We start from the raw sequence: 115,343 nt of genomic DNA on the forward strand, positions 1-115,343 counted from the left end.
TACTATTTTAGTCTTCTCTACTGAACTAAACTTTCTAACCTTTTTTCTTCCCATTTCATAAACTCGTTTGTGAAACAATAAAACTAATACAATACGAAACAAAGTATCTAATTTTCTGTCCAGTTTTTTCGGTCCACTATACTATAGTTTTTATAATAATTTTTTCAAAAATCTGTTCTGTTTCTTGCATAAATCCTATCTCTATAGGAATATAAAATATAGGTAATTGGGCTAATGGTTTGATCCAATCATGCGCTATAAATCTTACATAATCTTTTTCTGTTGTAACAATTGCTTTATCTGTATGACTTAATCCATTAAATACACTGATAATTTTTAATATATCAGCATAAGTGAACCAGTGATGATCTGGAAAAATCAGCTGTGTAATCTTATGTCCATTCGTTTCTAAATAATTCCGTAAGGGTAGGGGGGTTGCAATACCAGTAACCAGTAGTAGCACAATGGGCAATCTATCTGCTTTTTGATCACCTATCATGATAGGATTATGGTAGATGATATATGTAAAAAAAATCGGTATGGCTTTGGTATAATATGGTTGTATAGAGGCTTTTATGGCTTCCATTTTTAATGGGCTAAGATTTTGTGGACTTTTGGTTACCAATACTATATCAGCACGTGATGCGCCTTTACGTGGCTCACGTAATCCACCCAATGGTAGTAGATGGTCCCTAAAAAAAGGTTGATGAAAAGTAGTCAGTAAAATATTTAGGTGGGGCATTAGGCAAAGCTGTTGAAAAGCATCATCTAAAAGAATTACTTCGATATCTGGCTTATATTCCATAATTTTGTCTATCCCTTTGGTTCTGTTTTCGCAAACTGCAATAACCACATTAGGGTTCTCTACAAAATATGTATATAGAAGATAAGGCTCATCACCTGCTGTTAAAGCAGAGTCTAGTCCATTGATTACTTTAAAGCCTACCGATTTGCGCTTATAGCCTCTACTAAGCACCGCTACGATTTGGTACTTAGCAAGCAATTTGACCAAATAGATTGTCAAAGGTGTTTTACCGGTACCACCTACTGATAGATTGCCTATACTGATCACTTTGGGCTTTTTATAAAAAAAAGTTTTTTTAATTTTTTTGTTGTATAAAAAATGACGTAGTGCAACCATTCTTCCATACCCCCAACGCACTATCTGCAACCATAGTGAAAACATAAATTATATATTACTAATAGAAATGATGGACTATAATACCCTACAACGGATGTGTGTTACACAAGTAAGGGTATTTTTCTTATATTAAAGTCTTCTTTAACTAAATTTTAATTGATTCGCATTATATATTTAAACACCTTAATGACTACAAAAGCACCGAGATATAGCCCTACTGCTGTTACCATATCTGATGTGATAAACTACCTGAAGCAAAACGTGCAGTTGCAAGGCCAGCATGGTATGGCCAGGTCTGGTGTTGTAGTTGGTGATACAGATAATATAGTAACGGGCATATTGATTGCCCTAGATATAACGGAAGCGTTATTGGATGAGGCTGTTGAAAATAAGTGTAATTTTATAATAGTAAATCAGTCTTTTTTTACCCAACCATTGGCTAAAATTACCCCAGAAAGTTATGCTGGGGGATGTATTATTAAAGCCATAAAGTATAAACTTACTATTTATATTTTTAGTACTAATTTAGACCATCTCGGTCAGGGAGCTAGCCATCGAATCGCCCATTTAATTGAGTTACAAGAAACCTACCCCATCATTCTTCAGAAAGTAAGTATGTATAGGCTTACTACCTTTCTCTTGCCCCATGCAGCGAAACATTTAATTCAATCTTTATGCCAAGTAGGAGCTGTATTGGCTACTGAACAGCTAACCGCTGTTGCGGTTAATGATCACCCTGTACTAGGAGTAGAAGCTGTATCCTATTTTCCTGCTCAGTCAGGATTAGAATTTTTACAAGAAAGCCAGCTTACTTTTATGGTACCTATGTTTTGTAAAGAAAGAATTATGCAAACTTTACTTAATGTTCATCCTTATAAAAAGGTCACCTATTATTTAGAGCAGGTAGAAGTAATTGTAAACAATAGAGGGAGTGGCGTATTGGGTAGTTTGCCTATAGAGTTACCAGATAAATATTTTTTAAAGTATATTAAAACAAAGTTGAATTTATCCTATCTTCAACATACAAGTTATTTTGACCGGCCTATTAAAACAGTGGCGGTTTATGCGGGCAGTGGTAGTGGGTTATTACAAGAAGTACTTAACAAAAAAATAGATGCCTTTATTACAACCGGCCTACAATATGAACAATTTTTAGAAGCCAATGGTAAAACATTACTGATTGACATAGGTCATCATGCGACTCGATTGGGTCTTAAAAAATTGATACTTGCATTATTATCAAAAGAATTTAATAATATTGCAATACTACGCTCTAAGACTATTACCAATCCTATTCACCACATTAACGATTAGCTAATGGATAAAAATATTGCAATTAAATTAAAAAAATTGTCTGAGATTCAGGATGTTGATACAAATCTTAATAATATTTTGAAGCTTAGAGGTACCCTTCCAGAAGAGGTATCTGAATTAGAAGCACAGATAGAGGCATTGTGTGCAACTATAGAAGAGCGTGCATCACTTTTGAGTAAACTAAAAGAGGAGGTAGTACATAAAAAGGCATTTATCAAGCAAGTTGAAAAAAAGCTCCAGCAGTATGAAGCGCAGCAAATGGAAGTGAGAAATAATAGAGAATATGACGCCATTACCAAAGAACTTGACTTGCATAGATTGGATATGCAACTTGCAGAAAAATTTCTACGTAATGCTTATGGAAACATAGAGCAACACCAAGCTAATTTAGAAGATTTTTCGAAACTTTTAGAATCAAAAAAATCTGATTTAGTTTTGAAAAAAGAAGAACTTAAAATAATTTTAAAAGCAAGTGAAAGGGAAGAGCAAGCATTGCTTCAGACACGAAAAGAAATTATAGTTGTTCTAGGTGACCCTTTGTATCTTACCTATGAAAGGATTAGAAAAAATGTACCTAATAATTTGGCAGTAGTCCCTATTAAAAAAGGGGCGTGTGGGGGATGTTGTATAGTGATTCCTCCTCAACAAAAAATAGGTGTCTATGACCGGAATAAAATAGTACTTTGTGAACATTGTGGTAGAATGTTAATTGCTTTGGAACAGCCTGTTGATGCATTATTATTCGTTGGCTAAGCCATAAGTGCGCATTCTACATTACTGAGGTGCTGTAATGTAACAAAAACAATTAAACTTGTTATTTTAGGTTGGGACCATTAAGATCAAAAATTTATGGCAGAAGAATTATATTCACCTGAGGAGTTAAGGTTTTTTGAAAAGATTCTTTTAGAAAAATTAGAAAAAGCCAACCATGAACTCCAAGTATTGGAGAAAGTTTTGAGTCGACAAGAAGCGGGCCTAGAGGTTGCTGGTAAACCATTTGAAGAAAATGCAGAGGTGATAGAGACAGAAAATGTAGGTCAATTGGCTGAGCGTCAGCAAAAGTTTATAAAACAAATTGAACTTGCTATTCAACGCATTAAAAGTGGTACCTATGGTGTTTGTGTTTTAACAGGTAAAGTTATAGACAAAGAACGTTTAAAGGTAGTCCCTCATACCATGTATGCAGTGGACGCAAAATTAAATGCAAAAAAATAATCCTTAGGTTGTACGTTTTATCATGCTCTATGGACAGTTTTTCTATATAGCTCTTCTGCAGTGTCTTTAATACGGTTAAACAAATTTATTAGTAATGCTGGTCTTTGTGCAAGAAGGGAGGCAGATCAACGCATTAAGTCAGGTGATGTAACGGTTAATGGTGCAGTTGTACAGCAGTTAGGTATAAAAATACCAATTGATGCAGTAGTTACGTACAAAGGTATTCCTTTGCGTCCAGAAAAACTAAAGTATATACTTTTGAATAAACCAAGGGGATATGTTACTACACTACAAGATCCTGAAGGTCGAAGGAAAGTTTTAGATCTGATTAGTAAACGGTATTGTGCCGAACGCATCTATCCCGTTGGTCGGCTAGATTATGATACTACAGGGCTATTACTCCTAACCAATGACGGAGATTTGGCCTGGAAGTTGTCGCATCCTGCCAGTAAAGTTAAGAAGTTTTATCATGTAGTATTGAATAGGGCGATACAAGTTGAGGATTTACGTGCCGTTCAACAAGGCCTTTTACTAGAAGATGGCTTTGTCAAAGTAGATCAAGTCTCTATAGTAGAAGCAGATCCAACTCAAATAGGTATAGCCATTCATATGGGTAAAAATCGCATTATTAGAAGAATTTTTAGCCATTTAGGTTATTTGGTCTATCAATTAGATAGGGTAGGTTATGCCCATCTTACTAAACAGCATATACCTCGTGGCAAGTGGATCTTTTTGCAGGATAAAGAGCTGTTTAAACTTAAAAGTTTGGTATAGATAAGTCACTTGTTTTAAAGTTTAGCGCTATAAATGCACTATATTGATGTTATCTTTAGCCTTGCTTATATATAGGAGCGTTAGAATTTGCATGTTGCCATCTTAGTTGTAAGCTATCGTTTTGTCATAAACTACAGTGGCATGCTATCCAATTCTGTACGGTTCAATAGAAATATTTTCACCTGAGCGAAAGCCTCTCTTCATAAAACGGTTTCGTTTTTTTCTAGCTCTATGCGCACATTTAAACCACCCAAACCCATTATATTATTGATACTTGATGGTTGGGGCCATTCAACAGAAGTTCGTTATAATGCTATTGCAGGTGCAAAAACGCCATATTGGGATTATTTAATGGAGGCCTATCCCCATACATTATTGGATGCGTCTGGTGCTTCAGTAGGACTACCAGAAGGTCAAGTAGGTAATTCCGAAGTGGGTCATTTGACCATTGGCACAGGTCGTGTCCTAGACCAAGATTTGACACGTTTGAATAAAGCGATTGAAACAGGCGATTTTTTTACCAACAAAGTATTTTTATCTGCCTTAACTAAGGCAAATAATAGTGGGGCATCTGTTCATATAGTAGGACTTTTATCAGCTGGTGGGGTCCACAGCCATGAAAAACATATATACGCTTTGTTAGCGTTGTGTGGAAAAATGGCTGTGCAAAACTGCTATATTCATGTTATGCTGGATGGACGTGATACACCACCTATTAGTGGCGTAACTTCCATCCAACATTTGCAAATGCAATGTAAACAAATAGGGATAGGTCAAATTGCTTCGCTTACTGGCCGATATTATGGAATGGATCGAGACCATCGTTGGGAGCGTACGGAAGCTGCTTATAATTGTATCGTAACAGGTCAAGCAGCCTATAATGCTTCAACCCCTTTAAGCGGTTTAGAAGCAGCTTATGCGCGCGGTGAAACAGATGAATTTGTACAGCCTACTTGTATTTGTCCATTAGATAGGCCACCTATAACGATTGATTCGGGAGATGTTGTTTTTTTTATGAATTTTAGATCAGATCGTGTAAGGCAACTTAGTCGTGCTTTAGTGGATCCTAATTTTTCAAACTTTAAACGTACAATTTATCCTCATTTAGCTGATTTTGTTTCATTGACATCATACGCAGCTGATATTCCTAGTCGCATAGCTTTTCCCCCTTTATCTATACAAAATGGCTTAGGGGCTTGTCTGGAAAAAGCCGGTTTAACGCAGTTGCGTATAGCAGAAACAGAAAAATATGCCCATGTGACTTTCTTTTTTAATGGAGGCGTTGAACGCCCTTTTCCCAATGAAAGCCGTCTACTTATTCCTTCTAAAAAGGTAGCTACCTATGATCTAGTGCCTGAGATGCGTATGGTAGAAATTACCGATCAAATGGTTCGAGCCATTGAACAAAAGGTTTATGATGTCATTATTTGCAACTTTGCAAGTCCTGATATGTTGGGTCATACAGGTAATCAATTGGCTACAGAAGCAGGTATTACAATTGTTGATAAATGTCTTGCTAAAATTATTGCTGCATTAAAGCAGAAGGGGGGTGAAGCGATTATTACAGCTGATCATGGTAATGCAGAATGTATGTATGATCCCAAAATACAACAGCCCCATACTGCCCATACCATCGCAGCTGTTCCATTGATTTACGTTGGTAAGCCAGCTAAACTAGCTAACGCTGGCACATTAGCCGATGTAGCGCCAACCTTGTTGTCCTTATTAGGGTTATCACCATCTAAAGAAATGAGTGGAAAAAATTTACTTCAATGGGTTGTGTGAAACAGATGCAGTAGTACCATTACTATAATGGTATATTTTGTTTTTTTATAAATCATCTAGTCATTTATGTACACAGATAGGTCTAATCCATCTAACCTAGTAGCCAATGAGAGCGCCCAAACAGCCATTTTAATAACGCTTGTTACATTCCATCAGCCTCTAGCTAAAACAGAATCATACCTTACAGAATTGGCCTTTTTGGCAGGTACTTCCGGATTAAAAATTGTTAAAAATTTTATGCAAAGGTTAGAGCATCCAAATCGTGCTACTTTTGTAGGTAAGGGTAAAGTAAAAGAAATAGCTGCTTTTATAAAAGCAGAAAAGGTTAGGTTCGCTATTTTTGATGATGCGCTTACGCCGTCACAACTACGCAATCTAGAAAGATTACTATCTTGTCAGATATTAGATAGAAGTTTGTTGATCTTTAATATATTTTCCATGCGTGCCCAAACCAAACAAGCTAGAACACAAGTCGCATTGGCATACCATCAATATTTATTACCAAGACTTACCAGAATGTGGACCCACCTTACCAATCAGAAAGGAGGTAGTGCAGGTATGCGTGGCCCTGGCGAAAAAGAATTAGAAACGGATAAAAGAATGATTCAATATAAAATTACCCAATTGCGTAAAAAATTGGCCACTATTGCGCAACAATGTACTACCAGACGAAAGGCGCGTATTGATTTGGTTCGGGTGGCATTGGTAGGGTATACAAATGTAGGAAAATCTACTTTAATGAAGTTATTATCTAAGTCGGATGTCTTAACGGACGATAAATTATTTGCTACAGTCGACGCTACTGTACGTAAGGTAGTATTAAATCAGAACTTTTTTTTACTAACTGATACAGTCGGATTTATTCGTAAACTACCCCACACGCTGGTGGAGTGTTTTAAGTCTACATTAGAAGAAATTAAAGAAGCTGATTTACTGTTGCATATAGTAGATGGATCACATGATGGTTTTCAAGAGCAAATACATATAGTTGATCAAACCCTAGCAGAAATAGGTGCAGCACACCTACCAAGAATTTTAGTATTCAATAAGATGGACATGATGTCCCAAAGTAAGAAAGTTATACTAAGGGTTACGCAAGCAATGGATACACCAATAGAAGTTGCGCTCAGAACAGGATTATATAGTCATACTGTTGATGGTTATCCTGCCGTTTTTATATCTGCCACGAAACAGCTACATATAGATCTTTTAAAGGAAACGATCACAAAACAAATAGAGCAAATTCAAGCAAGAAAATATATAAAAGCTAGCTCTATTGGCTCTGTGGTTGATATTGAATAAGCCTTTTTCTTCTCTTAAATTTTAGCTATAGATCGATTTTATCCCTTATAAAAATACAATCCATATGGCTAGCTGATCATTTCTTCAGGAATTTTCTCCAGCGTTTTGTACCAAGCCTTTAATATACTGGATTAAATCGGTTAATATTGAGTGCGCATAAAGAACTGTTTCACCGTGGTTTACAAATAAATCAGGATCTATAGCAATTAAGTTTCTGGCATGAAGTAGCCCTTTATAGATTTTTCTTTTTATTGGGGGATGGTTGGACCCAACTATAGGTAGGTATTTATGCTCTAAATTTTTTGTATCTAAGGGTATTAGGGTATGTACATTTTCTTCCTTCCATAATTGACTAGCTAGTGGAATCAAAGTATCATGTTTTGTCCCTTTTTTACCACTAACAAATAGTGTGTAGGCGTCATTTAATTGGGCTATTGCCTCCTGATCCTTGTCTGTTTTGATATCGGTGTTGAATAAGGATAGCAAATCATTCTGATAGGTACCGATCAGTAAACAAGGTATGTCAACGTTGTCTTGTAAAAACATATATATGCTTTTTAGACATCTGCTATTGGGGGCTATATCTTTTAAACCATTTACAGGCGCCCAGCTTAGACGAGCAAGTGTGTATACCCATGCTGCTATCATGCTGATCCTTTTGATTCTAGCTAGTGGATAATCTATAAGCTGCAATCCAGCTACTGCATCGGATATAAATTGCTGCATATCCTTACGGGTGCGCTCAAGTAGCGGTGTACCCACTTAGTGGGTCGCATGTAAGGGTAAAATGAATGGCCTTCCACTTAGTATATTCAGTCTGAGATTATACAGACAGTTTCCCTAAGGTAACAAGCCAATTTACACACGTTTAGACCTATAATCCATATGATAATGATAGGAAGACAGTAGGAAATCTTTGTGACACCGGATTAATTTCAAGTTTATCCACTGAAACATTTGCGGGCTGCCTTGTTGATCTATAGATTGTAGGAGAGATTTTAGTCCGCTGTTCTACAGGTTTGGTTGCATGATAAAGATTATGCTTTCCCAAATTTTGTTTGGTGCAATCATTTCCTGCAAGCGGTTTTAGGTTCATCTGGGTGTGTGCGTACACACGGAATGTAAAAGCAAAACGGCAAAGGGTGCTACTATGATCTAAACTAGATGGATTGACTCTATTTTTTGCACATATAAGCGAATAGTGTTATAAGTACCTATCTGATAATAATAATAAACATGATATAATCAGCTTGGTATGTGCTTGTTGGATTAAATAGACTTTGTCCATTGCGGATCTGATGGCCATTACGTAACCATTTCCTCAAAATCTGTGTTTACTTAAAAATTCTGTTATCAAGGCTATAGCGTCTTTGTTTTGAAACAGCGTTTTGCCATATTGCACTTTGTAATCAGATAAAATTACCATCAGATTCCAACAATGGAGTTGCTCCTTAGCAACATAGGTTGCTACATTGTTTGCATAAACAGGATCATTACCAGAATCGGCAATATTCTCAAAGCTAGATCCTCTACATAGTTGACTTTTTATGGAGAGTAAAATATCATGTGCTCCATCTTTCTGTTTAGTAGCCAATAATGCATAGTGTTGATTTAGTTCCTGTACTTGGTTCTCATAGGCTGATTCATAATCAAAATGTTCAGACAGATTAGAAAGGTAACCGCCTATAAGGAGTATAGGAATTTCGTGGTTTTCTTTGTCATTCTTATTTTCACGTATGAATTTTTTGATACGTGCAATGCATGTACTATCGCTACGCATATCGCTTAACCCTTTGAAGAAAAATTTAGTAAATTTATTGATACAAAACCCGTTAAGTAACCAAGCGGCTAGCTGCATATTGACTTGTGAACTGTCTGGATGGCCTATAGCATTTAATCCTGGTTTTGCCTTTGTTGTAAACGCCTTTACATCAGCTACGTTATTGTCAAGTGCTTCTGTGCCATACAGTGGTGCATGCGCAGTAATTACAGCGGTAATGTTAAAATCGTTGCTATGGTTGGCTGCCAATATACACCCCACTAAACCACCCTGGCTATAGCCAAATATACTGATCTGTAAATCCTGAAGTGCTTCTTCATCATATTGCGGATAGGTATTACGTACTGTTTTTTTTATTTCTTCAGCAACTTGTTTGCTTTGCGTCTCAATGGATAGATAGGCCGATTTTAGCCCTTCTCTACATTTTGGCTGAATGATTAAAATATCTTCTTTAAATGCTTCGGCTGCTGCTTCCTTTATCTTATCATTTTCAGAGGAATCCATGTTAAGACCATGTAACAATACCAGGATAAATTTAGGCAAAGGCGGTATTATTGCGGAATCATTCCGCTCGGTTGTAGCAGAATTTAGATTGGGTTGTCTTTGTTTGGTTGAACAGCTCCTCATTTCCATTCGATGCTGTTGCTGACAGCTAGCCAATGTGTAAGCTACCATCCAATAAAGGTATTTTTTGATAGGGTATGTTAGCATAGCTTGCATCAAAAATGACTTAGGTGATGGATTGGTTTAGACCCAACCCACCAATATATTAAGTCATTTAAATAAATTTTCCCAAATCTTCTTATCGAATTGCAGTATTATTTAGGTAGTATTTGAGAATACTACGGATTCTTTCTGGTAACAAACAAGAATGGGCTGGTCTTTGGTCACTTTTCCAGATAGTAATGCTTTAGATAAACCATTAAGTATAATGCGCTGCATCAATCGTTTTAGCGGTCTTGCACCAAACTGCAAGCTATATCCTTCTTCTGCTAGGTAGTCTATAAGTGGCTCATCCATCTGAATGACTATGCCATTCTTTTGTAGGTCTGCTTTAAGCTTCTCTACCTGAATATGGACTACATCCTTAATAATCCCTTTAGAAAGGGGATTAAACATGATGATTTCATCGATACGATTTAAAAACTCTGGACGCATTTGGGTTTGCAGCAATTGTAGGACCGCTGTCTTGGTCTCTTCCAAGCTTTCTTTAGAAGGCAAATCTTCAATACCAGCAAACGCACTTTGAATAAGATGTGCACCTACATTACTGGTCATAATGATAATGGTATTTCTAAAATTTGCCGTTCTTCCCTTATTATCCGTTAGTCTACCATCATCCAATACTTGCAATAGAATATTAAAGACATCGGGATGTGCTTTTTCTATTTCATCCAATAAAACTACGGAGTAGGGTTTGGTACGTACCGCTTCTGTAAGTTGCCCTCCTTCATCGTATCCTATGTAGCCTGGTGGCGCACCAATCAACCGACTAACTGCATGTTTTTCCTGGTATTCTGACATATCTATACGAATCATAGCCTGCTCATCGTTGAATAAAAATTGTGCCAGTGCTTTAGCCAGTTCAGTTTTACCTACACCAGTAGTACCTAAAAAAATAAAAGAACCAATAGGCTTACGAGGATCTTGTAATTCAGCACGGCTTCTACGTACTGCTTCAGCAATGACCTGAATAGCTTCTACTTGACCGGCGACGCTTTGGGCTAGGACAGCCTCTAACTGTAGTAGTTTTTCGCGTTCATCTTGTAGCATTTTAGAAACAGGAATACCGGTCCTTTGCGCTATAATTTCAGCAATATCCTCTTGCGTGACTTCTTCTTTAAAAAGTGGGCTAGTCTCACGAAGTGCTTCTATCTTTTCTTGTAAAGTTTTGAGTTTTTTTTCTGCTTCTATAAGCTTTCCATATCGAATTTCTGCAACCTTACCATAGTCAAAATTTCGCTCAGCTTGTTCAGCATCCAAACGCAGCTGTTCAATTTGTTTTTTCTGCGTACGGACACCCTCCACAATAGACTTATCATTTTCCCATTTTGCTTTGAGGGTTTGCTTTTTTTCATTTAGCTCCTCAATGCTTTTAGACAATTCTTCTAACTTTGCAGTGTCTTTTTCTTTTCGAATTGCCTCTCTTTCAATTTCTAATTCCGTAATTTTTCGTTGTATCTGGTCTAAGTCTACAGGAACAGCATCCAAATCAATCCGCTTTTTAGCAGCTGCTTCATCCATTACATCTATCGCTTTATCAGGCAGAAAACCTGGTAAATAACGGTCAGATAGGCGCACAGTTCCGATCACTGCATTGTCTTTAATGTGCACACCATGATGGAGCTCATATTTGGGCTTTATGCCTCGTATAATAGAAACTGCATGTTCTTGGCTGGGTTCGTCTACCATTACGACTTGAAACCTTCTTTCTAGCGCTTTGTCTTTCTCTATATACTTTTGGTATTCCTTTAGCGTAGTGGCACCAATAGCATGTAGTTCCCCACGCGCAAGCGCTGGTTTAAGTAGATTCGCTGCATCCATGGCCCCTTCTCCAGAGGCACCTGCCCCAATAAGCATGTGGATTTCATCGATAAAAAGAATAAACTCCCCGTCGGAATCCACGACTTCTTTAATGACAGCTTTAAGCCGTTCTTCAAACTCGCCTTTGTATTTGGCGCCAGCAATCAAAAGACCTAGGTCTAATGCAAAAATAATCTTAGATTTGATATTTTCAGGGACGTCACCAGCTACAATTCTTTGCGCCAATCCTTCTACAATAGCTGTTTTACCTACACCTGGCTCTCCAATCAATAGAGGATTACTTTTCGTTCTACGTGAAATAATTTGTACCGTTCTTCGAGATTCTTCATCACGCCCAATCACTGGATCTATTTTGCCTTCTTTAACCAATTGATTTAAGTTTTTTGCGTAACGTTCCAATGATCTATACTTAGACTCTGCACTAGGGTCGGTAACCTTATGGGTACCCCGTAAGGCTTGAATCGCTTGTAGCAACGGAGCTTCTGCTATGCCGTGCTTTTTCATTAATGTTGCCGTTTGATCTTTACCCGAACAAAGACTTAAAAGTAAATGGTCTACTGCTACAAAGTCATCGCCTAATTTTTTCTTGTAACTTTCTGCTTCACGAAAGGTAACATCCATATTGGGTGATAAATAAGGCTGCTGACCAGATGCTTTTGGATAGGTTTGGATGAGTTTATCTAATGCTTCTTCTAAAGGCGTTAAGGCAACTTGAAGTTGCTTGGTAAGAAAGGTAACATGTGTTTCATTGCTGATTAAAATGGCCTTCAGTAAGTGACCATTTTCGATCGTAAGTTGTTGGTTTTTTTCCGCTACTGCTATAGCGCTTTGTATCGCTTCTTGCGCTTTAATAGTATATTTTCTAGGGTCCATAATGTTTGTTATTTATCATTATTTAACGCTTTGCTGTTAAATATAGCATTTTTTTGTAAAAGGGTTCAGACTATTGATCTATCTATACTGGATAACATTTGATGGTACAAAGTAACCACTATACTACAGATGCAACGTTTTGCATCTGTCTATGGAAAGTGTATGAGATAGATAGACAGCCTATTCTACAACCGTTTGTATCCTGCAGATTTTTCCCTAATTTCCTCTAAAATTATTGCTGTGGTAAGGCATATGCAGAGCAATTAATTTTTTCTCCATAGTCAAAAATTTAAAGCATGCGTAGATACTTTATTTTTTTTTATTCTATTGGTTCATAACGGTTCTATAGCTTTTTCTTCATCATTACGCCATTTGGTTGCTTTTGATGATTATGTAAATGCAATCTACCAGCGTCAAAATTTTACGGAAGAAGCAGATTTTGAATCCATCAAAGAAAGGCTTCAAGAAGCCTATGCTGCCCCATTAGACTTAAATAAGGCAACAGAAGCATCATTGGATGCATTAGGTATTTTATCTAAAAATCAAATAAAAAATTATTTTACCCATCTAGCGATTACAGGTCCATTGTATTCCAAATATGAACTACAGGCCATTCCTGATTTTGATTTAGTGACTATAGCTTTGCTATTGCCTTTTGTTTATGTAGCAGAAACGTACCATTTACCCTATCATTGCTTGAAAAGCAGTACAAGCAAATCCAACTATTTTTTATTTCGTTATATGCCTGCATTGCGCTCAAGGGATTTTAACCAGTCTTCAACCTTAGGCAATTTAGATAGCTATACTGTTCAATTTTTATTTGATCATCAAAACGATATAACATGGGGTATCACCGCTAGAAAACAAGCAGGGGAATCTTTTTGTTGGGATCATGCTACCTATCGCTATGGATTTAATCTATGGTCCATCTTTGTAATGGTAAAGCATAAAAAGTATATAAAACGAATGGTAGTTGGTGATTACCAAATAGGACATGGACAGGGTTTGTTATTAAGTGCAGGCTATACCCACAAAGGAGATGCGATCAGTTCGGTCATTCGTTCTAATCATATCGGCATTCGTCCCTATAAGGGCATTAGACGTGTTGGATTACGGGGGGTAGCCATCACATCCGATGTAGGCGTTATGGAGTTAACGGGATTCTATAGCAACCATAACTTAGATGCTGCCCTACAGTTAAATGGCCAACAGAAGGGTTATACCCATCGGATAGACTGCATCGGTAAGTATGATACCACCTATAACTTAGCAAAAAAAGGTATGGTAAATGAACAGGTCCTTGGATGCACCATACGGAAGCAGTGTCATAGGAATCAAACAGAGGTGGGAATGAATCTGCTTTATAACCATTACGATATACCGGTTGTGCTAAAAGACGAAGCAACTGTTTCCTATTTATTGCAAAACCAACTTGGGCTTAGTGTATTCTATCGTTTGCTATGGAAAAACTGGATAGGATTCGGAGAGCTAGGGTTTAGTTTTCCAAATGCAATTGGGTCTAAAAAGTCAAAAGCATTGATTATAGGATGTATTATAAGTTTTTCCCGTTATATAGATCTGTCTGGTACAGTATATTACTATGGGAAAAGATGGTACACGCCGTATGGCAATGCTTTTAAACATTATAGTACAGACCACGGAAATGAAAAAGGGGGGTATGTCTGTTTGCAGTTTACCCCTCTATCTAGCTGGAAACTAACAACAAGCAGTCACTTTTTTACCATATTATGTCCTAAACCACAGCTAAAAGTAGTCAGTATCGGCCATTGTTTTACCATGCGTTCTAATTATGTATTGAATCGCTCAACTATATTACTGGTACAGCATAAGCTATATCACCATCCGCGCAATAAGCCTAAAGGAGCAGATCGATCAGGTGGCATAGAAGTTCAGCGAGCGATCCAAAATAGTTTTAAATGTAGGGTAGACCACAAGCTTACCGATTATTGGTGGAGCAACTTGGAAGTACAATATATCCATTATACTTTTTTAGGAAACCCCCATCATGGCTATGCGCTATCTAGTAGACAAAAATGGAAAAGAAATAAATGGCAATTTACTTGTAAATCCGTTTTATTTAAAACACAAAGCTATAGTACTAGATTATATTTTTATCTCCCTAATCCATTATATAGTGGTACACAATTTCGTTCCTATTGTGGCCATGGTATGGCTATTACTTGGTTGGTTTGTTGGAGGCCGATCGACGTAGTTCGGCTAGAGATGCAATATACTTTTATATATGTATTTGATAATATAAATAAAACAGAATCAGTACATAAATGTTTACCTACTAGAAGTAAGCACAATGGCTCCATCCAAATTCTAATAAACTTTTGACCCAGTATACTATCTAAAACTTTAGGTAAGCGGAAGCACTAATAAAAATCAATTGTAGACCAGACAAAATCTATGAGAACCTTAACCCATCAACCTTTTTTAGCACAAGTCATCCACCATTTGCATCGGTCCAATAGGAAGCAGCAATCACTTTTAATATTTCCTACCCAACTATCTATTGATTATTTTCAATCTCTGTTCAATAAAAAAAGGGAACAAAAAAGTGTTACTTGTTTAACCTTGCATCAGTTGATAATGATGCATAGTAGCATCAAGCCATTACCTATTTTAAGCTTGCTCAGTAGGTTATATAGATTAGCCGAACAGGTTTTAAATAGGCAAGAATCTTTTGAGCAATTTTATGGTTGGGGGCTTACTCTTTTACAAGATTTTAATGGTATAGATACCCACCTTTTAAATGATAGTGCCTTGTGGGCATCCTTTATCCAGCAAAAAAAAAATACCATTGATACTTTTGTAGACCAGAATCTATTGGGATCTCTTCAAAAGGCTAGGACTTTATCACTATTTCAACAAAAAGGAGAGCTGTTTGTTGGCCAGCAATTCCCCTTATTGTATCAATCCTTTAGGGAAAGTTTAATAGAAAAACAAGAAGGATATGAAGGTTTATGTTATAGAATGGCACAACCATTACCGAAGCTAATCGCTACTTATCAGGAACTCATCTTTATTGGCTTTAATCTCTTAACAGCTGTTGAAGAGCAGTTTATTCAGCAATGTAAGGCAATCGCTTCTACTACTTTTTTCTGGGATGTTGACGCCCATTATTTAGAGCATCCAAATAATATAGCGGGGCATTATTTGCGCCAGCATAGAGCAAAAAAATGGTTTCAGAAAAGTTTTCCAACTGCTACTTATTTGAATGATCCTGGTAAAAAAGTTTGGCTTATAGAAGCTTCTAGTATGGTCGCACAGGTGCAAGCAGTAGTGACAGCTTTACAAAAAAAAACGAATAAGGGGCTACCCAAGTTTCCAGCCAGCCAAACTGCCATAGTAGTAAGTGGTAGCGATTTACTTATACCTTTGTTAGATCAGCTTTCTAAGCTATCTATTCCCTTACATTGTAAATTGGCGTACCCATTTAGCGCTACGCTTATATATACTTTATTAGAGCAATTGGTAAAGCTTTGGGAAGCTACTATGGAAGGGACGCAGCTGGAAAGCTATATAGCTAATCTTTTGACGCTATGTTATCCATTTGTGAAAGACATGACGCAATCGGGACTGGCTATAGGCCATCCCTTTTCAAATGATCCATCTTATCAATCGGAAGCCTCTGATCTATGGTTGAACAAAGCGCATAAAGACCTTTTATCCTACCTTAAGGCAGGGTTAGCTTATATAGATCACTATTTTATAGAGACAGATGCTCTTTTCTTAGCCCTGAATAAAACGGCACTAACTCATCTACTGAAATATATTGATGGCCTAGCAGCAGAAATGGATAGCTGTTCTGTTGCTTTTTTATTAAATCGTCTAAAAGAAAGTAAAATATGCTTTCATCAAAATCATCCTATAACAGGACTCTATATTGTGGAAGTTGCTGGATCCTATAACCTAGATTTTGAACATATTTTTTTTCTGAATATGAATGAAGGGTCCTTTCCTAAACCGATGCATTATGATTCTTTTATACCGTATGACCTGCGTTATACCTTTGGACTGTCATTTTTAGATAAAGTAGCAGAAAACAGCACAGCTTATGGATTTTATAGATTATTGCAGCGCGCCCAAAATATCTATTGTCACTATGTCCAAAAAAATAGTTTAGATACTTCTAGTGAAATGAGTCGACTGTTAATGCAGTTGATCTTTGATAGTAAGTTAAAAATTATACAGTCTGATCATTCCATCCATTCGCGTACTAGATCAATTCCTGTTATATCTATTCAAAAAGATGATGGAGTAATGCAGTTATTAAATAAGTTTATGGTCAAAGAGTCATCAGCTGCTGCCTCTAGTTTAACACCTTCTGCATTGATTGCTTATTTATCTTGTCCACTTCAATTTTATTTTATCTATTTGCTTCAATTAAAGCAGCGCGTATGGCCCAAGGATGGCAGAGAGGCTGTACAGTTGGGTACATTGTTTCATCGTGTTATGGAACGGTGTTACCAACCTTTTGTAGGTGTACAGATGGATAAAGAAATGGTCATGCAACTAGCGTCAAATATAAAAATAAAGCTAAAAGAAGTTATAGATGCGCAACGGACTGAACTAAGTGCGCCTATGTTACTTCATGCACTACTAGAAAAGCTCTTAGTCCGTATGCTGGACTCAGATCGTTCGGATGCACCATTTACTATTTTGGGCGTTGAGGTAGCCATTAAGCAACCCATCTTATTGAACCTAGATATAGTACGCAAGGTTTGGTTAAGTGGTGTGATAGATCGTATAGATAGATCCAACCACTTCATTCGTATTATAGACTATAAGACCGGCTTATCCAATTATAAAATAGCCAGTATAGCTAGCTTATTTGATCCTGCTCAGATTAAAAAAAATAAAGCTATATTTCAAACTTTCTTATACGCTTGGCTCTTTAAATCACTACATGGGGTGCATAGTACACAACAGGTTATGCCTTATATGATTCATATTCGTTCGCTTTTTTTATCTGATTATAAACCTGGTATATTCATTCAACAATCGGATAATGGTAAAAAGTATCAACAGATAGAAGATATTATGGAATATGCACAGCCATTTGAAGAGGCATTAAAGGCGTTGCTCTTGGAAATTTTTAATCCTGCTATACCTTTTGTACAAACACAAGATCTTGAAATATGTGCCTATTGCCCATACGTGCGCATTTGTCAAAGGGATGTAGTGGCCTAAAAAAACCGCACAAACGGTTCTGTCGCATCTGTAGATACCTGTTTTTTAGCTCCGATTAATTGTCCTTTTTGAATGATTCTAATATTTTCTACTCCTTATTTTGGAAGGTTTTGATACAAATCAACTCAAAAACCGCTTATTTAATAATATAAATTTAAGAATTTTTATACTGATTAACAAATAATTATATAGTATTTTAGGGTCGACTAATTAATATCTAAGTATAGTTTAGTAGATTTGTATCTAATAAGTGTTATTATCTAACAAATAAATAAAAAGTTAGAACAATTAGCAATTAGCGAGATATACGTTCTATTTTTAATAGCATTAGCTATAGCTTTATACCATTTGTACTATGAAAAATTACATAAATTATCTGTGTTTTAGGTATAGATTTAATTGTCTGTTCGTATTATTTTTTATTTATTTAGGAAATAATTTTTACTTGTTTGCCACTAATCAAGCGCATAAAGCCCAATCTTTAATTGAGCAAAAAAAAGAAGCAATAGTTCGGCTTTATGAGCGGAAGCGTTATGCTAAAGCCAATGCGCAGATCGAATTGCTTTTACCTATGTTAAAAAATAGAAAAGACCGCTCAAAATTTGAATTGTATCAGGCCTATGGTAATTTTTATACAAAAAAATATCTGGTTAGTTCCAATCAGTTTCATTTGTTTGTAAAGCAGTATCCTACTTTTCCACAGGTAGAAGAAGCTCTTTTTATGAAAGGGTATAGCTTAGGTTATGAAGATGTAGATATACGTCTAGACCAAACCGTTACTTATGATGCCATACGTTCCTTAGAGCACTATTTAGGAGTTTATCCAACTGGACTTTATCGAAGCAAGGCTTTAGATATGTTGCAAACTTTGCAAGCTCGTCTTATGAAAAAAAGTTTCCAAGCTGCTGCACTATATGTTCAGTTGGGCTACTATAATGCAGCTATTGTAGAACTTAAAAACTTTCAGCAGGTTTATTCAGATACTTCTTGTAAGGAGCAAGTACGTCGGCTTCTAGCAAAGTGTTATGAGCAATTAGCTATGCAACAACCATTTAATCTAGCAAAGAAGTAACCAATTATGAGTTATTCCTTTGTGGAGGCGCTAGTGGCCTATATAAATGACAAAAAAGATAATGCAGAAAGCAAAATTCTAATAGATAAAAAATTTGTTTTTAACCAACGATATTTACAACTATGAGCTTAAATAAAAAAGTATATGTAACCCCTAAAGACATCCATAAATTAACTGCCCTTACTGGTAATATTTATGAAAGTACCGTTATCATTACCAAGCGTGCCAAACAGGTTGCTATGAACAGGAAGAGTGAGTTGGACCTTAAATTAGAAGATTTTATGTCTATTGCAGAGGAAAAAGATAGTATAGATGCCCAGCGACAATATGAGATTACCCAGCATTATGAAAAGCTTCCTAAACCTGTGATAGAGGCTACTTCAGAATTTTTAGAGGGTGCTATTGCCTTTCACTATATTCATGTATAACTAGCGTGAGCCTTTAAATCATTTTGTGTAAGTGCCATTTTTTAAGAGAATTTTCCTACTAGGCCAAAAGTTAGAAGCCTATAGCTGGAATAGCAATATCAAAAGTAATCAAGATACTGAAACCTATTGACGACCCTATCTTTTGGATAGGAGCAAATGATTAGGCCGAAGCGCAAGCGAACACAGAAGTAGCCTCTCTAAGTATATAGGTAAAAATCTATAGATAGGGCATGCAATAATCCAAATAGGTCGTTGCTGAGTTCCACACGGTATAGGGTAGAAAAAGTTGGAATGGTGATTTGGGCTTCACGATCTATAATGGATACTTTTACAAAAGATTTACCTGGATAGCGTTTGATGCAAGCTTCCAATTCGTTCACCAGCTGTTGGTTGATATGCTCTTCCATCAGCTTTAAATGAATGCCTTTCGCCATTTTTTCACGCATCTCTTCTAATAGGTTAATCGTTCGGGGCTTAAAGCTTTGCATCTCTTGGTTGCCATAACGTATCGCTACATGTCCAGTAAGGAAAAGTAATTTCCCAACTTCTAATAGATGCTTGTATTTTAAATAATCTTCCCCAAAAAGTGCAAAATGTAACGATCCATGGTAATCATCTAATGTGGCTAGGGCAAAAGCATTTCCTTTACCATTTTGCTTAATCGTAGAGGCAGTAAGTATACCCGCTATGGTGACAGTTTTTCGACTAGCAGCTAGTATATTTTGTGTAGTTACATTGCAAAAGCTTTCTATATCTATTTTAAATGGATCTAGTGGATGACCAGAAATATAAAAACCAACTAGTTCTTTCTCTATACGCAGCTGTTCCAATGGATCATAAGGCCCACAATCAACGGGTTCTGGCCTTTTAACTTGACTATAGCCACTAGCTGCAAAAAGCGACTGCGCAGCTTCTATCTGTTCTTTTTGTATACGATTGCGGTATTGGATCAATTTTTCTATAAAACTGCTACCCGATGATTCATAGAGATATTGTCTTCTATGTAATCCCTTAAAGCTGTCAAAAGCACCCGATAAAGCAAGCGATTCCATGGTTTTCTTATTCAGGCTTTTAAGATGAATGGATTCAACAAAATCAAAAATATCTTTAAAAGCCCCTTTCTCTCTTCTTGCTGCTATAATAGAGGTGACCGCTGCCTCGCCTGCTCCTTTGATTGCGCCTAGCCCAAATCTTATTTCTTTATCAAGACCTGCACTAAAATTGACTTGGCTGGCATTTATATCAGGGCCCAATACAGCCAGTCCTTGCTGGCGACTCTCTTCCATAAAAAAAGCAATTTTTTCAATATCACCCTGGTTATGGGTTAATACAGCGGCCATATATTCGGTAGGGTAGTGGGCCTTTAGATAAGCCGTTTGATAGGCAATTAGGGAGTAGGCTGCTGCATGCGAACGATTAAAACCATATTGTGCAAACTTTTCCATAATGTCAAAAACATGCAATGCTTTTTCTTTAGGGATTCTATGTTTTTGAGCCGCTCCAGTTATGAAAATATCACGCTGTTTGGCCATTTCTGTTGCATTTTTTTTCCCCATAGCTTTGCGTAGCAAATCTGCACTACCTAGGGTATAACCCGCCATCGCTTGTGCGGTTTGTATGATTTGTTCTTGGTAAATCATAATGCCATAAGTGGGCTTTAAAATAGTTTCCAAAAGTGGATGAGGGTACTCAATAGCTTCTTTACCATGTTTGCGGGCAATAAAATTAGGAATAAACTGCATAGGGCCTGGTCTATAAAGGGAATTCATCGCAATCAGCTCTTCCATCGTAGTGGGTTTCAGTTTAATCAACCATTGACGCATCCCTTCTGACTCAAATTGAAAAGTCCCTTTTGTATTACCGGATTGGTATAGTTTAAAAGTAATCGGGTCGTCTAATGGAATTAGATCTATATCTATAGAAATGGCTCTATTTTGTTGGATCAATTGCAATGTATCTTTAATAATACTAAGCGTTTTTAAGCCTAAAAAATCCATCTTCAACATACCGATTCCTTCAAGTACCGATCCATCATATTGGGTAACTAATAAATCAGAATTTTTATCTGTTTTTACTGGGATATATTCTACAATATCATGGGGTGCTATGATGATTCCTGCTGCATGAATACCTGTATGGCGGACCAACCCTTCTAATTTTTCTGCTAAATCCAATACTTTACCCTCTGGTGTGGTAAGGGCTTTCTTAAGCTCGGCCAGTTCTTTTACTTCTTCAAAAGCTTCTGATAAGGTAATCCCTAGTTTATCAGGTATCAACTTGGTCATATAGTTGGCTCGTGCCAAAGGTACTCCCAACACACGGGCTACATCCCGTATAGCAGATTTAGCTGCCATACTACCAAAGGTAATAATGGAGGCTACTTGGTTTCTACCATATTTTTGAAGGACGTAATCAATTACTTTCTTACGTCCTTCATCATCAAAATCTACGTCTATATCAGGCATAGAAACCCGTTCTGGATTCAAAAAACGTTCAAAAAGCAGATTATAGCGTATGGGATCTATTTTGGTAATGCCGATGCAAAAAGCCACTAGGGAGCCTGCTACCGATCCTCGACCTGGCCCTACAACAACGCCTAATTGTACAGCCGCCTGAATAAAGTCTTGTACAATTAGAAAATAGCCAGCAAAACCGGTCTGGGCAATAATGGCCAATTCATAGTTGAGTCTGTGCTCTACCTCTAGAGGAATGCTCCCATACTTGGCACGCGCTCCGGAAAAAGTCAAATGGCTTAGATAGAGATTGGTATCTGAAAATCCACTCGGGAGTTTAAAAATAGGGAGCAGCACATCACGTGTTAAGGAAACAGTTTCTACTTTTTCTACCAAAGCTAAGGTATTGGTAAGAGCCTCTGGTAGATCTGCAAAAACCGAGGCCATTGCTTCTGGTGACTTTAAAAAAAATTGATCGTTGTTAAAACGCATCCGATTGGGATCGTTGTAATCTTTTCCTGTCTGTAAGCAGAGCAATACATCTTGTGCAAGACTATCCTGTTGCGCAACATAATGGACATCGTTGGTGGCAATGACTTTTACATTGTATTTTTTAGCCCAACGGAGCAATACGGGATTACAAATTTCTTGTTCCTTGATGCCATGTCTTTGTAGCTCTATGTAGTAATCTTCACCAAATAGTGCAACCCATTCTAAAAAAAGTTTTTCTGCCGCTGCTTCACCATGACGTATAATGGTTTTAGGAATCTCTGCACTTAAACAACAGGTAGTGGCGATTAAACCTTCTTTATACTGTTTGAGTAAAGCTTTATCAATACGTGGTTTATAGTAATAGCCTTCTAAAAAACCTAGGGAGCATAATTTGGTAATATTTTGATAACCTATTGCATTTTTAGCCAGCAACAACTGGTGGTAACGGGTTTTGTCTTTATGGTTGTGCCGATCAGGTGCCATATAAAACTCACATCCTATAATGGGTTTTATACCTTCCTTAGCAGCTGTAGCTACAAAATGGGGGACCCCAAACATATTCCCATGGTCGGTAATGGCCAATGCATCCATTCCCAATTGTTTATTGGCAGCTATTAAACGTGTGACCTTAGCGGCCCCATCCAATAAAGAATATTCTGTATGACAATGTAAATGGCAAAAGTTAGGCATGGTGGTATGACATTGTATAGATGCCCTTCTAAGGGCTGTTTATAGAACCATGAAAAGTGGATTAATGGCTTATTTTTTATAGAGAAAAAGACTTATATCTTTTTGATGCAGCAAAAAGGAAAAAGAGGTAAATATCAGGGTGAAAGACGGGGTTCGAACCCGCGACCCTTGGTACCACAAACCAATGCTCTAACCAGCTGAGCTACATTCACCATAAAACCAGATCTATCAAGCTATTGGGCGGATAGATAAATTGATGGATCAAATATAAGCAAAAAAAATAAAAATTGTACACAACGGCTCTGGCTATCTACATCCTAATTTCTTGACCCGTTGGCGCCATAGATTAGGTCAAGCAAACATCAATAAAATCTTTTCTACTTGAACGCTGGATATAATATTTCGTAAGCGCATTTTAGCTTATATATTTGAAAGGAGGGGACTTACTTGGATATGAAATATGGTACGTTATTAATAATTATATAAATTTTAAGCTTTACATTAGAACCGTCGTAAGAAACTTGTTTCTTACGACGGTTCTAAAAAAACACAGGGGATCGCACCAAAAGTAAAGGATAAATGGCTTTAGTTTGGTGAAGCGTTTTAGATAAATGCTTCCTGTTTTTTAAGTGCAGGATTTTACTAAAGCCAGTTGCCTGAATCTATACTGTAAAAATTAATATTGCAAATATATTTTTAGGGTTTATTTTTTTCCTGTTTTGAATACGCTCCATATCCCAAAAAAGTTCTGTCGCGTTTGTAGGATCTCTCTAGAGATTGCTTTTAAGACTCATTCTTTTTTGCTTATTATTTTGTCAGGTGCCCCCATATTTTTTCCCATTGTTTCCGAAGGATATTTTTATTTTGTTTATCTGTTTTATTATCTGGACTGGCTATATCGTCATTCCTTGGTTCAGAACCAGCTTCTTGCTCAGCTGAGCCTGTAGATTGCTTATCTTTTTCAAATACATTTTCCCCTTCCCAAGATTGATTTTTTTTAGGAGGTTCTGTTTCCCAAGATTGATTTTTTTGACTAAGTTCTGTGTTTTTTGCTTTTTCTACATCTGGTACAACAGTTTTAACTTCCGTTCTAACTTGATCTTTCTTGTTTTCTTTCTCTTTCTCTTTCTGTTGAATATCTAACTGTTCCGCACTGATTGAAAGATCAGTTGAATCGATTTCATCTGCAACAGCTGCCATTTTGCTGGCCGCAATGGTAGGGGCATCTCGTTTCAGGTTTCCGTTTTTACTACCAGCGCATTTTTCTGCTGTTAAGATAGGTAAAAATAATAAAAAAATTAGTTTGCTTGTAGATGTGGACATAATAATGTAAATTAGATTCGGTTAAATAAAATTATATTTTATATAATAATGGAATGTACCCTTAGTATGTCTCCATAATTAGTTTGGTATAGTATATTGCATATTATTTTGGGTGTGAGTAAAAAACAATAAATTAAAACAGCTTATTAAGTATATTCTCTTGCGTATATGCCATATAGGTTATCCATCTACTGGAATCTGCTAATAGATATAAACTATAAGGATCTTATATGCTTAAGCGTTTTATATAGATATAAAATACAGATTAAGTTTTTTATTCGTATCGAAGCAGTAGCCTAGGTCATACATTAAGATTATTTTTTTGTTTTTTTTTATATCTTCACTTTTTTAATATTCCAATAAAAAATCAAAAAACATCCGCCAGCAGCTAAAGACCGTTGTTTTCCTAGCTAAGTTTCTAAGAATTTCCTAGTCTTAGTTCCCTTATGCTTATATCTAATGGTAATAAAAAATATATATTCTTGCAATCTTTTTGAAGGCAATAATGATGCTTGTTTGCGCTTTTTATACCTATTTTAAAGGTAAACGCTTTATATATAAGGGAAATAGTACTGGTTTTTTTGTCCCATTGTTTATTGGTATAAACCATCTTACCAAAGGCTATGTCTGTTGTTTTAGTTACTGGTTCAGAAGGTCAGTTGGGTGTTGCTTTAGAGGCTACTTTTAAAGCGCGTCCTTTCTTTGTGCCACTTTTCTGCAGCAAGTCTATGCTGGATATTACAGATGGTGACCAAATAGAGGCTTGTATCAAAACGCATTCCGTTCAATACATTATAAATTGTGCAGCTTATACAAATGTCCAACGGGCAGAACAAGAAGCAGCAACCTGTTTTAAGGTAAATAGCCTAGCTGTCGGCTGCTTGGCGGCATTGGCGGAAAAGTACGGTATTGTGCTCTTCCATATTTCAACAGATTATGTATTTGGTCTTACAAAAGGACGTCCATTAAGCCCCAATGATCCTACCGATCCACTAAATCAATATGGTCAATCCAAACGAGCTGGAGAACAAATGGTGGTAGCACGTGCTACCCATTTTTATATCATTCGAACAGCATGGCTATATGGTGAAAAAGGGGATAATTTTTTTACCAAGATGGTGGCATGGGCCCAGAAAGGGGATGTTATAGAGATGGTCGATGACCAAATAGGGAGTCCTACCTATGTCTATGACCTGGCAACAGCCATTTGGGAAATAGTTGAAAAAATAGCAAAAAATAATCTAGCTGACTACCCCTCTGGTATCTATCACTATACCAACGAAGGCGTAGCCAGCTGGTATGATTTTGCCTATGCTATTGCTACTGCTTTACCCAATCGTTGTGCCGTAATCCCCCGATCATCTGCTGCAGTAGGACTTAAAAGGCCTTACTATAGTGTATTAAATAAATCTTCTTTCCGAAGTGTATTTCAAATCAAGATTCCGCATTGGCAAGATAGCTTGTCCCTTTGTGTAACAAAATGGAAAAACCAATAATGGATTACCATCCAGCGCTGCCGTTTAATGGGCAGGCTATAGCTCTTTTTGCCCTTATAAGTAGGTTGCTTTTGGGTAAGATTTATATTAAATTTAAAGCTTAATTTTAATGCTTTCTCGTACGTCTACCCCCTCTAGGATTGTGCTGTATCTGGTAGCTTAATACCAGGTGATCTGGTGGATCCACCAGAGGTATTGCGTTGTACGGTAGCTTCAGATTTTTAATTTTACTTTAATGTATGGCAAATGTAGTGGCCATTGTAGGCAGATCTAATGTAGGTAAATCTACTTTTTTTAATAGATTGATCGAAGAAAGACGAGCCATTATGGACGGCTCCATCCATACTACCCGTGACCGACACTATGGTTATGCACAATGGAGCAATAGATTTTTTACCGTTATTGATACGGGGGGATATATCTCTGGTACCGATCATACTTTTGCCCACGGTATTCGCGAGCAGATTCAGCTTGCATTAGATGAAGCCAACTTGGTACTCTTTATGGTAGACTGTATAGAAGGACCAACCGATCTAGATAAAGAATTTGCCCATGTATTGCGGAAAATCAATAAGCCTGTTTTTTTAGTAGCCAATAAATCAGAAGGTGTAATGGCTGAAATGGCTGCATCTAGTTTCTATGCTTTAGGGCTTGGTACGCCATTTCCTATAGCAGCGATAAATGGTTCTGGAACAGGTGATTTGCTAGATGCCTTATTGCCCCACTTAAAAGAGCGACCCATTGCTCCATCAGGTAAGCTCCCCAGGTTTACCATTTTAGGCCGCCCAAATGTAGGTAAATCTTCTTTTTTAAATGTATTATTAGATGAAAAAAGAAGTATGGTCAGTCCTGTCTCTGGTACTACCAGAGATGCAATAGATACCGCATACAACCGCTATAATAAAAAGTTCATCCTTACCGATACAGCAGGGATACGGAAAAAATCAAAGGTATGCGATGCCATCGAGTTTTATTCCGTGTTGCGTGCGGTAAAAGCCATGCAAGACGCAGATATTTGTTTGATTATGATAGACGCCCAACATGGCATAGAAGCACAGGATATTTCGCTTATTGCACTAGCACACCGGTATAAAAAAGGTATGGTTTTAGTAGTAAATAAATGGGATTTGATCGATAAAGAGGCTACAACCGCTGATAGCTATAGAAAACATCTATTGCACAAACTGGCTCCTTTAGACTATTTGCCTATTGTATTTGTTTCAACTGTAAAAAAACAACGGGTCTATCAAACCATTGAGAAAGGGCTTGCTGTTTATCAAAATAAAGTAAATAAAATTTCTACTTCTGAGTTAAACAAAGCGATCTTACCTATTATTGAAAAAAATCATCCGCCTGCTGTAAAAGGGAAGCATATCCAAATTAAGTATTGCACGCAGGTTACTGGAAATGCCCCTACATTTGCTTTCTTTTGCAACCACCCAACCTATATTCAGCCTAATTATAAAAGCTATTTGGTGAATCAACTCAGGTCACATTTTAACTTTGAAGGTGTGCCTGTTCAAGTGGTGTTTAAGAAAAAGTAATCTTTCGGTATAGATTTACTGTAGCCAATGGCTATTAAAGCTATTGGTTGACTGCAAATAATTGAGTTATTTTGTAAATTACTTTATTAAAAAATATTTTTTTACTTTATATCATTTTCTCTTACCCAAACATGCAAAAGATACCAATATGAAAATAAATAAGAACTATACGATAGGCTTATTAGTGCTATCTTCTTTGGGCATTTTGTATTATGGTTTTTTATTTCTAAAAGGCTATAATATATTTTCTAAATATAATCATTACCAAGTTTCTTACCCTGTAAATAAGAACTTATGCGTTTCGGCACCTGTCAAACTAAAAGGTCATGTGGTAGGCATGGTCACAAAAGTAGAAATTCAGCCTAAACAGAATTATAGCACACTGGTTACCATTGAGATAGACAAACAATTTCCTTTGACCCATACCAGTAAAGTTATGTTGAATAATGCCGGTATGATGGAATGTAATGCCTTAGAAATTGAGCTCCAAAAAGGACGTCCTATCGGTAGACAAGACATTATCATTGGCCAGATCCATCCAGATTTTAATGATATTGATCTTAAGACAATGACGGCACAAATCGCAACGGTTACCCAAAATCTGATCAAAACGACCGAAGGAGTAAATGCCATTCTACTAAATTTTGAAAAAACAAGTGGGATCTTAAACAACACTATGTGTCAGCTTGAATCTAACATAAATGCCATTGGGAAAAATATAATTGCTATTTCTTCACCATTGGCAGATCCTAAAACAGGTATACCGGCTATGTTTCCTACTATACATAGCCTAGTTATGGAGGTGCAATCTATTCCGTTTAAGGATATATCTTTTAGAATCAACCATATGTTACAAGATCTAGAAAAATGCATACAACAGACCACTAGTGGTCATGGCAGCTTGGGGTTACTTATAAATGATCCAACGCTCTATCATAAGTTTAATCATAGTGTAGGAAACTTGGACGCATTGCTCTTTGACCTAAGAAAACGACCTTCGCGTTATGTCCACTTCTCTTTATTTGGTTTAAAAAAGTATAGATAAAAAGTATACTAGACTGCTTTATTAAGACAAATTTTTATCAATTTTGTTCCCTTTTTTGTAGTCTGTATTTTGTAAATACAGATCTTCATGGCTTTTTGATCTTTAATACTACAATCAAGTCTTTGATGATTATACTTAGTAGTATAACTATCAATATCTTCCTTTAGCATTATTTTAAATATATGGTCATCTATTAGAACCATTTATGAAACAATCTACCATTCGAAAGTTGCCATCTATCCCCAATATTTGGGTTAAGTTTTTAGGAACTGCGCTCATTACTTTTAGTAGTTTATTGGTTAATTATACCGCTTGTAATACCTTCAATCGGTCTGATGACGACCTAACCATACAAGTCTGGTTTACACCGCAAGACCCTTGTATGGATCTTATTGTAGCCAAGATCCTATCTGCTAAAGCATTAATTCTTGTGCAGGCCTATGTGATCACCTCTAAAAAGATTGCAAATGCACTGATACAAGCGCATCAACATGGGGTAACCGTTCAGTTATTAATAGATAAAGATGCACAAACTACAAAGGGGAGTAAAGTGAACAGTTTATTACAACATGGTATTCCTATTATAATTGATAAAACAGTTGGTTATGCACATAATAAAGTAATGATTATTGATGATACATATGTCATCACAGGTTCTTTTAATTGGACAGATAGTGCGCAGGCTAGAAATGCAGAAAACTTAGTCATCATAGCAGGACAAGCCATCAATAAAAAATTTAAAAATAATTGGTATATAAGGGCAGCAAATGGGAAACGATTAAGATCTATCTATACGTATTGATTCCTAAAATAAAGGAAGCTTGCTGCTGTGGATCCATTTAAGATCTTATTTTTAGTTGATGGAGAGGTATAAATTTATCTTTTGCAAACCGTAATACTGGAATATGCTGATTGGCATGATGCTTTCCATAAGATACGCCCTGAAAAATAACGCCACTGTAGTACATATTTTCCCATTTTTTTTGAAAGTAAGTACCATAATCGCTTAGCATCCGACCAAAAAATAGCATCATTTCATAGCCAATGTAGCTTTTTTCATTGGGTTTTGTTGCATTTTTTTCAAAAAAAATTTTCCGAAAAATACTTAACGCAGCCCTACTATAGTCGATATAGTTCGGAGATAAGAATAAAATAGGCAATCTTTGTAGTTGGTAAATATTTAATATTTCTTTTTTTATCCACTGCTCATGGCCTATAATTTGTGGCTTAATACCAAGTTTTAAGCAAAGACTTATTACTTGAGAAACGACCAACTCATCTTGAGAGGGCACGTATATATGGGTTAGATTGGTTAAATCTAATTGCGTTTGTTCCGTATTTTCAATATTTTTTTCTTCTTCTTGGTTTTGTTCCAAAAAAAATTTAATGGTTTTATGAGAAAGTTGCACAAATAGATCTATTGACTTACCTAGCTGCTGCTCAATCCTATGTTTATATAAGGTGGCTTGTAATATATCCTTTTGTTCCATACCATAAAATACCGCTATACAAGGTTGTGCTATTGCCTTGTCATATATATCATTTAGTGTAAGCGCTGCTGCTTTTTGTGCACAAGTTTCTAAATCGGGCTGAAAAAGAAAAGCGAATGGATTACTGTGGGTTATCGTAGAATTATCAGAAATAGGATTTACAAGATTAATTTTGTGTTTTTTAGCAAATGCAGCAACCAACGGGATCGTATCGGGATAGAGTGGACCTATGATGAGATCCATATAGGGCATGGCTTCTTGTGCTAGTAATGCTTTGGTAACTTCTACGCTTCTTTTCGTATCAAAGGTAAAAAGATTGATCACAATACCATCTTGGGCAAGTTTTTCTATAGCCAATTGTATACCTTGGTATAGCTCAATAACAAATTGGTCTGTACATGCTTCATAGTCCAACTCGTCGACAAAAAAAGGAAGTAAAACCGCTACATCATAAGCTGTTTTATGCTTAGACCTTACGTGTTTCAACGGATCGTATGTATAGTCTGCAAAATTATATTTCTGTTTTAACTGATTTATTAGTGAAAAGTCTTGCCTAAGATATGCCTCTCGTGCGACTTTTTTATGTAAAATAACTTTAATAATAGGATCATTTGGAAATTTTTCAATTAGCTCTTGTAGATATGCATGATCCTCTATTTTTTTTAAGAAAAATTTTTTTAGTTGCAGAACCGATCCAGCCATATGCTTAGCTTTAATCAAAGCAAGCGCACCCAATGCCGCTTCAAAACATCCCTCTTCAAAGCTGCATTGCGCACTCCAATAATGGATCTCATTTTGCTTGTTCCAAGCTGGAAATTTTGCCTGTATTTCTAAAAAGGTCTCATGGGCGATTGCTTTTTCTCCATTGTGATAGGCAGCTAATCCATAGTAAAAATGGATATAGGGAGAAAGAGAAGGAGGATGTTGTATTTTTCTGAGTTTATCAAATAATGATTTTGCCTCAGCATAAGCTTCTCTCTTGTAAACTTTTTTAGCTGTTTCGTATTGGGCCAATAAAAGTTTTGCATGGCGATCTGGCATACCTAGGTTAGGCTTGGCCACAGCAGTATGTTGGTATATAAGAAAAAATAAGGCCAACCGTAGATAAATCTTCATAGTGGTGGTTACTTTGTATACAAAATGATATTATAGATAGGTCCAACCATTTGTACGTACAAGCGTACCCTAACCAGCCATTTGTTCTGGCTAAATAGCCGGTTCTCTCGCATCTATATTTGATTTTATTTGGATATTACGCAACCATTGGGTTAGCCAAATTAACGAAAAATGAAAAAATAATTTAATATTTCCTGGAACGAGAAAAAACTATAATCATGCAATGCTAGAATACAAAAATACAATTGTACTACTTTGTATTTATACCAATAATATTAATACGAAGAGGGTGAGGGATTCGAACCCTCGGTACTTTTAACAGTACGACGGTTTTCAAGACCGTTGCATTAAACCAACTCTGCCAACCCTCCTAACGCATATAGTAAGCTACATTTATGCCAAATGAAGACCAATTTTTAGCTATAAAATAGACTATTTAATCTTTATAGGATCCGCTACATCCTACCATCAGAGGCAATGTTACAAAATAAAATGGAGCTTGCAAAAGTTTTTTTTGAAAATAGCTTATTTCCCTTTATAGATGCTTACTGCTACACTGTTGCATCTAAATCTGGCGTATTTGCTTTGGTGCCTCTATTTTTTAGTGGTGTAAGTCCTCCAGAAAAATTGAATTTCATTACTTCAGAGCCAGGTAGATCCAAAGGCGTAACCAATTCCGGAGGAACGATAACAAGCATGCCAGCTAAATCATAAGCATTCGGTAGGTAAACGGCTATATGGCCAGGCATAGAAAGCACCTCCAAAGCATCTTTTGTAATAAACCCTATTCTATAGACTTGGGTGGTTTTATTGAGTAAAATAATAACCGGTTTATTAAATTTTTCTTTGCTGCTTACAAAAGCTGAAGTAAAATCTTTTAAATAAGAATAAAGCGCACGAATGAATGGAACCTTTTTGATCAGCTCTTCTGTAAAGCCAAATACTGACTTAACGAAAAGGGTAGTACCTATATATCCCAACAACGTTATAGAGGCCACTACAATGCACATGCCTAAACCTGGAATACCTAGGCTAACAAATCCATCTATTTTCCGCAATACTACTGAAATTAAATAAAGTGTCCCACCTAATGGAATGATCAATAGTAGTCCTCTAAAAAAGTAGCGCATCAGCCTATTAATAAGCGGTTGCTCGGTTCTCATGGTGTCAACATTTATAAATATAAAAGCAGTTTAATCCTCAACTAAACCAGCCCCAATTTAAATAAAAAAGATGATACAAAATAATAGTTGGTCCGCTTACTATTTCTAAACTATATATTAAAGCAAAGCATTTGAAATTATATATATATAACTGATAATGATTTAATATAATTTTTTAACAATATTTTATTCGGCTAAGTAACCAAGTATATGATTTGTTATCACCTTTATAGGTATATATTTATTAAAGTTTATGTTTAATAAATATATATTTTATTTTGATTATAAATTATATTTATATTTATACTGAATAATATTTATTTATATTTTTGTTCTTTTTTAGACCATTTGTACGATCATTTTGTTGACGGTTTATTCAATAGACTGATGGAGCTATTTTTATTGTAATTTCTTTACAGGATTTGATTTAGTACATTGGCTATACAATTATGTATAAATACATTTTATCAATTTAATAATTGATTATCAGTTTATAAAATAATATAATTCAGAATTTATCTTTATTTAAATAATTTTTAGGTTTGTCTAAAAAATTATTTAAATTTGTCTAAATTTATCCAATAGAGGTATGAAACGTACACATGCAGAAGAAAATTACTTAAAAGCTATTTATATGCTTTCGGAAGGGCAAGAAAGGTTGGTTTCGACTACTGCTATGGCCGAGCTTTTACGTACCCGTGCTGCCTCGATTACGGATATGATGCAAAAACTACATCATAAAGGCTTAGTGGTCTACCGCAAATACCAAGGCGTAACCTTGACAGAGACAGGAAAACAATCGGCTATAAAAATTTTACGCAAACATTTACTTTGGGAAGTTTTCTTAGTAGAAAAATTAAAGTTTGGATGGAATGAAATACATGAAGTAGCGGAGCAACTAGAGCATATTGATTCTGATATACTCATAAATCGATTGGAACATTTTCTAGGCAACCCATATTGTAATCCCCATGGAATAGTAATTCCAAATGCAGATGGAAAAATTGTAACCAAGCCTAGACTATTGATGACAGATGTACCTGAAGGTACAAGTGGTATAATAAGTGCCATTAAAGATGATTCCATTTCCTTTCTACAATACCTCGGTAAAAGAAATATCTATTTAGGAGCTAAAATGACAGTTATTGAAAAAATTAAATTTGATGAATCGATGGATGTAACTATTGATAACCAATATAAAATTAATATATCTCGTAAAATAACAGATAATATTTTAATCACTTTATAGTATTGTAATAAGATGACTATTTCTATAAAACATCTCTACTTGAATAGATATAAGATTTTTTATTTGTTTTTTTGTTTAACCCTATTTTCCTGTACCAACGATACAGATGAACCATTTACCATTTTAACCACCACAGGTATGCTGGGAGATGCGGTTAAAAACATTGTTAAAGAGGACGCACGTGTAATAAGCTTAATGGGGCCTGGTATAGATCCCCATACCTATCAAACTACTCAAAAAGATGTACAACAGCTTAAACATGCCCATATAGTATTTTATAATGGTCTTGATTTAGAAGGTAAAATGATTAATTTGTTAAAAGGAATGGCCCAACAAAGACAAGTTTATGCCGTTGGTGAAGCGCTCAATCAAACACAACTACTATACGATGGTGCGATTGGTGTAGACCCTCATATCTGGTTTGATGTAAGTATATGGAAGGAGGTAGTTCGTTTTATCAGTCAAAAGCTCCAAGCAGCAAGGCCTGAGTCAGCAGCCTATTATCAAGACAATACAATAGCCTACTTAAGGACCTTAGAGGCATTACATCAATCGGTTACACGCCAAATTCAATCCATTCCAAAGCAACAACGGGTATTGATTACCGCACATGATGCTTTTGGTTACTTTGGCAAGGCTTATGATATAGAAGTAGTTGGTTTACAGGGTATTTCTACTGCATCCGAGTGTGGATTAAAAGACATTAAACGTATTGTATCGCTTATTATAAAGCGAAATATTAAAGCAATTTTTTTTGAAACTTCTGTTTCAGATAAATCGATGCGTGCTGTATTAGAAGGTTGTGCGCATTATGGACATAAGGTAGCGATAGGAGGGTACCTCTATTCAGATGCGCTTGGTGCACCTAATACGGTAGAAGGAAGCTATTGTGGAATGATTCGCACGAATACCATAACAATTGTTAATGCACTTAAAAAGGATATAATCTAAAGGCAACCATAAAGTGAAAATAAATTACTTCTACAAATAGTAAAATTATAGGGAAAAAGTTAGCTTTGCATTGTAGCTTGTATACAATTATAAGGGGAGTAATATTGGGTCGGCTTATCTAAGGAGCAGGAAAGACTTAGCTTAGTAAGCTATAACGATCATGGCTCAATCAGTAAAGTGTTAAATATAATATTCTCTATGCTGGCCAATCTCACTAGATCCATATCATCCAATATGTATGGCACTGCTTGTTTATTTTTTTGTTTGATTTTATCCTCTTGCTGTGGTACTTCAGATGAACCATTTGTTATTTTAACCACTACAGGTATATTGGAAGATGCCGTTAAAAATATTGTAAAAGGCGATACTCAGGTAGTTAGCCTAATGGGACCTGGTATAGATCCTCATATCTATCAAACTACTCAAAAAGATATTCAAAACCTTAGACATGCAAATATGATTTTTTATCATGGCCTTGATTTAGAAGGTAAAATGACTGACTTATTGCAAAAAGTGGCCAAAGAAAAAAAAACGTATGCCGTTAGTGATGCCCTTATGCCAAAACAGCTATTATTTGACGATATGTGTTCTATTGGTATAGATCCTCATATCTGGTTTGATGTAAAACTATGGCAACAGGTAGTTGGTTTTATTAGTAAAAAGTTACAAGAAGCAAGACCTGAATCAGCCGATTACTATCAAAAAAATACATTGGTTTATATGGAAACATTAGAGGCATTACATCAAGCCATAACTGCGCAAATTCAGTCTATTCCCTTTAAGCAACGGGTATTAATCACTGCACATGATGCTTTTGGTTATTTTGGTAAGGCTTATAATATAGAAGTAGTTGGCTTACAAGGAATTTCTACTATATCTGAATGTGGCTTAAAAGATATTAAGCGTATTATAGCCCTTATTATAGCACGGAATATTAAAGCAGTTTTTTTTGAAACTTCTGTTTCAGATAGATCGATGCGAGCTGTATTAGAAGGTTGTGCCCATTATGGATACAAAGTAAAGATAGGAGGATGCCTTTATTCCGATGCCCTTGGTGCGCCTGATACTTTAGCAGCCACTTATTGTGGCATGGTTAGCGCCAATACTACCACGATTGTAAATGCACTGAAATAAGGATGATACAAACAGACAAGCATATTGTACAGATAAAAGATTTAACTGTTTCCTACGCAAATAGCAAAGTTGTGTTGGAAAACATTAGTTTTGATCTACCATCACATAAAATCATTGGAATAATAGGTCCCAATGGGGCAGGTAAATCTACGCTATTGAAAGCTGCTATGGGGCTTATTCCTTATCAACAGGGTGAAATAAAGTTATTGGGATCATCTATCAACAAGGTAAGAAGACAGATCAGTTATGTGCCTCAAAAGGAATCAGTAGATTGGGACTTTCCTGCTTCTGTATTTGATATTGCCCTTTTGGGCAGATATAGTAGATTAAGTTTTTTTGAACGGCCTAATAAAAAAGACAAAGTAATAGCTATGCAGTGCTTAGAAGAATTAGGTATCGCACATCTTTCCAAACGGCAAATTGGGGAACTATCTGGAGGGCAACAACAAAGAGTATTTTTAGCTAGGGCGTTGGCCCAAGATGCAGCATTATATTTTATGGATGAACCCTTTACAGGTATAGATATTACTACAGAAAAAATTGTTATTGCACTCTTAAAAAATATGGTGGCAACAGGTAAAACCATTATAGTCGTACACCATGATTTGGGGTCAGTAGATAGTTATTTTGACTGGCTGGTCTTGCTTAACCATAAACTTATAGCTGCCGGTGATACAAAAAAGGTCTTTACAGCTGATTTTCTTGAAAAAACTTATCATAGTAGATTGCCTTGCTTGAGCCTCTCTTCCAATAAGTGTCGGTGATAGGTTTCCCTATAGCATCTCCACCGTTCAGGTTACATAGAGTTAGGAGTAGAATCGTTCTATTAACCTATAAATTGCTACTAAATATTAGTAAGTTATTGTATGCTCACGGTTGCATCCCCATAGCGTGCGCTTAGCGGTTTTTTACGTAAAACAAATAAAATATATTGCCATCAAACAAAATAATTTATATAGACCGAACCAATTATAACAACTATGTCAACTGATCCCGATACCCTTACACCTAGAGAAATTGTAAAAAAACTCGATAAATATATTATCGGCCAAGCAGCAGCCAAACGTAATGTGGCCGTTGCCTTGCGGAATAGATGGCGCAGAATGCAGGTTACAGAAGTCTTAAAGGAAGATATTGTACCAAATAATATTTTAATGATTGGACCGACTGGGGTAGGCAAAACAGAAATAGCTAGGCGATTGGCCAAAATTGCAAAAGTTCCTTTTCTGAAAGTAGAAGCCTCCAAATTTACAGAGGTAGGCTATGTAGGGCGTGATGTAGAGAGTATGGTAAGAGACTTAGTAGAACGTGCTGTAGCCATGGTAAAGTCAGAAAAAATCGAAATAATCCAGCATAAAGCGATTGAACAAGTAGAAGAAATTATTTTAGATATATTGCTCCCCCCCCTTTCAACAAAAAAAAGCGAAGATACTTCTTTAGATACTACACAAAGCAGCCATACTACGCGGGAACGCTTTCGTGAAAAATTAAGAAGTGGTCAACTGGATCAACAACAAATAGAAATTAAAATAACCAAGACCATTCCAGCGGGTAATATAAATAGTCTAGGGGCTGGTCCTGCCATGGAAGAAGGATTTGTAATGAATTTTCAGGATATGCTGAGCAGTTTTTTACCCAAACAAACTAAAAAAAGAAAAGTGACTATTGCAGAGGCACGCGCGTTGCTATTGACAGAGGAAACAGGCAAGCTCATTGATATGAATGCGGTTAAAGAAGAAGCCTTAGCAAGGTCTAGCCATTCGGGGATTATTTTTATAGATGAAATAGATAAAATTGCCCAGGCTGGTCAAGGCAATGGTCCAGGTGTAAGTCGGGAAGGGGTTCAGCGAGATCTTTTACCCATTGTAGAAGGAAGTACAGTACAGACCAAACATGGTCCCATTCAGACAGATCATATCCTTTTTATTGCGGCAGGTGCTTTTCATATGGCTAAACCATCTGACCTTATTCCAGAATTACAAGGTCGGTTTCCCATTCGTGTGACTTTAGAAAATCTTTCACAAAAGGATTTTTATAAGATTCTAGATGAAACTAAAAGTGCATTACCCATCCAGTATCAAGCATTGTTAGCCGTAGAAAACGTTAGGCTAGATTTTAGCCCAGAAGCCAAACAAGAAATTGCTGCCATTGCTTATCTCCTCAATGAAGAGATAGAAAATATTGGTGCAAGGCGGTTGCAAACTGTAATGAGCCATCTATTAACGCCTATTCTATTTGATGTGCCAGATACCATTACGCCCGATACCGCCATTACCATCACCAAAAAAATGGTCCAAGAAGCGCTGGCTGACTTAATAAAACAGAAAGACCTTAGTGCGTATATTTTATAACGCATGCTACTTTCAAGTTGCTTTTTTTGTAGCCTCTATTGCGCAACATAGACCATTTATTCAAGGCGTATGTGCTATTTTTTGCTTATATTTAAGAACTGCTTCCTAATAAGATTAACTTAATGATTGCTACATTATATGGCCTTTTTTATTAAAACAACTCAATTCTTAGCGGCCCTATTCATCATAGTTGGTATACATGAATTGGGTCATTTGCTTTTTGCTAAGCTATTTAAAATGCGGGTCAATAACTATATGATTGGATTTCCTCCTAAACTATTTAAAGTCAAATGGGGGGAAACAGAGTATGCCTTAGGATCGATTCCTTTGGGTGGAGCTGTTCAGATTGCAGGTATGGTCGATGAATCGTTGGCGATTGATCATTTGCAAAATAGTCCACAACCTTGGGAATTCCGTTCAAAGCCAGCCTGGCAGCGATGCCTCACTATATTAGGTGGTATTATCTTTAACCTACTAAGTGGCATATGTATATGGATTGGTTTAACTTATATAATGGGGAAGACCTATTTACCTAAAGATGAAGTAAATAAATATGGGATCATACCAAGTGCACTAGCTAGAGAAATAGGTTTTAAAACAGGCGATAAAATTATGAAAATAAATGGAAAAAATTTTGATGATTTTAATGATGTTTTATCACCCAGCTTTTTACTTCGTAGTAAAAGCTATTATACCATCAACAGAGATGGTCACTCATTCACACTACCCATTCCAGAAAATCTACTAGAAAACTTATCAGATATACAAAAAGATTTTTTTATACGGCCCATTTTTCCCTGTGTGATTCACGCAGTTCGCCCAAACAGTAGTGCTACCGTAGCAGGCCTAATGGTTGGAGATCAAATTATTAAGCTAGCTGGCCAATCTATCCTTGATGTATATGGCTTCATAAGGATAGTTAAAACTTGTTTGGATAAAACAGTTGAAGTAGTCTATTTGCGGAATGGGATAAAAATGACTACCCAGGTCCAGATAAACCCACAGGGGTTAGGTATTAAATGGGCTCAGACTAAATATAGGAAACTACATTATTCATTTATAGCATCTATTCCCATTGGCCTAAAAAAAGCTTTAGAGTTGATGCAATGCCATTTTTTAACCATATGGAAATTAATGACAGGCAAACTTGCTTTAAAAAAATCCTTAGGTGGTCCGATTAGTATAGCCCAAAATTTTGGCAACGAATTTATTGGATATAAATTCTGGACCCTGGTTGCCTTGTTATCCATCACGATTGGTTTAATGAACTTACTACCTATTCCAGCATTAGATGGAGGGCATGCTTTATGTATATTGTATGAAGTGCTATCTGGCAGAAAACTTTCCGATAAATTTTTACAAAGCACTCAAAAACTCGGCATGATCCTTATGCTTTTACTTATGCTTTATGCATTGGGTAATGATATTCGTAAGCTACTATAAGTAGTTATACCCATATTATTTTTACTTTTTAGCATAGTACTTAAGTGTACAATCATATAAAGTCATGCTAAAAAGATAAATTAGAAATCATTTATAACCATATGTACTTCAATAAATCACTAGTAATGGATGGAGGACTTGCTTCTGGATGGGGTGAAGACGGCATAGGCGGTATGGTAGAACTGATTGTCTCTGATGAAAAAGAACAGCTCTCTGATGACCACACCCAAGGTAGAATACCCTTGTTGGCACTTCGTAATATGGTTCTTTTTCCTAACGTTGTCGTCCCTATTGCTGTTAAAGAAAGACAGGCCATCCATTTGATAGAAGTCATACATGAAAAAGATGGCCTATTAGGCATCATTGCACAACGCAACCCAGAAAACCTTGAAGGTAAACAAACCGACGTATATCCAATAGGTACACTAGCCAAAATTATTAAAATTATTAATTTACCAAATGGTAAAACCATTGCTTTGGTACATGGTAAACAAAAATTTCAAACCATTCAACTCTTTACAGAGTCGTTAGGACTAGAAGCTACTATTCAACTGCTAAAGGATCAACCTTATAAGGAAGACAAAAAAGTTCTTGCACTTATGCAGTCCTTAAAAGATGTAGCGATTAAGATTCTTAAATTTCGACCTGATGGTTCTAGCGAAGCACAGGCCATGCTAACCAATATTAAAAGTCTTGATTTTCTTACTTATTTTTTGGCTTCTAATTTAAATACAGATATCCACTACAAGCAAAAGTTACTAGAGTTAAGCAATAGCACCAAGCGAGCCAATTTGCTCTTAAAGCATCTTTTAAGAGAATTAGAAATCTCAGAGCTTAAAAAAGAGATTCAAGATAAAGTACACTCTGATATTAGTCAACAACAACGAGATTATTACTTAAGGCAGCAGGTTAAAGTGCTACAGGATGAACTAGGCGAAAACGACGTTTCAGATGAAATCGATACATTACGTGAAAAAGGAAATAAAAAACAATGGCCTAAAGAAGTAGCCAATTATTTTAAAAAGGCATTGGAAAAAGCTGAACGGATTAGCCCACATAGTCCAGATTATTCCATTAGCATCAACCATGCAGAGCTGCTCGTAGATTTGCCTTGGGAGCATTATACTAAAGACAATTTAGACCTGAACCGGGCCAAAAAAATTTTTGATGCAGACCACTATGGTATTGAAAAAGTAAAAGAGCGCCTTTTAGAATTTTTAGCAGTTGTACGGCTAAAAAAAAATATGAAAGGACCTATTTTATGTTTATGTGGTCCTCCTGGAGTAGGAAAAACTTCTTTAGGAAAGTCTATTGCCAAAGCAATGGGTAGGAAATATGCACGTATTGCACTAGGTGGGCTAAATGATGAAGCAGAAATACGTGGACATAGAAAAACCTATATTGGTGCAATGGCTGGAAAAATTATCTATAACATTCAAAAGAGTGGTTCATCTAATCCGGTTATTGTACTAGATGAAGTAGATAAAATAGATGGCATGCGTGGAGATCCAGCATCTGCACTACTAGAAGTGCTAGATCCAGAACAAAACAATGCTTTTGTGGACCACTTTTTGGAAGTGCCATATGATCTTTCTAAAATTCTATTTGTAGCCACTGCCAATTCAATGGACCGTATTCCATCTGCTTTACAAGACAGAATGGAAGTCATTGAAGTAAGTGGCTATCTTCTAGAAGAAAAGATAGAAATTGCAAAAAAATATCTCTTCCCCAAACAAAGAAAAGAACATGGCCTTAAAGCTACTGATCTATCCATACAAGATGATGCCTTGGCTACCATTATAGCAAGTTATACGCGTGAATCTGGCGTACGTGAACTATCTCGTCAAATAGCCAATATTTGCAGAAAGAGCGCAAAATCCATTGCTTTAGCGGAAACTTATACTAAAAAAATCAAACCAACTGATGTTATTACTTTACTTGGACCAGAGCCATTTGATCAAACACCTTATCAAACCACATCTTTACCTGGTGTTTCGATTGGTTTAGCCTGGACGGCTGTTGGTGGTGAAATTCTCTTTATAGAATCTGTCTTGAGTAAAGGAAAAGGAAGGATTAATTTGTCTGGTCATTTAGGAGAAGTCATGAAGGAATCTGCTATGACAGCGCTTTCTTACTTAAAAGCCAATGACCAGTATCTTGATGTATCACATGATGTATTTGAAAATTATGATCTACACATTCATGTGCCTTCTGGGGCAGTTCCTAAGGATGGTCCTTCTGCAGGCATTACCCTTTTTACCTCATTGGTGTCTTTATATACGCAGAAAAAGGTAAAAGATTGCTTGGCTATGACAGGGGAAATTACCTTACGTGGCGAAGTACTGCCAGTAGGTGGTATTAAAGAAAAAATTCTGGCAGCAAAACGTGTAGGTATGAAAGAAATTATACTCAGCAGCAAAAACAAAAAGGATGTACAAGAAATAAAAAAAATCTATTGTGAAAATTTAATATTTCACTATGTAGATTCTGTAGATCAAGTCTATCAGTTGGCACTTCAAGAAAATAAAATAGCTAATCCCAAAGTTTGGGATGGCAATTTAGCTGAACCGATAACGGAAAAAAATAAACCATAAACTGTAGTGGACCGAAAAAACTGGACAGAAAATGAGATAATTTGTTTCGTATACCCTATCTTTGATGGTAGCTATAGAAAGCTTTCTTATTTTGTGGCCATTGTACTTGGGAATCATTACGATCCTTTTCCTTGATGGGAAACAGGTTTTTCATTGTAGTTCTGATCTTATGTTTGCTAGAAATTCGTCCAAGCCTGAAGCTTCTATCATCTCAAAGGTTACTCCGTCTATGCCGGGTGAACCATTGTTTTGTTTGGCTTGTTGATAGGCTATGCCTAAAGTGTAGTAGTTAAGATTTAATCTGACAATTGTTAAATTAAAGTTCAACTAATACACTTAATGTAGTTCGTTTTTAAACGAATCGATACTTCATATTTTTTTCTTTTTTATCATAATAAAAATTATTGACGATGAAATCTTTTAATGTCCAAGATATAATATTCTTAACTTAACACCTATTGCTTTATCGAACACTTGCTACAAATTGTTCTCTATTTTGCTTTTTTTAGGGCTTTTTCTAAAAGACTAACGCAAGATGAATGATTATTTGCTTTTGCAATATCAAGAGGAGTATATTTGTTCTTATATTTTTTATTGGCCTTAATGCCTGGAAAGCTTAATAAGGCTTCAACTACTTCTGTATGACCGTTACACGCTGCAAAATAGAGTGCAGGAGATCCATATTTTTGCTCATTAACGTCAATTCCTGGAGCCTCTAGTAACGTTTTAACTAACTTTATATGACCGTTACACGCTGCAAAATAGAGTAGCGTTTGGCCATAATTATCTTTTTCATTAACCCTAATTGCTGAATGTTCTAGTAGTATTTTAACTAATTTTATATGGAGATTGTGTCCTGCAATATACAGTGGAGTCTGTCCAAAACCATCTTTTTCATTAATCTTAGTTTCTGAATATTCTAGTAATTTTTTCACTATTTCTATATGACCATTAGATACTGCAATATGAAATGGGGTCTGGCGACAATTATTCTTTTCATCAACCTTAGTTTCTGAATGTTCCAGTAATGCTTTCACTACTTCTATATGACCATTAAATGCTGCAATATGCAATGGGGTTTGTCCATAGTTGTCTTTTTCATTAACCTTAATGTCTGAATGTTCCAGTAATGCTTTCACTACTTTTATATGACCGCTACATGCTGCATAATGAAGGGGAGTTAATCCACAATCACTTTCTTCATTCACGAGAATACCTGGAAGTTTCAATAGCGACTGGACAGTTTCTATATCACCTCTATATGATGCATTATGAAGATTGGTATCGCTAACATAGATTACCTTCTTAACATCACTTTGGTTTGTGGATAGAGATTTAGTAGAATCATTTTCATCGACTTTATTGATATTAATTTGGTTTGTAGATACAGATTTATTTAATTTGTTAGAGTTATTACAGGAATCTCCCATTAACAAAAAACAAATAGTTGTTACTGCGATTGGATTGGAATATTTAATATTTAATCTTGACTTGGTACGCATATTTATTAAATTAAGTATTTATCGAATTTTTATTTGATTTAGAATAGGTTATATGTCTTTGTTTTTAACTATATAAATGTTTTTAAATTATTTAACTATAGTAGCCCGAAAAAACCTGCCCCTTTTTTATAAAAAATGTTGCCTGCTTTCCCTCATTTTATAGCCTTGGTTTTTAGCTACCTCACATAAACTTTGATAGTTTTTTGATAATTAATGCTGGAATAAATTTTTTGATCATTATAGTTACTTATGTAAGTATGTATTAATACCTTTCTTGAAATCTTACATGCTTTTAAAATCATTTATAACCAGGCAATTGTATTATTGTATTTAAGGGCCTTAAAAAACTTTTTTATTACAATATGAACAATACTTCTATTTTTTACATGCATACATATTTTAATACGATGACTTTTTAATAGGGACTATGTGACTATAACTAGTATACTGACTACCTTGATCACTGTTAAAGAATACGGGTGCAGACTATTTCCTAATCCCTTCTTATAACAGATTTGTTACGAGCGCTCTATCCATACTATGGTATAATTTGTAACTTGGCATCGCTTTGCTGTACCAGTCTATTATGGATTCAAAATAGATTAATCTACTATACTAGTAGTTTTAATAGTAATGTAAGCAATATTTCCATACCAAACCTAATTTGATTTAGATATATGAACCCATTTTTTTTAGAGAAAGTCCTAAAGACTTACCTATGGGTCCTAAAGAACGTAGATCTAAAGTATTAAGTAGTTCTCAGGAGACAGCAGTCATAGCTTTTAGAAAGCTGACGCAACTGCCACTTGATATATAAACCTTTTATTAATCAGAAGAAAAAGTTCAAATCTTATTCCATTGGTTATTTTTATATAGATATAGGAGAAGTAAGCACAGCAGAGGGGTAAACTATATTGGAAAGCTATTTTGGATACATGGGAAAAAAATACAGAATATTTTAATATTAATTCAAACCATTTCTTACTGGTACTAAACAGCTAAGATAATCTTATTAATACAAACGTACGACTGACGTTATTTTAACGTAAAACATAAATAATAGATCTGCATCCCTTCTGCTATGAATCGCTTTTCATAGGTAGTTTGAATACCAAAATGGTGATCTATTAATGAAGAACGATATAGATTTGTCGTATAGCTAAGGGGTTCTATTCCCTTTTCTTGTAGGCAATCTAATGTGTGCTTAAACAGCAAGTTGCTATCTGTTTTTAGGTGAATAGCTCCACCTTCTATAAGTATGGCCTCATATAGGTTTAAAAAACGAATACTGCTCAGTCTACGTTTTATATCCCTAGTTTTAGGTCTAGGATCTGGAAAAGTAATCCAAATCTCATGCACTTCATTTTCTGAAAAAAAATCCAAAAGATGGATTGCCTGTGCACGTAGAAAGGCAACATTTTTTAAGCCACATGTTTTGGCTTCTTCTGCACCTTTCCACAACCGGTCTCCTTTAATATCAATCCCTATAAAATTTCTTTCTGGAAATATTTTAGCCAGCCCTATGGTATAGGCACCATGGCCACAACCTATTTCTAGGGTGATAGGATGATTGTTTTGAAAATATAAATTATTCCATTGCCCTTTAATAGTATTATAAATCGGTTGTGCTGGTTCTATAAGATGTTTCAACCATTTGTTTGCCTCGAAACGCTTGCGCTTTTGCCTCATAATTTTATTTAGTGCGCATAACGCTTAAATAGACATGGTTAAGCAACCATTCAAAAGGATGGTTCAATCGATGGACTAATATTGGGCCAACTAGTTGGCATGGATATACCCGATTGCTAAGGGTGAAGGTTTGGTTCTCTACCTTAAAATTTGTAACGTATTAAGCGGATTCTTGCATTAAGGTAGTTAAAATAGTATACCCTTCTTCTTCAACAGCAATAGTGTGTTCAAAGTGTGCTGAATCTTTTCCATCTTTGGTAACAATGGTCCAACCATCTCGTAAAGTTTTAATAGCTGAATGTCCTAAATTGCATATAGGTTCTATAGCCAATATCATCCCAGCTTTTAAAATAGGTCCCTGATTAGGTTTACCATAGTTTGGAATTTCAGGTGGTTCATGAAGCCTGGTGCCTACGCCATGTCCACCCAATTCTTTTACAATGCTTAGCTTATGTTGTGTAGCATATTGACCTATGGCGTGAGAAATGGTAGATAGATGCATGCCTGCTTTAATCACGCTTAATCCTTCCCATAAAGCTTTTTCAGTGTGGACCAATAAAAATTTTTTCTCATCAGAGATGTTGCCTACTGGGTAGGTCCAAGCACTGTCTCCAATGTACCCTTTATACTTTACGCCTATGTCGATGGAAACAATATCGCCCTCCTCCAATAGTTGATTGCTGGGTATACCATGTACTACGCTATTGTTAACAGAGATACAAGTAGCATTCGGAAAGCCACGGTACCCTTTAAATACAGGATTTGCATCGTTTCTTCGAATGGTTTCCTCTACCATGGCATCTAAGGCTAGGCTACTAACACCTGGTTGAATGGTGTTTTTTAAAACATCATGACAAAGTGCCACAATATGGCCTGCCTGTTGTAATAGCTTTCGTTCAATATGCGATCGTACTTTTATCATATAGAACCATTAGAGGCCAGAATCAAATTGTGTGCCACACTTAATTTAAAATTATTTTAAAGCTTTATTGTGTTGATTGATGCGTAGATCTTTTATAGTGGTGTACGGCTAAATGGCATTTTTAGTGAATAATTTAGCATCTTTTTGTAAACTGGTTAAGCTAGGAACAAACGCTCATAAGTGGAGGATATCGGACTCGAACCGATGACCCCTTGCTTGCAAAGCAAGTGCTCTAGCCAGCTGAGCTAATCCCCCATTTTTTTAAATTATTATTGCATACAGTCTATTTCTACACAAATATAGTAGTGTTTCTTGAATAAGTCAAAATAAATCCTTTTTTTATTGAAATATATTTATTTGTAATACGCTTATGATTGTATCTATTATTGTCGCGATGTCTTTAAATAGGGTTATTGGCAAGCAAAATAGACTGCCTTGGTATCTTCCTGCTGATTTAAAAGAGTTTAAAAAAAAAACATTAGGACATCATTTGCTAATGGGTAGCTATACTTTTCGTTCTATTGGTCGTATTTTACCTGGTCGGATTAGTATAGTAGTTAGTACAAAAATGGATCGGTCTGTTTCGGGTTATCATGTAGTACGCAGTATTGAGGAGGGGATAAGCTTGGCAAAAGGGGAAGGCGCGTCGGAATTATTTGTTATTGGAGGAGGGAAAATTTACGAACAAACTTTACCTTTAGCCCATAAAATTTACCTAACAAAAATCCATCTAATGGTATCAGGAGATACCTATTTTCCTTTGATAGGGGAAGAATGGGTTGAACGTATCATCGGTTCTTTTAAAGCAGATCATAAAAACCCTTATGATTATGAATTTATTCTATTAGAAAAGACAGGGATACAATAAATCTTTATTTTTTTATATGAGTAATATGGATTAAGTTAAACGTCCATTTTCCTTAATGGAATGGGATGTGCCTTTTTACATAAAAAAATAAAGTGAACTTGCTATTAAATAACCAAAAATGCAACTTTTTAAGTTTTTTTGTTAAATTGCATAGGTTTAAAGTTTAATCTAGTTAAGTCATTATTATAATAATATTTCTGAAATACAGAAGTAGAAGCTTACTCTATAATTTTAGATATCCACGTGGATTTGGGCATTGGGCAAACAGGTAAAATGCTTAAAACTGTGTAAAGCTGTCTTTAGGTAACGGCATGATTCCCATGTTTAAATCAAAAAAAAATAAAAAAGTAATTATGGAGTTCACGGTATCATCAGCTTTGCTTTCGCAGCAGCTCACGGCCATTAGTGGGGTTATCACCCGTAATCCAGTTGTTCCAATCTTAGAAAATTTCCTTTTTCAGATAACGCATAATCATTTAGTTGTTACAGCATCAGATTTGCAGACTTCTATTAGTGCTGCTTTAACGATTCAATCAGATACGCAAGTAAGCGTAGCGATACCTGCTCGTATGTTGCTTGATACGGTTAAGAACCTGCCAGAACAGCCTATTAAGTTAGAAATTAATCCCAATTCTTATACAGTTTCTATTCAATCAGATAATGGGCAGTATAAATTGGCAGGAGAGAGTGCGAATGATTTTCCCCAACTAGCTGCTTTAGAGGATGGTATAGCTTTAGACGTAGAAGTGGATGTATTGAAAAATATTTTGCAAAAAACTATATTTGCAACTAGTAATGATGAATTAAAACCTGCTATGTCAGGTGTATATATGGAATTCACGCAGGCTATGGCTACTTTTGTGGCCACCGATGGTCATCGGTTGGTTCGTTATATTCGTGAAGATCTGACCGTATCTGCACAAAGTCCAATTATCGTACCCAAAAAGGCATTGATGCTTTTAAATGGTCTAATAAGTAGTAGAGATAAACAGATAGGCTTTACTTTTGATCGGCATAAAATCCAATTTAGTATCGATAATATTAGTGTGATAGCTAGATTAGTAGATGAAAGATATCCAGACTATGAGAACGTGATACCTAAGGAACATACCAGTAAGCTTATGGTAAATAAACCTGCATTGGTAAGTGCCCTTAAGCGCGCTGTTATTTATGCCAATAAAGCTACCCATCAAGTAAAATTGACCCTTACCAGTAATGAATTAACTATTTCAGCAGAGGATTTGGATTTCTCTAATGAAGCAAAAGAAAATCTTATTTGTATATATGAAGGCTTGCCGCTAGAAATAGGATTTAATGCGAAGCTTTTACTAGATATGCTCGCTAGTATCCTCACAGAGGAAGTGGAATTCTTTTTCTGGGGAGCTAATAAAGCAGTTTTAATATTTCCTAAATCACAAAATAAACAAGAGGATTTGCTGTTATTGATTATGCCCATTATTTTTTAAACTTATTTTTATTGCGATAATCTGACGTTTGTAAATTAATTTTGATCAACGTATGTCTTATATCTTTTATAGATTTCAGTCACTGCTCTTTTTTTTATTACTTATTCCAAGTTTTGTTCAAGCAAGTTTGGATAAAAATCAGTCGAATACATTGATCCTATTATTTCATGGATTGGGCGGTCATGCGGCCTCTTTTAATACGATGAAAGAGAAACTTGAACAAGCTTTTCCTGCTGTTTCTGTCGTGGCTTTGACCAGTGTGGAAGGTGTGAAGAGTATAAACATTTCTATAGAAGAACAAAGTGCAATTAATTTTAAAGAGCTTTCTACTAAGGTAAAAGATTTAGCGCAAAAGTCTATCATCCTGATAGGTCATAGTCAAGGTGGTCTCCGTGCATATGCTTTCCTAAAAAAATATGGACACCTTAATATAAAAGGGCTGGTTACCCTAGCTACTCCGTGGGAGGGCGTTCCTGGAGCTAGGGTAGATGCGGAAATGCTTTCACACCATTTAACAGTTCCTGTTTTGAATGACCTACGTAAACTTTCGCTTGATCTTGGTTATTCTAAAACCGATCTTGAAAAGCAACTTATCTTAAATGTACAAGACAATCAGGCAGTATGTCTTTTTCCTGGTGGTAAAGACTTGATAGCGGGTAGTGCTTTTTTACATGAGGTCAAAAAATCACTTCCCAATGTATCTATTCCTATACTGGCGATAGGAGGTGGGCAGACTGATTTTAGTGCGTTGCTAACCAAGCGAAAACGCCATCGTTTCAAGGCTTTAAATGATATGTATACTTTTTTTGTAGTGGGTAAAAAACACCAGTACCATGATATGCAAATTCCCCTTTATAGCCAACATGCGCTTAATATGCTCCCTAAGACGAAGTGCAATTTCAAAAGAATTTTGATCAAAGATGCCTTTCATAGTACCCATGTTTTGGAGATACCGGTTCCAAACTATAAAGCCATGCTTGAACATCCTTCTGTTTTGCACGCAGTCGTACAATTCGCTAAAACCATAGTTAAGTAAATAAGCCAAAACATCCTTTCATTGCTTTATGCGTATAGTCTTTGGAGTAGTGTCTGAGTGGTCGAAGGTATCCGTTTCGAAAGCGGATGTACCGTGAGGTACCGGGGGTTCGAATCCCTCCTACTCCGCTTCTGGCTTAAGTATATAGATCCGCTACTATTTTGTGTAGCGCTTATCTAATAAATCGTATTTTTATTCCCATGTATACTCTTTAAAACATAGTTTTATATGGGGTAGGTATTGTAACCTTGAAAGCAACTATATCTATGCAAAAGTTATTAATAACGGGTGGAGCTGGTTTTATAGGTGCACATTGTATTCAATTGTTTTTGAAAAAATATCCTAATTATTATATTGTTAATCTAGATAAGTTGACCTATGCAGCCCGTAGATCTTTTGCACTTCAAGAAAAACCAAATTATTATTTTGTAGAAGGAGATATTGCCAATTTTTTATTGGTTGAAGCGTTGTTTCAAAAATTTAACTTTGATGGTGTGATTCATTTCGCTGCTGAATCACATGTAGATAGATCGATTGTCGATCCTTTTCTTTTTATAAAGACCAATATAGAAGGAACGGGTGTACTGTTACATGCAGCTTATAACCATTGGTTTAAAGCACCAAGACAGTCACAACACCTCAATCATCTATTTGTATATGTTTCTACAGATGAAGTTTATGGTTCGTTAGATCCACATAATAAACCGTTTACAGAAGCCGCTACGCTCGCACCAACTAATCCCTACAGTGCTAGTAAGGCAGCAGCAGAATGCTTAGTAAAGTCTTATAACCATACTTATGGACTCCGTACAGTTATTACCCGATCAACCAATAATTATGGACGGTATCAACATCCAGAAAAGTTGATTCCGATGGTATTGAAAAATGCATTACAAAAGCAATCTATTCCATTGCACGGAGATGGAAGTAGCATTCGAGATTGGCTACATGTGGAAGACCATTGTAGGGCTATTGATTGTCTTTTTCATAAAGGGCAAAGTGGCCAATCATATAATATTGGTGCCCATCAAGAGCAAACTAATCTTCAAATCGCCTCGATGATTTGCCAAATACTGGATCAATTGAAACCATTATATGGAAAATCTTATACTTCCCTTATTTATTTCACTTCTGAAAGAATAGGGCAAGATAGACGTTATGCAATTGATGCGAGAAAAATTAAAGAAACACTAAGTTGGACACCAACCATTCAATTGCAAATAGGCATTCAGGATCTTGTCCGCTATTGTATTGAACAAAATTGATATTTGAGCCGATTAAAAGTACCCTTTTAGGAAAATTTTTGATAATAAAGTAGCTACCCATTATTTTCTTCACAAATCTCTATGGCCTGTTCTGCTGCGGTTGTTAATGCTTCTACGATTTTAGCATTCAAATATTTCTTTGCTAGTTCAATATCTATGGTAAGCGTTTCTTGAGCCATGCATTTTAATTCATCTAAATACATATAGCTTTTAGCATGTCGTAGGTCATAAAGCCGTTCAGCCAGTTTAATACAAAGTATAAAAAGTTGTTCTCGATTGATTACTTGTTTAAACGCATTTTTGATATAAAGTCCACATGGCTCCATACTTTGTCGGTCATTTACTGCTAAAACACTCTCTACAAAAGAGTATATGTTCAGATCATAATTGGCTTTAATATAAGAAAGAGATAAATCTGCATAATGCACTAAGCCATATAGTAAAGTAACATAAATGGGTTCTGGATAAAACCGGATCCATTCTGCAACCAATTGTGCAATGCCTATCGAACGGACATACAATAGTTGCCCAGATGTATGGCGCTGAAAACCATAACATCGCCTTATTAATAGGACTATTTCATCGATTACTGCTCTACGCGCTTCAGATATTTCTAATATTTGATTGTACGATTTAACAAACACTTCTATGGATTGATCAATTTCTTTTTGGGTTATTGGCGCATTTAAAGGGCGTATATTAGAAATCATTGCATCTCTAACGTTTACTACATTACAAGGCACTACCATTAGCATAGCTCTTTTTTTAGCAATCGGAAAGCGTAGGTAGCCGTAGTGCGCACGAATGGCGCGTTCTATTATACGTTTTTCGATATGTATACGTTCTGCATCTGTATGACTACTGTGCCACTTAAGCTCTCTACCTTCTGTAATATCTTCATAATGATTTTTAACTTTGGGCAACATCATTAAAGGAGTAGTAGCGTTGCTGATTACCAATGCTATAGCTGGAAAGTTCATTTCTGAGTGGTATGTGCCTGTTCGTCTATTATTTTGCACATATTTTAATTGAGTGGTATATAATTGGATTCTTATACGTTCACTTTTCGAACTATCTAGGTTAGCAGTGCGTAAAATAATGGGAACTAATGATTGAATCATATGATTCATATCACATGTGATCTTTTTAGGAATGGTATTGTTTTTTATTTCTATGGCTAGCTTTGGAGTTGGTGATGCTTTACTTTCTAGCACAGCCTCTAGCTTAGCAATCAATTCATCTATAACAATTTCATTTGGAGTTAATAATATGTGCTCTAGATATCTGGCACGTTGCTTTAAAAAAGCAGTAAAAGTTACAAAATTGTTGATAATGCTTTGAAGGTCTTGCTTGTAAAACGGTCGATTGTCTAAATATGAAATAAGTTCGGTAGCATCTTGCATGCCTTTTTCTACAAAAGATCCAACCTTTTTTGTGTTTTTAGGAATAGCTTCTGCGTTTACATTTAGATTAGGTTTTATGGTTTCGTCTTGCTTTTTTTCTTCTCGAATTAGCTGGTTTTTAAAGTAATAGTTGTAAATTTTATGAGAGGTTATTTGGCGCTTATGGTAAATGATAATATTAAAAACTATTAAGCCAAACCCTAGTAGAAATAATAAAGAATCATTTGACAATAGGTTATTTAGACCTATGTTATACAGTTCATAGAAAATTATGCACAATGTACCAGCTACTAACTTTATGCTTATATAAAGGGGCAATACAAATAAAGCTGTGGATAAATGTGCTATAGATAAAGTTAATGCAAATTGAGGGTCTTGCACCTTTATCCAATGCCATAATACATTTATAGGAAGACAAAAAACAGAGCATATTACCCAAAATATACCAATTTTCCAAGCTCGTATTTTACTTTCTCGCGCTATTGTATAGGTTACAAGGGCGGTACCTACAAGAAACTGTAATATATACCAGTAAATAATAGTTTTCTCACTTATGCAATCTAATAGGGTGGTAAGTATAACATAACATCCTGTAAATCTAATTACTGTATGATTTGGTATCAGTTTAGCTAATTTTTCTTTTATAGAAATAAACTTTAATACATTTTTTATATATGCCTTTTTACTTTTGATAGCTTGTTGAATCGCTTTAATTTCATGTAGAAATTGCGTGTTATCTAAATCATCTTCCTCTAATGAGGTAGCAGGTAGATGCAAATAGAAAGCAATTACTAAAACGAATAGCAAAAAGGATAATGCTATAAGAAAAAATGCATAAAACGGCATTGTGCATGTGGAATAAATTACTAGAGAAACTAGTATAATATACAAAATAAACTATAGAAAGAATATACAGATAGCTATGATAGTACAATTCAAATATTATATGCACTTAGGATGATTTAAATAAAACGATATATACCCCTAGAAAATAATATCATTTGGAATTGTGATTATTTGATGGCTTATAGCTTTAGCTTATTAGATTTGGTTTTTACATTGGCAAAATATATAAATTGTAAAAAGTATTTAGTTATGGCAAATTAGTTGAATAGCCATACCATTTATACCCATAAAACTTATTATTTACCCATTATTTCAGCTTTGTGATCAGGTCTATAGCAATAGTTTACATCGTCAAGAGCCAGTCTATTGTATGCGATCTCTTCTGCAGATGGCTCTATTACTTTTGTTGGATCAGCATTATAATAGCGCTTTATGAATTGTTTAAAAGTATAGTCATCAGAATTAGGTAAACTACTAATCGCACTATTTTGGATGCCATGGATTACATAATCAACCCATTTAAGCTTTTTGGCCTGGTCACCATACTCTTTCCAATCTCCATACATAGATTTTTCATAGAGCTTTTTATTAAATGCTTCAAGAGATATGCCCATTTTTTTAGCTACTCTTCCCCCTAAACGTTTCCATATTTTATCTAGCTGTGTATAAGCTTCTTTTGTTGCCCTTAGATTACCATAAAAAAAGCCAGCAGGCTGATGATGTAAAATAGTAGCATTGGGATAAGCGTAAGATTTAGTAGCCAGTGTAGTAATCAAAGCTGCCATAGAAGCAGCGAATGATTTTACGACTACGTAAACAGGTGCTTTACTATACTCTATAGCTTGTAAAATATTGCAGCCTGCCGTTACATATCCGCCTGAAGAGTCGCCAATAACAAGAAATATAGGATATTCTTTGTTTTGATTATTAAAATAATCAATTTGATCTACAATATAATTTGCTTTCCAAGGTGTAATCATACCATTCAACTCAATACATCGATCAGAAAGCACTAAAGTATTGCTTTGCTTGATCAATGGATCTTTCAAGTAAAGCGGCTTTTTTTGAATGTATTTATCCCGTGTATTTGTCGCTTCTAAAACCTCTATTTCTGCTTTTAACCGATGACTGGTCTCTTCCAGCAGCTGCGCTTGCCCCTTTTCTAATTGTATTTTTTTATCTAACTCAGTTAACTGGGTTAGATACGGTTGCATTTCCTTCATACATCTAGCTTGCGCCAATCTTAGCTCAATAGTAAGCTTTTCTTGCTCCATATTTAACAAAAGCATAGCTTTATCATGTGCCCTGCGCACATTTTCATTTTCTATTTCCTTGTCTAGCTGTTGATGCTCCTTCTTAAGACGCAGTTGTTCAATTTGAGCAATAATAGTTGAAAGTTGCTTTTCTAAGCGCGCCCGGTCTAGTGCATTCTCTGCTTCTAGCTCATGTTGCAACTTATTTTTGCTAATGGCATCGGCACCATTTATATTAGTTTTTTTTTGTATCGTAGGGTATACAACGCTTACTTCTTTTTTTTTACTTTTTGTCTTATTTGCTAATGTTATATTATAGCACGTTAATAATATAAAAAAGGGAAATCCTAATCTTATTAACCCACAATTATAATTTAGACCAAACATCTTAAGTTATTTTGAGTTTGTAAATAATTGCTTTAAACGCTGTCCGGCTAGGACTCGAACCTAGAGTCTTCTGGACCAAAACCAGACGTGTTACCATTACACTACCGGACAATAGGTGTGTGATGTGCACCTACAAATATATGAAATATATTTTTTAAAAGTAAACATGTATCCGCTTGTTATAATTGTTTCTATTTTATGGCTCCTATATGGTATATAGCTTTTTTATGCCCAATAAATTTGGATAAGCTAATAAAAAGTGGTAGATTATAAGGGCCAGTAATTAATATTTTAACTAGTATGTTAATCTGGTAATTAACCTTTAGCTAATCGGATTGTTTCATAGTATTAGAGCTTTTAGTTTTATTGTATATTTAACTCAGCATTTTCAAAGCTTTTTTTCTATTATCCGAGCAATTTAGTATAATGCTTTCGTTTTAGATGGTTTTTTTATAGCTAAAAAAATAAAATGTTTTTTCGTACCCTACCTTTTATTTTGTTATGCATGTTTTTATTATTGAAGTCTTCTTTTAAGAAAGAAGAATCGATAAAAATTAAGCCAAATGACGCGATCATAGGATTTACAGGATGTTACGTTATACTGACTACTATATTAACTTATATACATGTCGGTTCTGGCTATTGGTATCTACTTCAATTTGTTACAGCTCTTTCGTTCATAGGTTATGCTATTAATTCCAACAAAAAAGGATTATCCGTCAAAATGGGGCGCGTTTGGTTGCTAAGTGTACTTTTTTGTCTTCCTGTAAATGTGCTTTGGCTCTGGTCGAGGACACTCCATACTTCATTGCCCTCTATATTGGCCTTATCTATAGCCCATTTGGTTGTAACTTTATTTATCTTACCCTTGCGTATAAGTGGACGGCTCGTAGCCTTTATGTTGCTGGTGATTGTTTACGCCATATATTGTAAAGGTAGGGATCTACTATTATTGAAATCGTCTAGTTTTTTAATATGTTTCTTAAGCTTAATGCTTTTTTTTATTATCGTTTATCAAAAACGTAAATTAGCTGATTATACTGGTTGTGCAAATTATTTAAAAGAAAAACAAATTCAAGAACAGGAAATAAACCAAACTGAATTTTCTTTAAACTCCAATCTAGAAACCATTCGTGATCATCCACAAGAAGCGCATGTTGTTATAGATCAGATGATGAAAGACATAACAAAATTTATTGCCTATTTAGACAATAGGCCAATTTATAAAGAAGATTTAAATCTCATTATAAATAATTTTGTTATTTGGGACATTTTTTTAAAGCAACGAGCTAGATCTAGAAATAATATTATCTTGATACCAAGTAAGGTTAGCCTTGATGAACTAATTCGAAAACTAGAGGTTGCACTAAAATTGGCATCTAAGGAGCATACTATTCCGAAGTTGATGATAGCGTTTAAAGATGATAAACTGCCTAAGAAAATTATATGTGATGCGAACCAGGTGGTTTGCTTATTGACATCTGTTCTACTAAAGATGGCTAGTTTAGATACTTCAAAGAATGGCTTTGTAAGTATTCAATGCTATACTACTTATTTAGAATATGAGGTGGCGCGATTTTCTGAAGACAAATCTACTACAGATGTGTGGTTTCCTGCTATAGCACTAGTGATTGGTCATGGCGCTATTCCTGAAGAAGCGTTACCTAAAATTAAAAATTGTTATCAAAATATTGCGGAAGGTAGTCAGTCCAATTGGCATAGTGTGGTTCAAAAAGAATCAGAATGGACTAATGTAGAAAAGCGTAATATACAGCAGATTGTTCGTACCCATTATGGTTATTTACAGTTTCCAACTACTCCTAAAAAACCTATGCTTGTAGTACTTCCTTGTAATGTAGCTGCTGTGCGGGATAAAATGATTGCTGGTATAATACCTTCAAGTACTTCTATTGGCTCTAGGGAACTCAAGACATCTATGGTCGTTTTAAAGAAGGCTTATAACAGTCTTTGCACACTGGCTGATATGCGTCCAAATGTATTAGATGAACTTTTTTTATTGATAAGGCGTTGTTATGGTTTTAGGCGTCATGCGTCAGGACAATTATTCTATGTCCGTGCATTAGGTATTGCTGAATTAATAGCAAAGTGGGTACCTTATCAACCTAAACCAGTTTATTTTAGTTTGCTTTATGGCTTAGTACGTTATGCAGGCTTACCACTTCCTTATGTTAAAGCCAATTATAGTATAGACGTTTATTCCTTTGTAGAAAATATTATGTCTGTCAATAAGCGTCAAGATATGGAACCATGTGGACTTTATATAGGTAACCGCCTTAAACGGGTCATCAACACAGAACAACTCTTTGTGCCTTGCATTAAATTTGCTGAACGACTTTATGATTTACGTCATGCCAAAGACTATATTTCTTTAGAAGAAGTAAAGCATATGGCCCAAGAAACACTTACAATAGATATTGAACTTGGAAAGAAGTATTTAAATGCAAACATCGTCGAAGAATTAGTAGAAGCAGCCAACCAGGCGCTCCAGGCTTGTAAAGGTATATGTTAGAATGACTAATATTTTTTATTAGCCTAGTAAGTTGTAATGTATTTTTAATGCAAGTTGCTTAGACCTATAACTTCCATCTCCATCGGCTACTCCAGAACTTATACAATTTTTGATTAGGCTTGATTGTCCTAGTTCAAAATCAATATCTATTAAAAAATGGCCTAAAGCTACCCCTATGCCTAATATATAGCCATTGATCTTTTTCTTATAGCTTTCTATAAGCTCATTGCCTTTAAATTCCGTATTGTTGTATAGCTCTCCCAAAGGGATTCGAAAAATAAGACCAATATGAGGACGGAATACATTAAAAACAGGCATCCCAATTGTTAAAGGTGCCTGAATATATTTGAAGCAATTACGATCTGGTTTATTCGGTAATGTATGCCAATCTAATACAAACAATCCATCTAGTTTAGCATATAAAAGCCAAAGATCTAACTGTGCAAACCATCCTATCTGCAGTGCTAGATTGTCTGTAGTAGTTTTTAAATTTTCTTCTTTTAAATTAAGGGTAGTATAAAATCCAGCTATACCCAAAGATGGCCCCGTAGCCAACCCAACAGCACTTGATGGATATACTCCGGATGTGCAAGCTAGAAAAAAAAAGGCTAGCATGGATTTTTTTAGCTTCATTGCTTTTATGTACATAACTATTCTTACTGTGAAAAACAATACCCACCCTTACCATTAGCGCTAAGGCGAGGGGTGGCTTGTGTTGGATCGAGATTGCTGATCTTCATGGGTAGTAGCTACTTCATCAGTACCACTTGGCAAAATGGCGCTATTTAATGCTTCTTCGCTCTGTGCTTTAGCTAAATTAGGGCTCTTATTCGATAGTGGTGCATTTTTGAGAAAAATAGAAGACAATAGCGTTAAAAAAAGCAATAGGCTTACTAGTACCCAAGTAAATTTTTCTAAAAAATCTACTTTTTGATTGATTCCAATGCGCTGTATAGAAGCTGCGCTTCCGCCTGAAGGTGTGATCCGTTCTTTAGGTTCTTGCAGTAAAATAACAGCAATCAATAGGATGGCTACGATAATAATAAATATAGTAAGTAGATTGAATATAGACATAGCTAAAGATCATTTTTTAAGCTAGAAATGATATCCTCAATATACGATTTTTTTTCAGGATGCTTTGCCATTAAATGGTTATAAATTTCAATGGCACGTTTATATTTTTTTTGTTGGACCATTATTCTAGCTAATGTTTCGGTTGCAAAACGATCATCTAAAGTAGTGTCTTGTGCACAAAGATCTATACAGCCTTCCTCTTTTAATGGTGTGACTTCTACAAAGGGGTCAAACTGCAAATTTTTATTTAAAATCGTATCAATAACATAGAACTGCTTAATGCTATTTTTATTTGTACTATTTTTAAGTGATTTTTTAGCAATTATTTCTAAATGGTTATTAGTGGTAGCGGCAGTTTGTTGCATAGCCTTATCGTTGTCGTTTCTGACTATTGGTGGTACAGAAAGTTTGTTTTCTAACCATTTGCGCAACTGTGTACGATCAATCGCATAAGTAGCAGCCCTCTGAACCACATGCTTTTCTACATCTTTTTCTTGTCTATAACTTGCTTTGGCAAGTAATGCATGGGCTAAGTAGAAGTACGGGTAGCTTTCGATAAGGGCTTCTAAATCGGGTATATCTTCTGGCGAAAGTGTTGCAGGATGCGCCAGTAATTTTAATAGTTTTTGAACTTGCATGGTAAAAAAGTTTAAAGTTTACCAATTATCTATGGATTTGTTACAAATGTCATCCACTAGTTGACGAAAGATTTCTTTAATCAATTGCTTTTCTTTTTCATCCTGATTTTCAGTAGAAAGCATATCAGCACTGGCTGAAAATGATTTTTTATTAAAAGAAGATGTTTCATCAGAAGGGTTGATGAAAGAAATTTCTACGGTTATGGTTAGACGTTGTATTTCTTTAGGATTATCTTTATCCTCACTTTTGGTACTAAAAGCTGTACGATATGAAAAGGACTTAATCACCCCTTCGTACTGGATGTCACCATCTTTATCTTGTTTGGTTAAGGATGTTAGGCGTAATATTTTTGATTCAAGTGCTTCAGTAATCTTTTTGGGTAAATCTGTTGGTCCATCTGATGTCTCTGTATAAAATTCCTGAATAGAAAATGTTTGTATATCACCAGGGAGTGAAACCCCTGAGAAAGTAAAAAGACCACAACCATGCAGCCAAAATAGGCTAAAGAGAAAGTATAGGCTACGGTTTAACATCGAACTTTTCAAGCGCATATTGTTTAATTTTTCGGTAAAGCGTTCTTTCAGAAATCCCTAAATCATCCGCTGCATTTTTACGATTTCCATGGTTTTTTTGCAGAGATCTACGAATTAAAGCCTGCTCTTGGGCTTCAATAGATAGGTTTTCTGTTTTATGGGATGTACCTATGCAATTTAGGCGATCTTCTTTAAAAGATTGTGCTATTTCTAATAGATGGATCTGTTTGGCTATATTTTTTGGGTCACTATGGGTGCTGAATAGGCGTGTGTCTTCTTTTATAATAGGGTAGTTTATAGTACCAGACTCCATCAAATTAAATAGTAACGCTTTTAATTCTGCGATATCTCTTTTCAAATCAAATAAAATAGGGTAAATATATTCTTTTTCAAGTAGCTCATTATTGTTCCATTTTTTATAAAGTACGGGTAAGGTATGGTTTTGTACTTTTGGTAAATACTTTTCCAATACCTGTGGTGTGACCATTACTACTTCTTCAAGAAGTGCCATTTGTTCTACAATATTTTTTAATTGACGGATATTACCTGGAAACGGATAGGTACATAAGATATCTTTTGCTTCTGTACTGATTTCTATCGGTTTAGTGCGATACTTAGTAGCAAAATCACTAGAAAACTTGTGAAATAATTGTATAATATCTGCACCTCGTTCACGCAGAGGAGGTATGTTAATGGGAATGGTATTGAGTCTGTAATACAAGTCTTCTCGAAATTTACTCTGTTGAATGGCATGGACTAAGTCTACATGGGTAGCAGCCACTACACGCACTTTGGTTTTTTGTACACTAGAGGCACCTACTTTTACATATTCTCCATATTCTAATACCCGTAAAAGTCTGGTTTGGGTACCCAGAGGCATTTCACCTATTTCATCTAGAAAGATGGTACCCCCATTGGCTTCTTCAAAATAGCCTTTTCGGTTTTCTAATGCACCGGTAAAGGCACCTTTTTCATGGCCAAAAAGTTCAGCGTCTATTGTGCCTTCTGGAATAGCTCCACAGTTAATAGCTATAAATTTACCATGTCGGTAGGGGCTTAGTCCATGAATAATTTTTGAAAAAGATTCCTTTCCAGTACCACTTTCACCCATAATTAAAACAGATAAGTCAGTAGAAGCTACCTGCATGGCTACCTCTACCGCTTTATTCAACAATGCTGCATTGCCAATAATATTAAACCGTTTCTTGATGTATTGAAGATCTTCTTTCATAATCTTATAGGGATACTACTGTACCAAATAAAGTAGCTGCATTGCAATTTGTAATCTGTACATTTACGTAATTACCTATTGTATAGTTCCCTTTAGGGAAGACAACAATCTTATTTTGACTGGTTCTACCTTGCAAAAATGCTTCCGATTTCTTGGAACGTTTTTCAATCAACACTTGATGAACTTGATCTATGCTTTTTTGATTGTGCATTAAGGCGTGTGCACGTTGCTTGGTTATAATTTCACTTAACCTACGCTTTTTAACGCTTTCTGGTACATCGTCTGGGTATTTTCTAGCGGCCAATGTACCTGGACGCTCGGAATAATAAAACATAAAAGAGAAATCATATTGAACCGCATCCATTAAAGAGAGTGTATCGCCATGTTCTTCTTCTGTTTCGGAGCAAAATCCTGCAATCATATCAGAAGAAATGGCACAAGATGGACCTAAAATAGTTCTAATGGCCTGAATTCTTTCAAGATACCATGCTCGATCATAGGTACGGTTCATGAGCGCTAAGATGCGGCTATTGCCACTTTGCACAGGAAGGTGAATGTGCTTACAGATATTGGGATAACGTTTCATCGTATGCAACACTTCATCGGTCATATCTTTGGGATGAGAGGTAGAAAAACGTACCCTTAAAGTGGGGTCAATTTCAGCCACCATGGCCAGTAATTGGAAAAAGTGGATCATCTGATCGTTGGTTCTATTCAATACTGGGTTAGTAGCTGATGTGATAGATGGATGCCAGCTATAAGAGTCTACATTTTGTCCTAAAAGCGTAATTTCTTTATACCCTGCTTCAAATAATTTTTTGGCTTCTTGGACTATAGAATAGGGATCTCTGCTTCGTTCACGCCCTCGGGTAAAAGGAACAATACAAAAAGAACACATATTGTTGCACCCTCTCATAATAGAGATAAAAGCGGTTACCCCACTGGAATGTAAGCGAATAGGGGCAATATCGGCATAGGTTTCTTCTTTGGATAGAAAAGTATTGACTGCTTTATACCCTTGATCTACTTGACTAATAAGTCGGGGAAGATCTCTGTAGGCATCTGGACCTGCTACCAAATCAACTACTTTTTCTTCTTCTAGTAATTGCGTTTTAAGCCGTTCTGCCATACATCCTAATATACCTACAATAAGATCTGGTTGGTTTATTTTTTGTTGGTTAAAAAGCAATAGCCTATTGCGGATGGTCTGTTCTGCTTTATCCCGAATGGCACATGTGTTGATCAGAATAAGGTCTGCTTCATGATGCTGATCTGTAAAGACAAAGCCTTGTTTAGCCATAATAGAAGCCACAATTTCACTATCCGAAAAGTTCATTTGACAGCCGTAGCTTTCTATATATAGCTTTCTAGGCAACTGAGTATTGTGCGTACTAAGCGGTTTGCATAGGATTTTTCCCGCAGAACAATTTGTAGAGATAAATGTGTTTTGTTCCATGTGTATAGGATCATGTTGCTATATAATAATCTATCGCAAGCCTTTTGAGTAGCATAGATGAAAATTTGCTAAAAGCTATATAAAAATACAAAATAGATAGTATTGCCCCTAGGGGGGCATTACAGCGTCTTGGCCTTATGTAAAGTAAGTGCGCGGATCTGATCAATAATATTGCGGTCTACTAGTGTGGAGGTGTCTCCTAAATCTACTTCTTGTCGTACTATTTTTCTGAGCAGTCGGCGCATTATTTTGCCAGAAGCCACTTTAGGAAGCGCCGGTACAGGTTGTACCAGATCCGGAACGGCAAAGTCCCCTATTTGGTTTCGAATGATGGACTTGATCTCAGATTCCATTACATGATTGTATAGCTGTTCCTGTTTTAAGACAATAAAACAATGGATAGATTCACCTTTTATAGCATGTAGGGCCGATACGGCAGCCGCTTCTGCTACCGAGGTATGTTGCATCAGTACGGATTCAATTTCAGCGGTTGATATCAAGTGACCAGAGCAATTCAGCATATCATCTGTTCTACCTGTTATCCAAAAATAGCCATCTGCATCACGTTCTGCACCATCTCCTGTATAGTAATATCCATGGTATGGCTCAAAATAGGTGGCTTGAAACCGCTGATGATCTCCGTCCAGTGTCCTTGCCATCCCTGGCCAGGGATTTTTGATCACCAGATATCCTTTTCCTGGACCTATAATTTCAATACCATCTTCATCGACGATTGTGGGCACAATGCCCCAAAAAGGGAGTGTAGCAGAGCCAGGCTTCAATGGTGTAGATCCAGGAAGTGGACAAATAATGGGCGCGCCTGTTTCTGTCTGCCAAAAGGTATCAATGATGGGACAACGATTTGATCCCACTATTTCGTAAAACCAGCGCCAAGATGAAGGATCAATTGGTTCACCCACTGAACCCAGTATGCGCAAGGAGGCTCTACTATATTTTGTTACATATGAAATGGGCAGTTGCATAAGGGTTCGAATCGCTGTAGGGGCTGTATAAAATGTCGTTACCTTGTACCGATCAATCAAATCCCAGAAGCGTCCCCCATCTGGATAAGTTGGAATACCGTCAAATACAACAGAAGTGCTTTTACAGGCCAGTGCACCATACACATTAAAAGTATGACCTGTAATCCAGCCTAAATCTCCAGAACAGAAAAATATATCTTCTGGATGGTAGTCAAAGGCATATTTAAATACCGTTGCAGTATATAACAGGTATCCGCCGGTTGTATGGAGCACACCCTTTGGTTTGCCAGTTGAACCACTTGTATAAAGTATAAATAGCGGATCTTCCCCATCTACCCACTCAGGTGTACATAGTTCTGATGCAGATGCCATCAATTTTTCCCAAGCGCAATCTATAGCGTCATTCCAAGGAATCTCAGGTATTTCTTGGGTAGTCTGCAAGCGATTAAACACGATACAATGCTTCAGTGGATGACCAGCTGCCTTACATTGCATCAATGCTTGGGTTGCAATCGATTTGAGGGCAATAAACTTTCTGCCCCGAAATGTTCCATCAGCTGTTATCAAGAGTTTTGCTTGTGCCGCTATGATCCGTTCTGCTAGTGCGTTTGCTGAAAATCCTGCAAAAACAACAACGTGGACCGCACCAATCCGCGTACAACTTAACATAGCTATTATGGCCTCTATGGTATTCGGCATATAAATGGCTACCCGGTCTCCCTTTTTTATCCCCAGATCCTTTAAAACATTGGCACATTTACAAACAGCCTTTAGCAGCGCTTGGTAGGTGATTTGCTTTTGTTCACCTGGTTCATTGCCTTCCCAATAATAGGCAATCTTGTCTCCATAGCCATCCTGAATCGGTTTGTCTAGCAGGTTATAACAAATGTTGGTGGTAGCGCCTTCCATCCATTTTATAAAAATATCTCCCTTGTTTGGGTCAAAATTATAGTTAAGAAATGGACCTACCGGTTTCGTTTTCCAAAAAAATTCTGTAGCTATTTTTTCCCAAAACTTCGCCGGATCTTTAATGGAGGCGTTATATATTTTTAGATATGCATCCAACGATGCAATATAAGCTCTTTTCTGAATGACATCAGAAGGAAGGTAGACTGCTTCAGTTGTAAGGCTTTTCATGCTTTAAAAATTCTTCTATCCATGTGTAAAGTAGTCAATCTAAATTATAGGGCAATAAAATGATTGATTTTTATTTTTGTATATAGTTTTAAGGAATGGCTATAGTGGCCAGTAGATCTCTTGCTGAAAGGACACTATGCAAATCTGCAGTAATCGTCAGTATCAAGTTTTGATCCATTTTTTTTAGCTGGCAATAGGCTGGATGTTGTTGCATATAGTGCATAATATTTTCCCACATATTCAAATTTCTTTTTTGAAAATCAGTCCCTAAGTAGCAATGTAGGCATTGGCCTTTGAATGAAATTTTTTGAAACCCAATCCGTTCTGCTTCCCATCGCAGTTGTATCGTTTCCAATAAGGTTTCTGTAGGGCTAGGCAATGGACCAAATCTATCGATTAACTCTTTTTTAAATTCGGTTAATTGATCGATGTTTTTAAGCCCATTAAGCCTAGTGTAAAGTGTGATCCGCTGGGTTGTACTAGCCACATATTCAGGTGGTAAAAGTGCTTCACAGTCTGTTTCAACGGAGCATTCGTTGTATACCTTTTTGGTTTCTTGGGAAAATAATGTTTTAAAATCAGTATGTTTTACCTCTTCTACCGTTTCTTCTAGTATTTTACAATAGGTATCAAAACCAATATCTGATATAAAGCCACTTTGTGCTGCACCTAGTAGATCCCCTGCGCCACGTATGTCTAGATCCCTCATAGCCAGTTTAAAACCATCTCCTAATGCGGAACATTCTTCTAATGCAGCTAGTCGTAGTTTTGCTTCTGGCCTAAGGGTTGTCTCTTCTGGAATCAATAAATGGCAAAAAGCTTGCACATTAGAACGACCTACTCTTCCACGCATTTGATGTAAATCAGCAAGGCCAAAAAGATGGCTATCATTGATGATAATGGTATTCACGTTAGGTATATCCATTCCAGATTCTATAATATTGGTGGCTACCAGTATATCGTAGCGGCCTATCATAAACTGTAGTATTTTTTCCTCCAGCATAGATCCGGCCATTTGACCATGGGCTACACAGATGCGTGCAGTCGGCAGTAAGTCTGATAAATTTTGCGCTATAGTCTCGATATTGCTTACCCTATTGTGTACAAAAAAAATTTGTCCTCCACGCGCCATTTCATCTTCTATGGCTTCTTGGATGATTTTAAAATCGAAGCGGTGCACCTTTGTTTGGATAGCCAGTCTATGATTAGGAGGGGTAGTAAGTATACTTAAATCCCTAGCGCCCATCAGTGAAAAATGAAGCGTGCGTGGAATAGGTGTAGCAGTTAAAGTGAGTGTGTCTACATTCAAACGGATCTTTTTCAATCTTTCTTTCGCACTTACACCAAATTTTTGTTCTTCGTCAATAATCAACAGCCCTAAATCTTTAAATTGTACACTATTCGTCAGCAGTTTGTGTGTACCAATAAGAATATCCACCTTCCCAGAAGCCGTATCGGCAAGCGTTTGCTGAATTTCTTGTTTGGTTTTAAATCGGTTGATGTAACCAATATGAACAGGTAAATTAGAGAGCCGGTTGATAAAAGAGTTATAGTGTTGTAGCGCTAAAATAGTAGTCGGCACCAGTACAGCCACTTGCTTGCCATCTGCTGCTGCTTTAAAAGCCGCACGAATGGCTATTTCTGTTTTACCAAATCCCACATCGCCACACACCAGTCGATCCATAGGGGTGGGGCGTTCCATGTCTTGCTTCACTGCATCAATGGCTATCGCTTGATCGGGCGTTTCTTCATAGCAGAAAGAAGCGGCTAGTGCAGCATCTAGTACAGTATCTTTGCCAAAAGCAAAGCCTTTCGTTTGTTTTCGTTCTGCATAGAGTGTAATGAGTTCTTTGGCAATGTCTTTGATCTGTTTTTTAACATTATTTTTTTTACGTTGCCAAGCAGTAGTCCCTAATGTATGCATATGCGGTGTTGTGCCATCCTTGCTGGTATATTTGCTGATTTTGTATAGTTCGTGTACGTTTACGTAGACCATATCATTGTTTTTATAAATCAGTCGGATGGCTTCTTGCTTCTGTGTATGGATGTGTAATGAATGTAATCCAGAAAATCGGCCAATGCCATAGTCACTATGTACCACATAATCACCAATTTCTAGTTTCCTGCATGCATCGGCTAGTAAAGCTTCCGTTGTAGTATGCGGTTTGGGTGGTTGGTACCTATAGTATCTATTAAAAATTTCATGATCACTATAGCAGACTATTTTGGCTGTATGGTCTATGTACCCTTCGCGTAAACCCACCAACAATGGGGTAAAAGTTGTTGTAGGAGAGGTGTCTGCTAAAATAGTTTTGAGTCGTGCAAGTTGTCCTGCAGAAGCGGCTGTAATATACACATCGTAGTCTTGCTGCTTTCTTTTGTAGAGGTCAGCGCCTAGAAGTTTAAAATTTTGTTGAAAGCGAGGTTGTTTTTCAGTATCGCAGTGTAGTATAAGATCGTTATCTCCCATAACAGATGCGACCGATCCAAATAGGATTTGATGAAAGGGTACAATAGATGTTATAAAATTTTCTATTGTTTCTAGCGTATGGGAAGGGGCTGATGGAGTAGCTGTGCCAGATGGCTGTGCCACTATTTTTGCTTTGTTTTTTAGCCAAATGGAGCTGCCTGTTGGTAGACAGACAGCAAAAGAAGTGTAGCGCAATGGTTTTTCCGTTGTCGTTTCTGGGTTGGATACAATCGTTGCCACATTGGTTTGTTTAAAAGATTTTTGGTCTTTTGGATCAAAAATACGGATGGTGGAAACTTGATCTCCCCATAGTTCTATTCGATAAGGGAACGCTTGGTTGACCGCATATATATCAATAATGCCACCACGTATTGCAAATTGACCTATGTGGTATACAAAATCTACCTTTATAAATCCTTTTTGTTTAAGCATGCTTTCCAAGCTTTGCATCGACAGGGTTTGATCTACTTGTATCTTGTAAGCCATAGTGTCCACTAGAGATGGTTCTAAGATCTTTTCCAGTAGTGCGGCTATATGTGTGACGATCAATGCTGCAGATTTACTTTCGTTTATAGCATGTATGATGGCGGATCGTTTGTGTTGAATCGTTTTATACTTATCCTTATGTTCTTCTAAACTGGGTAAGCGCAGCACAGCGCAGCTGGGCAATAGCTGATTTAGGTCTCCATACATAGCCAGCGCTTCTTCTTTGTTTTCAACTACCACTAATTGTAAATGCCGAGAACTTTGGTGCAGTGCGGCGATTAATACAGCATCCAAGCTACCTTGTATACCATGCAGATGGAGCGCTTTATCTTTTGGATCTTCTTTTAGGTAGTCTGTAAGCTTGGTGACTACTTCTTTTTTTTGGTATAGTGCTATAAGGTCTTTGGTCTGCAAGATTGAAATAAAGGTTAATGAAGATAGAATGGTTCTTGATGATATCAGCGATTCAAAATGTCCCATACCGTTACGGTTGGGCTGCAAAATAAAATGTCCACACTGCATAGAGGATGCCTCATGCAAATCTACAAATACTTTTTTAAATAGAGATCTCTATGAATGGCAAAGGAAGAAGTATTGATCACGTTGTAATGGAAAGATTTGTTAAAACATTAAAATATAGCTGTTTTTTAGTAAATGATTTTAAAAACGTTAAAGAGCTAAAAGAAGAAATTAATAGTTACATGACTAGGTATAATAATCAAAGATTTCATTCTGGTTTTAACTGTTAGAAACCTATTTTAGGGGGCACTATAATTTTTTAGTCCACTACAGCATCTTTACAGCCTAAATATGTTTAAACGACGCACTTCTAGTGTGTCGTTTTTCTACCAAAGTGAGACAATAAATTAGAGAGAAATATAAAAGCCAATACTTTTTAAAAGTATTGGCTTTTATATTTTATTTTTGTACTATTGAAAGTATTAAATTATTAGAAGTAAATGATCATACAAAATATGTACATATTACAATTCTATAAAAAAAAATCTCATTACCTATGGGTAATAGGTTTCAGTATTCTATCGTGTACTGCTTGTAATCAATTCACTAGATATGGTATGCATTCTATCCATGAAGGTACCAATCAGGCTGAAGGTATCCTAGTCAATAAGGGGAATAGGTACGGGGATACCCCACTACATATTGCAGCAGAAATAGGTAATGAAAGAGAAGTCAAAAATCTACTAAAAATCAAAGGAATTAAGTTTAATAAACAAAATTATTCTGGTAGTACTCCGCTTCATTTGGCAGCAGAAAATGGTCATGAGAAAGTAGTAAAAGCACTACTGGAAATCCCAGGTATTGATGTAAATAAAGGTACTCGTCTTTGGAATACTCCGCTTCATTTGGCAGCAAAATATGGTCATGAAAAAGTAGTAAAAGCACTACTGGAAATTCCAGGTATTGATCTAAATAAAGGTACTCGTGATGGCGATACTCCGCTTCATTTGGCAGCCCATCATGGTCATATAGAAATAGTTAGAACGCTACTAAGCAGTGAGGGAATTTTGGTTAATCAAATAGGTTCTAATTACAATACCCCCCTTCATGCTGCATCAGAAAATGGTCATATAGAAGTAGTTAAAGCGTTACTAGAAGTTAAGGGTATTGATATACATGCAAGAAATATTAATGGATATACGCCACTGCATCATGCCGCAGAAGGTGGATATGAAGAGGTCGTAAAAGTTCTATTGAAAGTTATTCGCATTCACATCGATGCAAAAGATAGAAATGGAGATACTCCCTTGCATCTTGCTTCAAATAGTGGTCATGAAGAAGTAGTAAAAGTTCTACTATCAGCAGGTACTGATGTGCATGTAAAAGACAGTGATAATGCTACTCTCCTTCATCATTCTGCAAAATATGGTTATAAAGAAGTAGTAAAAGCACTACTGGAAATTCCAGGCATTGATATCAATGCAAAAGATAGTTCCGGTAGTACTGCATTATATTGTGCCATAAAATATGGTCATGAAGAGATCGTAAGCGTATTACTATCATCAGGAGCTGATGTGAATATAGAAGATAATCATAATGCTACTCCCCTTCATCATGCCGCATGTAATGGTAATATAAACGTATTTAACAATCTCATAGAAAAAGAAGCTATAGGTATTAAGATCAATTCAAAAGATAGTTATGGTAGTACTCCACTACATCGTGCTATACAATATGGTCATGAAGAGATTATAAGCGTCTTACTATCATTAGGCGCTCATGTAAATACCAAAGATAATGAAGGAGACACCCCATTGCATTATGCAGCCATATATAATCGTATAAGAACAGTTAGCGTATTACTACAGGAAATAGGTATTGATATTTATACAAAAAATAATAATGGTGAGACGGCACTAGATATTGCCACAGCAGAGGGTCATGAGCAGGTAGTCAAATGTCTACTAGAATCCAGCGTTATTGATGCAAATGCTACTAGTTAGAACTTAATATTATAATGCTGTATTCACAGTATAAACCTAACATAAAAATAAGTATATAAAAAAAGTAATAAGTCCTAAATTAACGTCAACTCGGTATTAAAGTTGTTGTAAACCAATCATATACATATATATATTATTTATGATCTTTAGTTTACTCAAAGTAAGTGAACAAGTTCTATTGCGTTTCATATATGAGGTAGTTAGCAAATATCCTTTTATAAACTTTATAAGGAAATAATCAACAGCGTGATATATTTAACTAATCTTGATTAATTTAGTCTAAGCTTTTTAAGTGATTTAGTTTAAAATTTAAATTTTTAAATTCAACTCCTCCCAAGAAGCCTTTTCAATCCATTTTTCAAAAATCTAACCTCAAATTCAGTTTATAAATCATCTCTATTTGATTGGGCTAAATGAATATATTAGCCTGATCTGTGTAATATCAGTCAATAAATAAATACCATCGATATGCCACAAAATACTAAACAAGAGTTAATAGAACGATTACTTACTGATGATAAGATAGTATCTTCTAGCCAAGGTGAGTATGTCAAGGTATCCAATCCAAAAAACCCACAAGGTTTTAGTGAGTCATTGGCTTTATTACTTTCTAAGGTACCAACTATACATTCACCACTAAAGCCAGAGTTTTTCGTTCATTTCTTTCTTGGCTCTGCACTGACATTACCTTATAGTAAGTTAATGGATGAGTTAAGTATAAAAGATATATACTTTAAGTTAGATAATCAGCAATCATCTAGTTGTCTTAAACTAGTATTTAATATAGAGGAAAATATAAATGGGAAAATCAATCGTAAAATAAAGTTTGTAATAATTAATACTGCACCTAAGTCAAAGAATACAGATAATATTCAATTCACTGCTGAAGAAATACAAGAGGTATATCATAAATTATCTTTGAATAAAGATAATCATAAAATCGATGGTCAAATATTAAATATTTTTACATGATCAAGATTTAAGGTAAAAGTATTACCTGAAGCAGGTTCATGAGAATAAATATAAAAGTAACTTTCATGGTAATAGTAATTCAGATTTTACTTTTACAGAAGTCTAAAAAGCACTTTGAAGATTTAGATTTCGATGATATCTGAATAAAAAAGTTCCAGTGATTTAGATACCTCTAAAAGAGGGTACAGAAAGTACTTTTAAAGTCCTTGGGGATATATATATCGCATAAATATTATACTAATGTATTAGGTCAATCAGAGGCATCATATCATGGCATAGTATGTATGGATTTTTGAAGGCAACTATAAGTATAAATACAAACTGGATTGTCATGTAGAACGGATAGCAGGAAAGGGATATGTTGATTTAATCATATTGTCGCGCAAATTAGATAATGAAGAAACCAACAACAATCTCGCAAGTAGTAAAAAAAAGGAACCTGTTGTAATATTAGTTGAAATAAAGTCAAAAGAGGGAGCAATTAAAGCAATAGAACAGATTGACCGTAATGGCTACATATATAATTTACCAAATATTAGAACCAATCGAAAAGATGCAGTGATAATAGGCGTAGACTTTAATAAAGACGGTAAAAATGGTCAAACAGTAGATAATACCAATGATCAAAAAGTTACTGATATAAAAGTAGAAACGAGGCTTATAGATACTTTTGAAAGAAATTTAGTAGCTGATTTAGTAGATAATATTGATAAAAATAAGTCAAAAGATGAGATTAGAGTTAATATTGCAAAACAAATCAAGCATTTGTATTACTCATCTATTAAGAGTAAAGATTATCATTTTTTACGCAACCTATTACTGGGACAATCTATTACACTAAATCCTGATTTAATAGACAATAGATATGTATTTAAATATGAATTGGAATCTATTAGCCAAAAAGTAACCACTATTCTACTGCATAAAAAGAATAAAGAACTGGGTATAATACTCAATATTGTAGAGAGTAATGGAGAACATAGTACGCGCTCAAAAATATCTTATGATCCTAAAAGTATGAATCTTGATAAAGATAAGATAGTTCCTATTGACAGCAACCTAAGTATTAAAAATCTACATGTAGTTACCATTAAGGTAAAGCCTAGTGCAAAATATTTTAGTGAAGAAGTGGATAAGGGGGATTCACCGGAAAACTATTATCTCACGTCTGAATCTATTCAGATAGAAACCAATAAAAAAACGAGTCGTCGTAATGGTAATTCATATAAAGGTGAATTTAAAAAAATTGGTTCTTTTGAGATAAACGAATTGATTAAGTCAATATACGGTGATTCAAATTCAAGTGGTTCTAAATCAGATAGACCGCCATCGCCAAAGAGATCCAAACCGAATAATTTCCAAACTATATTATTAGATGTTTTGAAACCATTAGAATCGTTTATAAAAAGTGAAGCTGATTTACAACACATCATCCATGGTATGTTGATAGATCAAACACTTAAAGATGGTGAACGTATTAAAGTCTTTTCAGAAGTTACTTCAGGAAATGGTAGAGCAGATATAGTATTTCTTACGATAAATAATGATGCTCAAGAAACAAGGTATGCAATTATAGAGTTGAAGTATAAAGGAAATACTAATAATCAGGTTATTAATGGTAATAAACAAATAGAAGGATATAATAAATTTTCCAAACTGGTTACAGATCTACCAGAGTCAAAAGGGGTTACAATCGTATTCAATAGTAATAGGAAAAATGCTGATTTAGTGACTGTATCGTTTTCATCACATGCAATAGATCATTCATCACAAGAAGATGAGCTAAGTAGTAGTGAAGAAAATATGGAAGGACGTAAGCGAAAAATTCCAAATAAAAATATTTTAGAACCCTGTTTAGGGAGTAATAGCAGGAGAAAAAGAGAAACCGAATGTAAGATAGGATGGGATGATGTAGATAAGATCAGTAGTAGTCAGACAAGAAATCCTGAGGAGATTGAAATAGACGCAAAAAAGTTTTTAGAATACAGTAAGCAACATGAGAAAGATGATGAAAAGAGCAGTCAGTTGTCAAGCTTAGCAGAAGAGATACAGGGTAAAGGAGAGGGAAAAATAGTAGGTAAACCTGAATATAAAAAATTGTTAGATACCGTTGTTAAATATAAATCCTATAAGAACTATATACAGCAAAAAAGGATTAACGATATAGGTCGTCATATAATATATAAAGATGAATTCAGTCTATCATTAAAATGGGAGTTAGTAAATGCAGCAGGTAAGCTACAACTTATGCATGGCGTATATGGAACGATTATATCCTGTGAGAATCCTGAAAATATAAAAAATTGCGTTCTTAGTACCGCTTCTCTTGGCTATTCATTTTTATCACAACCCATTGAAAATAGAGCACTTTCAATAGCATATAAAACAGTAGATAGGTTCTTTTTTAATAATGATTTGATTCAATCAAAAATGTTACCCTATAAACTAGAGATGATGCAAGAAATTGGAATACAATATGCACCTAGTATGGCTAAAGTTGGAGCTGGTGTCTTTATTGGTATATTTGATATTATCGATATAGGTATATCCATCAGTTCTTTGATAGAATGTCGTAACAGAGCGGCTAGTGATAATCGATGTAGTGATAAAGAAATCAGAGATACTATAGCTATGATCGGTTTTAGTAGTATTTCGTTTGCTTCTGGTATAGGACTAACGGTTATGGAAGCTGGTGGACCAGTTGGAGTGGTAGTAGGTATGTCTATACTAGCAGGACAAGGGATATATAATGGTATTAGTAATGTTATAGCGTATGAAAAGCGATATCATACGACACTAGGGGAGGATTGGAGTATACTTTGGCGGTCGATTTTATCAAAAAACATGGCTGAAGATATAGAGCATTTGGTTGCAAGGAATGAGCTAATTAATGATATAACGCAAACTGCTTGGAAGATCTTCAGTAACAAATCAAGTGATGTTGTAGCCTATGCCATAGGAATCGGTAAAGAACAAGCTAAATATTTTTTAAAATGTGAAGAAAGACTAGCATTTGCACCAGGAGGTCCATATTCTTATAAAGAATGTAATAACCACACTAATTATATTACAGAATCATCCTATAGTAGGATAGATTTATCTAAAAAATCTAATACTAATCATACATTATCGCGTGTGCAACCAAAATCTATTGCTAATGTTACCATGATTTGTTTACCTAAAGTTACAGGAAATGATTATGAAAAAGGAATTGTTCAATCAAATGCTGATGCAGTTTATGAATGTGATAATGCAGTAGTAATGGCTTATAAACAGAGAGAATATTCGGATACTAGAAATAAAAGTAAATATATTATATATGATTTAAATCTTGTAAATGCTGGATACGTAGTTGCTAGTAACGAACATAATAATATATTTGATATTTTTGGAGGGAATACAGAAATATCTGGTGGAAAGAGTTTAAATAATATATTCAACATACGAAATAACACATATCATGGTAAAATTAATTTAGGTTCTGGCAGTACAAATGTAATTGATGTGAGGAATCCATCAAATAGTACTATTAGTATCGAATATCTGTATGAACGTGGTATAACGCAGATGAATATTACTACTAATAGTAGTATGGCACACATATCTGCTACTTTACCTATTGAAAAGATTCAATATGTTAGTGATTCAAATAAAGTAGATAAAATCGTATGCAAAGATTCTAATTCCACTACATACGATGATAATATAGCACATAACCATATTACCATAGATAGCGGTGGTGGGCCAAATAATAGTGAAAAAGATAGCATAATAGGCTGTAGGAATGTAATTCTATCACCGAATACTATAGTTACAGGTGATAATGGTAATTATACTATTTATATAAAATGCAAAAATTTTAACACAAATTATGCTGAATCCAATATAAATTTGCCTGTAAACAGCCAAAAAACCATAATATTTCCTAACATATCCTTATTAAAGGATGCTACAAGCATTAAATACAATGCTTCAAGAAATGGCTTAACAATCAATATACCTTTATCACAAAATGGTCAGTATGTATTGGAGTTAGAAAATTATCTTACAAATACTAATAGGACAAGTTATGTATTCATAGATAAACATGGTAGTAATATTGTACCAAGGTTAGATAACGTTATAGAAAGCCATGATGTAAATCATTTTTTAATATATGCTGATATAAGAAGTAATCTTGAAGAGCAAACGTTGATAAAGCATTATCAAAATATTACATATACAACGCATAAGTATAATATATTTAGTATACTAAGAAACAAAAATAATGATTTATGGCAATTTGGTTCTGTAGGTAATGATATCATACAAAATGATGGTAATACTATATTTATGTCAGGAGGAGAAGGCAGCGATTTATATGTGATAACTCAAACAAAGAAGTATTTAGACTTATCGATTAGGAATCATGCTAAAGATTTAGCGATTGATATCTTGAGTATACCATCAATATTAACAGATATAATTCTAAGTAGGAATGGTAATCATCTTGTATTGGATTTACTTTTCAGTAACTATATTACTCTTCTAGATTATTTTATAAATAAAGAAAATCAGCATATAGCATTAATAGATCAAAATAATGATACTTTTATGCCCTTGGCAATAGAAGATGAAATAACATTGATTCCATTTTTACGTAAGCATTTAAGTAAAAATATTTTCAGATGCTTCAGTAGCGAAAAACATATAGCAATTGATATAGAGGACAAAGATATTCTGCTTTACCAACAGGAGAATGATTTGTTTATAACAGAGCAAACTGCTGATAATATTGATGGATTAAATATTATCTTAACCGATTACTATGCAAATAACGAAGAATGGTTAGATGTAAAGTTTTATGCATATAAAAATGCTGTAATCAGTACAATTGATTTGCATCATATGGCAACGTCATATATGCCTTATGAAAAGCCGCATGATAGTGTTATTCAAACATATGCAGTAGATCTAACCAATGGATTTAACTATGTAGCCACTACAAAATATAATCATACTCCATATTATAGTAATGCGTTAAGACAGTATAATCTAATACTAAGTGATAAAAAATTAACAGTATTGCTGTTTAAAGATACGCCACTTAAGCGTTTAGTAGTAGAAAATTATACGGTCGATACTTTTGTTTATAAGGATAATCTATACAAGGATAATATGCTTCAGCTACATGATTGGACAGATAGGAAAGATAAAATATTGATCTTTGAGTTTGATAATGGATTAGAACCTGATAGAATTTATCTATCCAATACAACTATAGCAAGAATAAAATTAAATAATGAAATAGATAAAAAAATAGATGGAAATATAACAGTGCAACTCATAGAGGGCTTAATGTCACATTGTATGCCATCTAATGCGGAAAATGTCTTTCCTAATCATAATCAATTAGGCTATTCTTTCCTTGAAGCAGAACTGCATTATCGTAACAGAGGTAGTATTGATACAAATAATGGGATAGGAGAGCGTAGTGCTGCAGAAGTATTGATATATCTAGCATTCAAGTCATATAATGAATTGCTATTAAAATATCCAGATATAGAAAAAGCATATCTACGTAAGATAGATGATAGCTGTTTTGGTACATTATTACCAGAGACGTGCATTAAAATGATAATAGATCGTGTGAATATGACTTCAAGCTTGAGTGGTATAGAGCAATTTATAAATGATAATCAAAAAGATATAAATAGTCTTGCTGTAAAAGAACTACTAGACTTAGCGCATCCTCACAAGCATCGCCATCATCACGGAGAAAGTGCTGGCGCACATCACAGAGGACGTAGAGATGTACCTTCTAGTGCTTCTAGATTGGAATCTGTTCCGATTAGTATAGTAAAAAATATATGGTCAAAAATGATAGGCTTTTTTAGTTTTAACTATCCTGCAAAGATGACACACACTGTATCTGATACTTACCTTCATACATCAATATCAGGTACGCATGTTAGACTTGATTTAGGTAATACAGCATTACAATATAATCATACAGTTCCTAACAGTAAATATGGATATTCAAATCAAAAATATAATACTCAAAATCAATATATAAAATGTGTTCCGTATATTTGGAACGCTATCAATCAAGAATATACTAGAGATGGTATGACTTGTACCTTTTCTCATGGTCAGGCTCAAATCTTTAGTAATATTCATCAAGGCACTAATGCTATACAAGATAAAGGTTATTCTATAGGAGGTGATAATTATAATGTTAAAAATTGTCATCGTGTGAATTATAATGACCGTCCATTTATGCATTGTACAGGAAAACATACCACTATAATCTACACTCCATACAATATACCTCCTATTGATAGGTTAGAAGATATAACTAGTAAATCATATGCTACATTATGTTTATTTCGTGTTTTGCATATTAACCAATTAGGTCTATTAATATGGAAAGCAGTAACTAATCCTAAAGTGTTATTTAGTTCAGAATCGTCTGATAAAATGGTGGAAATTACTCCTGAGCAAAAAAATGAGTGGCAAGATAGTATTAAAAAAATTGCATCCTTAATACAAAAATTAGAAAAATTATCATTTAAATTAAGCAAAGAAGATATAAAATTTAATAGTAAAGTAATTAAAAATAATCTACAACATGCCAAATTAGATTTGCAAGAACATATCAAAGAAATTGAAATTTTAAGTAAAAAATATAGTACTGAATATAAAACAATCTCAATGCTTAATGAGCAACTTGAATGGCTACCAAAAGATTTAAAATACGATATTGATGCTCTTAATGACCAACAACAAAAAGTTCAGCAAGTTGATGGTAAACAACCCAATGCAAGATATTCATATGATCATCTATGGCATTCCATTTCAGCCTTAGATGTAGGTGATAATATAGAATATTGTAGCAATATAAATCAGAATCATGTAAATGAACAAAATCCTATATCAATGGGTAATATGACAAATACAGAGTCAGTAAAAATATTTAATACATGGGAGGGTTACCAAAAAGTTGTATAAAGGATCAGTGGAATCGAATGAACAAAAAGTTAAAGACGCGATACAACCTTTTAAAAAAGACTTCATGATTATCATCTACTTAACCTCAAAATCATCTTTATACTCTATTTTTTTTGGAAATCCTCCTGTTATTTACTTTATTACTTATATATGATTAAAAGGTTTATATTAAATGGATGCATCCAATACAGCCTATTTGTTCTACTATTTGAGGTTACCCCTCTGATCGGTAAGCAAATGAGCCTATAAAAGGTCAGGGGAGTAGCTGATATCTAATGGCTTACTATGTCAAGCATATTGTTGACCTGCATAGACGGCGTGCACAACCATCTTTTCTTTTCTTTTCTTTATTTTTTTATCTCTATGGCTTCTATATCAGGTGATTTTATTAAGTACGCTATAAGAATAGGCAGTAAAACCCTAGATACAAGTTACCCTATACAATCCATAATAGTCGATAAAAGGATCAATAAAATTCCTTATGCAAAAATAGTGTTGCATGATGGTAGCATTCAGTCACAAACTTTTTCTATAGCCAATGATAAGACTTTTACCATTGGTGCCACTGTTGTGATACAAGCTGGCTATGACGATGGCTTAGCCCAACTATTTGAAGGTGTAGTAGCTAAATTGGCCATCCAATCTAGGTCAACGGGATGCTCTACGTTGACCGTAACCTGTAGAGATGTTGCCTATAAAACTACCCTTGCACCCAAAACAATGCATTTTGTAAAAATAAAAGATAGCGACCTTTTTAAAAAGATCTTAAATGGATATAGTGGCTTAAGCCATAAAATCGAAGCTACTGCTATTGTACATGAAAATATTTCACAGCACGAAATATCCGATTGGGACTTTTTAAATATTCGCGCTGAAGCCAATGGACAAATTGTTGTAGTAAATGATGGTGTAGTCTCCATCAAAAAACCAAAAGCAACTGGTAAAGGCTCCTTTACCTATACATATGGCGTTGATTTTATTGATTTTGATGCTGAAATAGATGCAAAAGATCCATGGTCAGCTGCTACGGCGCACTCTTGGGACAGTACCAAGCACAATAAAGTTTCTGAAAAAGCAACTGATCCAGGTGAACAGTCTATGGGCAGTATCTCCTATAAAAAATTAACCGCTGCTACCCAAACAGGTAGCGTTACAATATCCCACAGCGGTGTACTAGATCCTTTGGAGCTCAAAACGTTGGCAACTGGTTTGCTCAGCCGAAGTAGAATAGCCAAAATAAAAGGTAACGTTACCGTTTCAGGTAATGCTGCATTGCATCATGATCGAATGATCAGCATTGAAAAGGGGGCAACCCATTTTGCAGGAGATGCCTATGTATCCGGTATGCAGCATATTATATCCAATGGAAATTGGCAAACCACATTAACCTTAGGACTAGATGCACAGCGCTACATGCACAAATACCATGACATTGGCGCACTTCCAGCAGCAGGTATGATGCCCCCTATGCATGGCCTACAACTCGGTGTAGTAAAACAAATTACACAAGATCCTCAAAAACATGATCGGATTTTAGTACATCTACCGTTGGTACAAGACAAGCCCAAAGAGGGCATTTGGTGTCGTTTGGCCTCGTTTTACGCTACCCAAGCATCAGGTGCTTTTTTTATTCCAGAATTGGAGGATGAGGTAGTAGTAGGTTTCGTAAATGACGATATTCGATTCCCTATTATTCTAGGTTCCCTTCATAGCAGCAAACACCCATCACCTAAAACCGTTGATCCTAAAAATGTTTTTAAATCTTTTGTTTCTAGAGAAAAATTAGAGTTTACTTTTCATGATGATAAAGAAGGTCCTGAAATCATTATTAAAACGGCTAAAAAAGCGCTTATTCAGCTATCAGATAAGCAAAAAAGTATTGAAATAGTGGACCAGAATGGCAATAAAGTTGTTTTAAGCAATACGGGGATCCATCTAACCAGCAATAAAGATATTCATTTAAATGCAAGGGGCAGTATCAGCATACAAGCCGGAAAAGATATCGTCCTAAGTGGCATGCAAAATGTAAACCTGAAGAGTATGAACATCAATGCACAAGCTTCCATGAAGGCTACCCTAAGTGGCAATGCCAGTACCGAAGTAAAATCTAGTATGGCCACCATTATAAAGGGTACAACTGTACTCATCAATTGATAAAATTATTTTGTAGATTTTCTACTATTACATCATATACAATAATTAGCACACTATGCCACCTGCAGCTGTATTATTAAATAAGCATATATGTCCTATGATCACACCAGGGGTTCCTCCTGTTCCCCATGTAACTGGAGGAATGATTGTATTGGGGTGTCCAACGGTTTTAATAGGCAAACTCCCTGCAGCAAGAATGGGAGACACCATGCTTTGTAATGGCCCACCTCCCCATCCGGATACCATTGTGAGGGGCTCTTTAACAGTTTTAATAGGTAGTAAGCCTGCTGCACGTTTAGGCGATACAACAGGTATGGGTGGAACCATACTACAAGGATGCCCTACTGTAATAATTGGTGGATGAAATATACAAATAGATAAAAAAGAAATGTATGGAAAATGAGTATAATTTTTTGGGGATAGGATGGAAGTTCCCACCTTCTTTTAACCACCATAGCAGTACCGTAGAAATGGTAAACGGGCTACATGATATCAGAGAAAGTTTAATCATCTTAATGCGGACTAGGGTAGGTGAGCGCATGATGGAACATAAATATGGTTGTGATCTGACCCCACTTGCTTTTCAACAATTAAATCTCAACTTGGAAACCTTTATGGTAAACAATATCAAGCAAACCATTACAGAACACGAACCCAGGGTAGAGGTCGTTGGTATTAAATTGACCAGTTCTAATGAAGAAGGAACAATTGATATTCAGGTAAATTATAAAGTAAAGGACTTAAATATAGAAGAAACCATCCAATATGGCTATCATCCTGTATTTAATAAATAATATCTTGCCCATAAATAGTATGTAAACAGATGGTTAAGCATTAAGCAAATCAGGCATATAAAAAGTAAGTATGCGGCAATACAAACAGCTTTTATATAGTTATGCTGCTAGCTGTACTTTATTCACTATAACTTTAAAATCAGCATTATTTATAGATACGTACTATGGAAAATAGTCCACAAGACATTGATTATCCTTTCTTAAAGGAACAAGGGATTGCCTATATACGAGCATTAGCAGGAAAGAAATGGACAGACTATGGAGACCATGACCCTGGGATCACCATTTTAGAAGTATTGGCCTTTGCAATTATGGATCTACAATATAGAACCAACTTCTATATAGAAGACATATGGGCCAAAAATCCTGATACAGTAGCCCATACCCATGAGCAACCATTTTACAAAGCTGAAGAAATTCTGCCTTGTAATCCACTTACCCAGTGGGACTTTTTAAAAATTGTGCTGGATGTTCCAGGTGTAAAAAACGCAGACATCTTTTTAAGTGATGGACCAAAAGAAATCAAAGGTGGATATAAGATTTTTGTAAATGTCGAAGAACGCATCCGTCACACCGCACAAGAACAAGAAGTTTTGCGGGTCATTCAGCAAAGATTATATCCGCAAAGAAATCTATGTGAAGATTTCTTTCTTATTCAGGCCATGGAAACACTGCCTATTAGCGTTAAAGCAACCTTTGAAGTAGCCCATTGCTTGGGGTATGAAGAGGGCGAAACAATGATTGCCCAGATATTATTTGCTTTGCAAGAATTTTTGTCCCCCCGTGTCCCTTTTTATAGTATCAGCCAATTGCTAGACAAAGGCAGAACCATAGATCAAATTTTTACAGGGCCATTGCTCAACCAAGGTTTTATAGATCAAGAAGAGTTAATTTATCTGAAAAGCAGGTCTATAATTTATGCAGTCGAACTCTTAGAACAAGCCACTAAAATAGTTAATATTAAAAATGTATTGAACTTTGAGCTTTTTATTCATGAAAAAAATGCGAGAACAAGCAGTATTACCATACCCATCTTACCAGATCGATCTTTAGTACTTGACCTTCCACACAGTGAAATTATCCTTCATTATAATGGCCTACCTTGGACGACAAATTGGGAAAAAGTCCTTGATATACTGGAAAATATGAAAGGAAGAGGTACTTTAAAAAAAGTCTATGTACAAGAAGAGGATGTCTTTGTGCTAGAAGGAAACTATAGGTATTTAGAAGACCATGTCTCCATACAGCAAGATTTTCCCTTACTCTATAATGTAGGCCACGAAGGGTGTACTCCATCTGAAACAATTGAAAACCATGCTAAAGCAAAACAATTAAAAGGTTTTTTGATGTTTTTTGACCAACTTTTTGCCAATTATTTGGTTCAGTTGTCCAATGTCAAGCACACTATGTCTATCTATAGCGAACAGTATAACAAGCCGAATAGCAGATTACCCTTGGAGGTACCTCGTATGCACACCATTATCAAACAGCCTACTAAAGCAAGTGATCCAGGTAGTGATCTTGATTTTGTAGTACAAAGAAAGTATTTAGATATAAAAAATAAAATAGTATCTCCATCTGTTGAAGATCAAATTGAGTCTGATGAAACCGCTAAAGCCTATTGCGCCTACATAAATAGTACATTGGAAAGCGATATTCGAAGCTTAGACAAGCGATCAAGGATGTTAGACCATTTATTGTCTTATTTTGCAGAGCGTTTTACCATCTACTCACTCTTCCACTATCCTAAAAGTGAAGCAAAACAATTGGATACATTGAATGCGAATAAAGCACTTTTTCTAAAAGATTACATTGCCATCAGTAGAGATAGAAACCGAGCTGCCCATATAACAGCCAATGCGGTCAACAGTTGGATGGATTATATACCATCTGGTTTTAAGCGACGCATTTACCGCAATTTAGGCATTAAAAGTTTAGAAAAACGTCTTTTTCATCAGGTAGTTAAGCATAGTATGTACTTAGAAAAAAGTGCTATGCAGTATACTTTAGATCTTTTCCTAGGAAACCATTCGCAGAAAGAAAACGATGAGATGTTGATCTTTAGAGGAAAATATGAAAACATACAATCCTTAGTGATGTCCTATGCGATCGATGAAAAATATTACAATATTGTTAAAAAAGGCAATGGGGTGTATAACATTCTACTTTATGTAGACAAAGCAAAAACGCAAACCATTGAGCTCATCACCGCTGCTAAGCCCATTATGGAGATTGAGCAAGCAGAAGCTATTGTACAGCAAAGCTTAGAATTGTTTAGATCCTTAAATGAAGCATGTGAAGGATTTCATTTAATAGAACATATTTTGCTTAGGAGTGCAGATACATTAAACACAGCGCAAGACCCTTATTCATTTACCATGACCATGGTTTTTCCGGCGTGGCCGGCTAGATTTCAGCAATCTGTATTTAGGCATGCCATAGAAGAAATGGTTATCATAGAAGGACCTGCCCATATACTTACCAATATTTTGTGGTTGGATTTTGAAGATATGGAAAGGTTCGAACAGGCCTATAAGGCATGGATAGAATTAAAAATTGATCCGACTCCCGATAAAATAGCAATAGATGGCGCAGCCAAAGTACTTATGGATCTTATAACGCTTTATAGTAATAAAACAAAGCCATAGCCATAAAACAGAATAGCCTCCATCCATTTCCCGTAGGACCAGGCTATTGTATCTGTAGAGCCATACCATTATATTTAAAGCAGCTTCTGGTATGATCCAATCATCTATAGATCCAATCCAATTATGTCTTTTATAGAAGAATTTAAAAAATTTGCCTTTAAAGGCAATGTAATAGACCTCTCGGTAGGGGTTATTATGGGCAGTGCATTTGGTAAGATGGTTACTGCAGTAGTAGAAGATCTTTTTATGCCTATGGTCCACCCACTATTGGCCAAAGCCGATCAACATTGGTCCTCCATAGTAATTGGTCCAGGTATTAAGATTGGCCATTTTGCCGCAGCGCTGCTCAACTTTTTCGTCATTAGTTTGGTTGTTTTTATCTTAGCAAAACTGCTCTATGGTCTTAAAGAGTCGGAGGAAGCAGCCGATGTAGATGGCTCTACGGAAAAACTTTTGAGGGAAATAAGAGATGCGCTAAAAAAGTAGCTTTATACCATTTATGCACTGCCATTCATTAGACTTAGATCAGCTTAGTCCCAAAGATTTTATTATTATAAAGGGCGCCAGCATACATAACCTTAAAAAAGTAAATGTAGCCATTCCACGCAATCAGCTAGTAGTCGTTACAGGATTATCTGGTTCCGGCAAATCCTCTTTGGTCTTAGATACTCTTTTTGTAGAAGCGCAGCGTATGTACATAGAGAGCGTTAGCGCCTATGCGCGCCAGTTTCTAGGTAAAATGGGAAAGCCTCCAGTGGATGCCATTCAAGGCCTTTCTCCAGCTATTGCCATTCGGCAAAATGTCGCCAATAAAAATCCGCGTTCTACCGTAGGTACCCTTACAGAGCTTTGTGACTATCTTAGTTTACTCTATAGCCGTATTGGCACAACCTATTCTCCCATCAGTGGACAACCAGTCAAAAAAGATAGCGTTTCCGATGTAGTAGACTACATTCAACAACAGCCAGATGGTACCAAAGTATGGATCCTCTATCCCATAGTAGTAGCCGATCAAGCCGCCTTAATCCAAAAGTTAAAAGTCGAACAAGGCAAAGGATTTACCAGAGTCATGCAAGGGAATCTACTTTTTTGGATAGAAGAGCTATTGGCAGGAAACACCTTTCTCTCATTAGACCAGCCCATTTATGGGCTGGTAGACCGTATGATTGTCACCAAAACCGATCAGACCTATTCCTATAGAATAGCAGATTCTGTTCAAACTGCCTTTTTCGAAGGCATGGGCTACCTGGTCGTAGTGCTCATTGGAGGGGTGCAAAAATCTTTTTCAGATCGATTTGAATTAGATGGTATCACTTTTACCCTCCCTACCGTTTCTTTTTTTAGTTTTAACACCCCCCATGGCGCTTGTAAAAGCTGTTCAGGCCTCGGGCAATTGATCGGCATAGACCGCTGTAAAGTGGTACCCAACCCAGCCCTTTCCGTAGTAGAAGGGGCCATTGCCCCCTGGAGTGGCCCCATTATGCGTAAGTGGTTGGCTCCCCTTTTGGCTGCCGATGCAGCCTTTTCTTTTCCCATTGACCTCCCTTATAGCCGCTTGACGCCAGAACAACAAAAATTGCTATGGCAAGGACAAGGAGATTTTGTAGGTATTGATCGATTTTTTGACTTTTGCGCTACGCAAACCGATAAAATACAATATCGGGTTTTACTATCCCGTTACCGCGGAAAGACCACCTGTTTGGCTTGCCGGGGCAGCCGTCTACGTGCAGATGCCCATTACATTAAAATCCATAACCATTCGATGGTTGATCTATTGTTGATGCCCATTCATGACTTAATTCCTTTTTTTGATCGATTATCCCTTACCCCACGCCAAGCAGCCATTGCCCAAAGAATCGTAGTAGAAATCAAAAACAGGCTCCATTATATCGCCCAAGTTGGCTTAGCCTATTTAACCCTGAGTAGACCCATTGCCACCCTATCTGGCGGAGAACATCAACGCATTAAATTGGCCACTGCATTAGGCAGTCCCCTTTTTGGCACCATTTACATTCTAGATGAACCCACCATTGGCCTCCATCCCCGCGATACCGATCAGTTGGTAGCGTTGCTTTTAAATTTAAAAAATCAAGGCAACAGCGTTGTAGTTGTAGAGCATGAAGAATTGGTCATGCGTGCCGCCGACACCCTTATTGAGATAGGCCCTCAAGCAGGTTCCGGTGGAGGCACGTTGGTTTTTCAGGGTCCCTTTTCAGCCTTGCAGCAAGCGACTACCCATACCGCACAATACCTCAATGGCATCGCTGCCATTCCATTGCCCAGTCACAGACGCACTTGGCAGCATGCTGTACATATTCAAAACGCCACCCTGCACAACCTACAGCAGGTCAGCGTCAGCATCCCCTTAGAAGTATTAACGGTCGTCACAGGCGTCAGTGGATCAGGCAAATCCACCCTAATCAAAGAAGTCCTTTATCCTGCTTTAGTGCAACACCTGACCAACCCCTCACCCCTTTTAGCGCAGTCCACCCTCACCCTATTGGGAGGCGATCTAGCCGCCATTCAGGGCGTAGAGTTGGTCCACCAAAATCCATTGGGCAAATCCTCTCGTTCCAACCCCGCCACCTATTTAGGGCTCTATGACCCCATTCGAGACCTTTTTGCCCAAACCACCACCGCCCGTTCCCGCCACTATCAGTCGGGTCATTTTTCTTTTAATTCCGAAAAAGGGCAATGCCCTGACTGTCGAGGGGAAGGGCAGGAAAAGATAGACATGCAATTTATGGCAGATATTTACCTACCCTGTGGCCGTTGCAAAGGAAGTCGATTTAAAGCTGAAATAGCTGAGGTAACCTATTCTGGTCAAAGCATTGTCCAAGTACTCAGCATGACCGTAGACGAAGCATTGCTTTTTTTTGCCGATCAACCCCTTATTGCACATAAATTAAAAGTTTTACAAAAAGTAGGATTGGGTTATATCCAATTGGGACAATCTTCCAGTTCCCTAAGTGGAGGAGAAGCGCAGCGGCTTAAGTTGGCCTATTATTTAGAAAAAGAATTAACCGATCAGCCCCTATTATTTATATTTGATGAGCCCACCACCGGCCTCCATATGCACGACGTAGCGCAATTGTTGGAGGCCATTCAGGCCTTAATTGCACAGGGGCATACCGCGCTCGTCATTGAACACCATATCGATGTAATCAAAAGCGCCGATTGGCTTATTGACCTAGGCCCTGATGGAGGCCAGCAAGGCGGTAAAGTGGTATTTACCGGTAGTCCCGAAGCATTGATCCAACAAAATGACAACCATACCGCCTATTATTTAAAGCAAAAAATGTAACAAATAGTTGCATGGTATTTTTTTTTATATTATTATTGTTAGAGCAAATGTTTTTTCGAACGGTTTTGATATAACTCTATAATATACTACAGATCAGCCGTAGCTAATCTACCTTGTTTGGATAATATATAATTATATATTATAATTGTACAGAGGTCTGTTCCAGGAACGTACTATTATGTGTTTAACATATTTAGTTAAATTAAATAATTAACATTCAAATTAATTCAAAATGGTTTACAAAAAAATTGGAAATAAAATCCCTTCTTTATCCAGTTTATTATTAGCTGGTGTGTTACTAGGTAGTAACTGCAGCAAAGGTAAAGACGATCCGGCTAGAGAACAGTCAATAAAAAATACGGAACAAAGTTCTGAGAAGCAAAAAACTAAAGATGGTGGTGCGGGAGCAACTCATGGTTCCAATTTTATAGCAGCAAATAAAGAAATTAAAAAAATATTTTTTCGTGCTTTAGGCTTAGATTATTTGCCTCTTGATGCGCAAAGTAAATCCGCTAATCAAGGACGTGTTTTATCCTTATCTGATAATGATTTTAGTACCAAAAAGAATATTTTAGACTTGGTTAAGAGATTAGCACAAAGTTTTTCTAACAACGCTAATGCCTATCCATTAGATTTGAGAGAAAATATAGCTGCTTTAGGCCCAATTAACGAATCTTTTATTAAGGAACGGCCTCGTGCTTTTGGATTGGCTATAAATGAGATTGCTAATGTTCGTAATGGCCTTGCCAATGTTGCTACCCAGATGTGGGAAAAAATTGATCAAGGCGCGGGAGATGCTGCATTTAAAGACTTAAAAGAAAAATCTCTTGATCCTTTATCAGAAACTTTGAAGCCAGGTTCAACTAAATTTAAGCCTGGTTATAAATTTAGTGACGCATCTGATGCGAAATTACTAGATGGAGCTCAGTTAGCTAGGTTTTTAACTGATCTTGATAAAAAAGGGCAACCAAGAGGAAATACTTCTGGAATTGGCAGATCTTATCAAATTCCAAATGCTCTAAATAAGACTTTGTCTGTTTGCATTAAAAATAAGCAAGGAAAGGACGCTTCTAAGAAAAATACGTTAGCCGATCTAAGCTTTATCGGTTCTAGAGGATCTGGCCTAGGTGAAGACGCAAGTAATCTATTGTTGCTACAAGGTAATGAGGGTAAGCTTCCTTTCGTTAACCCACTTCCTAATGGTACTTTGCAGTATAGGTACCAGCAACAAGATCTTATAAACTATGCGGAGAGTGCCATCGGAAGTGATATAAACAAGGTATTCGATCAGAATGCTGGCCAATTTGGTTCCAATGGTATAAAAAATGAAAGCATATCATTTGGCACCCTTTTATTTACTTTATTTAGAGGAAATACTCCAAACGATTTCTTGGAATTAACATGTGATAAAAACAATGCTATAGTCTTAAAAGGCATTGATGCTAACTTCAAAAAGTGGGTAAATCAATCTGACGATCAGGTTGCAGCTATGTTGCATCAACATATAAGCAGTCAAAGTGATCTACAAGATCTTTTTTTCATCCCTAACTTACAAGACCTTTACAATAAAGTTTTACCAGCTTCTAATTTGCCAGATAATGATCCTGCATTAAAAGAAGTTTGCATTAATATTTTGAGTATGCTTGGCATGACTGCTGATCCCTCTGATGATCTCGTTAACAATCTTTTACCGGAAATTGACCTTGTTGCGCATTTAGCTAATAATCAATATGAAAACATCCTAAATTCTTCAGATGTAGATTTTAATCAACGATTTTGTATATCTCTTGCTAAACAAATCTCAACTTTGACTTCAAATCGGAATTCGGATCCCACTTCGCTAAATTTAACAAAATCTCAACTTGTGCAAATCATTAAATCACACGCAAATAATTTAGCAAGTACAGCAGTTGTTAAAATTGGCGAAGATGGTCAAGCTTGTGCTACGACCGTAACTGCATTCATTAAATCGAATCTTGACTATGTTTATCAAAAATTAAAAGACAAGCATACTAATGCAAATAGAACGTATGCGGATATTACTAGCAAGGCTCCAAAATTTGATGTTGAACAAATTCGTAGCGTCTATGAAAAAGAGTGTAATAAACTTGGGTCAATTCTTTTAACAAGCCTTGTTTCTCTTTTAGACAAACAAGAAAATATAACTGAGGATGATTTGAAACAAATACATGGATTAAAAGCTGAAGAAATTGATCAAATCAATAAAATCAAGCAATCATATCAAGCAAAACAGACTAAAAAATAATAAGTTAATATATTATATATTAATCTTCCCATTGGGGAACTAGCTTTTGCTGGCTCCCCATTTTTTATATCTACCCTTCAAAAAATAAGATTTTATTTTTTTATATAGCCTACTCCCTAATTTTAATAGTTCTTTCCCAGATCTCTTTCGGTTTTATCCAATCCAATTAAAATAAAAATAATTCATATATTCTCTTTATATTTGCTTTATCCGGCAGTTTTTCCACCTATTGTAAATGGTTTGTATTTTTTATTCTGTTAGCCCATGCAATCTAAATCCATCAGAGAAAAATTCCTCCAATTTTTTATACAAAAAAGACACCTACATCAACCTGCAGTGGCTATTGTCAACAAAGAGGACCCCTCTTTGTTCTTTGTAAATGCCGGAATGAATCCCTTTAAGGATATCCTTTTGGGCAACCAATCCATTATTGCCCCTCGTGTGGTTACGGTACAACCCTGTTTACGTGCCTCCGGTAAACACAATGACCTAGAAGAGGTAGGCATCGATACCTACCACCATACCCTCTTTGAAATGTTGGGCAATTGGTCCTTTGGGGATTATTTTAAAGAAGAGGCCATTGCCTGGGCATGGGAGCTCCTAACAGCCGTCTATCACCTCCCTAAGGAGCGCATCTATGCCACCCTATTTGGAGGGGATCTCCAAGATGGCTTGCCAAAAGATGATCAAGCCGCTGCCATTTGGGCCCAATACCTGCCTGCTGACCATATTCTTTCTTTTTCCAAAGCAGATAATTTTTGGGAAATGGGTGCACAAGGCCCCTGTGGTCCCTGTTCTGAAATTCATCTGGATATCCGTTCGGATGCCGAACGTAAGACTGTACCCGCTGCCCAATTGGTCAATACAGGCCATCCGCAAGTCATAGAAATTTGGAACCTGGTATTTATGCAATACAACCGACAAGCTTCTGGAAAATTGATCGACCTGCCACATAAACATATTGATACCGGTATGGGGTTAGAGCGATTGGCCATGCTGTTACAAGGCAAAACATCCAACTACGATACCGATATTTTTACCCCACTGATCGAAAAAATAGAGCAAATCGCTGGTAAAAGCTACCAGGAAAGTACCACCATTGCAGTAGCCATGCGGGTCATTGCAGACCACCTCCGTGCAGTAGCCTTTTCCATTGCCGATGGCCAACCTCCTGCACATGCCAAAGCTGGTTATGTGATCCGCCGTATTTTGCGTAGAGCCATCCGCTATGGCTATAGCCACTTGGCTATAAAAGAACCTTTTATCCATCAATTGGTCGCTGTTTTAGCTGCACAAATGGAAGGCGTTTATCCCAACTTAACGAACCAACAAGGCTATATCGCACAACTTATTCAAGCAGAAGAAGCTTCCTTCTTAAAGACATTAGGAACAGGGTTGCACCGCTTCAACCACCTAGATCCAAATAAGATCCATAAAGGCGTAATAGAGGGGCGTGTAGCTTTTGAACTCTATGATACCTATGGCTTCCCTTTAGACCTTACTTTACTGATGGCCAAAGAGAGCGGGTTGATGGTAGATGAAGTTGGCTTCCAACAAGCACTCCAGGCCCAAAAAGCACGTGCACAAAAAGACGCCGCTGTCTCCCAAGGCGATTGGCAATTGGTCCATCCATCTGCTGCCCCCTCTTTTGTCGGTTATGATCAATTGGAGGTTACGACCACTATTGTACAATGGCGTACCTTTACCAATAAAGCAGGTACCGCCTATCAATTGGTATTAGCCGCTACCCCTTTTTATCCAGTAGGAGGGGGGCAAGTAGCTGATACAGGGGTGATCCGATTTGGTAAACAGTCTATTCCAGTAGTAGATGTACAAAAAGAACATGGCTTGATTCTCCATACCGTTGACCAGCTGCCTGCTCAGTTGGAACTACCTGTAGTAGCACAAGTAGATCCCATCCAACGTACCCTAACCACCAACAACCATACCGCCACCCATCTTTTACAGGCTGCCTTACAACAAATAGTAGGTGGCCATGTCGTCCAAAAAGGTTCTTTGGTCACACCTGCCCTATTGCGCTTTGATTTTGCCCATCCTACCAAGTTGTCTGCTACACAAATAGAAGCAGTCGAAGCCATGGTAAACCAAAAAATCAGAGCCAATATACCCTGTATAGAACAACGTAACCTTCCACTCGCTGCAGCCAAAGCCATGGGCGCACAAGCGCTATTTGGTGAAAAATATGCTGCAACCGTACGCGTCATTACCTTTGATCCTGGCTACTCTATAGAGCTTTGTGGGGGGACCCATGTAGCCCATACCGGACAAATTGGCTTTTTAAAGATCATCCATGAAAGCGCTATAGGTACAGGCATACGCAGAATAGAAGCCCTAACCGCCAGTAGTGCCCACCATTTTGTAACCAGGCAATCCGCTACCTTAACGGCAGTAGCAGATCTGCTCCAACACCCCAAAGACCTCGTACAAGCAGTAGCCAAGTTGCTCCATGAAAAAAAGCAGCTCCAGAAACAGTTGATGGGCCATCAAGCCAAAGCCGTTCAACAAATCATCCAACAACTCTCCCACCAATTGGAACAAGTTGGTGACCTCTACCTACTGATTCAAACCGTGCAACCACCGCATCCGCATGCCTTGCAACAGATTGCCTTGCACTATAAGGGGCAATATCCGCAAATATTTGTCCTATTGGCCGCTACATTTGAACAACAAGCCCACCTAGTCATATCACTATCCGATACATTGCTGCCATACAAGCATGCCCATCAGATGATGCAATCTATAGCCCCCCTTATTGGCGGTAAAGGTGGAGGGACCCCCTTTTTTGCAACCGCTAAGGGCAATAACCCCGCAGGTATAGCAGCTGCATTCCAAGCAGCAAGGAAAGCGTTGCATGAAGCCATGAAATAAAGGCTTGTTTTGCTACCACGTTATTATAAACGCTATAGATCGGCCGTCTATACCTTATGAAATTTTGTGTATGATAGCAGATTTTTTTAAATTTCTCTTAAATGGCGTATAACTTCTGGGCAATGCCCTTTCATTAAGACTATTTTAATTTATGAACCATAATACAATAGATATTACAGATGCCCAGTTTGATAAAGTGATCAGTCAGCATAAACTTGTTTTAGTCGACTTTTGGGCACCTTGGTGCGGACCTTGCCTACAACTTGCGCCTGTCATAGAAGAGATTGCTGTTATCTATAAAGGGCAAGCATTGGTTGCCAAGCTTAATATCAGTGAAAATAGTCAAACTCCTTCTAGATATTTTATCAGTACCATACCTACCATGTTGTTTTTTCATCAAGGTCAACAGGTAGATCGTCTGGTAGGGAATCTCTCCATTACGCAAATTCAGCCCTCTTTGGATAAATATCTGTCTTAGTAGGGAGCTTACTTTTTTATGCAGCTGGTTCGAAAAAGTGTTTCTATAAAGGCTTGTTTTCATCTATCCCTCAGCTAATTTATTTTTATGAAAAATTATATTGGTTCTTTTTTTGTCCTTAATCTTATGCATGAAACGTTCATACCCTTTTTCATCCATGCATCCCATTACTAAAAATCTAAAAAGCTTTATCCTATATTTTGTAGCAGCATTCAAATGGCATTTCATAGCCATGGCTTGTTTTCGAATCTGTTTTGTGCTCGATAATTTGGTCGTTCCCTATGCCTTTAAAATACTCGTCACACAACTTACCGCATTAGACAAAAATAGAACAGATAGCTGGATAAAGCTGGCTGGTCCGTTGATCCTTTTGTTAGGGATCATTGGACTAATAGAGCTTTTATTCCGTCTATTTGACTATATGAAAGTCAAAACTATTCCTGATTTTGAGGTAAAAATACGTACATGGATTGTATCCCATCTGCAAGGCCATTCCTACCAGTTTTTTACAGCCCATTTTTCTGGTGATTTGGTAAAACGGATCAATGATTTAACCGATGGCATCAGTCAAGTCATGATGATGATTATTGCTTCATTTTTGCCTACATTTTGCACTACGTTGGCAGGTATCATCTCTTTTACCTATATACATCCGACCTTTGGTAGCGTATTAATGCTTTGGCTGATCCTCCATATCGCCACTTACTTTTTTTATTCAAAAAAGTGCAGCCGTGCCGTAGCATTACATGCAGAAAAGGTAAGCCGCTTGTCTGGTAGTATATTAGATGGCTTTACCAATATATTAAGCATAAAACTTTTTGCACCTAAAAATCAAGAAACGATTCATTTATTGGCCCCACAGGCAGCAGAAAAGCAAGCACATGAAAAAGCCTTAAGGCTGATCATGCGCCTACATTTTATCATTAGTGGTCTTTCTATGGGCTTTATGGGCATAGGGATGATCGCTTATATGATCCATTATTGGCAACTCGGTAAACTTTCTATTTCTGAAGTCACCTACATTTTTTATGCTGGTAATAATATTTGTAATTTAGTTTGGGTATCTGTAGCAGAATTTCCTGATTTTCTTGAAGAAATTGGCTATTGTCAACAAGCTTTAAAATTATTACAAAAAGAACATGCTGTTCTAGATGCACCCAATGCCTCTGTACTTAAATGTCAGTCAGCTGCTATTGCATTTCAAAACGTTTCTTTTTCTTATGGGTCAGATAACCCTATGTTCCAGAATCAAACCATTGCTATAGCGGCTGGTGAAAAGGTAGGATTAGTAGGTTTATCGGGTAGTGGAAAAACTACTTTTATCCATTTATTACTCAGGTTTTTTGACCTCGATAAAGGTGTAATTACCATTGATAGGCAAGACATCTCCACCGTTACCCAAGCATCATTGCGTGCTGCTATTTCTGTTATACCGCAAGATACCACCCTTTTTCATGAAAGTATTTTAGAAAATATTCGTTATGGGCGTAGGGAAGCAACAGATGATGAAGTGATGGATGCCGCTAAAAAAGCAAAGTGTCATGAGTTTATTATGCATCTATCAAAAGGGTACCATACTTTAGTTGGAGAAAGAGGATCAACCCTTTCAGGTGGGCAGCGTCAACGCATCGCGATTGCACGTGCCATACTAAAGAATGCGCCTATTCTAGTCTTAGATGAGGCTACTTCCGCATTGGATGCGATTACTGAAAATGAAATACAACAAAGCCTTTCTACCATTATGGTCGATAAAACCGTTATTGCGATTGCGCATAGACTAGCGGTTTTGGCGGCAATGGATCGACTATTGGTATTTAATAGCGGTAAAATAATTGCCAATGGCCCCCATAAGACGCTTTTAAAGATCAACCCCTTCTATGCAAATATGTGTAGATTACAGTTTGATGGCGCACTATAGAGGCTATGAACAAGAATGGATATCTTGACTTGTACCATTTAATCGTTTTGTAAAGCAAAGGAGATCGAAGCTTCTAAGGTAGCAGCTATGGCTGAAACGGATGCTCCTATATCTCCAGCACCAATGGTAAGGATGATCTGATGTTCCTTAATCCTGGAAGCAGCTAGTTGGGTAAGTAAGTCATTCATCGTCACTAAAGCTTTTCTTTTACAGGTTAGTTCATCAAATATAAGTTGTGCGGTTATACCTGGCATAGGCGCCTCTCTGGCCGGATAGATGGGTAATATAAAAACTTGATCTGCCAAACTTAAACTGGTAGCAAATGCTTTATAAAACGCCTTGGTACGTGAGAATAGATGCGGTTGAAAAATAGCTGTTATAGTACTCTTGGGATAGATCTTTTTCACTGAATGAAGCAAAGCACTAATTTCTACAGGGTGGTGCGCATAGTCATCTATAAGTAGATAGGATGGATGGTTGCAAACAAGGGAAAAGCGCCTTTTTATGCCAGGAAAACAGGCAACAGCGGTATGGATTTGGGCTGCTGTTATACCAAGTTCTAAACAGATTGTAATAGCTGCCAATGCATTTTCAATGTTATGCCATCCGGACATAGGCAAAACTACATTGGAAATATTGACACCATCTCCTAAGTAATCGAAAACACTTTGATGCGATGTCATAGTGACCTTACTGGCCACAATAGCACCTTTATCTAATCCATAGGTTAGGAAAGGTTTTGTATAATGTTCCCAGATTTTTAACTGATCTGCAACCCTATTTTGTATAATCAGACTTTTTTGGTTTTGTTGCATAAATTTTATAAAACTAGCTTCCATCGCTGCTGGTGTAGCATAGGTTTCTGGGTGATCTGCGTCTGCAGCAGTAACAATACTAAAAGTAGGTTTGAGATGGAGAAAAGATTGGTTAAATTCGTCAGCCTCTATTACCATTAGCTTGACTGCATCTAATGAACTATTATGTAGTAAATTGCTATCATATTGCTCCATGATACCCCCCACAAATCCAAGTATGGGTATGCCGCTTTGGTAGAGTATATGGGCAATCATAGCTGAAGTAGTTGTTTTACCATGTGTACCAGCCACTGCTATTGTGGTAAATGCTCTGGAAATTAGTCCAACCACTTCTGCACGTGATTGCAGTTTATAACCAGTGGCTTTAAAATAGTTTAAAATAGCACTATCAATTGGTATAGCAGGTGTATAAATGACTAGGGTTTGCTTGGGGTGGTGGCAAACAATTTCGGGAATAGCAGCCAGCGTATCCTCACAGTGGATCGTTATACCTTCTTTTCTGAGTTGTAATACCATTGCAGATAGCTCCCGATCATATCCAAAAACTTGATACCCTTGCTTGGCCAATAGCCGTGCCAAGGCACTCATGCCTATGCCCCCTATGCCTATAAAGTATATAAAAGTATAGTTGTTCAATGGTATCATAATGGTAAAATAGAAAGATAAATGGAAGCTAAAAATAGCTAAAAACTCCTTGCAATCTTGTATATTCGACTAAAAGCAGTCAATCGTATGGTGCAGTTGGTGGATGCGTTGGCTAAACGTTTCTCCAACCTACCCTATGTAAACAAATCAGTGGTAATTTCTGAAAAGCGTTTCTTTTTTTTGGTAAAAAAATCAATAACTATACTTCTTTTATACCTATTACCCAAGTAGGGTGAAGAAAATTTTGGGTTGCTTTTCTTTTTAAGTTTGAAAAAATCTATTTGTGCTTCCACAATCGCCCAGCTATGTGCGAACTTTCCCAGATACCACATCCTAAAAATCGCCAATAGATTGAAAGCTATATTTTTTATGGTATGCATCAAATGATCTGGATGATACTTGTACAAGATCAACAACCTATTTCTAAAATTTAAGTAGGTTTTGCGTGGACTCTGATAAGCTAATGTAGCCCCCCCTAAATGATAAACGGTACTGGTACCACAGTAATAGACCTTCCAACCAGCAATATGTGCACGCCAGCAAAGATCAATTTCCTCAAAGTGCGCAAAAAACAGCTCATCAAAGCCCCCTAATGTATGGAAAGCTTTGGCCCGTACCAATAGACATGCACCACTGGCCCAAAAAATCGCTCTTGTATCATCATATTGTCCACTATCTTTTTCAATGTGATTGAAAATCCTCCCTCGACAAAAAGGATAACCATACACATCTATAAAGCCACCTGCTGCACCGGCATAATCAAATTCATCTGGTCTTTGAAGCGACAATATTTTAGGTTGACAAAACCCAATTGAAGGATCATGCTCCATAAGGGTCAGCATCTCTGTTAACCAGTTTGCTGTAACCAAGAGGTCATTATTCAATAGTACATAATACGTCGCTTTAATCTGCTTTAACGCCACATTATACCCTTTTGCTACGCCATAATTTCCATCATGCACCATACAGGTTACCGTTGGGAAGTGGTTACGTAGGTAGTCTACTGAGCCATCTGTAGAGCCATTATCTACTATTATGATCTGATAGCCATGGCTATACAGCAATAGCGTAGGCAAATATTTTTTTAGCAATGATAACCCATTGTAATTCAAAACTATAATCGCAACAGTTGGCAAGTGCGGTATTTCGTTGCGTTTATAGCATGGCTGCATGCTCTTGTATGACTGCTTGGATTTTATGGTCTACTTCTTCCAACGCTAAGTTGACCGCACCTATTATAAGGTCTTGAACCATTTGCCGATCTGTTTTATTAAGTAGCTTTTCATCTATTGAAATAGCGCATAGCTTTTTAGTCCCATTCACCGTTACGTGAACCAGTCCAGCGCCTGTTTCTTTGGTTACGGTAAGCTGGTCTAACTGTTTTTTAACCCCTTCCATTTTTTCCTGAACCTGGTTCATTGCACCAAATAAATTCTTTATATCCATAAGTTAAAGCCTAACGATAAGATTGTATCGGTTGTTTGTTTACCCTTCTATATGCTTATTTTTATACCCTTTTATCATATGGCTGATCCAAAACCTGATAGGCGCTAAGCTATGCACTGCCACAAGCCATACGGCAAGTATTGCAATCGGATCATTCTGTTTTATCAATAGTCCACTAAAAAGCCAAATGATAATAGAAATATCTATCAAAAGCATATACAAGACTGCTGCTAGATAAAAACCATACTGCACCCTACCATCCCACCACATTTTTATCCAATACATTTTGTCATGGCTTAGTAGGCTATCTACCAACCAAGTTAATCCTAAAAAGATAAATAGTTGTTGAATACCTAGTTTAAATCGATTGCTTTGTAAAATTTTAGCAGGCTTTATTTTAAAGCATAACATAGCTACAGCTGCGGTTGAAAGCATTACCAAAGCAAAAAATATAGGGAATCTAACTGGAAAAATCTTTTGAATACTACTTAACTGGATCGATCCATTGCCGTTAGGCTGTATACCTAAAAATAGTAGTTCGGCCACTACTAAAAGGCAAAGGAGCAGTTGTATTTTATTTTTTGATTGCGCTACAACTTCATCTTTAGTAAGACCATTCAACCGTGCATATAGGCTGCTAAACCATCTATCCGGTATAAGGTAAGCAACCCAACTACTGGCTGCTGTTACGCCAACTCCTAGGGTGACAATCATTCCTACTAAATTTAGTAAGCGTAATCCATTGTTGCCTGCGACCACTATAAGGAGTATACCTGATATCGATAAAGGACTGGCCAATAAGGCCATATATCCAGCAACCACAATCGGAAAAAGTAGCTGGGCCTTGCCCTTATGTAGCGGATTTGGATCGCATACCCATCTATATAACCATGCTTTATCTCCTGTTAAAAACACCAATCCATAGCAAAATAGCGCTCTTAAAATTGCATAATGGTTGTTCATCTGCCCTACAAAAATCTTACATTGGTTTGTCATTAGGTAAAAAAAACCACTTGCTTCCAGCGTAGCCATCAGAAGCACCCAAGTAGCCTGTAAGAGCATTAGGTCATTAGGAGGGGAGGCAGGTTGTACCGAACAAGTTAAGAAACCCAAGACCAATCCACTCAGTAAGCCAAGGGAAATCCCACCTAAGTACAGACTTGCGATCAGCACTATAAGTAGCATACCCCATCCAATTGTACAGATCATATATGCAATAAATATGGTTAGATTACAAGCCAGCTACCCCAATATAGACCATTAAGAATCCAATGCCAATTGCACCAGCAAGGGAGGCCAAACCTGGTAACATAAAACTGTGGTTAAAAAGGAATTTGCCCACCCGGGTGGTACCTGTAGTATCTAACTGTATAGCGGCGAGCATTGTTGGGTAAATGGGAATGATAAAGACAGCATTTACCGCTGCAGCAGACGCCAATAATATCTTAGGAGGAATCCCTAATGCGATACCTAGTGGAAATACAGCATTAATCGTGGCGGCAGAGCTACCCATGATAGCAGCCATAAAGACTAGAATAATAAAAAATTGCCACGGTTCAGCAAAATAACTCGAGATAAGATGAAGTAATATAGGTTTATTATTTGCTACAAATGTACTGCTTAACCAAGCAACCCCTAGAAGGGCTAACATCCCTTGTATGCCAGCAGAAAATGCTTTACCCTCCGTAATAGATTGAGGTGAAATCTGGCAGAATAACATAATAAATGCAGCAGTAGATAACATTACCAGAGGCATAATATAAGCAGATGGCAACAGCACCTTTATACCATTTACTTCCCAAGAAGGGCGTAAGGATTGTATAGCATCTAGCAATACAATTACTAAGCTGCCCAGTAAGAAACAGCCAATTGAAAGCTTTGCACGGTTGCCACTTCGAGCCACAACAGTAAGAGGGAGGGAGGGGGCTGTTGCTTTTGTGCCAACCATTGAGGAAGCTGGCATGGCTTTACTTAGTAGATTGGTAACCCATGTGGCCATCAGTACGCCACCCATTGTAGAAGGTATGATAACCTTTAAGATGCTGACTAGGTCGATGCCAGACGCACTTAAAAATCCGCTTAGCATAAGCATTATAGAAGAAATAGGACTGGCTAGTGCACCATGCAAAGCCGCAATAACGGAAAGGGATAAAGGACGCTCCGGACGAATACCTACTTCTTTAGAAACTTCTGCAATAACAGGAAGAATAGAATAAGCGATGTGGTTGGTCCCTCCAAAAAAAGTAATCGCATAAGTGACTATAGGGCTAATATATAAGATGCTACGTGGCTGTTTTCTGATACAGGACTCAGCCAGTTGCACCAAGTAGCTCAACCCACCTGCAGCTTCTATAGCACCTACTGCAGCCACTACTGAAGCAATACAGAGTGTGATTTGAAAAGGAGGATCTGCCGGTGTCGCATTTGCAACCACCATAAACAACCATACACCCAATCCGCCCAGCATACTCAAACTTAAACCTTGTAATCGAGCCCCTAGAAAAGAAGCGATCAGCAGTATACTTAACCCTATCAAAAGCATTTGCGCAAGTTTATTTAGATTATAGCGCGAACAAAAAAGCCTAACATCAGTACTTTACTATTGTACTTTACTGTATACCATTAAAACCCTGCTAATCAAACCTACATAAAATTAGTCAAATCTATATAAAAAATTACAGACTGTAAAATATTTAATTGGAATGCTATATGCTTGGAGACTGTTCAAATTAGATGTATCCATTTATGGGCTAATTCCTTTCTGCTTTAAATTTGCGGATAAAAATACAAACCAAATTAGCAAAGGAGCTGCTTATGAATGTATCAAAACTAGTTGAAATATATTACGCTATTGATGAATTTCTAATAAAATTTATGCCTTACATGGAAAAACAGTTGTTAACTACTTCAGATAGGAAACCTACTAGAACTTGTTTAGTTAATAAAATTGATGGCTCTTTCACGTCTGTAGTTGATGCGGCGGAGCCTTACTACCTGTAAGATCAAATCTTGAATTCTACAAATAATTTTCATGCGAAGAAAATTTTGATCTGCTGCGGAATGTGAGCTTATTGTGCGACCACTGTACCTAACTGTTTAGCGATCCGGCACTCCGTATCCTTAAGCGACTGGTGTACTTGTAATAGATGGGTTTCTTCATCTGTAGATAATTTTTTTTTAAATGCTTCTCTATTTTGCTCAATAAGCTCTTGTACCAAGCGAATTTTTAGCCTAAGGATAACTTCCAAAGTCATCTGGTATACATTTTGCGCCTCTTCTGTAGTATAAATACTATATTTTTTGATCCAAGCTTCACTAATATCATGGGGGAAAGCAGCTACATCAATGGCTATTTTTCTAATGGGTGCTTCTGTACTATCCAAACAACACTGCATATCCACGCATCCGCCCTGTTTAAATACAGTTTGACAATAATTAAAAAGAACTTTGCAGTCGGTAGATCTAAAGACTACGTTTTCTAATTCTAATAGTATATATGCGTACAAGGGTTTTCCTTCCGCTACAATAGTGGTAGCATAGGTCAGCAGAATACGCATAATTTCCCGTTCATACGCTTCAATACTTGCTGTAAGTTTGCTGATAAAAGGAATGTTTTTCCGGTCTACGTATGGCCTATTTTTTGCAGTACTATGATGTTTGGGAAAGGTTTTTTTTTGTGGACGTACTTCAGTAGTTTGATGCTGTAATGTATGATAAGTGGTAAAAAGAACTGATTCTTCTATAGAAAAGAGTTGGCTGCATTTTTTAAGAAATAGGGTGCGTGTTATTTCATCTGGAATAGCTACAATGCTTTGCACCACTGCGCGTATAGCCTTTGCTTGTTCCACTGGATTTTGTTCAGTAGACTGGTTCAGTAGTACATTAGCTTTAAAGGTCACAAAGTCTTGAGTAGTGCAATGGATATAATGCTTAAAGCCATCTGTGCCTACTTTTTTTAGGTAACTATCTGGATCTTCTCCTGCAGGTAACAAGATGACTTTTACCTCCAATCCCTGTGCTAATAATTTATCTATGCCACGAAAAGCAGCTTGAATACCGGCTTGATCGCCATCAAAAATCAGTGTAACCTTAGTCGTCAAGCGACGCAAAGCCTCTATCTGGGCTTCGGTAAGGGCCGTACCAGCAGAAGCGACTACCTCTTCTACACCTGCTTTATGAAAGGCCAATACGTCGGTGTATCCTTCTACTAGGTAACAGTGGTTGGTTTGTTTAATCGAGCGCTTGGCAAAAGAAAGACCATATAATAAACTACCCTTTTGGTATACAGCGGTTTCAGATGAATTGATATATTTAGGACCATCTACAGCAGTAGCCATATGCCGTGCACCAAATGCCACCACTTGCCCTGAACCATTGTGAATTGGGAACATCAATCTCCCCCTAAAACGGTCATAAACTTTGTCTCCATTTTTAATTACCAATCCTGCTGCAATCAATAGCGCTAGGCTGATTCCTTGCTCTATAGCAAAGGTGTAGAATCCGTCCCACCGATCGAGGCTGTAGCCTAATGCAAACTTTTTTGCTACTACAGATGGAATGGCCCGTTGTTCCAAATAGGGCAAGGCTACTTTAGCAGCTTCTGTATGGTTCCAGAGCAAATCTGTGTAATAATCTTTAGCCAAATTCAATAAGATATAGAGACTTTCTTTGGCTCTATAATCCTGTAAATCATCTGTACCATCTGCAACTGGTGTGACCGGTATGCCATACCTTTGGGCAAGATAAGTAAGGGCTTCTACAAAGGAAATTCCTTCTATCTGTTGTATAAAGGTTATAACATCTCCTGCAGCATCACATCCAAAACATTTATAAAATCCTTTTATGGGCGATACTGAAAAAGAAGGAGTCTGTTCCTGGTGAAAAGGACAACAAGCCCAGAAATTTTGTCCTTTTTTTTTAAGTGGGATAAAATCACCAATTATTTCTTCAATACAAGCGGTACGTTGGATCAGTTGAATGGTTGATGGACTAATCATCACAGTAGATTTTGAATAAACGCATATACAAACTAAAGCAATCTAGAATATATCTTTCAGCTGATAGTAGTCTACTTAAAACATTAAGCAAGGCTTTCTTCCAGGAAGCTTAGGGGCCTTTTTGTTCTTTTTAAGTGGTAATGGCATCAGATCGCTAAACGAAAATTTTTTAAAATTAATTTAATCAACAGATACCTCATTATAAAAATCGCTGGCGAAATACTTCGTAAAGGATTATACCAGCTGCTACCGAGACATTAAAAGAAGCGATAGGGCCTTGCATAGGAATACAAATATGATGGGTCGCTAGACTTAAATGTTTTACAGCTATACCTACCTCTTCTCCACCTAAAATAAGTGCAATAGGCAGTTTACAGTTCACTGTATGAAGTACTTCCTTGGCTTGGGCATCACAAGCCAATATATTTAAGCCACTTTCTTGTAAATAATGTAGGGCCTTTCGCAAATCAGTTACGCGACAAATGGGCAATGTGGCCAGGGCACCTGCTGAGGTTTTCATAGCTGCACCTGCTAACATAGCACTACCTTTCGTAGGTAAAACTAAGGCATCAACTCCCATACAAAGCGCGGTACGGGCAATGGCACCTATATTATGGACATCTGTTACGCCATCGAGTACAATGATTAAAGGTGCTTTACCTTTTTCAAAGGTAGCCTGCACCACTTGATCTAAAGGGGTGAACGCAATAGGTGATAAAACGGCTACAACACCTTGATGATTGCCGCACGCCATCCGCTCTAACTTTTGAATAGGCACATAGCTAAAAGGAATTTCATATTTGTATACAAGGTTGTATACAGCCTTTGGAGGTGCGATTTTATTTTTTTGGAAAAAAACTTTTTCAATCGTTTGCCCCGCACGTATGGTCTCTATAACAGCCCTACAGCCAAAAATAAAGTTTGACCCAGTAGTAGATGCTTTTTTAGGAGAGGAAGACATAATAACCGTAATTTTACAGACTAGCTAATATCCTACTCATAGAAGCCATAAAATACTTTAATTTTAGATTAAACTTTGGCTTTATGCCCCTAGCAGCTTATCAATAACGCCTACTATGGCAGCAAGTATTTAACTGGATTAAAAATGGTTGCTAATCAGCATCCATACAATAAAGAAAAACAAGTAAAGAAAGGAAAGTAGCGGGGATAGGACTCGAACCTATGACCTTCGGGTTATGAGCCCGACGAGCTACCAACTGCTCCACCCCGCGATAAAATTTTTATAAATTTAAGCAATAAAAATGATCTAATCTAGCTTAGGTTGCTTCAACTAGTACAAGTTTATATATTTTTTTGTAACATTGCAAATATATTATTCTTATGCATGCAGAAAAAAGCGATTATAAATCTGGTTTTGTAGCCATCATGGGGAAGCCTAATGCTGGAAAATCTACTTTAATGAATCTACTAGTAGGTGAACGTTTGGCGGTTACCCATTCAAAAGCACAAACGACGCGTCATAAACTCCATGGCATTGTTTCTGAAAAAAACCTTCAAATTATTTATATAGATACACCAGGCGTTATTACACCTGCCTATCCTCTACAAACTGCTATGATGGAGGCTGTAAAAGTTGCTCGTGCAGATGCCGACTTGATCATCTGGGTGGTAGATGTAAAAGATCTAGTCCTTTTTCCATGGGTTGATGAAAACTGTGCTAAAAAACCAATTATATTGGTACTGAATAAAGTTGATTTAATTACAGTCAACCAGCTGAATGTGGCAATAGCCTATTGGCGCAGTCATAAACCAGGGGTAGCCATTGTACCTATATCAGCCCTAAAAAAAGAAAACATAGACCCACTTGTGCAACAAATCATTGAACAATTACCCAAGCATCCTCCTTATTATCCAGAAGAAACCCTCACAGATAAGGCTGAGCGCTTTTTTGTACAAGAAATCATACGTGAAAAAATTCTAGACCAATATCGTCAAGAAATACCCTACAGTGTAGAAGTAGTAATAGACCATTTTAAAGAAACGGATAACTTGATTAAAATTCGATCTATTATACATGTAGAACGTCCTACTCAAAAGGGAATTATAATAGGTCAAAAGGGAGATGCATTAAAAATGCTAGGCATAGCAGCCAGAGAAGGATTAGAAAAGTTTTTTCAGAAGCAAATATTTCTAGCACTGCATATCAAGGTTACCCCAAACTGGCGTAAAAGTCAATGGTTACTAAAAAAATTTGGTTATTCAACTAAAAAAAATCAATCTAATGGATCGTAGCCACTACTTCCCCAGGGATGACAAGAGAGGAGCCTACGTAGGGTAAGAAAAACCCCTTTTCGAAGACCATATTTAGCAAATGCCGATTTTGCATAACAAGAACAACTAGGGTAAAAGCGGCACATAGGAGGTAACAAAGGGGCAATGCAATACTGATACATACCAATAAAAAAGCAACAAAGCCATCTAGAAAATCTAGAAAACGGATCTAGCCATTTGGGAAATTTTTGCATAACAACTAAATGTAAATAAAAATACCTTTGAATTCAAAGATTGAATCAGTAATATTATTTAAACAATCTTTTCAAAAGGCCTTTATAGATTTATAATCTACTTATTGGCAATTTACTTCAGATTCTCTTAACTTTACCTTTCGTTAAAATCTACTTCTTGATGCTACTTGTGGTTAAAATATCTGGAGCCTATGTTTTAGTTTAAGCTTTATATCTTTTTGTTTATGGTATAAAGTCTTTGGCTGTTCTCCTGCTTTTAAGGTTTTTAGCAATCTATTTTCTCATCTAGGATTGTTAAACATGGTTGTACCATATGGAACCAAAAACTCAGATTATGAAAGGAGAAAATAAGTTTTTTAAGTGGATGCGTTTACTCAAACAACAGCAAGAGAAGCGTCTGATCTATTGTTTGGAACATGCATCGCCTATAGAGGTAGCTGATTTCTTAGAAAAACAAGCTTTTGATTTGGTACGGAAAATTTTTAGCAATTTGTCTATTTCACGACAGGGGGAAGTATTTGCGTTGTTTAAGGATAATGCGTTGCAAATGCAACTCTACTATAGTATTCCTAAAAGCACTTTTGCAAAAATTTTTTCTTGCATGCCTTCTGGCTTGCGCGTTGATTTTTACCAACGATTGAGCAGTAAAGAGCATGCCCATTTACTTCCCTATCTAAATAGAAAGATTAGAGAAGATGTGATTATGCTAAATGCCTATTTACCAGATACGGCAGGAGGTATAATGAATACAGATTTTGCTACAGTCTTAAATTCAATGACTGTAGAAGAAGCTATTGATAAAATTCGTGAAGATGCACCTTCTAAAAAAATGCTTTATTACATCTATGTAGTAGATGAGAAGATGCGGCTAGTGGGTTTTGTTTCCTTAAAAGATTTGGTGATACACGCTCCAAAAGAAAGGATAGAGACAATTCTTAAGGTAAATTTTATATGTGCTACCGTTGATGAAGATCAAGAAGTAGTCGCTAAAAAAATTGAACAATATGATTTAGTTGCCATTCCTATTCTAAATAAAGAAGAGCAAATCGTAGGTATTGTAAGTTATGATGATGCCATAGATATTATCAGAGCAGAGCAAGTTGAGGATATGGATCGATTTATGGGTATTACTTCAGAAGAAGATGCACCCAATTATCTAAAAGTCTCCACCTTACAACATCTTAAAAAAAGAATCAAATGGATTGTATTGGTATTTATGGCCAGTATCGTTGGTCATACTTTTATGCATGCTAAAAGTACTTTCTTTACCCAGTTTAATTTGATTTTCTATTTGAGTATGATTACAGATACTGGAGGGAATGTAGGAAGTCAAGTTGCTTCCGTAGTACTACAAGCCTTAAATCGTGGCCAAGTTTCACTATCTGATTGGGTTAGGATTATTTTAAAAGAATTAAGGATTGCCATCACATTGGCTTCTTTGTTATTTTTTCTTACCTATATTAAGTTATTTTTAACTTCTAGTCTAGACTCGGATAGGTCTTTCCAGGTAATGTTTGTAGTGGCCTTAAGCATTGTTGTGCAAATTGTTTGTTCTGCTTTCATAGGAGCAGCTTTTCCATTGGCTGCTAAATACTTTAATGGAGATCCTGCCGTAGCAGCTAATCCTATGATTAATATCACAGTAGAAATATTGGGTATTATGATTTATTATGTTATAATTTATTGGCTGATTAATCCAGTTGGTAGTGTTTAGTCTTATGTAAAAAACAGTTGTCTAGTGCTTTTTAAGGTTACTATATAGTTTGCATGGCTACAAAAAGTCTGTAATAAAGATCTACTATCGATCATAGCCTTAAAAGTAAACAGAGTTAGGTTTAAACTTTTTAAGAACGGATTTTATATGTCTTTAATAACGCTTTACTTACCTAAGATGGGGGAAAGTGTCATAGAAGTTATCGTATTGGGTTGGTGTATACAAGAGGGAGAAGCCGTTATAGAAGGTGCATCTCTTTTAGAAGTTGCTACAGATAAAGTGGATGCAGAGATTCCTGCTACTTATACAGGTAAAATTAAAAAATTTTTGGTAAAAAAAGGTGATATAGTAGCTATTGGAACAGCGATTGCTTTATTAGAAGTGGATGATTTAGCTATACCACTTGTTCTCCATGAACCATCTTTTGAAAATGCTAAGCCTTCGTTAGTAGCTACCTCCCACCATTTAGAGCCTAGTGTTTTGGCTATCCACCCTTTTAAAAAGGTAAAATTAAGTCCTTTGGCCAGCCATATTGCTCAATCAAATGGCATGCAAGCAGATGAACTAGAAAGGTTAGCCGGATATACTCGGGATCATCGGGTTACAAAAAAAGCCATTCTAAACTATATAAACAAACGCTTACCCATCCATACTAGTAGTTCGGAGAGCCCTCTATTTTATGAAACGCTTACCCCTCTAGCAGGCGATGAAGTAGTACAAATGGATCGCGTTAGAAAGCTAATTGCAGATCGTATGGTAGAATCTAAGAAAATTTCCCCCCATGTCACCTCTTTTATACGTGCCGATGTAACGGAACTTGTTGCCTGGAGGCAACAGCATAAAACTTCTTTTGAAGCAAAATATGGTGTTAGATTGACTTACAATCCTATTTTTATAGCAGTCATTGCACGTGCGCTCCAACTATTCCCACTCCTGAATGCGGTAGTGGTAAAAGATCAGATTATTAAACGCAAACATATTAATATAGGTTTTGCCGTAGCCCGCTCAGATGGAAATCTATTGGTCCCTGTAGTGAAGCAAGTAGAACAACTTGGTTTGGTTGCATTGGCGCAACAAATCGATGCTTTGATTGATAAAGCACGCAACGGTACCATTATGCCAGATGCATTAACGGGTGCCAGTTACACTATTTCTAATATTGGTTCCTTTGATAATCTCATGGGAACCCCTATTATTGTGCAACCACAGGTAGCCATTCTTGCATTAGGTCTTATTGAAAAACGTCCTGCTGTGGTCCATGTTAAGGGAAAAGAAACCATAGCGATTCGCCACGAACTGTTTCTATCCCATACTTATGATCATCGAATTATAGATGGCGCGATAGGAGGGGGATTTTTAAAATATTTGGCGAAAGCATTGGCCTCTTTTGTAGCCCAGATAGATACCTATCCATTTTTAACTCGTTTGATGCCCTAAGTTGGCCATAGACTGGGTAAGCAGCCATATCTACTACTGATTTTTCTATACTAGGGTCTACTTTATTAGATAGATGAAAGGTTTATCTCTGTTCCTGCTTGTAATTTTTCTGCATGATCTGCCACACGCAAGGCTTTGATCATATCCAATATAGCGCCATCTAATATAGCCGTTAAATTATGTTCAGTATAGCCAATCCGATGGTCTGTTGCACGGGCTTGAGGGAAATTATAGGTTCTGATTTTATCTCCTCTTTCTCCATGTTTTACCATAGATCTTCGTTCTATACCAATAGCTTCCTGTTGCTTTTTAACTTCCATATCATAGAGGCGAGAACGCAATACCTTTAAAGCTTTTTCATAATTTTTAATTTGCGATTTACCATCTTGACAGGATACCACAAGTCCAGTAGGTATATGCGTGAGGCGAACGGCTGAATAGGTAGTGTTTACCGATTGACCACCTGGACCAGAAGAACAAAAAGTATCTTTCCGTATGTCATTTAAATCTAAATGAATCTCGACTTCTCCTGCTTCTGGCAATACCACTACACTAGCTGCTGAAGTATGTATACGACCTTGTGTTTCCGTAGCAGGAACCCGTTGTACACGATGTACGCCAGATTCATATTTCATAAGACCATATACATCTTCACCAGCTATGGTACAGACAATCTCTTTCCAGCCACCAGCCGTACCTTCTATGGTATATACAGTAGAAAAATTCCATTTCATTTTTTCAGCAAAACGTTTGTACATTCTAAAAAGATCGCCTGTAAAAATGGCCGCTTCATCTCCACCAATACCGGCTCGAATTTCTAAAACAATGTTTCTACTGTCATTTGGATCACTTGGCGTAAGTGCCTCACGCAATTGACCTTCTAAATCGACTTTTTTGTCTAGAGCAGCGGTTAATTCTTGTTTGGCAATTTCACGAAAGTCTTCTTCTTTTTCAATATTTAATACTTCTTTTGCTTCTTTTAGATTTTCTAATACCTGTTCATAGTGGTTGTATAAATTGACTATTTTGGATAGCTTACTATATTCTTTATTGAGTGCTGCATAGGCTTTTATATCATTTAAGGCCTTTGGTTGATAAATTGCCGTTTCTACCTGAAGAAACCGCTTTTTGATGGATTTTAATTTTTCAATCATATGATCCTGATAGGTGGCAAATCCAAATATAGCTTATAGTACTCGGTTAAAATATTTTATGCGCTATCCATTTAGCTGCGTGGGTATGTTACAAAAAACAAAAAAATGTACTAAATAGAGTCCCTATTAGCGATAGGTGGTATTAAAAAACGGTAGGCTATTTAACAAGTTTTCCTTGCCAATGGCTTTATAACAAGCTTTAATAGATTTTAATGCACTACACTTTAAGCTACTTTTTGCACAATAGCCTCAAATGCATTTGGATGGTTCATAGCCAAGTCGGCTAATACTTTTCTATTTATATCCATATTACTTTGCTTAAGCTTACCTATAAACTGGGCATAAGCCATACCATGTAGACGGGCTGCTGCGTTGATGCGCTGTATCCATAAACTTCTTATAGTTCTTTTTTTTGTTTTTCGATCTCTATAAGCATATAAGAGCCCTTTTTCAACCGCGTTTTTGGCTACGGTCCAAACATTTTTTCTTTTTCCCCAATAACCTTTTGCTAATTTTAATACCCGCTTTTTACGTGCTTTTGAGGCTACCGAGTTAACTGATCTTGGCATGTGTACACTCTAATTTAGAAGTTGATAGTATCTATAAAACTACAGGACCATAAATACTGTAGTGGCGACATAAAGGTAGAAACAGATTAAATGACCAGTAGTTTGCGAATGGTTGCTGTATTCGCTTCATGTACGAGCGTGCTATGGGTAAGCTGCCTTTTTTGCTTGGTGCTTTTAATTTTTTTTGCCAAGCAATGGTTCTTAAAAGCATGCTTCCGCTTGATTTTACCTGTACCAGTTACTTGAAATCTTTTTTTTGAACCAGAATGTGTTTTAACTTTTGGCATGTCTTTGGCTGTAATAGAGGTTTAATGGCTTAGTGATGGTAAATCATCTATGCGCTTGTGATTTTCTGCTTATCTTCCGAATACTTATAGTATGAACCGGCTAGCTTCTCTAAGCTTATTTCTATACAATCCTCAAATATAGTAAAAAAGATGTAAATAAAAGGAAAATTTTATCAAAAATAAGCTTATTTTTTATGTATTAGCGGTGCTATGGTTAGACTCATTTTTTTTCCTTCTAGTTTAGGAAGTTGTTCTACCTTTCCATAAGTTTCTAACGCTTGTGAAAACCTAAGTAAGATTAATTTACCTCTTTCTTTAAACATAATTTCTCTGCCTACAAATTTAACACAAACTTTTACTTTAGCACCAGCTTTTAAGAAGTTAATGGCATGCCTTAACTTAAAATCAAAGTCATGATCGCTGGTATTAGGACCAAAACGAATCTCTTTTATGACAACTTTTTGGGCATTATTTTTTATTTCTTTGTGCTTTCTTTTTTGCAAGTACTTAAACTTAGCATAATCCATTACTTTACAAACAGGGTAATCACTTGCTTTTGCAATTTCTACTAAGTCAAGCGCTTGGGCTGCTGCAATCGCTAAAGCTTCACGGATGCTATAGACACCAGTAGTGACGTTATCTCCAACCAAACGAACTTCTGATGCAGTGATGCGTTCGTTTAGGTTGAGCGTTTCTTTTATTGTATTTTTCAAATGGCCAAGTATTGATTATGGTCTGTTGTACAGAATCTATTTAGTTGCAGTAGCATTTTTTTGCTATGCGATACCACATAATATACAAATATCTAAACAAGTTTTCAATAAATCAAATCAAACTCATGGATACTTTTGTGGCTATTTTAGCTTACATTTTTTGGGATACTGTTGGGACGGAATATCAAAAATAATCCTACGATAATCCACGGTAGGCTAAGCCATTGTCCCATGTTAAGCCACATATTGTTTTCAAATGCAACTTGATTTTCTTTATAAAATTCGTTCAAAAAACGGAGTGAAAAAGCGACTACTGCAAAAGATCCAAAGAGACGACCGGGTACTAATGTTTGACCTTTTTTATACCACCATGAGAATAGTATTATAAATACCAAAAAGTAGGAGGATGCTTCGTAAAGCTGTGCGGGGTGTCTTGGAATGGCCCAGGTGTATACACTGGCTTGATAGCTTCCATTTTGTTTTTGTAGTGTGTAAGATAGGGGGCTACCATAGGGTTCGTATATATGCGATGGTGGATTAAAATAAGTCATTTGGATCAACTCATTTTTTAAGTTCTTTTGAAGAAAATTTTTAATGAAGATTTCATCTGTAATGCTCTTTTTAAATGTAATGGCTAATTCAATGGGTGGGTAGTTGCCAGGTAGTCTGTTTGCAGTGGTTGCTTTACGTATCGCTAAATTTTGAATGGTTGAACTATACTTCTTGCATAGATGGTCATGTAAGTCTCTGACAAATATTACGCCATAGTTGGATCCAGTAGGTTGGCCAATAATTTCAGAATTCATAAAATTACCTATGCGGATGATCGCACAACCCAAAGCACCTAAAATCACCAAATGATCTACTAGCCATAAAAACGTTACAGTGGGCCGACGATTTTTTAAATGGATACGAAGAGGAAAAAGCGAAATGGTAACCCGTTTTACATATAGAAAAACAGCAAATATAATGCCAATAGCAGCTCCGTGACTTGCCAACCCCCTAAACCCTATTATTTTAAATTTTGGGGAGAAGGTAACAGGCAAGAATATTTCTAATAAGTGGTGTTGATAGTAGTCCCATTCGTAAAAAATAACATGGCCTAAACGGGCCCCAAATAGTACGGCTAAAGCAATATAATTGGGAAGTGCTTCAGCTTCTGCGCTGTCTTTGCCAGCTTTGGCAAACATATAATGTAAAATAGGTATGCCTACCAACACAGCGGTACCAAAAAGTAGATTATACCAACGAAGGGTTAAAAATCCTTTTGTAAGCAGTACTGGAGATAGATCCCATATAATGGCGTTGGAAATAAGCATGATAGATTAAATAAACTTAATAATATTGCCTAAAAATAGGCTTGCTAATATAGCATAGGGCCCAGATGTTTTGAATAGGTAACAAACAACGAATAATACCAATACAACCCATTTTAGCTATTCAGGGCTAAAAATATGGACCCTATCGACATAAACCTAACTATTTAGAATCCAATCTACTAGTAGACGTACCCCAAAGCCTGTAGCACCTGCATGATGGTAGGCCCATGCTTTTTCAGTCCAGACTGTACCCGCGATATCTAGGTGTGCCCAAGCTGTTTTTTTAACAAATTGTTTTAAAAATAAAGCTGCTGTAATAGATCCTCCTCCTGGTTTTTTGCCTGCATTGCACATATCTGCAATAATAGAATGCATATATTCAAAATAAGCGTCTTCTAGTGGCATTTGCCAAATTTTTTCACCTGTTCTTGGAGCAGCAGCCATCAGGCTGTTGATCAATGGTTGATCGCTGCCAAATATACCTGCCATACGTGTACCGAGTGCAACGACCATAGCGCCTGTTAAAGTAGCTAAGTCTACAATCGCATCTACGCCTAGCTTTTCTGCATAAACCAACGCATCTGCTAGGGTAAGTCTTCCTTCTGCATCTGTATTATCTATTTCAATGGTTTTACCATTAGAAGCAGTTACGATATCTCCAGGTTTGGTAGCATGCCCATTAATCATATTTTCTGTAGCAGCAACAATAAAGTGAATCTCTTTGTTGGGTTGGATGGCACCAATAACATCTGCTGTGCCAAGCACTGCTGCAGCACCGGCCATATCATATTTCATTAATTCAATCTGCGAGTTGCCTATCTTTAAGTTGAGCCCACCGGCGTCAAAGGTGACACCTTTGCCTATAAGGGCAATTTTTTGAAAACGAGATCGGGTATCAAATGATTTAGGTTTATAAGAGAGATGAATAAATTTGGGTGGTGCGCTAGAACCTTGTGTAACGGAAAGATAAGCCCCCATACCTAAGCGTTGGCAATCCTCTTTTTCTAATATATTGATATCGAAGTGATGCTTTTTAGCTAATCCAATGGCGGTTTCAGCCAAGGTGGAAGGAGTAACATGGTTGGCGGGAGCATTTACCAAGTCTTTTGCCAGATGCACTCCTCTTACAATTTTTTTTGCCAATTCAATGGTTGAATCATCTGATATAGCATTTAGAAAGTAGACCTTCTTCAGATAGGTAGTTTTGGTATCTTGCTGGGATTTAAAACGTTCGTCTACATAAGCAGCCAATAAGATGCCTTCAGAAAAAGCTTTTAAATGCATCTTGTCGTTGCGTAGTGTGGTAAAATCGACGATTACAGATAGACTATGGAGCTTGATACATGCACTATAGACCATAGCTGCCGCTTGTCGAATGGATTCATCACTAATGGCTTCCTGTTTTCCTAACCCAATCAATATTACTTTACCTACGGTATGAAAACAGTTGGCTGTAGCCATTTCCCCTTGTTTGGCTGTAAATTTAGATTCCTTTATCAAGGATGCAACAATATCATGGTAAGAAGGCTCATGGACCAGATGAGCCGTATCAGCCACAGCTCCATTGTTTTCAAAAACACCAAAGGCATAACAGCTTTGTGCTACTTGTGATGGTTGGCTGTTCAAAAATTCAAATTCGGGATAGTGCATAGTAGTTGCTTTAAGTAGTTGCTTTAAAGTGCACATAAATGGGTTGTGCTTTGTGACCTAGGTCGGTAGGATATTAAATTTTCCTACGACCTTTTAAATATACACAAATAATGGATCTGTCGGATCTATGTTTAATTTTTGTTGGATCTTCCCCTTGTCTTGAATTTTGATTATTATCCGGGACTAAACAACACAAAAGCCAACTATGATGTCGGTGTGCCGACTATTTCATGGTATTCATGAACTACATCTAGAATTTGAAGGATATATAAAAAAAATATGTAATCAACTTAAAAGACGCGTTATTAAAAAGATTATGAGATATTTTGGAACAAAATCTATGGCTATTTACGGATTAAAAAAAACTATATAGCTTTTTTCAAAAAACGAATAAAAAAATGAATTTTAAAGGAATAAACACAATAATATTCAATCATATAATTTTGCTGCGGAATATAAGAACAGGAAACAAATTTATTATTTTTTTTGTCCGATTTTTTAGGGACACTATACTAAAATTAACTGTAGGTGCGACAGCGCCTATTTTTGCACGTGTCGTTCTGCATGGTATGAGGAGCGTACGAGTGGACCTGACTCTATATAGGAAAATCCTCGCTTGAGCGCCTCTTCTTTAAAATGGGCAAATTTATCTGGATGTATAAAAGCAGCTACTTCAAGGTGTTGTTTGGTAGGTTGCAGATATTGACCCAGCGTTAAAACATCTAATCCATTCTCCCGTAGATCATCCATTACTTGATAAACTTCTTCATCTGTTTCTCCTAATCCAAGCATAATACCGGATTTAGAGCGTTTACCATATGTTTTAATCCGTCTAAGCTGCTCCAAGCTTCGCGCATACTTAGCCTGAGGACGAACGGTTTTATAGAGGCGTGCTACCGTTTCTATATTATGAGAAACCACTTCTTGTCCGGCACTAATCATCCGCTCTAATGCCCACCAAATGCCCTTTACATCTGGAATTAATGTCTCTATAGTGGTAGTAGGATTTAAAGCTTTGATGGCTGTAACCGTTTGATACCAAATTTCTGCCCCACAATCCTTTAGTTCATCTCTATTTACCGAAGTAATAACCGCATGCTTAACCCCCATTAAATGAATGGCTTCTGCAACCCGTTTTGGTTCTTCTCGATCATAAGCGGTAGGCCGTCCAGTAACCACCGCACAAAAGCCACAACTGCGCGTACAAATATTGCCCAATATCATAAAAGTAGCCGTACCCACTCCCCAACATTCTCCCATATTGGGACAGTTCCCACTGGTACAAATAGTGTGCAGCTTATACCGATCTACAATGTCACGTACAGCTGTATAGTGCTTACCTATAGGTAACTTAACCCGCAACCAATCTGGCCGTTCAGCGGGTGTAATCGATGGCGTTTTTTGCTTCATGAAAAAGGAATTTTTTCTGGTTCCTATTACAGCTTCTTTTTGCATTACCTAAAGTAGGTCTATTCATTTCTTGCCTTCTCTGGACACAAGAAGACAAGGTACTTAAACTTAATAGATCAATAGATAAAAATATTTTACCGCTTATTTTTCTCATATAAATTATGTAAGAATACTTATTCTTAAGATAGAATGATTTACTAATATAAATAAATATTTATTTATAATCAGTTAGATTAGGCTATTTACCAGAAAAATGCATATAAATATATTGTTCTTCTTTGAAATTCTCTAGAAAAATTAAGCACATCGGTTCCTAACGATTGCTCATAACACGGCAACTGACGTTAACTTTATTCTTCATTGTTCCCATTTGCTTCTTATCGCACCGTACGTTCAGTTTTCCCGAATACGGCGGCCCGACAGTCTTCTTCTTAAACCTTACGCAATGTTCTCGGGATACTTGATCATTCCACTACCAATGTAAAACATACCTATTGCGTAGAGTTGGTTCTATTGTATCTAAAAGTCGTTCTATATTTAGAGCAGTCAAAAACAGATTGGGTATCATAAAGCATTATACAACTGCTTGTCTATTTAAAAAAGATTGTAATATAAGTGCGGCACTTACCTTATCTATATTGCTTTTATCTGCTCTATCCTTTTTAGCG

The 115,343-nt window shown here is 36.5% G+C and carries 80 protein-coding genes, 6 tRNA genes and 2 pseudogenes (1 of these 88 running past the window's edge); 46 read left to right on the top strand and 42 right to left on the bottom strand.

Translation table 11 applies throughout. The features are described 5' to 3' along the window. Positions 1–136: 136 nt before the first annotated feature. On the bottom strand, positions 137–1,186 hold the full coding sequence (gene lpxK, locus ACRRVD_RS00005; RefSeq protein ID WP_432461142.1) for a tetraacyldisaccharide 4'-kinase: 1,050 nt from the start codon (positions 1,184–1,186) through the stop codon (positions 137–139). A gap of 141 nt (positions 1,187–1,327) precedes the next feature. On the opposite strand from lpxK, the gene ACRRVD_RS00010 reads away from it, so the two are divergent. The 6 genes from ACRRVD_RS00010 (at position 1,328) to hflX (ending at position 7,531) form a co-directional block, all read left to right on the top strand. Then, positions 1,328–2,455 (top strand): Nif3-like dinuclear metal center hexameric protein, encoded by a 1,128-nt coding sequence (locus ACRRVD_RS00010; RefSeq protein ID WP_432461143.1) that lies wholly within the window; start codon positions 1,328–1,330, stop codon positions 2,453–2,455. A 3-nt stretch (positions 2,456–2,458) separates the two neighbouring features. After that, on the top strand, positions 2,459–3,208 hold the full coding sequence (locus tag ACRRVD_RS00015; protein WP_432461144.1) for a zinc ribbon domain-containing protein: 750 nt from the start codon (positions 2,459–2,461) through the stop codon (positions 3,206–3,208). A gap of 96 nt (positions 3,209–3,304) precedes the next feature. Continuing rightward, positions 3,305–3,670, top strand: coding sequence for a TraR/DksA family transcriptional regulator (locus tag ACRRVD_RS00020; protein WP_432461146.1), 366 nt, complete (start codon positions 3,305–3,307; stop codon positions 3,668–3,670). Positions 3,671–3,730: 60 nt separating this feature from the next. Beyond that, on the top strand, positions 3,731–4,444 hold the full coding sequence (locus tag ACRRVD_RS00025; RefSeq protein WP_432461147.1) for a pseudouridine synthase: 714 nt from the start codon (positions 3,731–3,733) through the stop codon (positions 4,442–4,444). 231 nt (positions 4,445–4,675) lie between these two features. Continuing rightward, positions 4,676–6,229: a 2,3-bisphosphoglycerate-independent phosphoglycerate mutase gene (gpmI, locus tag ACRRVD_RS00030; RefSeq protein ID WP_432461148.1), complete on the top strand. Its 1,554-nt coding sequence runs from the start codon at positions 4,676–4,678 to the stop codon at positions 6,227–6,229. Between the two features lie 66 nt (positions 6,230–6,295). Further along, a complete protein-coding gene (hflX, locus tag ACRRVD_RS00035; protein WP_432461149.1) occupies positions 6,296–7,531 on the top strand; it encodes a GTPase HflX in 1,236 nt (411 codons plus the stop codon). Positions 7,532–7,615: 84 nt separating this feature from the next. On the opposite strand, the gene ACRRVD_RS00040 is transcribed toward hflX, so the two are convergent. From ACRRVD_RS00040 to ACRRVD_RS00050, 3 genes are all read right to left on the bottom strand, one after another. After that, a complete protein-coding gene (locus ACRRVD_RS00040) occupies positions 7,616–8,257 on the bottom strand; it encodes a hypothetical protein (RefSeq protein WP_432461150.1) in 642 nt (213 codons plus the stop codon). Between the two features lie 595 nt (positions 8,258–8,852). Further along, positions 8,853–10,022 carry an alpha/beta hydrolase gene (locus ACRRVD_RS00045; protein ID WP_432461151.1) on the bottom strand — a complete coding sequence of 390 codons (1,170 nt, stop codon included), beginning with the start codon at positions 10,020–10,022 and terminating at the stop codon, positions 8,853–8,855. A 111-nt stretch (positions 10,023–10,133) separates the two neighbouring features. Further along, positions 10,134–12,728, bottom strand: a complete 2,595-nt coding sequence (locus tag ACRRVD_RS00050; RefSeq protein ID WP_432461152.1) for an ATP-dependent Clp protease ATP-binding subunit — start codon at positions 12,726–12,728, stop codon at positions 10,134–10,136. A gap of 327 nt (positions 12,729–13,055) precedes the next feature. On the opposite strand from ACRRVD_RS00050, the gene ACRRVD_RS00055 reads away from it, so the two are divergent. The 4 genes from ACRRVD_RS00055 to ACRRVD_RS00070 all read left to right on the top strand — a co-directional run bounded on the left by ACRRVD_RS00055 (position 13,056) and on the right by ACRRVD_RS00070 (position 19,448). After that, entirely contained in the window at positions 13,056–15,089 is a 2,034-nt protein-coding gene (locus ACRRVD_RS00055; RefSeq protein WP_432461153.1) for a hypothetical protein, read from the top strand. A 72-nt stretch (positions 15,090–15,161) separates the two neighbouring features. Further along, a complete protein-coding gene (locus ACRRVD_RS00060) occupies positions 15,162–17,948 on the top strand; it encodes a PD-(D/E)XK nuclease family protein (RefSeq protein WP_432461154.1) in 2,787 nt (928 codons plus the stop codon). Positions 17,949–18,393: 445 nt separating this feature from the next. Further along, positions 18,394–19,020, top strand: a complete 627-nt coding sequence (locus ACRRVD_RS00065; protein ID WP_432461155.1) for an outer membrane protein assembly factor BamD — start codon at positions 18,394–18,396, stop codon at positions 19,018–19,020. A 122-nt stretch (positions 19,021–19,142) separates the two neighbouring features. Beyond that, complete coding sequence (locus ACRRVD_RS00070) at positions 19,143–19,448, top strand: DNA-directed RNA polymerase subunit omega (RefSeq protein ID WP_432461156.1); 306 nt, start codon at positions 19,143–19,145, stop codon at positions 19,446–19,448. 197 nt (positions 19,449–19,645) lie between these two features. Here ACRRVD_RS00070 and dnaE read toward each other — a convergent pair whose 3' ends face one another. The 3 genes from dnaE to ACRRVD_RS00085 form a co-directional block, all read right to left on the bottom strand. Beyond that, on the bottom strand, positions 19,646–23,083 hold the full coding sequence (dnaE, locus tag ACRRVD_RS00075) for a DNA polymerase III subunit alpha (RefSeq protein ID WP_432461157.1): 3,438 nt from the start codon (positions 23,081–23,083) through the stop codon (positions 19,646–19,648). Between the two features lie 137 nt (positions 23,084–23,220). Continuing rightward, positions 23,221–23,296: transfer RNA gene (locus ACRRVD_RS00080), tRNA-His, on the bottom strand. A 594-nt stretch (positions 23,297–23,890) separates the two neighbouring features. After that, positions 23,891–24,406 carry a hypothetical protein gene (locus tag ACRRVD_RS00085; protein WP_432461158.1) on the bottom strand — a complete coding sequence of 172 codons (516 nt, stop codon included), beginning with the start codon at positions 24,404–24,406 and terminating at the stop codon, positions 23,891–23,893. A 623-nt stretch (positions 24,407–25,029) separates the two neighbouring features. Here ACRRVD_RS00085 and rfbD point away from each other — a divergent pair. The 4 genes from rfbD to ACRRVD_RS00105 all read left to right on the top strand — a co-directional run bounded on the left by rfbD (position 25,030) and on the right by ACRRVD_RS00105 (position 29,293). Beyond that, complete coding sequence (gene rfbD / locus ACRRVD_RS00090; RefSeq protein ID WP_432461159.1) at positions 25,030–25,902, top strand: dTDP-4-dehydrorhamnose reductase; 873 nt, start codon at positions 25,030–25,032, stop codon at positions 25,900–25,902. Between the two features lie 239 nt (positions 25,903–26,141). After that, the gene (gene der, locus ACRRVD_RS00095; protein ID WP_432461160.1) at positions 26,142–27,446 is read left to right on the top strand and encodes a ribosome biogenesis GTPase Der; all 1,305 of its coding nucleotides are present in this window, start codon (positions 26,142–26,144) and stop codon (positions 27,444–27,446) included. Between the two features lie 148 nt (positions 27,447–27,594). Further along, complete coding sequence (locus ACRRVD_RS00100; RefSeq protein ID WP_432461161.1) at positions 27,595–28,491, top strand: MlaD family protein; 897 nt, start codon at positions 27,595–27,597, stop codon at positions 28,489–28,491. Positions 28,492–28,696: 205 nt separating this feature from the next. Beyond that, positions 28,697–29,293, top strand: a complete 597-nt coding sequence (locus ACRRVD_RS00105) for a phospholipase D family nuclease (protein ID WP_432461162.1) — start codon at positions 28,697–28,699, stop codon at positions 29,291–29,293. 37 nt (positions 29,294–29,330) lie between these two features. On the opposite strand, the gene ACRRVD_RS00110 is transcribed toward ACRRVD_RS00105, so the two are convergent. From ACRRVD_RS00110 to ACRRVD_RS00120, 3 genes are all read right to left on the bottom strand, one after another. After that, positions 29,331–31,097 carry a hypothetical protein gene (locus ACRRVD_RS00110; protein WP_432461163.1) on the bottom strand — a complete coding sequence of 589 codons (1,767 nt, stop codon included), beginning with the start codon at positions 31,095–31,097 and terminating at the stop codon, positions 29,331–29,333. 283 nt (positions 31,098–31,380) lie between these two features. Next, positions 31,381–31,468: transfer RNA gene (locus ACRRVD_RS00115), tRNA-Ser, on the bottom strand. A 180-nt stretch (positions 31,469–31,648) separates the two neighbouring features. Further along, positions 31,649–32,260 carry a DUF502 domain-containing protein gene (locus tag ACRRVD_RS00120; protein WP_432461164.1) on the bottom strand — a complete coding sequence of 204 codons (612 nt, stop codon included), beginning with the start codon at positions 32,258–32,260 and terminating at the stop codon, positions 31,649–31,651. A 589-nt stretch (positions 32,261–32,849) separates the two neighbouring features. On the opposite strand from ACRRVD_RS00120, the gene ACRRVD_RS00125 reads away from it, so the two are divergent. The 7 genes from ACRRVD_RS00125 (at position 32,850) to lon (ending at position 41,982) form a co-directional block, all read left to right on the top strand. Then, on the top strand, positions 32,850–33,509 hold the full coding sequence (locus ACRRVD_RS00125; RefSeq protein ID WP_432461165.1) for a metal-dependent transcriptional regulator: 660 nt from the start codon (positions 32,850–32,852) through the stop codon (positions 33,507–33,509). Between the two features lie 39 nt (positions 33,510–33,548). After that, the gene (locus ACRRVD_RS00130; protein ID WP_432461166.1) at positions 33,549–34,460 is read left to right on the top strand and encodes a metal ABC transporter solute-binding protein, Zn/Mn family; all 912 of its coding nucleotides are present in this window, start codon (positions 33,549–33,551) and stop codon (positions 34,458–34,460) included. A gap of 177 nt (positions 34,461–34,637) precedes the next feature. Further along, positions 34,638–35,594, top strand: coding sequence for a metal ABC transporter solute-binding protein, Zn/Mn family (locus tag ACRRVD_RS00135; protein ID WP_432461167.1), 957 nt, complete (start codon positions 34,638–34,640; stop codon positions 35,592–35,594). Positions 35,595–35,596: 2 nt separating this feature from the next. Continuing rightward, positions 35,597–36,358, top strand: a complete 762-nt coding sequence (locus ACRRVD_RS00140) for a metal ABC transporter ATP-binding protein (RefSeq protein ID WP_432461168.1) — start codon at positions 35,597–35,599, stop codon at positions 36,356–36,358. Between the two features lie 216 nt (positions 36,359–36,574). Next, on the top strand, positions 36,575–37,945 hold the full coding sequence (gene hslU, locus ACRRVD_RS00145) for an ATP-dependent protease ATPase subunit HslU (protein WP_432461169.1): 1,371 nt from the start codon (positions 36,575–36,577) through the stop codon (positions 37,943–37,945). A gap of 138 nt (positions 37,946–38,083) precedes the next feature. Then, entirely contained in the window at positions 38,084–39,388 is a 1,305-nt protein-coding gene (rseP, locus tag ACRRVD_RS00150; RefSeq protein WP_432461170.1) for an RIP metalloprotease RseP, read from the top strand. 101 nt (positions 39,389–39,489) lie between these two features. After that, positions 39,490–41,982, top strand: coding sequence for an endopeptidase La (gene lon / locus ACRRVD_RS00155; protein WP_432461171.1), 2,493 nt, complete (start codon positions 39,490–39,492; stop codon positions 41,980–41,982). 491 nt (positions 41,983–42,473) lie between these two features. Here lon and ACRRVD_RS00160 read toward each other — a convergent pair whose 3' ends face one another. Then, positions 42,474–43,484 carry an ankyrin repeat domain-containing protein gene (locus ACRRVD_RS00160; RefSeq protein WP_432461172.1) on the bottom strand — a complete coding sequence of 337 codons (1,011 nt, stop codon included), beginning with the start codon at positions 43,482–43,484 and terminating at the stop codon, positions 42,474–42,476. A gap of 709 nt (positions 43,485–44,193) precedes the next feature. Here ACRRVD_RS00160 and ACRRVD_RS00165 point away from each other — a divergent pair. Continuing rightward, positions 44,194–44,295 (top strand): annotated as a pseudogene (locus ACRRVD_RS00165) (IS481 family transposase); the annotation flags it as partial. 224 nt (positions 44,296–44,519) lie between these two features. Here the strand turns inward: ACRRVD_RS00165 and trmB are convergent. From trmB to ACRRVD_RS00180, 3 genes are all read right to left on the bottom strand, one after another. After that, complete coding sequence (trmB, locus tag ACRRVD_RS00170; RefSeq protein WP_432461173.1) at positions 44,520–45,173, bottom strand: tRNA (guanosine(46)-N7)-methyltransferase TrmB; 654 nt, start codon at positions 45,171–45,173, stop codon at positions 44,520–44,522. A 160-nt stretch (positions 45,174–45,333) separates the two neighbouring features. Next, positions 45,334–46,095 carry a type I methionyl aminopeptidase gene (map, locus tag ACRRVD_RS00175; RefSeq protein ID WP_432461174.1) on the bottom strand — a complete coding sequence of 254 codons (762 nt, stop codon included), beginning with the start codon at positions 46,093–46,095 and terminating at the stop codon, positions 45,334–45,336. A gap of 181 nt (positions 46,096–46,276) precedes the next feature. Then, positions 46,277–46,350 (bottom strand) — tRNA-Ala (locus tag ACRRVD_RS00180). 115 nt (positions 46,351–46,465) lie between these two features. Here ACRRVD_RS00180 and ACRRVD_RS00185 point away from each other — a divergent pair. The 5 genes from ACRRVD_RS00185 to rfbB all read left to right on the top strand — a co-directional run bounded on the left by ACRRVD_RS00185 (position 46,466) and on the right by rfbB (position 50,730). Beyond that, positions 46,466–46,963 (top strand): dihydrofolate reductase, encoded by a 498-nt coding sequence (locus ACRRVD_RS00185; RefSeq protein ID WP_432461175.1) that lies wholly within the window; start codon positions 46,466–46,468, stop codon positions 46,961–46,963. Between the two features lie 353 nt (positions 46,964–47,316). After that, positions 47,317–48,429 carry a DNA polymerase III subunit beta gene (gene dnaN, locus ACRRVD_RS00190; protein WP_432461176.1) on the top strand — a complete coding sequence of 371 codons (1,113 nt, stop codon included), beginning with the start codon at positions 47,317–47,319 and terminating at the stop codon, positions 48,427–48,429. Between the two features lie 52 nt (positions 48,430–48,481). After that, positions 48,482–49,465 carry an esterase/lipase family protein gene (locus tag ACRRVD_RS00195; RefSeq protein ID WP_432461177.1) on the top strand — a complete coding sequence of 328 codons (984 nt, stop codon included), beginning with the start codon at positions 48,482–48,484 and terminating at the stop codon, positions 49,463–49,465. 43 nt (positions 49,466–49,508) lie between these two features. After that, positions 49,509–49,593 (top strand) — tRNA-Ser (locus ACRRVD_RS00200). Between the two features lie 138 nt (positions 49,594–49,731). Then, the gene (gene rfbB, locus ACRRVD_RS00205; protein WP_432461178.1) at positions 49,732–50,730 is read left to right on the top strand and encodes a dTDP-glucose 4,6-dehydratase; all 999 of its coding nucleotides are present in this window, start codon (positions 49,732–49,734) and stop codon (positions 50,728–50,730) included. Positions 50,731–50,783: 53 nt separating this feature from the next. Here rfbB and ACRRVD_RS00210 read toward each other — a convergent pair whose 3' ends face one another. The 3 genes from ACRRVD_RS00210 to ACRRVD_RS00220 form a co-directional block, all read right to left on the bottom strand. Further along, complete coding sequence (locus tag ACRRVD_RS00210) at positions 50,784–52,940, bottom strand: HD domain-containing protein (RefSeq protein WP_432461179.1); 2,157 nt, start codon at positions 52,938–52,940, stop codon at positions 50,784–50,786. A 335-nt stretch (positions 52,941–53,275) separates the two neighbouring features. Then, positions 53,276–54,619, bottom strand: a complete 1,344-nt coding sequence (locus tag ACRRVD_RS00215) for a ClpP family protease (protein ID WP_432461180.1) — start codon at positions 54,617–54,619, stop codon at positions 53,276–53,278. Between the two features lie 39 nt (positions 54,620–54,658). After that, positions 54,659–54,730, bottom strand: a tRNA-Gln gene (locus tag ACRRVD_RS00220). 358 nt (positions 54,731–55,088) lie between these two features. On the opposite strand from ACRRVD_RS00220, the gene ACRRVD_RS00225 reads away from it, so the two are divergent. Continuing rightward, positions 55,089–57,149 carry a hypothetical protein gene (locus ACRRVD_RS00225; RefSeq protein ID WP_432461181.1) on the top strand — a complete coding sequence of 687 codons (2,061 nt, stop codon included), beginning with the start codon at positions 55,089–55,091 and terminating at the stop codon, positions 57,147–57,149. An 18-nt stretch (positions 57,150–57,167) separates the two neighbouring features. On the opposite strand, the gene ACRRVD_RS00230 is transcribed toward ACRRVD_RS00225, so the two are convergent. The 8 genes from ACRRVD_RS00230 to mfd all read right to left on the bottom strand — a co-directional run bounded on the left by ACRRVD_RS00230 (position 57,168) and on the right by mfd (position 67,680). Then, complete coding sequence (locus ACRRVD_RS00230; RefSeq protein ID WP_432461182.1) at positions 57,168–57,782, bottom strand: hypothetical protein; 615 nt, start codon at positions 57,780–57,782, stop codon at positions 57,168–57,170. 60 nt (positions 57,783–57,842) lie between these two features. Beyond that, on the bottom strand, positions 57,843–58,223 hold the full coding sequence (secG, locus tag ACRRVD_RS00235) for a preprotein translocase subunit SecG (protein ID WP_432461183.1): 381 nt from the start codon (positions 58,221–58,223) through the stop codon (positions 57,843–57,845). 2 nt (positions 58,224–58,225) lie between these two features. Continuing rightward, entirely contained in the window at positions 58,226–58,861 is a 636-nt protein-coding gene (locus tag ACRRVD_RS00240) for a DUF8458 domain-containing protein (protein ID WP_432461184.1), read from the bottom strand. 18 nt (positions 58,862–58,879) lie between these two features. Further along, positions 58,880–59,395 (bottom strand): LPS assembly lipoprotein LptE, encoded by a 516-nt coding sequence (lptE, locus tag ACRRVD_RS00245; RefSeq protein ID WP_432461185.1) that lies wholly within the window; start codon positions 59,393–59,395, stop codon positions 58,880–58,882. Next, positions 59,382–60,626 carry a sigma-54 interaction domain-containing protein gene (locus tag ACRRVD_RS00250; RefSeq protein ID WP_432461186.1) on the bottom strand — a complete coding sequence of 415 codons (1,245 nt, stop codon included), beginning with the start codon at positions 60,624–60,626 and terminating at the stop codon, positions 59,382–59,384. The genes lptE and ACRRVD_RS00250 overlap by 14 nt, the downstream gene beginning before the upstream one ends. Before the next feature lie 4 nt (positions 60,627–60,630). Next, complete coding sequence (miaB, locus tag ACRRVD_RS00255; RefSeq protein WP_432461187.1) at positions 60,631–62,082, bottom strand: tRNA (N6-isopentenyl adenosine(37)-C2)-methylthiotransferase MiaB; 1,452 nt, start codon at positions 62,080–62,082, stop codon at positions 60,631–60,633. Between the two features lie 119 nt (positions 62,083–62,201). Then, positions 62,202–64,202, bottom strand: coding sequence for an acetate--CoA ligase (acs, locus tag ACRRVD_RS00260; RefSeq protein WP_432461188.1), 2,001 nt, complete (start codon positions 64,200–64,202; stop codon positions 62,202–62,204). An 88-nt stretch (positions 64,203–64,290) separates the two neighbouring features. Then, on the bottom strand, positions 64,291–67,680 hold the full coding sequence (gene mfd, locus ACRRVD_RS00265; protein WP_432461189.1) for a transcription-repair coupling factor: 3,390 nt from the start codon (positions 67,678–67,680) through the stop codon (positions 64,291–64,293). Between the two features lie 50 nt (positions 67,681–67,730). Between mfd and ACRRVD_RS00270 the strand changes: the two genes are divergently transcribed. The 14 genes from ACRRVD_RS00270 (at position 67,731) to ACRRVD_RS00335 (ending at position 94,033) form a co-directional block, all read left to right on the top strand. Further along, entirely contained in the window at positions 67,731–67,907 is a 177-nt protein-coding gene (locus tag ACRRVD_RS00270) for an integrase core domain-containing protein (protein WP_432461190.1), read from the top strand. A 327-nt stretch (positions 67,908–68,234) separates the two neighbouring features. Further along, positions 68,235–69,620, top strand: coding sequence for an ankyrin repeat domain-containing protein (locus ACRRVD_RS00275; RefSeq protein WP_432461191.1), 1,386 nt, complete (start codon positions 68,235–68,237; stop codon positions 69,618–69,620). A gap of 468 nt (positions 69,621–70,088) precedes the next feature. Next, entirely contained in the window at positions 70,089–70,592 is a 504-nt protein-coding gene (locus tag ACRRVD_RS00280) for a hypothetical protein (protein WP_432461192.1), read from the top strand. A gap of 375 nt (positions 70,593–70,967) precedes the next feature. Then, a complete protein-coding gene (locus ACRRVD_RS00285) occupies positions 70,968–77,582 on the top strand; it encodes a PD-(D/E)XK nuclease domain-containing protein (protein ID WP_432461193.1) in 6,615 nt (2,204 codons plus the stop codon). Between the two features lie 300 nt (positions 77,583–77,882). Then, positions 77,883–79,736 (top strand): type VI secretion system tip protein VgrG, encoded by a 1,854-nt coding sequence (vgrG, locus tag ACRRVD_RS00290; protein WP_432461194.1) that lies wholly within the window; start codon positions 77,883–77,885, stop codon positions 79,734–79,736. Between the two features lie 55 nt (positions 79,737–79,791). Continuing rightward, complete coding sequence (locus tag ACRRVD_RS00295; protein ID WP_432461195.1) at positions 79,792–80,100, top strand: PAAR domain-containing protein; 309 nt, start codon at positions 79,792–79,794, stop codon at positions 80,098–80,100. 28 nt (positions 80,101–80,128) lie between these two features. After that, a complete protein-coding gene (locus tag ACRRVD_RS00300; RefSeq protein ID WP_432461196.1) occupies positions 80,129–80,530 on the top strand; it encodes a GPW/gp25 family protein in 402 nt (133 codons plus the stop codon). Between the two features lie 164 nt (positions 80,531–80,694). Further along, the gene (locus ACRRVD_RS00305; protein ID WP_432461197.1) at positions 80,695–83,178 is read left to right on the top strand and encodes a hypothetical protein; all 2,484 of its coding nucleotides are present in this window, start codon (positions 80,695–80,697) and stop codon (positions 83,176–83,178) included. Between the two features lie 123 nt (positions 83,179–83,301). Continuing rightward, positions 83,302–83,664: a large conductance mechanosensitive channel protein MscL gene (gene mscL / locus ACRRVD_RS00310; RefSeq protein ID WP_432461198.1), complete on the top strand. Its 363-nt coding sequence runs from the start codon at positions 83,302–83,304 to the stop codon at positions 83,662–83,664. A gap of 13 nt (positions 83,665–83,677) precedes the next feature. Next, positions 83,678–86,482 (top strand): excinuclease ABC subunit UvrA, encoded by a 2,805-nt coding sequence (uvrA, locus tag ACRRVD_RS00315; RefSeq protein ID WP_432461199.1) that lies wholly within the window; start codon positions 83,678–83,680, stop codon positions 86,480–86,482. Positions 86,483–86,714: 232 nt separating this feature from the next. Further along, positions 86,715–88,748, top strand: a complete 2,034-nt coding sequence (locus ACRRVD_RS00320; RefSeq protein ID WP_432461201.1) for a hypothetical protein — start codon at positions 86,715–86,717, stop codon at positions 88,746–88,748. Positions 88,749–89,012: 264 nt separating this feature from the next. Next, complete coding sequence (gene alaS / locus ACRRVD_RS00325; RefSeq protein WP_432461202.1) at positions 89,013–91,637, top strand: alanine--tRNA ligase; 2,625 nt, start codon at positions 89,013–89,015, stop codon at positions 91,635–91,637. 151 nt (positions 91,638–91,788) lie between these two features. Beyond that, complete coding sequence (gene trxA, locus ACRRVD_RS00330; RefSeq protein ID WP_432461203.1) at positions 91,789–92,115, top strand: thioredoxin; 327 nt, start codon at positions 91,789–91,791, stop codon at positions 92,113–92,115. A gap of 130 nt (positions 92,116–92,245) precedes the next feature. Further along, complete coding sequence (locus ACRRVD_RS00335) at positions 92,246–94,033, top strand: ABC transporter ATP-binding protein (RefSeq protein ID WP_432461204.1); 1,788 nt, start codon at positions 92,246–92,248, stop codon at positions 94,031–94,033. A gap of 38 nt (positions 94,034–94,071) precedes the next feature. Here ACRRVD_RS00335 and murC read toward each other — a convergent pair whose 3' ends face one another. The 5 genes from murC to ACRRVD_RS00360 form a co-directional block, all read right to left on the bottom strand. Beyond that, the gene (murC, locus tag ACRRVD_RS00340; RefSeq protein ID WP_432461205.1) at positions 94,072–95,493 is read right to left on the bottom strand and encodes a UDP-N-acetylmuramate--L-alanine ligase; all 1,422 of its coding nucleotides are present in this window, start codon (positions 95,491–95,493) and stop codon (positions 94,072–94,074) included. 134 nt (positions 95,494–95,627) lie between these two features. Continuing rightward, positions 95,628–96,665, bottom strand: a complete 1,038-nt coding sequence (locus ACRRVD_RS00345) for a glycosyltransferase family 2 protein (RefSeq protein WP_432461206.1) — start codon at positions 96,663–96,665, stop codon at positions 95,628–95,630. Then, positions 96,649–96,939, bottom strand: coding sequence for a YbaB/EbfC family nucleoid-associated protein (locus ACRRVD_RS00350; protein WP_432461207.1), 291 nt, complete (start codon positions 96,937–96,939; stop codon positions 96,649–96,651). The genes ACRRVD_RS00345 and ACRRVD_RS00350 overlap by 17 nt, the downstream gene beginning before the upstream one ends. Before the next feature lie 39 nt (positions 96,940–96,978). Beyond that, on the bottom strand, positions 96,979–98,148 hold the full coding sequence (locus tag ACRRVD_RS00355; RefSeq protein ID WP_432461208.1) for an anaerobic C4-dicarboxylate transporter family protein: 1,170 nt from the start codon (positions 98,146–98,148) through the stop codon (positions 96,979–96,981). A gap of 22 nt (positions 98,149–98,170) precedes the next feature. After that, positions 98,171–99,475 (bottom strand): anaerobic C4-dicarboxylate transporter family protein, encoded by a 1,305-nt coding sequence (locus ACRRVD_RS00360; protein WP_432461209.1) that lies wholly within the window; start codon positions 99,473–99,475, stop codon positions 98,171–98,173. A gap of 278 nt (positions 99,476–99,753) precedes the next feature. Here ACRRVD_RS00360 and ACRRVD_RS00365 point away from each other — a divergent pair. Next, positions 99,754–99,873, top strand: a pseudogene (locus ACRRVD_RS00365) (IS982 family transposase); the annotation flags it as partial. Between the two features lie 134 nt (positions 99,874–100,007). Here the strand turns inward: ACRRVD_RS00365 and dnaG are convergent. The 3 genes from dnaG to ACRRVD_RS00380 all read right to left on the bottom strand — a co-directional run bounded on the left by dnaG (position 100,008) and on the right by ACRRVD_RS00380 (position 103,168). After that, a complete protein-coding gene (dnaG, locus tag ACRRVD_RS00370; RefSeq protein ID WP_432461210.1) occupies positions 100,008–101,936 on the bottom strand; it encodes a DNA primase in 1,929 nt (642 codons plus the stop codon). A gap of 199 nt (positions 101,937–102,135) precedes the next feature. Then, positions 102,136–102,897 carry a 23S rRNA (guanosine(2251)-2'-O)-methyltransferase RlmB gene (rlmB, locus tag ACRRVD_RS00375; RefSeq protein ID WP_432461211.1) on the bottom strand — a complete coding sequence of 254 codons (762 nt, stop codon included), beginning with the start codon at positions 102,895–102,897 and terminating at the stop codon, positions 102,136–102,138. Between the two features lie 198 nt (positions 102,898–103,095). Further along, a tRNA-Met gene (locus tag ACRRVD_RS00380) sits at positions 103,096–103,168 on the bottom strand. A gap of 109 nt (positions 103,169–103,277) precedes the next feature. On the opposite strand from ACRRVD_RS00380, the gene era reads away from it, so the two are divergent. Next, positions 103,278–104,189 (top strand): GTPase Era, encoded by a 912-nt coding sequence (era, locus tag ACRRVD_RS00385; protein WP_432461212.1) that lies wholly within the window; start codon positions 103,278–103,280, stop codon positions 104,187–104,189. Here era and yidD read toward each other — a convergent pair. Next, a complete protein-coding gene (gene yidD, locus ACRRVD_RS00390; protein WP_432461213.1) occupies positions 104,171–104,422 on the bottom strand; it encodes a membrane protein insertion efficiency factor YidD in 252 nt (83 codons plus the stop codon). The genes era and yidD overlap by 19 nt on opposite strands. 313 nt (positions 104,423–104,735) lie before the next feature. Between yidD and mgtE the strand changes: the two genes are divergently transcribed. Continuing rightward, positions 104,736–106,136: a magnesium transporter gene (gene mgtE / locus ACRRVD_RS00395; RefSeq protein ID WP_432461214.1), complete on the top strand. Its 1,401-nt coding sequence runs from the start codon at positions 104,736–104,738 to the stop codon at positions 106,134–106,136. 177 nt (positions 106,137–106,313) lie between these two features. Continuing rightward, a complete protein-coding gene (locus ACRRVD_RS00400) occupies positions 106,314–107,573 on the top strand; it encodes a dihydrolipoamide acetyltransferase family protein (RefSeq protein ID WP_432461215.1) in 1,260 nt (419 codons plus the stop codon). 65 nt (positions 107,574–107,638) lie between these two features. Here the strand turns inward: ACRRVD_RS00400 and prfA are convergent, their stop codons facing one another. The 8 genes from prfA to ruvX form a co-directional block, all read right to left on the bottom strand. Then, positions 107,639–108,727, bottom strand: a complete 1,089-nt coding sequence (prfA, locus tag ACRRVD_RS00405; RefSeq protein WP_432461216.1) for a peptide chain release factor 1 — start codon at positions 108,725–108,727, stop codon at positions 107,639–107,641. Between the two features lie 224 nt (positions 108,728–108,951). Next, positions 108,952–109,296, bottom strand: coding sequence for a 50S ribosomal protein L20 (rplT, locus tag ACRRVD_RS00410; protein WP_432461217.1), 345 nt, complete (start codon positions 109,294–109,296; stop codon positions 108,952–108,954). 86 nt (positions 109,297–109,382) lie between these two features. Then, a complete protein-coding gene (rpmI, locus tag ACRRVD_RS00415; RefSeq protein ID WP_432461218.1) occupies positions 109,383–109,583 on the bottom strand; it encodes a 50S ribosomal protein L35 in 201 nt (66 codons plus the stop codon). Between the two features lie 185 nt (positions 109,584–109,768). Beyond that, the gene (gene infC, locus ACRRVD_RS00420) at positions 109,769–110,296 is read right to left on the bottom strand and encodes a translation initiation factor IF-3 (protein ID WP_432461219.1); all 528 of its coding nucleotides are present in this window, start codon (positions 110,294–110,296) and stop codon (positions 109,769–109,771) included. Positions 110,297–110,442: 146 nt separating this feature from the next. After that, positions 110,443–111,615 (bottom strand): prolipoprotein diacylglyceryl transferase, encoded by a 1,173-nt coding sequence (locus tag ACRRVD_RS00425; RefSeq protein WP_432461220.1) that lies wholly within the window; start codon positions 111,613–111,615, stop codon positions 110,443–110,445. Between the two features lie 156 nt (positions 111,616–111,771). Next, positions 111,772–113,301, bottom strand: coding sequence for a leucyl aminopeptidase (locus ACRRVD_RS00430; protein WP_432461221.1), 1,530 nt, complete (start codon positions 113,299–113,301; stop codon positions 111,772–111,774). A gap of 504 nt (positions 113,302–113,805) precedes the next feature. Continuing rightward, a complete protein-coding gene (gene lipA / locus ACRRVD_RS00435) occupies positions 113,806–114,675 on the bottom strand; it encodes a lipoyl synthase (protein ID WP_432461222.1) in 870 nt (289 codons plus the stop codon). 574 nt (positions 114,676–115,249) lie between these two features. Then, positions 115,250–115,343, bottom strand: partial view of a Holliday junction resolvase RuvX gene (gene ruvX / locus ACRRVD_RS00440; RefSeq protein WP_432461223.1) — the end only. 341 nt of this gene lie beyond the right edge of the window; 94 of the gene's 435 nt are visible here — the last part of the coding sequence; its start codon lies beyond the right edge, outside the window; the stop codon is at positions 115,250–115,252.

This window comes from Candidatus Cardinium hertigii (assembly GCF_050864915.1).
Lineage (GTDB): Bacteria > Bacteroidota > Bacteroidia > Cytophagales > Amoebophilaceae > Cardinium > Cardinium hertigii_D.

Excerpts from the sequence above, each read along its gene's own strand:
- lpxK (WP_432461142.1), bottom strand. The coding sequence starts at position 1,186 with ATGTTTTCACTATGGTTGCAGATAGTGCGTTGGGGGTATGGAAGAATG.
- ACRRVD_RS00010 (WP_432461143.1), top strand. The coding sequence starts at position 1,328 with ATGACTACAAAAGCACCGAGATATAGCCCTACTGCTGTTACCATATCT.
- ACRRVD_RS00015 (WP_432461144.1), top strand. The coding sequence starts at position 2,459 with ATGGATAAAAATATTGCAATTAAATTAAAAAAATTGTCTGAGATTCAG.
- ACRRVD_RS00020 (WP_432461146.1), top strand. The coding sequence starts at position 3,305 with ATGGCAGAAGAATTATATTCACCTGAGGAGTTAAGGTTTTTTGAAAAG.
- gpmI (WP_432461148.1), top strand. The coding sequence starts at position 4,676 with ATGCGCACATTTAAACCACCCAAACCCATTATATTATTGATACTTGAT.
- hflX (WP_432461149.1), top strand. The coding sequence starts at position 6,296 with ATGTACACAGATAGGTCTAATCCATCTAACCTAGTAGCCAATGAGAGC.
- ACRRVD_RS00040 (WP_432461150.1), bottom strand. The coding sequence starts at position 8,257 with ATGCAGCAATTTATATCCGATGCAGTAGCTGGATTGCAGCTTATAGAT.
- ACRRVD_RS00045 (WP_432461151.1), bottom strand. The coding sequence starts at position 10,022 with ATGCTAACATACCCTATCAAAAAATACCTTTATTGGATGGTAGCTTAC.
- ACRRVD_RS00050 (WP_432461152.1), bottom strand. The coding sequence starts at position 12,728 with ATGGACCCTAGAAAATATACTATTAAAGCGCAAGAAGCGATACAAAGC.
- ACRRVD_RS00060 (WP_432461154.1), top strand. The coding sequence starts at position 15,162 with ATGAGAACCTTAACCCATCAACCTTTTTTAGCACAAGTCATCCACCAT.
- ACRRVD_RS00070 (WP_432461156.1), top strand. The coding sequence starts at position 19,143 with ATGAGCTTAAATAAAAAAGTATATGTAACCCCTAAAGACATCCATAAA.
- dnaE (WP_432461157.1), bottom strand. The coding sequence starts at position 23,083 with ATGCCTAACTTTTGCCATTTACATTGTCATACAGAATATTCTTTATTG.
- ACRRVD_RS00085 (WP_432461158.1), bottom strand. The coding sequence starts at position 24,406 with ATGTCCACATCTACAAGCAAACTAATTTTTTTATTATTTTTACCTATC.
- rfbD (WP_432461159.1), top strand. The coding sequence starts at position 25,030 with ATGTCTGTTGTTTTAGTTACTGGTTCAGAAGGTCAGTTGGGTGTTGCT.
- der (WP_432461160.1), top strand. The coding sequence starts at position 26,142 with ATGGCAAATGTAGTGGCCATTGTAGGCAGATCTAATGTAGGTAAATCT.
- ACRRVD_RS00100 (WP_432461161.1), top strand. The coding sequence starts at position 27,595 with ATGAAAATAAATAAGAACTATACGATAGGCTTATTAGTGCTATCTTCT.
- ACRRVD_RS00105 (WP_432461162.1), top strand. The coding sequence starts at position 28,697 with ATGAAACAATCTACCATTCGAAAGTTGCCATCTATCCCCAATATTTGG.
- ACRRVD_RS00110 (WP_432461163.1), bottom strand. The coding sequence starts at position 31,097 with ATGAAGATTTATCTACGGTTGGCCTTATTTTTTCTTATATACCAACAT.
- ACRRVD_RS00120 (WP_432461164.1), bottom strand. The coding sequence starts at position 32,260 with ATGAGAACCGAGCAACCGCTTATTAATAGGCTGATGCGCTACTTTTTT.
- ACRRVD_RS00125 (WP_432461165.1), top strand. The coding sequence starts at position 32,850 with ATGAAACGTACACATGCAGAAGAAAATTACTTAAAAGCTATTTATATG.
- ACRRVD_RS00140 (WP_432461168.1), top strand. The coding sequence starts at position 35,597 with ATGATACAAACAGACAAGCATATTGTACAGATAAAAGATTTAACTGTT.
- hslU (WP_432461169.1), top strand. The coding sequence starts at position 36,575 with ATGTCAACTGATCCCGATACCCTTACACCTAGAGAAATTGTAAAAAAA.
- rseP (WP_432461170.1), top strand. The coding sequence starts at position 38,084 with ATGGCCTTTTTTATTAAAACAACTCAATTCTTAGCGGCCCTATTCATC.
- lon (WP_432461171.1), top strand. The coding sequence starts at position 39,490 with ATGTACTTCAATAAATCACTAGTAATGGATGGAGGACTTGCTTCTGGA.
- ACRRVD_RS00160 (WP_432461172.1), bottom strand. The coding sequence starts at position 43,484 with ATGCGTACCAAGTCAAGATTAAATATTAAATATTCCAATCCAATCGCA.
- trmB (WP_432461173.1), bottom strand. The coding sequence starts at position 45,173 with ATGAGGCAAAAGCGCAAGCGTTTCGAGGCAAACAAATGGTTGAAACAT.
- map (WP_432461174.1), bottom strand. The coding sequence starts at position 46,095 with ATGATAAAAGTACGATCGCATATTGAACGAAAGCTATTACAACAGGCA.
- ACRRVD_RS00185 (WP_432461175.1), top strand. The coding sequence starts at position 46,466 with ATGATTGTATCTATTATTGTCGCGATGTCTTTAAATAGGGTTATTGGC.
- dnaN (WP_432461176.1), top strand. The coding sequence starts at position 47,317 with ATGGAGTTCACGGTATCATCAGCTTTGCTTTCGCAGCAGCTCACGGCC.
- ACRRVD_RS00195 (WP_432461177.1), top strand. The coding sequence starts at position 48,482 with ATGTCTTATATCTTTTATAGATTTCAGTCACTGCTCTTTTTTTTATTA.
- rfbB (WP_432461178.1), top strand. The coding sequence starts at position 49,732 with ATGCAAAAGTTATTAATAACGGGTGGAGCTGGTTTTATAGGTGCACAT.
- ACRRVD_RS00215 (WP_432461180.1), bottom strand. The coding sequence starts at position 54,619 with ATGTTTGGTCTAAATTATAATTGTGGGTTAATAAGATTAGGATTTCCC.
- ACRRVD_RS00225 (WP_432461181.1), top strand. The coding sequence starts at position 55,089 with ATGTTTTTTCGTACCCTACCTTTTATTTTGTTATGCATGTTTTTATTA.
- ACRRVD_RS00230 (WP_432461182.1), bottom strand. The coding sequence starts at position 57,782 with ATGAAGCTAAAAAAATCCATGCTAGCCTTTTTTTTTCTAGCTTGCACA.
- secG (WP_432461183.1), bottom strand. The coding sequence starts at position 58,223 with ATGTCTATATTCAATCTACTTACTATATTTATTATTATCGTAGCCATC.
- ACRRVD_RS00240 (WP_432461184.1), bottom strand. The coding sequence starts at position 58,861 with ATGCAAGTTCAAAAACTATTAAAATTACTGGCGCATCCTGCAACACTT.
- lptE (WP_432461185.1), bottom strand. The coding sequence starts at position 59,395 with ATGTTAAACCGTAGCCTATACTTTCTCTTTAGCCTATTTTGGCTGCAT.
- ACRRVD_RS00250 (WP_432461186.1), bottom strand. The coding sequence starts at position 60,626 with ATGAAAGAAGATCTTCAATACATCAAGAAACGGTTTAATATTATTGGC.
- miaB (WP_432461187.1), bottom strand. The coding sequence starts at position 62,082 with ATGGAACAAAACACATTTATCTCTACAAATTGTTCTGCGGGAAAAATC.
- acs (WP_432461188.1), bottom strand. The coding sequence starts at position 64,202 with ATGAAAAGCCTTACAACTGAAGCAGTCTACCTTCCTTCTGATGTCATT.
- mfd (WP_432461189.1), bottom strand. The coding sequence starts at position 67,680 with ATGCAGTGTGGACATTTTATTTTGCAGCCCAACCGTAACGGTATGGGA.
- ACRRVD_RS00270 (WP_432461190.1), top strand. The coding sequence starts at position 67,731 with ATGAATGGCAAAGGAAGAAGTATTGATCACGTTGTAATGGAAAGATTT.
- ACRRVD_RS00275 (WP_432461191.1), top strand. The coding sequence starts at position 68,235 with ATGCATTCTATCCATGAAGGTACCAATCAGGCTGAAGGTATCCTAGTC.
- ACRRVD_RS00280 (WP_432461192.1), top strand. The coding sequence starts at position 70,089 with ATGCCACAAAATACTAAACAAGAGTTAATAGAACGATTACTTACTGAT.
- ACRRVD_RS00295 (WP_432461195.1), top strand. The coding sequence starts at position 79,792 with ATGCCACCTGCAGCTGTATTATTAAATAAGCATATATGTCCTATGATC.
- ACRRVD_RS00300 (WP_432461196.1), top strand. The coding sequence starts at position 80,129 with ATGGAAAATGAGTATAATTTTTTGGGGATAGGATGGAAGTTCCCACCT.
- ACRRVD_RS00305 (WP_432461197.1), top strand. The coding sequence starts at position 80,695 with ATGGAAAATAGTCCACAAGACATTGATTATCCTTTCTTAAAGGAACAA.
- mscL (WP_432461198.1), top strand. The coding sequence starts at position 83,302 with ATGTCTTTTATAGAAGAATTTAAAAAATTTGCCTTTAAAGGCAATGTA.
- uvrA (WP_432461199.1), top strand. The coding sequence starts at position 83,678 with ATGCACTGCCATTCATTAGACTTAGATCAGCTTAGTCCCAAAGATTTT.
- ACRRVD_RS00320 (WP_432461201.1), top strand. The coding sequence starts at position 86,715 with ATGGTTTACAAAAAAATTGGAAATAAAATCCCTTCTTTATCCAGTTTA.
- alaS (WP_432461202.1), top strand. The coding sequence starts at position 89,013 with ATGCAATCTAAATCCATCAGAGAAAAATTCCTCCAATTTTTTATACAA.
- trxA (WP_432461203.1), top strand. The coding sequence starts at position 91,789 with ATGAACCATAATACAATAGATATTACAGATGCCCAGTTTGATAAAGTG.
- ACRRVD_RS00335 (WP_432461204.1), top strand. The coding sequence starts at position 92,246 with ATGAAACGTTCATACCCTTTTTCATCCATGCATCCCATTACTAAAAAT.
- murC (WP_432461205.1), bottom strand. The coding sequence starts at position 95,493 with ATGATACCATTGAACAACTATACTTTTATATACTTTATAGGCATAGGG.
- ACRRVD_RS00345 (WP_432461206.1), bottom strand. The coding sequence starts at position 96,665 with ATGCAGCCATGCTATAAACGCAACGAAATACCGCACTTGCCAACTGTT.
- ACRRVD_RS00350 (WP_432461207.1), bottom strand. The coding sequence starts at position 96,939 with ATGGATATAAAGAATTTATTTGGTGCAATGAACCAGGTTCAGGAAAAA.
- ACRRVD_RS00355 (WP_432461208.1), bottom strand. The coding sequence starts at position 98,148 with ATGATCTGTACAATTGGATGGGGTATGCTACTTATAGTGCTGATCGCA.
- dnaG (WP_432461210.1), bottom strand. The coding sequence starts at position 101,936 with ATGATTAGTCCATCAACCATTCAACTGATCCAACGTACCGCTTGTATT.
- rlmB (WP_432461211.1), bottom strand. The coding sequence starts at position 102,897 with ATGTCTTCCTCTCCTAAAAAAGCATCTACTACTGGGTCAAACTTTATT.
- era (WP_432461212.1), top strand. The coding sequence starts at position 103,278 with ATGCATGCAGAAAAAAGCGATTATAAATCTGGTTTTGTAGCCATCATG.
- yidD (WP_432461213.1), bottom strand. The coding sequence starts at position 104,422 with ATGCAAAAATTTCCCAAATGGCTAGATCCGTTTTCTAGATTTTCTAGA.
- mgtE (WP_432461214.1), top strand. The coding sequence starts at position 104,736 with ATGGAACCAAAAACTCAGATTATGAAAGGAGAAAATAAGTTTTTTAAG.
- ACRRVD_RS00400 (WP_432461215.1), top strand. The coding sequence starts at position 106,314 with ATGGGGGAAAGTGTCATAGAAGTTATCGTATTGGGTTGGTGTATACAA.
- prfA (WP_432461216.1), bottom strand. The coding sequence starts at position 108,727 with ATGATTGAAAAATTAAAATCCATCAAAAAGCGGTTTCTTCAGGTAGAA.
- rplT (WP_432461217.1), bottom strand. The coding sequence starts at position 109,296 with ATGCCAAGATCAGTTAACTCGGTAGCCTCAAAAGCACGTAAAAAGCGG.
- rpmI (WP_432461218.1), bottom strand. The coding sequence starts at position 109,583 with ATGCCAAAAGTTAAAACACATTCTGGTTCAAAAAAAAGATTTCAAGTA.
- ACRRVD_RS00425 (WP_432461220.1), bottom strand. The coding sequence starts at position 111,615 with ATGCTTATTTCCAACGCCATTATATGGGATCTATCTCCAGTACTGCTT.
- ACRRVD_RS00430 (WP_432461221.1), bottom strand. The coding sequence starts at position 113,301 with ATGTGCACTTTAAAGCAACTACTTAAAGCAACTACTATGCACTATCCC.
- lipA (WP_432461222.1), bottom strand. The coding sequence starts at position 114,675 with ATGAAGCAAAAAACGCCATCGATTACACCCGCTGAACGGCCAGATTGG.